Source organism: Pseudomonas sp. FP2338 (genome assembly GCF_030687515.1).
GTDB lineage: Bacteria > Pseudomonadota > Gammaproteobacteria > Pseudomonadales > Pseudomonadaceae > Aquipseudomonas > Aquipseudomonas salomonii.
Genome location: NZ_CP117436.1, coordinates 5050740 through 5165736, shown reverse-complemented (window position 1 = coordinate 5165736; position 114997 = coordinate 5050740). Strand labels below are relative to the sequence as shown.

Below are 114997 nucleotides of genomic sequence, written 5' to 3'. Positions count from 1 at the left end.
ACTTTCAGGCCGGCGAGCGGTTTGGCATTAAACGACATGAGGATCCTTAGCAAGCAGGGGCGGTGGTGTCATGCCTTTTAACATAGGCGAGCGGCCCAGGGATAAGCATGATGCAGCGCAGTATTCGTTCAATGGCTGCCCCATCGGTTAGACTGGCGACCTTTCCCTGTCTTTAGAAGCCCGTTCATGGCCCAGCCGTCCACGACCTACAAATTCGAACTCAACCTCACCGACCTCGACCGTTCGGTGTACGAGAGCGTCAAACAGACCATCGCCCGCCACCCTTCGGAAACCGAAGAACGCATGACCGTGCGGCTGCTGGCCTACGCCCTTTGGTACAACGAGCAGTTGGCGTTCGGGCGTGGCCTGTCAGATGTAGACGAGCCGGCCCTGTGGGAAAAAAGCCTGGATGATCGGGTGCTGCACTGGATTGAAGTCGGCCAGCCCGACGCCGACCGCCTGACCTGGTGCTCGCGCCGTACCGAGCGTACCAGCCTGCTGGCCTATGGCAGCCTGCGTGTATGGGAAGGCAAGGTGGTGCCGGTGGCCAATAACCTCAAGAACGTCCACATCGCCGCCGTGCCGCAGGAAGTGCTCGAGACCCTGGCCAAGGACATGCCGCGCGTGATCAAGTGGGACGTGATGATCAGCGAAGGCACCATTTTTGTGACTGATGATCGTGGCCAGCATGAAGTGCAACTGCAGTGGCTGGTTGGCGAACGCGGCTGAAAACTAAAAACGGTGAAAGCTGGCTTGTGTGGGAGCTGGCTTGCCTGCGATAGCATCACCTCGGTGTGTCTGATGGACCGAGGTGCCTGCATCGCAGGCAAGCCAGCTCCCACACAAACAGGTTCCACCGTTGATCTGTGTTGATTGCTCAATTGTCGTTTAACCGTTTTATCTGAAGAGAAGCTTCCGTCACCCCATGCGTATCGATCCTCGCCCGTTGCCCGCTGTCCTGCCGTTTCTCGGTGAATTGCCACCGCTGTTGACCCGTCTCTACGCCGCACGCGGGGTGCAGTCGGAGGCTGAGCTGGACAAGAGCCTGGCGCGGTTGATTCCTTACCAGCAACTCAAGGGCATCGACGCGGCGGTAGACCTGCTGGTGACGGCCCTGGAGCAGCGCCAGCGCATCCTCATCGTCGGTGACTTCGACGCCGATGGCGCCACGGCCAGTACCGTGGGCACGTTGGGCCTGCGTTTGCTGGGTGCGGCCCATGTCGATTACCTGGTGCCCAACCGCTTCGAATACGGCTACGGCCTGACCCCGGAAATCGTCGCGGTGGCGCTGCAACGCGAGCCGCAGCTGCTGATCACTGTGGATAACGGCATCTCCAGCGTTGAAGGCGTGGCGGCGGCGAAGGCCGCCGGGTTGCAGGTATTGGTCACCGACCACCACTTGCCGGGCGATGAGTTGCCGGCGGCGGATGCCATCGTCAACCCGAACCAGCCTGGCTGCGAGTTCCCCAGCAAAGCGCTGGCCGGCGTGGGGGTGATCTTCTACGTACTGATGGCCCTGCGCGCGCGGTTGCGCAGCCTGGGCTGGTACGACAACAAACCGCAGCCGAACATCGGCGAGCTGCTCGACCTGGTCGCCCTGGGCAGCGTCGCTGACGTGGTGCCGTTGGATGCCAACAACCGCATCCTGGTGCACCAAGGCCTGGAGCGTATTCGTGCCGGGCGTGCGCGGCCGGGGATCAAGGCGATCCTCGAAGTGGCCAAGCGTGATCACGCGCGTATCACCTCCACCGACCTCGGTTTTATCCTCGGGCCACGCCTCAATGCGGCGGGGCGCCTGGATGATATGAGCCTGGGCATTGAATGCCTGCTCACCAGTGACGTGGCGGCCGCACGGGAAATGGCCGCACAACTGGACGGCATGAACCAGGACCGCAAATCCATCGAACAAGGCATGCAGCGCGAGGCCCTGGCCCAGCTCAAGGACTTGCCGGTGGAGTCGATGCCTTACGGCTTGTGCCTGTTCGACCCTGAATGGCACCAAGGTGTCATCGGTATTCTGGCGTCGCGCATGAAAGAGCGCTATTTCCGCCCGACCATCGCCTTTGCCGATGCCGGTGATGGCCTGCTCAAGGGCTCAGGGCGCTCTGTGCAGGGCTTTCATATCCGTGATGCCCTGGCGGTGGTCGCCAGCCAGCATCCCAACCTGATCGCCAAATACGGCGGCCACGCCATGGCGGCAGGCCTGACCTTGCCCGAGGAAAACTTCCCGCTGTTTGCCGAAGCCTTTGATGCCGAAGTGCGCCGGCAACTGTGTGAAGAAGACCTCACCGGTCGCCTGTTGACCGACGGCACGTTGGCGGTGGAAGAGTTTCACCTGGAACTGGCGCGTGCACTGCGACATGCCGGGCCATGGGGCCAGCACTTTCCCGAGCCGTTGTTTCACGGTGTGTTTCAGTTGGTTGAACAGCGTGTGGTTGGCGAGCGGCACCTTAAAGTGGTGCTCAAGAGCGAATGCGGGTCAGTGAAGCTCGACGGCATTGCGTTTGGCGTGGACCGTGAGGTGTGGCCGAACCCGACAGTGCGTTGGGTGGAGTTGGCCTACAAGCTGGATGTGAACGAGTTTCGTGGCAATGAGACTGTGCAGTTGATGATTGCGCACATCGAACCGCGCTAGCGCTTACTAACACCGCAAAACAACTGTGGGAGCGGGCTTGTTGTGGGAGCTGGCTTGCCTGCGATGCAGACGCCTCGGTCTATCAGACAGACCGAGGCGATGCTATCGCAGGCAAGCCAGCTCCCACACAAGCGCGCTCCCACATTTTTACTACGCGTACAGCTTGGGATTACTCGGCCTTGTCCTTCGCCTGGTGCTTCACAATGATATCCACCAAACGCTGAGCCAGCGCCGGGTAGTTCTCATCAAAGTGATGGCCACCCGGCAGCTTCACCGCCTCGCCCACAGCCGTGGTGTCGGTGCAGCCACTCTCGTTGACCTCTTCAGCACCGTAGATGCACACCACTTTGTCCGCCGGCAGCTTGGCCATTTCCGGGCCGGTGGCGGCTTCTTTGCCGGCGTTACCCAGCCAGCCTTCCACTTCGATTTCAAAGCTGCCGGTGCGTGCAAAGGCGAGCAGGATGATGGCGTCGACACGCTGCTGTTCGCTTTCCGGCATGCGGTTGTAGATCGCTGGCAGCACGTCGGCACCGAACGAATAACCGGTCAGTACGAAGCGCTTGGTGCCCCACTTCTGGCGGTAGTGCTGCATCAGCTCAGTGAGGTCTTTGGCGCTTTGTTCCGGGGTCTTGTGCTGCCAGTAGTAGCGCAGGGTGTCGATGCCGACCACCGGGTAGCCGATCTTGGCCATTTCACCGGCCACATCGCGGTCCAGGTCACGCCAGCCGCCATCACCGGAGAGGAACAGGGTAACGGTGTCCTTGGCTTGGCCAGCCGGTACTTCGACCACCGGAATCGCCAGGCCGCCGTTGTCCGAACCGACCAATTGCTTGCGCAGTTCGTTGTTCAGCACTTGCGGGTAGTGAATGTCGTAGTCGCTGATGCTGGTCGTCGCGCGCGGTGTATCGCGTACGAAACTGGCGCTTTCATCGTCAGGGTTATCGTTCCACGCCACCAGCCAGTTGCCGTGTGCGGAGGTCTTTGGCAGTGGGTCTTTGCAGCCTTCCTGTGCCAGGGCGAAGCCGACGGAGATGGCGTTGGCCTTGTCGTCGTTCTGTGTGGCCAGCCAGCGCCAGGCGAGCGCGGCGCCAGGGCCGATGCCGCTGACCAGCGTCGCCGGGCCTTTAAGCTGGGCCAGAGCGCTTTGCAGGGCTTGTTCCTGCAGCTTGCAGTCATCTTTTGGCAGGATCACTTGCACGATCTGCGCTGAGCCGCCCTGGCTCAGGGCAATCAGCTGGCTGTCGCTCAAGGTTTCGTCGGCCATTACGGCCACGGCCACGCGGGCCTTGGCCGAGCCATTAGGCGTCACACGGGTCATCACCGAACCGTCGGCCTGGGGCAGTTGTTCCAGGATCGGTTGCGGGGCAGGGCGGTTCCAGTACCAAAAGCCACCCGCCGCGATCAGCGCGAGCAGCACTACTAAGGCCAATACATACCGCCAGGAGCGTCGAATCATCAGCGTTTCACCAATCCAGTCAAGCCGCCCGCAATCAGGGCGGCGGTATCGGCCAGTGCCACCAGCGGATCAAGTCCTGCGGGCACGGCCATATAACGGGGTTCCCAGTCAGGCTGGAACTTGTCTTTGAAGCGGCGCAAACCTTGGAAGTTATACAGCTGCTCGCCACGGCGGAACACCATCGAGCCCAAGCGTTGGGTCAGCGGCGCACCACGGCGGGGTTGCAGGCCCGACAACGGCACCATGCCGAGGCTGAAGCGGGCGTAGTCATGGTTCTTATAATGTTGAATCAGGCCAACCATCATGAATTCCATGGTCAGCTTCGGCGCGTCCGGGTGCGCACGCATCAGGTCGAGACTGGCCAGGTCATGGTTATAGGTCTCGAGCAGGTTGGCGAAGGCCACCGGGCGCCCTTCGAAGCGAATGATCGCGATGCGAAAGTGCTTGAGGTAGTCGTCGCTGAAGCGTCCGAGGGAGAAGCCTTTTTCCCGCACGTTCTTGCCGGTCAGCCAGGCATCGGAGATAACTTTGAGCTCATCCATCGGCGCCTTGCCCGGGTCGCAGATCTCCAGGGACAGGCCGTCCCGGGTGCCACGGTTCCAGGTGTAGCGCAGGTCCTTCATCTCTTTGCCCTTGGCTTCCAGGTCAAAGCGTTTGAGGTCGACGCGGGCTTCTTCGCCCAGCTTGATCGCGGTGAGGCCGATGTCCATGTAGTACGGCAGGTTCTCGGCGCGTACCTGGTAGAACACGGGGCGCGCGTGATGGATGTCGCACAGGTCACGGAACTGCCAGATCATCTCCGCGCGGGGCTGAGTCGGGCCGATCGGGTCGTACAAGGCCACCAGGCTGCGCCCGCGACGGGCGTACATCAGGAAGGCTTCATCGTTGGGGTGAAACAGCAACGCCTTGTCGCCGGTCAGCGCCAGGCCGCCGTCGGGTTGCGAGGAGGCCATCAGGATCTTGGTGGCGCGCTCAAGCTCATCCGGCGTCGGCAAGTGAATGACCGGGCGCGCAGTGCGCAGCAGCCAGGTCAACGACACGATGACCAGCAACACCGCCGCACCCAGCAACGAACGCAGGCCCCGTGGGGCGTTGGCGTCCAGGGTGAACTGCCACCACAGTTGATGGCTGTACGGCACATCTTGATAGGCAAACAGCAGCAGCCAGATCGAGGCGCCCAGCACGCAGACGCTGGCCACCAGATACAGCGGCGAGAACGGCAGTTCGGTGAGGCGGCTGGCGCGGTAGAACGAGCGACGGAAGATCGCCAGCAGCACCGCCGTCATGATCATCAGGCTGGCTTCTTCCCAGTCGAAGCCTTTGAGTAGCGAGAGCAGGGCGCCGGTCAGCAGCAGCACCATGGTCAGCATCCAGGCCGCCGACAAACGTCGACGCAGGCCTTGGGCGAGCAACAGGCACAACACGCCGATCAGGCTGGCACCGAAGTGCGAGGCATCAATCAGGCGGTGGGGAATCAGGAAGCCGATGTTTTCCAGGCGTGAGTCGATTTCCGGCGTGGCGCCGGAAAACAGCAGGACCACGCCGGACAAAAAAACCAGTACGGCCAGCACCGGCGCCGCCAGGCCCGATGCAACCCGCAGGCTTTGCTGGGTCTGGAACAGGCGCTGGGCTTCGTTGACCAGCAGGAAGATACAGGCGATCAGCAGTGGCAGCACCACGTAGATCATCCGGTACAGCAGCAGGGCGGCTGCCAATGGCGCGGCGCCGAGTTTGTCGGCGAAGGCGGCCAGCAGAATTGCCTCGAACACGCCCACGCCACCCGGCACATGGCTGAGTACACCGGCCGCCAGGGCCAGCAGGTACACCAGCAGGAACGGGCCGAATGGCGGCGCTTCCGGCAGCAACATATAAAGGACGGTGGCGGCAGCGGCCACATCCAGCGCGGTAATGATCAGTTGCAGGAAGGTCAGGCGGCGGCCGGGCAGGCGTAGCGTGCGACGCCCGGCCTTGACCAGCAGGTTGTCCGGGTAGGGTTGTTCCGGCAGGCGGCGACGATAAATACCGATACACAGCGCGACCGACAACAGCAATACCGCGCCGGCGATGCCACCGAGCAAACCTTGGGACACATGCAGGTAGGTCGAGGCCGCCGGCAAGTTGCTCAAGGTGGCCAGTGCGGCCAGCGGCGGCAGGGCGGTGCCCAGGGCCAGGCTGGCAAACACGGTCATGTGCGCCACTTCCGAGGCGCCGATGCCGTGGCGTGCATATAAACGGTAGCGCACCGAGCCGCCCGAAAGCATCGACAGGCCAATGGCATTGCCGATGGCAAAGGCGGTGAAGCCGCCCATGGCCAGGGTTTTGGCCGGCAGCTTTACGCCGGCATAACGCGCGCCGGAGAATTCATAGCCCAATAGAATGATGAAACCGGCGACCGCGGCGGCAAATGCGCCGAGCAAGGCAGGCTTGGGCACTTCCAGGATCGAGTCGTGGAGCGCGTAAAGATCCAGTTCCAGCAGCAGGTGTCGGCAGGCGATCAGGGCGATAGCGAACAACAGCAGAGTGACGGCCAGCCCAATGGGTTGACGGTATTTGCTCAACAGATCCAGCCAACGCAAACGGGTGGGAGTAATCGGTTGTTCCGCTGTGACGGTGTCTTGTGGTTCAGACGAGTTGGCGCGCATCAATCACCTCGTGGATTGTGCGCGACAGGATGGAGGTATCCAGCCAAGTTACCAATCCCTATGGACAAAATAATTACAAATATTAACGCTTATCGCCGGGGGCGGCGACAGCGGCCATTGGTCGTAGAGGGTCGTGCTTGAGTACTGAGCATAGCTTGCAATGACATGGACTCTGCAAACCGTATACGGTTTCATGAAAGATGCCATGCCATTGTTTCAGAAGAACTTTTTCACCGGATACAAAAAAGGCCACTCTTTCGAGTAGCCTTTTTTGATGTTTGGTTGCGGGAGCCGGATTTGAACCGACGACCTTCGGGTTATGAGCCCGACGAGCTACCAGACTGCTCCATCCCGCGTCTGTGGGCGGCATTCTACAGCCCAGCGGCGAGGTGTCAACCGTTAATAGTCTGATGGGTCAAATAAGTGGAAATTAGTCACTCCACGGCCACCGTGTGCGGTAAGTGCACGGTGGGCAACGTTTTTTCTGTCTTACAATTTTCATACAGGGCTAAAACAGGCACGCACAAAAAAGGCCACTCTTTCGAGTAGCCTTTTTTGATGTTTGGTTGCGGGAGCCGGATTTGAACCGACGACCTTCGGGTTATGAGCCCGACGAGCTACCAGACTGCTCCATCCCGCGTCTGTGTGTCGGCATTCTACAGAGGAACGCAGGTGTGTCAACCTTTGAATTGAAGAAAAGCGCTTGTGGTTCAATCGGTTAGCTCTCAAAGGCGGGCTTGAAACGGCCTCGGGGCCAGTCTGGCCAAGGGTTTCAGCTCTATTGGCGGCAGGTTTTCGATTGAAAAAATAAATTCACCTGGGAAATTTCCTACCGCTCAAACGGCAGATTCAAACTACTGGTGCTATATACAGGAGTGAGTGCGATACTGGCCGCCCGTTGGATTACACCCTCTGTTTATATGACGCAGCGCAAAATCATCCACGTCGACTGTGATTGCTTCTACGCCGCCATCGAGATGCGCGACGACCCGAGCCTGGCGCAAAAGCCCCTGGCGGTCGGCGGCTCGGCAGACAGGCGTGGGGTGATTGCCACCTGCAACTATGAGGCGCGGGCCTATGGCGTGCGCTCGGCCATGTCATCGCGTCACGCCTTGAAGCTGTGCCCGGACCTGACCATCGTCAAGCCGCGCATGGATGCCTATAAAGAAGCCTCGAAGGAAATCCAGACGATCTTTCGCGACTACACCGACCTGATCGAGCCGTTGTCGCTGGACGAAGCCTACCTGGATGTGTCCGACAGCCCGCATTTTGGCGGCAGTGCCACGCGTATCGCCCAGGACATACGCCGGCGCGTCTCCAACCAGTTGCACATCACCGTGTCGGCCGGCGTGGCGCCGAACAAGTTTCTGGCCAAGATCGCCAGCGACTGGAAAAAGCCCAACGGCCTGTTTGTGATCACCCCGGATCAGGTCGAAGACTTTGTGTCGCAGTTGCCGGTGAAAAAGCTGCACGGGGTCGGCAAGGTCACCGCCGACAAGCTAGCGCGCCTGGGCATCGAAGACTGCCTGCAACTGCGCGAGTGGAACAAGCTGGCGCTGGTGCGTGAATTCGGCAGTTTTGGCGAGCGGCTCTGGGGCCTGGCCCGGGGGATTGATGACCGCGTGGTGCAGAACGACAGTCGTCGGCAATCCATCAGTGTCGAAAATACCTACGACGTGGACCTGCCGGACCTTTCAAGCTGTCTGGCGAAACTGCCTGAGTTGATGGAAACCCTGGCGGGGCGCATGGCGCGTATAGACAGTAGCTACCGCGCGGGCAAGCCGTTCGTTAAGGTGAAGTTTCATGACTTTACCCAAACGACGCTGGAGCAGGCCGGGGCAGGGCGGGATCTGGAGAGTTATCAACAGCTGTTGACGCAAGCATTTAACCGGGGCGGGAAGCCGGTGCGGTTGTTGGGGATTGGGGTGCGGTTGCTGGACCTGAGCATCGGTAACGAGCAGCTCCAATTTCCCTGGTAAAAACCGGATCAAAAAAATGTGGGAGCTGGCTTGCCTGCGATAGCGCTGTGTCAGTCATTGATGCTTTAACTGATACACCGCTATCGCAGGCAAGCCAGCTCCCACAGTTGTATTTCAGTGTTGCTTAAATCTCAGCGTGCGCCTGGATCTGCGACGAGCCTTCCTGCATCCTTGGTCAGCGCCTGCAGAAACTCCTGCTGCAACTCCGGATCATTGCGCGTCAATTCGATCAGGCTTTGTTCCAGCTCGCTGGCTTCTTCTTCCAGGCCCAGCTCCGACAGGCGTTTGACCCGGTGCACCCACTGGCTCACTTCGTCATCTTCCAGGTCGTCGTAGATCAGGCCATGGGCTTCGAGCAACTTGCCGCGCAGGGTGTTGCTGATCGCCAGGGTCGAGTCGGAATGCACATCGTCCTGGCCATCTTCCACGCTGATCTTCAAGGTGCTGACGCGGTTCAGGTCCTGCTCGGCAAACGGGCTGTCCAACAGGTTCAGGCGCAATACGCCGTCGCGGTCGGTGGTCAGCTCATGGGTCTGCTTGCCGGCGGTGACCTGTACCGGGCGTTCGCTCCAGGGCAGGCTCGAATACTCCGTGCGCTTGTCGCGCTGCACTTCATCGATACCCGCCAGGTTCTGTTGCGCACGGCCGTGGGATTGCACGTTCATGAACGGGTTGATGCCGTCCACGCCGTAGCTCAGCCAGTCGTGCGTCATGCTGGTGGGCAAGTTGCCGAGGGCGAAGATATTCACCACGTTGGCGCCCGCGCCCGCTACCAGTGCAACGGCACCCAACGGCATCTCATAGAGTTTGCGCCAGGCTTGGTAGGGGGTGTAGCGATCGTAACGGCGGGTGACTTCGAACTCGGTGACCTCAAAGGTCTTTTGCTCGTGAATGCGAACCCGGCGTTGCGGCAGTTCCAGCACTTTGGGTTCGCCCACATCGATTTGCAGGCTGTGATCGAGCAACTTGCGTTCGACCCGCTCCTCGTGCTCACTGCGTTGCGACATTTGATTGGCGCAGCCGCTGACCAGCAGGGCGCCGCACAAGGCGGCGCCCCCCAGGGCTCTGGTGTTTCGCTTGAACATGACTTCTCTTGATCTGGTTTTCAGCGACGAATACGCGCCTGAAGGAAAGACAGCACGTCAGCCACCGGCAACGGTTGGGCTTCGGCTTCGGTCCGGCTCTTGTATTCCAGATTGCCATCGGCCAGGCCGCGGTCACTGACCACGATACGGTGCGGGATGCCAATCAGTTCCATGTCGGCGAACTTGATGCCCGGGCTGGTTTTCTTGTCCCGGTCATCGAGCAGCACTTCAAAACCGGCAGCCGTCAGTTCGGCATACAGTTTGTCGGTGGCCTCGCGTACTTGCTCGTTGTCGTAGCGCAGCGGTACCAGGGCGATCTGGAACGGTGCCAGGGCGTCGCTCCAGATGATGCCTTTCTCGTCATTGTTCTGCTCGATGGCAGCGGCAACCACGCGCGATACGCCAATGCCGTAGCAGCCCATTTCCAGGGTGATCGGCTTGCCGTTCTCGCCCAGCACTTCGCACTTCATCGCCTTGCTGTACTTGTTGCCCAGCTGGAAGATGTGCCCTACTTCGATGCCACGCTTGATTTCCAGGGTGCCCTTGCCATCCGGGCTTGGGTCACCGGCCACCACGTTACGCAGGTCGGCCACGGTCGGAACCGGCAGGTCACGCTCCCAGTTCACGCCGAAGTAGTGCTTGTCATCAATGTTGGCGCCGATACCGAAGTCGCTCATCAGCTCGACCGAACGGTCGATGATGATCGGCAGCGGCAGGTTCAGCGGGCCCAGGGAACCGGCACCGGCGCCTATGGCGTCGCGCAGTTCGGCATCGGTGGCCATGACCAGCGGGCTGGCCACGCCAGGTTGCTGGGCCGCCTTGATTTCGTTGAGTTCGTGGTCGCCGCGGATCACCAGGGCGATCAGCTTGCCTTCTTCCTCGGCGCGCACGATCAGGGTCTTGATGGTCTTTTCAATCGGCAGATTGAATTTTTCCACCAGGGCCGCGATGGTCTTGGTCTCTGGCGTGTCCACCAGGCGCAGTTCTTCAGCCGGTGCCGGGCGGGACGTTTCCCGTGGCACGGCTTCGGCTTTCTCGATGTTCGCCGCGTAGTCGGAGCCGTTGCTGAACACGATATCGTCTTCGCCGGACTCGGCCAGCACGTGGAATTCGTGGGAGCCGGCGCCGCCGATGGAACCGTTGTCCGCTTCAACCGGGCGGAATTTCAGGCCCAGGCGCGTGAACACGTTGCAGTAGGCGGTGTGCATGCGGTCGTAGGTGGCCTGCAAGGACGCCTGGTCTGCGTGGAACGAATAGGCATCCTTCATGATGAATTCGCGGCCGCGCATCAAGCCGAAGCGTGGGCGGATTTCATCACGGAACTTGGTCTGGATCTGATACAGGTTCAACGGCAGCTGCTTGTAGCTGCTCAGCTCGTTGCGCATCAGGTCGGTGATCACTTCTTCATGGGTCGGGCCGGCGCAGAAGTCGCGGCCATGACGGTCCTTGAAGCGCAGCAACTCAGGGCCGTACTCTTCCCAGCGCCCGGATTCCTGCCACAGCTCAGCCGGTTGGGTGCTCGGCATCAACACTTCCAGAGAGCCGGCGGCGTTCATTTCTTCGCGAACGATGGCTTCGACCTTGCGCATCACCTTCAAGCCCATGGGCAGCCAGGTGTACAGGCCGGAGGCCAGTTTGCGGATCATGCCGGCGCGCAGCATCAGCTGATGGCTGATCACAACCGCGTCGGAAGGCGTTTCTTTCTGTGTGGCGAGCAAATATTGACTGGTACGCATGGTAGGCCGTTGTCGGTTGCTTGGACTTGAAATGACTTGGGATTGTACGGGCGGTTGTCGCTGGAGTACAGGCGTGAGGTTGCGGGCTGCTCCCACATTGACTGAGGTGTGTCAGTCTTCCGCGGGAGGATTCAATCGCGCCCGTCGGCTTTCCTGAAACCAGTGCAGCGCAATCAGGAACAGCGTCGGCACACCCAGCAGGCAGGTGATGATGAAGAAGTTGTGATAGCCGAACTTCTCCACCATCACGCCCGAGTAGCCACCAATCAGGCGCGGCAGCAACAGCATGATCGAGCTGAGCAGCGCGTATTGAGTGGCAGAGAACTTGAGGTTGGTCAGGCTCGACAGGTAGGCGACAAACGCCGAAGTGGCCAGGCCCGAACTGAAGTTATCCAGGGAGATGGTGAAGATCAGCATCTGCAGGTCGGGGCCCATGTCGGCGAGCATCACGAACAGCAGGTTGGTGGCCGCCGAGGCAATGCCGCCGATAAACAGGATCGGCAGGATGCCGAAGCGCACAATCAACAGGCCGCCCATACCGGCGCCGAGCAGGGTCATGATCAGGCCGAAGATCTTGCTGACCCCGGCGATCTGGTCCTTGGTAAAGCCCTGGTCGATGTAGAACACGTTGGCCATCACGCCCATCACCGTGTCGGACATGCGATAGGTCGCAATCAGCCCGAGCAGCAGCAATGCCTGCCAGCGGTAGCGCAGAATAAAGTCGTTGACCGGCGTCAGCACAGGCGCCAAACCCCGGCGGCCCATGGCCGAGAGGCACAGGGTGGTGAGGATGATGTACAGAATGGCGCGCAGGAACGCGCGGTCTTCCATCAGCAGCTCCCACAGGCTCACGCCGTGGAACAGCACGCTGGCGAAATCGGTGTTGTACAGCTGGGTGAACATCGCCGGGACCGACACCAGCAGCACGATCAGCACAAAGACCGAAACAAGCTGATGCGCAAAGCTGTAGCGCCCGGCCTGCAGTTGGGTGCGCAGTGGCACATCGGGTTCACGCATGAAGAAGGTGGTCAGCAGCGCCGGGATCATCAACAGGCCGAACAGCACGTAAGTGCCGGTCCAGGCCGAATGTTTATAGTTGAAACCGGTGGAGCCGAAACCTTCGGCAAAGAACAGCGCGCCGGCGGTGGCCAGCAGTGCGGCGATGCGATAGCCGGACATATAGCTGGCAGCCAGCGCGGCCTGGCGGCTGTCGTCGGCGATTTCCAGGCGATAGGCGTCTACCGCGATATCCTGGGTGGCTGAGGCGAAGGCTACGATAACGGCAATGGCGATCAGCCAGGACAAGTGCTTTTGCGGGTCGCAGAAGCCCATGCCGATCAAACCGAGGATCACCAGCGTCTGGGCAAGTACCAGCCAGGAGCGACGTCGTCCCAGTTTGCCGAGCAGCGGCAGGCGCCATTGGTCGAGCAGCGGCGACCAGACCCATTTAAACGCGTAGGCCAGGCCGATCAGGCTCGCATAGCCGATGGTCTCGCGGGCCACACCGGCCTCGCGCAACCACACGGAAAGCGTCGAAAACACCAACATGTAAGGCAAGCCGGCGGCGAAGCCGAGCAACAACAGGACTAACGTCGAAGGGCTGGCATAGGCGGCGAGCGCGGCGCGCCAGGTTTTACGGGGCATGGGCTGGAGTCTGCCTCAGATTTGCGGAAACAAAGCGCGCACTCTAACCGCTGTGCTCTACCGGGCGCCAGCCATGACGCTGAATATCAACGCGATTATTCAGGATACTGACGCCTTCACTGCGCAAACGCGCACGTTGTTCGTCGCCTGAAGCACTGCCCACCGGCAGACTTATCCGACCACCGGCACCCAACACCCGATGCCAGGGCAGGCGGGTGTCCTCGGGAAGCTGGCTCAATGTACGCCCGACCCAGCGGGCGGCCCGGCCCAGCCCGGCCAGGTGCGCCAACTCGCCGTAACTCACCACGCAACCTTCGGGCACTTGCGCCAGGGTCAGGTACAAGGCCGTGCGGCGCATGTCTGCGGGGCTTTGGGGGGCGTCTTCGGGGGAGTGGGGTGTGGGCATCGCCGCGTCTTTATAAAGAGGTGTTTTTGTAAGAAATGTCTGTAATCATTCCGTTGAGAATTGAACTCAATATAAATCGTTGAGTCAGTCCAAGCTATCTAACACGATAACGCCCCTTTTTCGCCATTTTCGAGCCTCGAATTCGCTTATGTTGTCCAGAACCCTGCTCTGCCTTGCTGTTCTCAGCGCCTCCACGCCCCTGCTCGCCGACACCATCTGGTTGAAGAACGGTGACCGCCTGACCGGCAAGATCAAAGTCTTCGACGGTGGCAAATTGCTGATTCAGACCAACTACGCAGGGGCCATCCCGGTGGACTGGAAACAGGTCAAGACCCTGGAAAGCGACCAGGAACTGCTGGTCAAGCAGGACGCTTACACCGGCGAAAAGGCCAAATCCCTGAAAGCGGCGGAGGATGGCAAGGTCACCCTGACCAATGGCGAAGCGCCAAAAACCGTGGACTTGGCCAGCATCCAGCAGATCATCAAGCCAAAGCCTGTGATCGAAGACCTGGTGTGGAAGGGCAATGTCGACTTGGCGCTGGACTACAAACGCGCCGACAAGGACACCAACGACTACGACATCGACTTCAAGACCACCGCCCGTCACGGCCAGTGGCGGCATACTGCCCAGGGCGAATACAACCGCGAGTTCCAGGATGACGTGACCACCACTGATAACTGGTCGCTGGAATATGACCTGGACCGCTTCATCACCGAGCATTGGTACTGGCAGGGCCGCCTGACCTACAAGCGTGACAAGGTTGAAGACCTGTCCCGCCAGCGCACCGTCGGTACTGGCCCTGGCTACCAGTTCTGGGACGATGAGCTGGGCGCGTTCTCCCTCGGCTCGCTGGTCAACCGCACCGATTACCAGTATTCGAACGATCGCAAGAGCAACTTCTATTCCCTGGCCATGAAGTGGAGCTACAACCGCTACCTGGTGGGCAAGACCGTGGAGTTCTTCACTAACGGTGAAGTGGGCAAACCGCTGGCCGGGCCGTCCGATTACTCCCTGGATGCGGAAATGGGCCTGCGCTACAAAGTCACCGAGTGGGCGTCGCTCAACCTCAAGGCCGAGCGTGACCTCATTAATGGCGAATCGCAAAGCAGCTTGAACAAGACCCGTTACACCGCAGGCTTCGGCGTCGCTTGGTAAATCAGCCCGGGAAAACCAGCAACGGGCACTCTGGCAACCAGCGCCGATATTGATTACCTTGTGTTGAGATTCATTCCCATAGACGCCATAGGCTGTGGGCGGCTGAACACCCGAGGAGTCATACCGTGAGCACGCAGGTTGCCAAGAACGCCCGAGAGCTGTTGCTCAAGGAATACCGTGGAGCGCTCTCCACATTGTCCAAAGCCATGCCGGGTTTTCCCTTCGGCTCAGTGGTGCCGTACTGCCTCGACGCGCAGGGCCAGCCGATCATCCTGATCAGCCGCATCGCCCAGCACACCCACAACCTGCAAAAAGACCCCAAGTGCTCGCTGCTGGTGGGTGAGCGCGAGGCGGATGACGTGCAAGCGGTAGGGCGCCTGACCTACCTGGCCGAAGCCGAAAAGCTTGAGGATGAAGCTGCGATTGAAGCCGCCGCCGAGCGCTATTACCGCTACTTCCCGGATTCGGCCAACTACCACAAGGCCCACGATTTCGACTTCTGGGTGCTCAAGCCAGTGCGTCACCGTTACATCGGCGGCTTTGGCGCGATTCACTGGGTTGACCAGCTCACCCTGGCCAACCCGTTTGCGGGCAAAGCCGAGCGCAGCATGATTGAGCACATGAACAGCGACCACACCAAGGCCATCGCCCACTATGTCGAGCTGACCGGCCTGCCGACCACCGAACCTGCGCAATTGGCCGGTATCGACAGCGAAGGCATGCACCTGCGTATCGGCCAGTCCTTGTATTGGCTGCCGTTTGCCGAGCCTTGCAACACGCCGACACAAGTGCGCGAAGCCCTGGTTTCATTGGCTCACGCCGACGCCTGGCCGAAAAAAGAAGCCGTCAGCGCTTGAATTCACGAAACGGCGACGTCATCTAAGGTGGACTGGCAAGGCATTCTTGCGTTGAGGAACCATTTGATGCGCCCTTTTTTATTGCTCTTTCTGCTGTTCCCGGTGTTGGAGCTGTTCGTATTCGTTCAAGTCAGCAGTGCCATCGGGTTTTTCCCGGCGCTGCTGTTGATCATTCTCGGCTCGATGCTCGGCGTGCTGGTGCTGCGCGTCGCCGGCCTGGCCACGGCGCTGCGTGCCCGTGAAAGCCTGAACCGCGGCGAACTGCCTGCACAGACCATGCTTGAAGGCCTGATGATGGCCTTGGCCGGTGGTCTGTTGATCCTGCCGGGCTTTATCAGCGATGTGGTCGGCCTGGTCATGCTGCTGCCGTTCACCCGCAAGCTGTTGGCCGGCAAGATGCGCCAGCGTGCCGAAGAAGCGGCGATCCGCCAGCGTGCGTTTGCCGATGACCTGCAACCCCGTGGCGGTCCGGCCCCACGCCAGCCGTTGGGGCGTGAAGGGGATGTGATCGAAGGCGAGTTCGAACACCGCGACAGCAAATAACCGCATGACCTGCACGGCGCCTTTGGGTGCCGTGTTGCTTTTGGCGCCCGGCATTCGTAAAAAATTTCCGTCGCGGCCTCTTGTAATAAGCTTATGCGCCCTTATGTAACGGTCACCGCAAGGTTTCTGGTGGCGACACCAGACAGACTTCCGCGTCTTGCTTGGCGAGGCGCGACCGGCACCGCCGGAATACAACTTGCCGGTATCGATACCGGCCGATGAAAAACACAATTAGGAGAGATCGACAATGAGCAAGCTTCGTCCTCTGCACGACCGCGTCGTAATCCGTCGCAGCGAAGAAGAAAAGAAAACCGCTGGCGGTATTGTTCTGCCAGGTTCGGCTGCTGAAAAAGCCAACCACGGTGTGATTCTCGCTGCAGGCCCGGGCAAGACGCTGGAAAACGGTCAAGTACGTGAGCTGGCCGTAAAAGTGGGTGACAAGGTTGTTTTCGGCCCTTACTCCGGCAGCAACACTGTGAAAGTCGACGGCGAAGACCTGCTGGTCATGGCTGAGAACGAAATTCTCGCCGTTCTGGAAGACTGATTCCCCGCTCATTTTCCCGTTACTACAAAGTATTTAAGGAATATCGATCATGGCTGCTAAAGAAGTTAAATTCGGCGATTCCGCCCGCAAAAAAATGCTCACCGGCATCAACATCCTGGCTGACGCGGTAAAAGCGACCCTGGGCCCTAAAGGCCGTAACGTGGTTATCGAGAAGAGCTTCGGCGCTCCGACCATCACCAAGGACGGCGTTTCCGTAGCCAAAGAAATCGAACTGGAAGACCGTTTCGAAAACATGGGCGCGCAGCTGGTCAAAGACGTTGCCTCCCGTGCCAACGATGACGCAGGCGACGGCACCACCACCGCTACCGTACTGGCTCAAGCCATCGTCAACGAAGGCTACAAGGCCGTCGCTGCCGGCATGAACCCGATGGACCTCAAGCGCGGCATCGACAAGGCGACCATCGCCATCGTTGCTGAGCTGAAAAAGCTGTCCAAGCCATGCGCCGACACCAAGGCTATCGCTCAGGTAGGCACCATCTCCGCCAACTCCGACAACTCCATCGGCGACATCATTGCCGAAGCCATGGAAAAAGTCGGTAAAGAAGGCGTGATCACCGTTGAAGAAGGCACTGGCCTGGAAAACGAACTGTCGGTTGTAGAAGGCATGCAGTTCGACCGTGGCTACCTGTCCCCGTACTTCGTCAACAAGCCTGAGACCATGGTTGCCGAGCTGGACAGCCCGCTGATCCTGCTGGTCGACAAAAAGATCTCGAACATCCGCGAAATGCTGCCAGTGCTGGAAGCCGTTGCCAAAGCCGGCCGCCCACTGCTGATCGTTTCCGAAGACGTTGAAGGCGAAGCCCTGGCGACTCTGGTCGTGAACAACATGCGTGGCATCGTTAAAGTCGCCGCCGTCAAGGCCCCAGGCTTCGGCGACCGTCGCAAGGCCATGCTGCAGGACATCGCTGTTCTGACTGGCGGTACCGTAATCTCCGAAGAGATCGGCCTGAGCCTGGAAAGCGCCACCCTGGAAAACCTGGGTAGCGCCAAGCGCGTGACCATCTCCAAAGAAAACACCATCATCGTTGACGGTGCTGGCGTTGAGCAGGACATCCAGGCTCGCATCACTCAGATCCGTGCCCAGGTTGCCGAAACCTCGTCCGACTACGACCGTGAAAAACTGCAAGAGCGTCTGGCAAAGCTGTCTGGCGGCGTAGCAGTGATCAAGGTTGGCGCCGGTTCCGAAGTTGAAATGAAAGAGAAGAAAGCCCGCGTTGAAGACGCCCTGCACGCAACCCGTGCAGCCGTTGAAGAAGGCGTGGTACCTGGCGGTGGCGTTGCGCTGATCCGCGCTCTGGAAGCCCTGGCTGACCTGACCGGCGACAACGCTGACCAGAACGTCGGTATCGCTGTTCTGCGTCGTGCCGTTGAAGCACCGCTGCGTCAGATCGCTGCCAACTCCGGCGACGAGCCAAGCGTTGTGGTCAACGAAGTCAAGAACGGCAAAGGTAACTACGGTTACAACGCTGCGACTGGCGAATACGGCGACATGATCGAAATGGGCATCCTGGACCCTACCAAGGTGACCCGTTCCGCGCTGCAAGCAGCAGCCTCCATCGGTAGCCTGATCCTGACTACCGAAGCTGCAATCGCCGACAAGCCAAAGGCTGAAGGCGCAGGCGGTGGCGGTATGCCTGACATGGGCGGCATGGGTGGCATGGGCGGCATGATGTAAGCCAGCCTTACCCGGCTACTGAAAAGCCCCGCCTGCAGTGATGCAGGCGGGGCTTTTTTGTGCAGTATCCAAAAATGTAGGAGATCGAATGTGGGAGCTGGCTTGCCTGCGATGGCATCACCTCGGTGTACCCGACATACCGAGTCGCCTGCATCGCGGGCAAGCCCGGCTCCCACATGGCTGCCTATGTGGACCTCAACCCAATGTACGGCGCCGCAACAGCTTCCTGAAGGTCATGCCCCGTGCCAGGGTTACTTGGGCAGCCGGCACAAGTGCCACGGGTTGCGGTGCAGCAGCTTGGTCGAGTGAGCCAGGGCCAGGCAGGTGCGCGAGTTTCTCAACGCCGGCGGCTCGGGGCCACCTCCGGGGTGGTGGGGTGAGGAGCGCATCCTGCGCCGTTGGCCGACGTGCCGTATTGGCGGTGTGATCGCCAGCGTGTTTGTCTTCCATCCGTGGTGATGGCTTGTCCGTAACCGCCAGGCGCGAGGCCGACGCATTACCGGGCACGAATGCGCCGGCAACCATGCACAGCGACAGCATCAAGGTGGGCAAATGCTTCTTACGGGGACGCATGAAAGGGCTCTCCAACCAGGGATTCAGTTGGCGAGGTTACGGGCGATGGGATGGCTTGGCTGTCACAGGCTGTAACAGCGCTCTAAAGAGGCCGCAACGGCAGTACCAGGCTCATGCGTGCGCCGCCCAGCGGGCTGCGGGTTACCGACAACTCACCGTGATGCCACTGGGTTGCGCGCTTGGCCAGCGCCAGGCCGAGGCCGAAGCCACTGGTCTCGTCGCCGCCCATGGCAAGCCGCACGAAGGGCTCGAAAATCTTTTCACGGTTCTCCGCCAATATGCCGGGGCCGTCATCGTCGACATGCAGCACCAAGTGCTGCTCACCCTGATAAGTGGCGCTCACGCACACTCGATCACGCGCGTAGGTGATGGCGTTGCTCAACAGGTTGCGCACGATCAGGTGCAGCAGGGCGCGGTCGCCGATCAGTTCAAGCTGTGCAGGCTCGGTTTCCAGGCTCAATTGGCGATGGTGCCCATCCAGCAAGGCGAACTCCTGATGCAGCCAGTCACGCAGGTTGATGGGCTCGTGCTGCAAATCAGTGGGCGCGCCGGCCATCCGCGCAAAGGCCAGGCTGGCACGAACCAGGGCTTCGAGTTCTTCGACATCGGTTTGCAAGCGCTCCTGAAGGCGTGCGCGGGTCGGTGGGTCTTCGCTTTTGCTCAGCAACGTAAGGGCGAAACGCATGCGCGCCAGCGGCGTGCGCAGTTCGTGGGAAACAGCTTGGGAGACTTCGCGATGGCGTTCGCTCATGGCGCTGATCTCCCGTGCATGCTGCTGCAAGGTCAGCAGCAACGGCGTCCATTCTTTGCCCAGGGCCGGCAGCATCACATTTGGGGTGCGTGCCAGGGTGCCCAGGCAGTTGTTGAGCATGGCCAGGTCCTTGTTATGCCGTCGGTACGCGCGCAAACCCAAGCCCAGCAGCAGCAACACCGGCAAGCCTGCGACGCAGGCGGTGATCCAGAAAATCGGGAATTTCAGCAGGTCCTTGACCTCGGCACTCCCCCACATAGGGCCGAATCGGATCACGGTATTGTCGTCCAGCGGGAAGTAACTGATGTCTTCGTCGCTGTTCAGCGCCGGCTGCTGGTGTTCGAGCATGACCATGGCTTCGGGCGGCAATTCGACGTCGTCATAAGGGATCAGCTCTACCGGGTACTGGAAGTGCGCGCGCAGGATGTCCATGCGCGCTTCACGCTTTTCGGCAGGCACGCCTTTGAGCTGTTCGGCCACCAGGTAGCCTGGACCGGCCATCAAGCGCAAAAAGCTGTCTTCGCCGACAAACACCGAGGCGTTGGTGCACAGCCACAGCAGATAAAGGGTCAGGCTCGTCCAGCCCGCGCCCGCCACGGCCACCATCCAGGGGCGCAGTTTAAACATGCTGGGCCGCCTGGGGGATTTCGACAAACAGGTAGCCTTGGGCCGTGATGGTCTGGATGGTCACCGGGCAGGCCAGGCTCATCAGCTTTTTGCGCAGGCGCGACACACGCATATCAATCGAGCGGTTAAGCCCGTCGTATTCCAGGCCGCGCAAGCTTTGCAGGAGTTTCTCGCGGGTCAGCAACACGCCACTGTGGCGGGCGAAAATCGCCAGCAGTTCGAACTCGGCCACCGAGAACTGCAACGGCGTGCCGTCGAGCCAGGCGAAATGACTGTTGAGGTCCAATCGAAACGCGCCCCACTGATAAGACGCATTGGGCGCCTGGCGGTGACGGCGCAGTAATGAGCGCACCCTGGCCAGCAACAGCAGCGGGTCGACGGGTTTGACCACGTAGTCGTCGGCACCCACGTGGAAACCGGTCAATTGCTCGGCGTTTTCATCCAGTGCGGTCATCATCAGGATCAGCCCGGGGTAGCTGTCGCGAATCTGGCGGCACAGGGTAAACCCGTCGATGCCCGGCAACATGACATCGAGGATCAACAGCGCCGGTTTTTCCTCAATAATGCGCTGTGCGGCGCGATCACCACGGTGCTCCACAGCGACGGTAAAACCTTCCGCGCGCAGGAACTCGGCCGTCAGCGCGGCCAATGGGCGGTCATCTTCGATCAGCAACAGGGAGTCGGACATGCAAGGGCGCCATCGCCAGAGGATGGCGCAAGTGTTGCGCCCTTGCCGTGGCGAGGCAAGGGCTCAGAGGGGCGGTCAACGCAGTATGAGCGCATGGTCCTTATTTCGATGGGCGCGATGTTCGCCCTGACACTGTCGTTAATTTGTGAAGCTATAGTGAAAAACTTGTTTGGCTATGTAATTGGTTGAAAACCTTTATCGACGTGGCTTCAAGCTCTATCCCTGAGCCACACTTGGCCTTAAGCTGCGCGAGCCAACAAGGCCGTTACCGCGTACGGAGACACTGCCCATGCGAATTTTATTGGTTGAAGACAACCGCGATATTCTGGCCAACCTGGCCGATTACCTGGGGCTAAAGGGCTACACCGTGGACTGTGCGCAGGACGGTTTGTCGGGCCTGCACCTGGCCGCCACCGAGCATTACGACCTGATCGTGCTCGACATCATGCTGCCCGGTATCGATGGCTACACGCTGTGCAAACGCCTGCGCGAAGACGCCCGTCGCGACACGCCGGTGATCATGCTCACCGCCCGCGACCAATTGGATGACCGGCTGCAGGGCTTCAAGTCCGGCGCCGATGACTACCTGCTCAAACCGTTTGCCTTGTCCGAGCTGGCCGCGCGCATCGAAGCCGTGTTGCGCCGTGCCCAGGGCGGCGGGCGCCGTGCCCTGCAAGTCGGTGATTTGAGCTACGACCTTGATACCCTGGAAGTCACCCGCGAAGGGCGTCTGCTCAAGCTCAACCCGGTGGGCTTGAAGCTGCTCGCGGTGCTGATGCAAAAAAGCCCGCACGTACTGCGCCGCGAAATCCTCGAAGAGGCCCTGTGGGGCGACGACTGCCCGGACAGCGACAGCCTGCGCAGCCACGTTCACCAATTGCGCCAAGTGATCGATAAACCCTTCGCCAAGCCGTTGCTGCAAACGGTACACGGTGTGGGTTATCGCCTGGCCGAGGGCCGTGATGGAGTTTAAGCAAAGCCTTGCCCAGCGGATCATCATCGCCTTTGCGCTGATGAGTGCGTTGGTGGCGGGGGCCTTCGCCATGGGCATCGTTGCAACCGTGCACCTGGTGGAAGAAAAACTGATTTCGGCCGGCCTGGGCGGCGACTTGCAGCGCCTGTTGCTGATGGACAGCGTTGAGGACTGGAGCCACCGGCCCGAGCCCGACCAGCTGTTTTACTTCAGTGGCGGGCCTGGAGATTTCGAACTGCCCAAAGACCTGCGGCACCTGGAGCCGGGCTTTCACGAAGTGTTCCGCGAAGCGCTGTCGTACCACGCCATGGTTGAAGTGGTGGATGGCCGACGGTACGTGTTGCTGCAAGACCAAAGCGATTTCGAAGAGCGCGAGCGCGTGCTGTTTGCCGTGGTACTGGTGGGCTTTGTGCTCAGCCTTGCGCTGGCGGTGTTCCTCGGCTGGGTGCTGGCCCGCAAGGTAATGGCGCCGGTGGTGCGCCTGGCTCGCCAGGTGCGCCATCGTGACCAATTGCTGGGCTTGGCGCCACCGCTGGCGCCGGACTACGCCGCCGATGAAGTCGGCGAGCTGGCCGTGGCGTTCGACGCCACCCTGGGCCGCCTGCGTGCGGCCTTGTCCCGTGAGCAATTGTTTACCAGCGACGTCAGCCACGAACTGCGCACGCCCTTGATGGTATTGGCCAGCTCCTGCGAACTGCTGCTGGAAAACCCGGCCATTGACCAGCGTGGTCGCAACCAGGTGCTGCGGATCGCCCGCGCGTGTGAAGAAATGCGCGAACTGGTGCAGACCTTCCTGATGCTGGCGCGTGCCCAACACGATGATTCCGCCATGTCGGCCCAAGTCAACCTGACCCAGGTGGCCGAAGATCTGCTCGGCATTTGGCGCGGGCCCATCGAGCAAAAAGGCCTTGAGTTGATCTACAGCCCAGGAAACCCGTTGGACACGCGCTACAACACCACCTTCTTGCATGCGGTGATGGGCAACTTGCTGCGCAATGCGTTGCACTACACCGAGCAGGGCTTTATCCGCCTGACGCTCGAACCCAGCGGCTTTGTGGTGGAGGACACCGGGGTCGGCATTCCCGAAGACAAGCGTGAAGCGATGTTCGAGCCCTTTGTACGCGGCAGCGAGAAGCGCGGTGAAGGCCTGGGCCTGGGCTTGTCGCTGGTGCAACGCATCTGCGAGAGCCAGGGCTGGAGCGTCAGCCTGAGCACCATGGAGCCCAACGGCTGCCGGTTTCATGTCGAGTTGAGCCAGGTCAAACCCTGAGGGTGGACCTGGCCGTTATCCTGCCAGACAACCCGCTAAATCGGCGAAGATGGCCCCATGCTATTGCTTGTATCTGTAAAGTCTTGAAATGTATGGGGTTGGACAGGACAAGTTTTTCACAACGGGTTGACCTGTTGATCACAGTTTGCTGCCTAAGGTTGTAGGCATCAGCTACTGGAGATCCGTTGATGTCTACCCCGATCAAGCTCGATTTTTCCGAAAAGTACGACGATCAGCACGCGCAGAATTATTTGCTCAAGCATCAGGACAATCTGGCTCGCCGGCTGTCCCACAAACGCGACGAGCAATTGGCGCGCGGCGCGTTGGCCATGGCTGGCGAGCCAGGCCTGGTGCTGGACCTGCCTTGCGGTGCCGGGCGGTTCTGGCCATTGTTGGCGGAGAAGCCCAACCGTGTGATTATCGGCGCTGACAATTCGGAGTCGATGTTGAAGGTTGCCACCGTCGCCCAGCCGGCGGAGGTGGTGAAGCGGGTACGGCCTTTGCACACGTCTGCCTTTGATATCGATTTGCCCGATAACGCGGTCGACAGTATTTTTTGCATGCGTTTGATGCACCACATTGGTGATCCGGCGCACAGGCTGGCAATACTGAAAGAATTTCAGCGGGTTACCCGCGACAGCGTGATTATTTCGTTGTGGGTGGATGGCAATTTCAAGGCTTGGAAACGCAAGCGCGCCGAAGCCAAGCGTCGCAAGAAAGGTGAGCAGGAAGGTTACCAAAACCGGTTTGTGTTACCGGCTGCTACTGTCGAGGCAGAATTTGAGCAAGCCGGTTTCCGAGTTCAGGAATCCCTGGACTTCATGCCGCTCTACGCCATGTGGCGAGTCTATGTATTGCGTAAGAGGTAACAGGATGGCAGTTGAGTGCGTATCAGGCAGTCACGTAGCTCCCGAAGAACGATTTGATTTTTTCTGGCGCCAGCAGGGCGAATGGGTCGAGGAACCCAACCGCCGACGCGGTGGTGAAAGCGGTGTGCAGCGAGTCGTGAGCCCAAATGGCCGCTTGCTCTACAGCAAACGCCAGACCGGGCATATTTACCGCAGTTGGCTTCACCCGTTCGGACGCCCGACCGTATTGCGCGAACGTGACGCCCTCAAAGGCCTGCGTTCGCTGGATGTACGCGTTCCGGAACTGGTGTTCTGCGGCGCGCGCCGTGACCCCGAGCACCAATGGAAAGCCTTGTTGGTGACGGCGTCCCTCGATGGTTTCGACGAGATCGAAAACTGGTACGCCGCCGGTGGCCGTGAGCAGTACGGCGAGTTGGTTCACGAGCGCATGCTCAAGGAATTGGCGGGCACCCTGGCGCGCATGCACAAGGGCCGCTGGCAACATGGTTGCCTGTACATCAAGCACATTTTTGTACGCGTGACCGGCGAAGGCGACTCGGCCAAGGTGGAAGTGGCGCTGCTGGATTTCGAGAAGTGCCGTCAGCGCTTGACCGCTTATCGGGCCGCCTCCCATGACATGCTGCAATTGCGCCGCCATTCGTCGTGGAACAGTACCGATTGGGAAAAACTCAGCTACTTTTACGAGACGGCGTTTGGCAGCGCTATCAAGGGTTTAAGTAGATGAAGCTAGAAATAGCACGAGGTGTTTTCCTGGTCGGCGCGTTGGGCATTGCAGCCCTGGCGCTGGCTGCGTGGGAACAACCTCGCACACAAGTGCTGAGTGCGGTGCAGGGCAGCGGGCAATGCCTGCTGCCACGTGTTGCCAAGGCCAGTGTGGCGGCCAAGCCGGATCATGAGTTGCTGTTGTTCATGTTCGGCATGTCCCAAGGGATGAGGCCGCAGAGTTGAAGGCATCAAAATCCCCATAAAAGGCCCCGCATTGCGGGGCCTTTTACGTTGCGGCACACGCGGCTAAGCCAAGGGGGGCGTGCGCTCACTTGACTGACCGTTGGTCGAAAATCCGCTTCGCGAGTACTCGACAGATAAAGGTGTCAATGCGGATTTTCCTACACGACCATAGGAAACATCCTTTGTTGGGTACGAAAAGCTTGGCTCGCTATGGTATCTTCCCTGACCTTTTTTCCAGCGACTGGGGCTTCTCTATGCGTTTGGCGCGTTGCAGAAGGTGAAAAGGATAATCGACCGATAACGGTGGCTGAGGGAACGTGTGGATGCTGATGAAAGTTAATAACTCAAGATAAACGTTTGCAGTGGTAGAAATCAGAATAAGCCGCTAAGGCTATTAGTCGCTTTAACTGCGCGTTTTTTTGTGTTGGGGTGGGTCGATGATTTTCAGTTCTTCTATATTCATATTGGTGTATTTGCCAATAGTGTTTGCGGTTTACTTTGTTTTAAATAAGACTCGATTGGTGTCGGCCGGGAAGATATGGCTGGTATTGGCCAGTTTGTTTTTTTATGGCTACTGGAGTGTTACGTACCTGCCGTTATTGCTGGGCTCGATCGTATTCAACTACGCGAGTGGCTGGCTGGTCTCACCTTATACAACGGCACTGCAAAGCGCACACAGGAAAAAATGGGCGCTGGCCGGGGCGATTGCGATCAACCTTTCGCTGCTCGCGTATTTCAAATACACCAACTTCCTGATTGATAACTTTAATACCCTGGCCGGTGGCCATGTCGGGTTTGAACAGATCATCTTGCCGCTGGGTATCAGCTTTTACACCTTTACCCAAATTGCCTTCCTGGTCGACAGCTACCGTGGCGAGGCGAAAGAATATGACTTCATCAACTATGCGCTGTTCGTCACGTTCTTCCCGCATCTGATTGCCGGGCCGATCCTGCATCACAAAGAAATGATGTCGCAGTTCGAGTCGCGGTGGACCTTGTTTGTTCGGCACAAGAACATTCTGATGGGGATCTTCATTTTCAGTGTCGGCTTGTTCAAGAAGGTCATTCTGGCCGACACCTTCTCCGTGTGGGCGGATGCTGGCTACGCACCCGGCGCGCATCATGACTTCTACAGTGCCTGGGCCACCAGCCTGTCTTACACCTTCCAGTTGTATTTTGACTTCAGTGGCTACTGCGACATGGCGATCGGCGCCGCGTTGTTATTCAATATCTGGCTGCCGATCAACTTCAACTCGCCGTACAAGTCCCTCGATATCCAGGATTTCTGGCGCCGCTGGCACATGACCCTGAGCCGCTACCTGCGTGACTATCTGTATATCCCGTTGGGCGGCAACCGTTGTTCTTCCCCGCGTATCTACATGAACCTGATGCTGACCTTCATTCTCGGCGGCCTGTGGCATGGTGCCAGCTGGATGTTTGTCATATGGGGCGCCCTGCACGGCGGCGCGTTGGTCATTCACCGTATCTGGAAGCAGTTAGGCATGAGCATGCCCAACCCGCTGGCCTGGCTGATTACATTTCTGTTTATCAATATCACTTGGGTGTTTTTCCGAGCGACCTCGATACAGGACGCGAACAACATCATTATCAAAATGTTTGATTTCGGCTCTATCACCGGTACGCCTGTCAGCGCCGTACCTACCGCCAGCCTGGCATGGGGCGGTGTGTTGTCGGACCATTTGTTAAGCGTGCTGCCGCAGGGCATCGCCGTGAACGCGATTTGCTTCGCGATGATTTTGATTGGCTTCATCATCACGCCAATGAAGAACTCGTTCACGCTGACCGTTGAAGGCACCTTTGGATGGAAAAAAACCATCTGGATGACGCTGGTGTTTGCGATTGCCATGTATTCCACCCTGAAGACGACCAGCACCGTCTTCTTGTATTTCAACTTTTGATCGGTGTCGTGATGAAAAACAAAATAGCCGTATTTTTCATTTCTACCTTCCTGATCCTGATGATTTCGCCAGTGTTCAACCTGGCAACGCGCCTGCCTGGCCACACCGATGAGCATGTGAAATGGTGGGAACTTTCGTTTCTCTACAACATTGATTTTGCGATGCCATTAGTGGGCGGTCTCTACAATTTGCTCGGTATCTCGATTGATCCGGGTGAAGTGCTGGTGGGCAAGGATGGGTGGTTTTTCCTTGGTGATGACTACGTAGGGTCTATTTCAGTCAAGCGAAATGGAATGACGGCGGAAGACGCCAGTACGATTGAAAAAGTGACGGCTAATCAGAAAAAGTGGGAGAACTGGTTCAAGCAGCATGGCGTGAAGCAATACCGCGTGTTGATTGGCCCGGATAAGGACTCTATCTACCCGGAGTACCTGCCGGAATGGGCGGCTCATTCGCCTGATGCTGTTTCCGCACAATTACTGAAAAATGCCCCGCCTGGCGTGTATGTCGATGCGTTCAGTCCGCTATTGGCAGCTAAAGATAAAAGCCAGCCGCTTTATTTCAAGACCGATACCCATTGGAATGACCGGGGTGCATGGATCGCCTTTATGGCGTTGGCGAATAATTTGAGTAAAGCCGAGCCTGCGCTCGTCTGGCCTGACGTTGCTGATGGAGACGTGGTCGCTGTCACGGACAGGGAAGGTGGCGACTTATCCAGATTTCAACGGATACAAAGCTGGACGCACGACCAGGAAGCTGTCTTGCGCTTTCGCGAAAAATTCAGCATACCTGTAGAGCGCTACGATTATGAGTCGGGGGCATTGTTGGGGACAAACAACAATCTGCCAAATCTGGCGCCCCGTCGTCCTGAGCTTTTTGCATCACCCAAAGCACTGAACAATAAAAAGGTCATTTGGCTCAGAGACTCTTATGGCATTTCGCTGTCACCCTTCATGGCGGCCACTTTTTCAAAGGTCATTCAAGTGGATCACGAATCCATCAACAGTGATGGACTGACGAAGTTGGTTGAGCGCTTCAAACCCGACTATGTCTTGTATTCTGTGGTTGAGCGAGCATCGCGAAGGGGGCTGTTTCTGACTCCGCCCGACCTTTTTGCAACCGCACCGAATACCATCGGCTTCAAGCCCGGAGCCAAGGGAAGTGTCGCGCAAACCAATGATGTAAAACCCGCTGACAAGCCGAACACCTACACCATTACTGGCGTGGACCCTTACATCATTTTTACGCTGGCGCCTCAGGTCGTTGGTTCGAAGTCACATCAGTTGGCGTTCGAGTTTGAATGTTTCAATGCCGCAGAGCCCCGAATTCCTCTTCAGATATTCTGGTCAACACCGTCTGAGGGCATAAGTGAAAGCAACAGTGCCCGATTCTTTGTCAAGCAAGGGACCACCTCTGTTGATCTTTCCGGAGCTCCTGGCTGGCCGACCACAGAGCAGGTCGTCAATATTCGTTTCGACATCGACAGCGCCAAAGCCTGCTCAGGGTTCTCCATCAAGAACCTGGCTACCGGTATGAACGTAGAAGCCGCCAGCAAGAAGTAACAAGGTGGCTGCCGCGTTATAGGGCCATGCGTGGCCCTATACGTGAGCGCGATCAGATCAGGTGCAGATGGTTATCCCAAAGCCCGGCCGGCAATTGCAGCGGCTTGGCGACCAACTGCGGCTGGCGGCAATCGTAGAAGCGGCAACGGCCCTGGCCTGAGGTGACGACAAAGCCATCCGCCACCGCGCCGACACCGGCGCAGTCGGGCAACGGCCCGTCCAGACGCAGCGCACCGCTGTCCATGTCCCAGATAAAAAACCGGTTACCCCGCGGCGCTGTCAGTGCGACCAGACGCAGTTCGCTGTGCACGGCGACGCTGGCGGTGTAATGCCCCATGGCTTGCAGTTGCTCATCGGCCACCGGGAACGCCACGAACGGCTGCCCCGGGCGCTTGATTGCGAGCAACTCGGAACGCTCCTGGGACGGCCCCATGAACTGCTGCCCGGTGAGGATCGTGCCATCGCTGGCAATCCCCATATGCCGCACGCTGTTCATCTGTTGGCCCAGGGTTTCCTTGCTGATCAGGCTACCGTCGCGGTGCATCAACACCAGGCTCGGTTCCATGGCATTGAGGTTCATCTCCACACGGCTTTCGGCTTCGGTGCGAATGCCGCCGTTGGCCACCACCAGGGTTTCGCCGTCGGGCATCCACGACACCTGGTGCGGGCCGATGCCATGGGTGGAGATTTCGCCACTGTGCACCAGGCGCTCGCCCTCGAACTTGTACACACCGAGCAGGCCACGGCCGGGGTCGGAGGTGTCGTTCTCGGTGGTGTACAGCCAGTCGCCGCTTTTGTGGATCACCGCGTGGCCATAGAAATGACGATTGGCGTTGGACGTGATGGTTTGCAGCAGCGTGCCAGTACGCAGGTCGATCAGGTAACTCTCGGTGCCCGGGCGACGGGCGACGAACAGCGCAATCGGCAGTGTCGGGTGGTTGATGATGTCATGGCAGCGCTGGCCGACCTGGGTGGCAAACACTTGCGTGCCGTCCAGGCGAAAACCCACGGCGTAGTGCTTGCCGTCCGCGTCATTGCGGGCCGACAGCAGCAGCGGTGCCTGCTTCTTTTGTTTGAACAGCGTCCAGCCACCCAACGTCAGTGCGCTGAGCAGCACACTGCCAACCGCCAAAGCCTGTCGCCTGAGCATCATCAGTCACCGTCGTTAGCGTTAAAGCCCAGTTGGATGCCCAGCGCCTTGGCCAAATCACCTTCGTGCAGGCGGTGGACCACGTTGAGGCTGTCGTAAATGTCGTTAAGTTGCTGGCGCCCGGCATCGTCGGCCAACAATTCGTTGAGCGTGCGCTGGTTGCTGGCGAACAGCTTGAGCGAGGCGGCGTAAGCAGCGTCGATCTTGTCGGCCAATGGCTTCTGCTCGGACGGCAACAGGCCGCGCAGGCCTTTGTTGTCGACACCCACCCACACGGTCTGCGCCGCCGCCAGGCTGGCTTGCAGGCTTTGCAGGGACGACTGGCTGCGCCAGGCATCGGCCTGGAACGGTTGCGGGATGCCCTTGGTCTGGCGGCCCATCGGCGTGCCGAGTTTTTTCTTCAAGGTATCCAGTGCGGTGACCTGCACACGCAGCAGATCAGCGATGGCTTCGTGGGAGTCGGCGTAGCGCTGGTTCGGGAACTTGGTCATCTGCGCGAGCATGCCGTCGGTGCTGTTCCAGCTGGCCAGGATCTCTTCGGCCAGGGTTTTCTGACGCTCACCAATGGCCACCAGCAGTGGGCAGTAACGGGCTTTCTGGGTTTCGTCGGCGACGTCGGTCTTGGCATCGTAGAGGATGTATTCGTAGGCCGACAGGCCTTGCACCACCACGCTGGACTTGGCCAGGGCGGCGCCGTCGATCTGCGGCTGGGCGCTGACCAGTTGTTCGACCTGGCGACCCACCAGGTTTTTCTTGTCCGGCCAGAACTGCACTTGCCACGAACGGTTGCCCTCGGCCAGCGGGCCGATCAGCAGCGGTTGCAGTTCAGCCCAGGCCTTTTGCGCGTGCAGGAAGTCGGCGCGGGCCGTCTCCAGGCTTTCCTTGCCCTGGCAGTAGGCGAGGGCGCTGACGGCCAACTGGCGGTCGGCTTCAACCCAGCGGCTGTAGGTGGGCAGGATCACTTGCTTGGCGATGGCCGCCGAGGTCACCGCTTGCGGGTCCTGGGGCGAGCAGGCGCCGAGGGCGAGGGCGGCAAGGCTGGTGAACAGCAACTTGGGACGGAACATGTCGAGCTCCCTTCTGTCAGTGTGGCAATGCTTATAAGGAATTCAGGAACGCCAGCAACGCAGCACGCTGCTCGGCATTAAAGGACAACACATGCTGCTGCGCCGCTTGTGCTTCACCGCCATGCCAGAGCACGGCTTCGAGCAGGTTACGGGCGCGGCCATCATGCAAAAACTGGGTGTGACCACTTACGGCCTGTGTCAGGCCAATGCCCCACAACGGCGGCGTGCGCCAGTCGCGGCCGCCGGCCTTGAACTCGCTGCGGTGGTCGGCCAGGCCTTCGCCCATGTCGTGCAACAGCAGGTCGCTGTAAGGGCGAATCACCTGGTTGGCCAATTCCGGTTCGGCGGCCGTGGCCGCCGTGGTGAACGTCGGCTTATGGCAACCCTGGCAACCGGCCTGGTAGAACAGGTTTTTGCCGGCGAGCACCTGCGGCGTGTTGACGCCACGGCGTGCCGGCACGGCGAGGTTGCGGGTGTAGAACAGCACCAGGCGCAGGATGTTATCGCTGACTTCCGGCTCGCCCTCGGGGCCATTGCCATTGGGCGCCTGTTTGCAGGCGACTTGGGCGTCGGTGCAGTCATCAAAGGGTCTCAGGGACGTGGTGAGGCCCATATCACCAGAAAACGCGTGAACATTTTGTTGATTGAGGTTGGGTTGCCCGGCTTTCCAGCCAAAACGCCCGAGTACGGTTTGGTGCTGCGCGTCATCCCAGACCCAATTGGCGCGACCGACGAGGGCTTCCTTGTCGGCGGTTTTCGCGTCGGTGTTGCGCAGAATGTCGGCATCGCTGATGGCTTCGAGCAGGCCCAGGCCGATCATCGGTGGCGCAATCCGCGCCGAGAAAAGTGTTTCGGGGTGCATCGGGCCGTAGCCCAGCTGGGTGATTTGCAGGTTTGGCTTGCGTAACTCGACCACGCTGCCGTCCTTGAAGGTCACGTTGACGGGCGTGTAGTCAACCCGCACTTTGCCTTCAGGCGCTACGCCCGGCACGGCCATGTCCTGCAGTTGCCCACCGTAGACCGGCTCGGGCACCACGCCGATCTGCTCGATGAGCCGGGCATCGGCGGGCGCAGGCGGGATCGACAGGCGCACCAGCATCGACACCGCATTCGGTGCGTCGGGCAGCGGCGGATGGCCACGGCCGTCCTTGATATGGCAGTTCTGGCAAGCATTGGTGTTGAACAACGGGCCCAGACCGTCACGCGCGGTGGTGGTGGACGGCGCAATCACCCAGGGGCTGCGAAAGAAGCTGTTGCCGACGCTGAAATCCAGGCGACGGGTGGGTGCCAGGTTGGCCGAAGGCAGGGAAAACGCGTTCTGATCGCGCTTGTTCACCGTCGTCGCGCCGCCCGCCCGTGATTCACCCGGCTCTGCCTTGGTGAACCTGGGCGCGTCATCGCAGGCAGTCAGGCTCAAGGCCAGCAATGCTGCACACAGACGAAGAGGCGAACGGACCATCGGGTTTCCTGCGGCTAAGGCGAAAAATAAGGCCGCAAAGTCTAACAGGGCAGGGCGGATTGAATAAGAGCAATTATCGTTTGGTGGAATCCGATTCATTCCCGCTAGAATGACCGCACATTTTTTTCTGGAGGTGGCCAATGCAGGCTCTCGACGCTTTGCTCAACCGTGTTTCCGTGCCGCGTTTGCTGGAACCGGCGCCGACCCAGGAGCAGCGCGACGTGCTGTTCGCCGCCGCCATGCGCGCGCCGGACCACGGCCAACTGCGCCCGTGGCGCTTCCTCACCGTAGAAGGCGCCGCCCGTGAGCAGATGGGCACGCTGCTGGCCGAAGCTGCACGCCTGCAGGACGCCGACGCGCCGCAAGCCGCCATCGACAAGGCTCAGAATGGGCCGCTGCGTGCCCCGTTGGTGGTGGTGGTGATTGCGCGTCTGCAAGAGCACTTTAAAGTGCCTAAATCCGAGCAACTGCTGGCGGCTGCATGTGCGGCCCACGGTATTTTGCTGGCGGCGTATGCGCAGGGGATTGGGGCGGTGTGGCGCACCGGTGAGTTGTCCTACTCGGCCCATGTGGCTAAAGGCTTGGGGCTGACGGCGGATGAGGAAGTGATTGGCTTCCTCTATTTGGGTACGCCGCAGAATCCTCCGCGTACGGCGGGTAAGGAAGATGTGGCGGCGTTTGTTCAGGCCTGGACTGGCCTCTGAACTGGCGCGGGTGTGCTCTTTGTGGTTTGCCTAGCGGTTAGTCGGTTGGTGTACATATCCGTTGCTGCGGTAACGGCGGCTATTGGTTCCGCTCTTACAGCGGGTCACTTTTGGCAAACGCCCCAAAAGTAACCAAAAGGTCTGTGCCCCACCACTCGGCACCTCGCTTAGGCTCGGTGTGCCCTCACTCCGGCTTGAATCCGTGGGCCGCCGCGATGGGCCATCCTTGGCCCAGCGCGGCTAACCCGGCGTCCTGCCGGGTTACCCACGGATTCAAGCCTGCGTTCGGCCATCGTGGTTAACGGGGCGTCTCAGATCAAAATCAAGATCTACAGCACGGCGGCCTGAAAGCCGACCTGAGTGGTTGAAGCAAGAGCCAGATCAAGTGCAATGCAAAAGCCTATGTACCTTATGCAACGCGGTTTAAATGTGGGAGCGGGCTTGCTCGCGAATGCGGTGGGTCAGTCAATTCATCTGTAACTGACCCACCGCATTCGCGAGCAAGCCCGCTCCCACAGTTGACCGTATGCAGTTTTGAACATGAGGTCGACTGTAGATTTGCATGCACTGAAGAGCTGCTTTTCTGTGGGAGCTGGCTTGCCTGCGATGCAGACACCTCGGTACATCAGGCACACCGAGTTGATGCCATCGCAGCGGTGCGACGATTCGACAAGCCAGCTCCCACATTAGACCGCGTACAGTCTTGACGATGAGGTCTGCTTTGCTCCGGCCCTTACATCCTTTTCGATGACGAAGTCAGCGGTCTTTTGATCTGCGCTTTTGATCTTGATCTGAAATCGCCCCGTCAAACACGATGGCCGGAATCTGACAGTGATTTGGGGGGTAAACCGGCAGGGATGCCGGTTTAGCCGCGCTGGGCCAAGGATGGCCCATCGCGGCGGCCCCCCAAATCACTGGCGGATTGCGGGCATGCCGAGCCACAGCGAGGCACCGAGTGTTGGGACGAGGACCTTTTGGTTACTTTTGACTGGGCCGGCATTCCGGTCCTTGCAAAAGTGACCCGCTGTAAGAGCGGAACCAATAGCGGACGTTACCGCAGCAACGGATATGTACACGACCTGGCATCCCGCACATCAGCCACAGATGCATCGGCTGACCCACCGCTATCGCAGGCAAGCCAGCTCCCACAGGGGTCGCACGGTTTTCTAAACCTTGAACTGATCCATCAACTTCATCTGCTGGGTCGCCAGCGCATTCAGTTGGCTGCTGATGGCCGCCGACTCGGTGGCCTGGCCGGTGAGGGTTTCGGTCACGGTGCGGATCGCCGAGACGTTGCGGTTGACCTCTTCGGCCACGGCGCTCTGTTGTTCGGCGGCGCTGGCGATCTGCAAGTTCATGTCGCTGATCACCGTCACCGCGTCACTGATCTTGCCCAGTGCCTGCACGGCTTGATGGATCTGCCCGGCATTGCTCTGGGCCTGCTGTTGGCTGGAATGCATGGTCGCTACTACGCCACGGGTGCCGCTCTGGATGCGCTCGATCACCAGGCGAATTTCTTCTACCGAGTCCTGGGTGCGCTTGGCCAGGTTGCGCACCTCGTCGGCCACCACCGCAAACCCGCGCCCGCTTTCTCCGGCGCGTGCCGCTTCGATGGCGGCGTTCAGGGCCAGCAGGTTGGTTTGCTCGGCAATGCTGCGAATCACTTCGAGCACCGAGCCGATCTGTTCGCTGTTGACCGCCAGCGCTTCCACTTCGGTTACGGCCTTGCTGACCTCTTCGGCCAAAGTGGTGATGTCGCGGGTGCTCTGCTCAATGATCGACATGCCGTCACGCGCCGACTGGTCTGCGCCACGGGCGGCGCTGGCAGCGTTGGAGGCGCTGTTGGCCACATCATGGGCGGTGGCGCTCATCTCATTGGAGGCGGTGGCCACCTGGTCGATCTCGCGGAACTGCACCTGCATGCCTTCGCTGGTCTGACGGGCGATGGCTGAGGACTGGTCCGCCGTGCCACGCGCTTCGGTGATGCTCTGCTTGATCTGCGCAATGGTCGGTTGCAGCTTGTCGAGGAAGCGGTTGAACCAGTTTGCCAACTCGCCCAGTTCGTCCTTCTTGGCGTAGGTCAGGCGCTGGGTGAGGTCGCCTTCACCGCTGGCGATGTTTTTGAGCATCGCCGCAACGGTGTTGATCGGCCGGGTCACGCCGGTGGCGGTCAACCAGATCAGCAGCAGGCCCAGCAAGGCAGCAGCGGCGCCGACCAGCAAGGCTTTGAGCGTGCCCGAGGCCTGGGCTTTGTCGAGCACGTCTTGCAGTTTCAAGGTGTCGGCCAGCATCACGTTCTTGGGCAGTTTGACCACAACGCCCCAGGCCTTGGCGTCGGCAATCGGCTTGACCGGGTACACGGCGCGGATCGTGTCATCTTGCTCACGGATCGTGCGGGTATCGTTGGCCAGCAGTTGCACGATTTCCTTGCCTTCCGCGCCGATGGTGTCGATCAGGTTCTTGCCGACTTTGTCCGGCTGGCCGCTGTACGCCGCAATCAAACCGGTGCTGGACAAAATCTCCAGGTGCGCCGCGCCGTCGAACAGTTCTTTTTGCGCCGCGTCCGTCATCGCCTGCAGCGTATTGAGCGCCAGGTCGATACCGACCACGCCGATGACTTTGCCGTCGACGATCAGCGGCAGCGAAATAGTGGTCATCAGCACCTGCTTGCCGGCCACTTCATCGGAATACGGGTCGAGCAGGCACACCGTGCGCGTGTCTCGTGGGCAGGTGTACCAGATGTTGTAGGGCGTGCCGCTGAGGTTGAGGGTGGTTTTGGTCAGGTCAGCCTCGACCATCACGGTGTTCAGTCCTTCGCCGCCCGCGCGGCTCCAATAGCTGGAGAAACGGCCTTTTTCATTGGAAACGCGGGTTTTGTCGTTGACGAAGTCGCTGTCTTTGCCATCCAGGCCATTGGGTTCGAATGACAGCCAGATGCCCAGTACCTTACCGTTGCGCTCAAAGGCGGTTTTGACACTCTGGTTGAGCTCTTCTCGCAATGCGCCGGGTTCCAGCGCTCGTTTGTTGGCGAGGGCACGCAGGTCTTTGACGTGATCGGCCAGCGCGGTTACCACCACGAGGTTTTCGCCAAAGGTTTTCTGTAACTGCACCGCTTGTTCGGCGGCCTTGGCTTGCAGCAGGTGTTGAACGCTTTGGGTGAGCATTCGCGAGCTTGAATCGCTGATCAAATGGTCATTCTGATCGGTCTGGTACAGGTTGATACTGATGATCAGCACTATCACCCCCAGCAGACAAAGGCCCGACAGCAGCACGATTTTCAAGCGGATGGAGAGGGTGTCGAACATAGGTTCACTCGCGATTGGACTCGTTGAAATGCAAGCAGGGCGAGCCAAGTCCATTCGGCGCTATGTCCGGAACATCGGCGTAAATGGATGTTTCATGAGGGAAAGGTGATGAGCGGTAGAAAAAAAGACTACACGCCGCGTTATACGGGGGCTGCAAGCCGTTCGGGGCGTGACCAGATCCACAGGTTGCCCAGGCTCATTCCGGCAATCGCCAAGTAGATCGGCCAGCCGTGATCGAGCATCACCAGCATCAGCAAGGCGCACAGCAGCATGCTCACGGTGGCACTGACTTTGGCCCGGCGCGCGATGATCTTGCCATTGCGCCAGTTGAACAGAATCGGTCCGAACAGCCGGTGGTTTTCCAGCCAGGCACTCAAGCGCGGCGAACTTTTAGTCGCAGCCCAGGCGGCCAGCAGGATGAATTCAGTGGTGGGCAAACCCGGTATGACAATCGCCACCAACCCAATGCCCAGGCTGACGTAGGCCAGCAGGCCGAAGAGCAACTGGGCGATTTTTGAGGTGGATTGGGTTTTGCCGGTCATGCTGAAGTTTATCTGTTGAGGGGTTACACATTATTTGAACTGAAATCCGTTCAAGTGTGGGAGCTGGCTTGTGTGGGAGCTGGCTTGCCTGCGATGGCATCGACTCGGTCTGACAGGTAGACCGAGGTGACCGCATCGCAGGCAAGCCAGCTCCCACAACAAGCCAGCTCCCATCGTGGCCTGTTACGCCAGTTCAGGGGCGCTAGCGTACGCCTGTTCCAGCAGCACGGTGAAGCGCACAAACGCATCGATGGCACCTTTCTCCACCGCCGCTTCTTCTTCGGCGCTGAATTCCAGGCCGTCGAGGGTGCGGGTGAAGCGCTTCCAGCCTTCAGCGCGGCCACCGGCCGGCTCGCCCAGGTGACGGGCACCGAAGGTTTCGCTCAGGCCCAGGCCCACGGCGCGCTTGATCAGGAATGCAGCGCCCAGCTTGGAGCCTTCTGACACGAACAGCCAGCCCAGGGCTTCGGCTTTGCTCGGGTTTTTTACGGCGCCGGCAACCGGTGCCGGTACCTCGGTTTCCAGGTCGGCCAGGTCGAGTTTGGCGGCGTCGGCACGGCAGCGCTCAGCCAGGTCCGGGACGATCTTGATCAGCTCGGGGTCGTTGTACAGCGCCACCAGCTCCGACTGGAACAGGTACTGCGCCACCACAAAACGGGCGAAGTTGGCGGGGGTTTCAAACGGCGCGTGGGCTTTGACCAGCGCGTCGAGCTTGGTATGTGGCGCGTGGGTGATCTGGTTCAGGCGCTGGGAGCGCAGGCTTGGGCGTTCTGCGGTAGGAGAAGCGGTCATCGAAAAAATCCTTGAGAAGGGGGAGCGCCTGGGTGCTCTAAAGAGAGCTGTTATCAACTAGACGAACAAGAAGACGCGGCACAGTAAAAAAACCTCACCTCGCCGCTGATATAGGGCGGCGAGGTGAGAGCGGCGGTCAGATGTCCCAGATCAGGTTGATCGCGAAGTTGCGACCCGGCTGGGTCAGGCGGTCGAGGTTGGCGGGCGCGGTCACGCCGGCTTCGCCGACGCCGTCGTAGCTGCGCACGTCATCCCAGTTCCAGTACTTCTTGTCGGTGAGGTTGTAGATACCGCCGTTGATGGTCACGTCGTTGGTGACTTTGTAGAAACCGGTCAGGTCGACGATGCCAAAACCCGGGGTCTTGAACGGAGCGCTGGTGCTGCCATCCGGTGCGTGGAAGGTGGTGCTGTCGACACGGTTCTGTTTCTTCACCAGCGTCCAGCTGACCAGCGCGCCGTATTGCTCCTGCTCGTAGCCCAGGCCGAACACGCCTTTAAGCGGGTTGACGCTGTTGAGCGGCTCGCCGTTGTCGTCGTTACGACCGTAGGTGTAGCCCACCGAGCCTTGGGTGTAGAGGCCTTGCGGTGCACCGAACGCGTCGAGGTTCAGGCGGCCTTTGGCCTCAATCCCCTTGATGGTGGCGTGCTTGATGTTGTTGGCTTCGAAGGTTTGGATATCGCCGCCGGCGACCGAGGCGTCTTCGTCGATAAAGTCGCGGTACTTGTTGTAGAACACCGCGATGTCGAAGGAGCCCTCGTCGAACTGGCCGCGAATCCCGGTCTCGATGCCCTTGCTGGTTTCCGGCTTGAGGTTCGGGTTTGGCTCGACGGTGTAGCCCAGGTTGAGGTTTTCAAAGCGGCCATAGAGCGCCTTGGCCGACGGAGTGCGGAAGCCCTCGGCGTATTGGCCGAACCAGGTGTACTGATCGGTCAGCGCGTAGGTCAGGCCGAATTTTGGCGTTACGCGGTGCCAGGTTTTTTCTTTGTCGCTGACCGGGTAGGCGCCGGTCGGGTTGACGGTGTTGAGGAATTCCTGGGTCAGCTTGGGCTTGAGGCGGGTGTAGTCGTAACGTACGGCGGGCAGGAAGGTCCATTTGTCCCAGGTGATCTGGTCCTGGGCGAAGAGTGAGTAGGTGTTAATGGTCGGGTCCGGGAAGTCGCTGGACTTTTTCACGCTGTCGCCGGCAGACGGGCTGGGCGCGCCGATGGCCGTGCAGCCTGAGCCGACGGCGAGGCAGTAGGCCGAGCCTTCGCGTGAACCACTGACTTTCTGCTGCTTGAGGGTGGTGCCGTAGGTGACCTGGTGATCGGTTTCACCGAGGCTGAACGCCTTGTCCAGCTGAGCGTCGAAGACCCACTGTTTTTCTTCGTAGAGGGTGTCACGGGTGCGCATGACGCGGCGGCCCGGCTGGTAGATTTCGGCGGTGCTCTGGTCGGTCTTGGCGATCTGGTAGTTGAGGCTGGTCTTGATCTGATCGGCAATCGGCGAGTCGAGAGCGAAGCGGTTTTCGATGCCAAAGCGCTCGCGAGTGATGGTGTCGTTACCCGAGCGGGCGCGGTACAGATTCATGCCGCGACCACCGATGAACGGTCCGCCCACTGCGTTCTTCAAGTCGACGTCGCGATCATCCTTGAACTTCTCGTAGGTCAGGCCAAGACGGTTGTCATCGCCATAATTCCAGCCCATTTTGGCCAGGATATTGGTGGTGCGCGCATCTTCCGGGTTGGCGCCGGTGCGGGCCAGGCCAGTGGCGTTGTTGCCGTCGTAGGACTCCATTTCATGGCCATTGCGTTGGCTCAGGTGCAGCAAACCGTCGAAGTCCTGCACGCGGCCGGCGACGGTGCCGGAGGTCAGCCAGCTGTCGTCGGCGGAGCTGTAGCCGGTTTTGAGGCGGGCGCCGACGTCCTGGCCGGGCTTGATGATGTCGTCCGGGTCGAGGGTGAAGTAGCTCACTGCGCCGCCGATGGCGCTGCTGCCGTACAGGGCTGACGCCGGGCCGCGCAGGATCTCCACGCGCTTGACGATTTCCGGGTCGACGTAGTTGCGACGGGTCTTGGCGTACGGGCCGTTGAAGAAGTTGTCCGGTACTTCCACACCGTCTACCTGGGTGAGGATGCGGTCGCCGTCGATGCCACGGATGTTGTAGCCGGCGTTGCTGGCGCGGGTGCCTGCGCCGCCCACCGACACGTTGGGCTCGTAACGCACCAGCTCACGGATGGTATTCACGTTCTGGCGGTCCAGCTCCTCACGCGCATGCACGGTGACGGTGCTCGGCACGCTGTTGACGTCCTGCTCACTGCGGGTGGCGCTGATGGTCACCTGTTGCAGGTTGAGCGTGCTGCCGGCCGGGCGCTTTTCCAGCACGATGTTGTTATTGCCCAGTTTGCGGTAGCTCAGGTTGGTGCCCAGCAACAGCCGGTCCAGGGCCTTTTCCGGCGAGAGTGCGCCGCGTACGCCGGGGGACGACACACCCTGGCCGAGTTCTGCCGGCAAGCCAACTTGCCAGCCGGTCACGCTGGTAAAGGCATTCAACGCCGACACCAATGGCTGCTGTTCGATGCTGAAGCTGTAATTGCCGTGGCTGCGCGCGGCAGGTTCGGCGGCAGTAGCGGCCATCACCGGCGCGCTGGCCAGCAGGATGGCGGCGGTTAGCAGCGACAGGACGGGCGAAGAGGACCGGCGGTTGAAACGAGAGGACATCGAGAGCGCTCCGGAGATACGAATCTTATAGTTGCGAGCTGATCAAATAGGAATCAGTTGCATTGGCTATAACGAGACGAACCACCGGTGACTATCGAGTAAAAATAATTCTCATTTAGTTCAAGATGACCAGCGCCGGGTATTCCGAGAGCTTGGCCGAGGTGATGTGCGCCAGGGAGCGCACCACATCCAGCGGTTGATCGAGGCGGTAATTGCCGGTGACGGCCACGCTTGCGAGCTTGTCGTTGGTGTTGACGATCCAGCCGGGGTAGTAGCGGCGTAACTCGGCGAGCACTTCGCTCATCGGGCAGTTTTCGAATACCAGGCGGCCCTGGACCCACGCCAAGTCTTTACCGGCATCCAGTTTGGCCGGTTGGCCGAAGCCTTTGGGGCCGATGCGGATACTCTCACCGGCGCTCAGGCGCACGCGGGCATCGTCGAAGGTGTTGCTCAAGTCCACGTCGCCGCGCTGCACCTGCACCTGGGCTTCGCCATTGAGGTAGCGCACGGCGAAGTCGGTGTCGCGCACGCTGGCGCGCACGGGGCCGGCGTCAATCTCCAGCGGCAGGCCACGGCTGGGCGCCACCTCAAAAAAAGCTTCGCCCTGGAACAGTCGGGCGACGCGCTGGTGATCCTTGATGCTGCTGGAAAACGCCGAGTTGGTGTTGAGCAACACTTTGGAGCCGTCATCCAATTGCAGGCGCTGGCGTTCACCGACGACGGTGAGGTGGTCGGCCTGCAGACGCACGGGCAGGTTGCTGAAGCTGAACAGACCGATCAGAAGCACAGCGGCGGTGGCCAGGGGTTTCCAATGCGGCTTGATACGCCGCCACGCGCTGGGTTTGCGCGGCACTGCCAGGGCCACGGCGGCGCTGTGAACCGGCGCGCCGCCCCAGGAGGCCTGGGCCTTGCTGAAGGCGAGCAGGTGCGCCGGGTCGCTGGCCAGCCAGGCATCGAACTCGGCTTGCTGCCCGGGTTGCGGGCATTGCAAGGCGATCAGCCAGTCGAGAGCTTGGTCCATGGCCGCGTCTTGCAACACCTCATGAGCCAGCTCATGGGGGCGCAGTTTATTCGGGTCCGTCACGGTGTTCCTCGGGTCTTCGCCACGTTCTATTCATCTTTCCTACAGCCTGGTTCGACAGCTCTGTCGGGTGAAGCTTAAGGCTGATCCAGCCGTTCGGCCACTCCTACACAGATGGCCATGATCAATTTCAGTTCCTTTTGCACCGTGCTCAGGGACACTTGCAACTGATCGGCAATCTCCTGGTAGCTGCAACCGTGCAGGCGGCTGAGGATGAAAATCTGCTGCTGGCGCGCGCTCAACTGGCCGAGGCTGACGCTCAGGTGTTCAAGCAATTGCTCGGCCTGGGTGGCGTCTTCGGGCGTGCTGATCGGCGCGGCGACGCTCTGCAGCACGTCCAGCGGCACATCTTCTTGCAGTGTGCGGGCCTGGATGCGGCGCGAGCGCAGGTGGTCCAGCGCCAGATTGCGCGCGGTTTGGTAGACGAAGGGTTCGAGGTGGTCGATCGGCCGCTCGCTGAGCGCCCGCGTAACGCGCAGGTAGGTTTCCTGCAACAGGTCCTCGGCGGTGCTGTGGTTATTCACCATCCGCTGCAGAGTGCGTAGCAGAATCACCCGTTGGGTGAGAAAGACTTGGTTGAAGCGAGATTGGCTCACAGTGATACCAGACCGGTTTGCAGTTAATGATAATGCTTATCATAAACTCAAATGGCAAGTGGCACTTTGAGATGCTGCGTCGACTCCTGTGGTATCTGGCTTGTGTGGGAGCTGGCTCCCACACAAGCCAGATCCCACAATGGAACAACCTGGTCGGTTTACTCGGCGTTGCAGAGCGCCAGGCAGTTATCCAGCATACGGTTGGAGAAGCCCCACTCGTTGTCATACCACGCCAGTACCTTCAGCAACTTGCCACTGACCTTGGTGTGATTGGCATCGAAAATCGACGACAGCGGGTTATGGTTAAAGTCGCTCGAAACCAGCGGCAGGGTGTTGTAGCCGAGGATTTTCGAGTGCTGGCTGGCTTCTTTCAGCAGTGCGTTGACTTGCTCGGCCGTGGCTTCTTTCTTCAGCGTCACGGTGAGGTCCACCAACGACACGTTGATCACCGGCACCCGCACGGCCATGCCGGTCAGCTTGCCCGCCAGTTCCGGCAGTACCAGGCCGACCGCTTCGGCGGCGCCGGTCTTGCTCGGGATCATGTTCTGGGTGGCCGAACGCGCGCGGTACGGGTCGGTGTGGTACACGTCGGTGAGGTTCTGGTCGTTGGTGTAGGCGTGAATGGTGGTCATCAGGCCGCTTTCGATGCCCAGCTCGCGATGCAGCACCTGAGCCACAGGCGCCAGGCAGTTGGTGGTGCACGACGCGTTGGAGATGATCTGGTGCGATTGACGCAAAATGTCATGGTTTACCCCGTAAACCACGGTGGCGTCCGCGCCTTTGGCCGGGGCCGAGATGATCACCTTGCGCGCGCCGGCGGTAATATGGGCGGCAGCCTTGTCGCGGTCGGTGAACAGACCGGTGCATTCGAACACCACGTCGATCTTGTGTGCAGCCCACGGCAAGTCGGCCGGGTTGCGAATGGCACTGACGGCAATCCGGTCACCATTGACGGTCAGGCTTTCCTGATCGTGGGCGACCTCTGCTTCGAAAGTGCCGTGTACGGTGTCGTATTTGAGCAGGTGGGCATTGATCGAGCTGTCGCCCAGATCATTGATGGCGACGATCTGCAAATCCTGGCGGTAGCCTTGGGTATACAGTGCGCGCAGGACATTACGGCCGATACGGCCAAAACCATTGATTGCGATACGAAGAGTCATTGGAAAGTGCCTGTCGTCGATTTGTTGTAAGAATTACAAGATTATTCGCATAAAAATAGAAAACAAGCCTTTTTAGTGGCAATATTTTGTTCAATCTACAACGAGTGACCTGAATCAACTGGTCCGATGATTCAAACGACACCCTGCCATCCCATGAGCTGCGGGCGTTTGATCAGCAAAGACTCTCAGGTCGCCACATCCGTTAGCCTGGAGTTCTACACATGCATCCCCGCGTTATTGAGGTCACCGAACGGCTTATCGCCCGCAGTCGTGCAACCCGCGAGGCTTACCTTGCGCTCATTCGCGGCGCGGCCAGCGACGGCCCGATGCGCGGTAAGCTGCAATGCGCCAACTTTGCCCACGGCGTGGCCGGCTGCGGCACTGAAGATAAAAATAGTCTGCGCATGATGAATGCCGCCAACGTGGCAATTGTTTCGTCATATAACGACATGCTCTCGGCGCACCAGCCGTACGAACATTTCCCTGAACAAATCAAGAAAGCCCTGCGCGAAGTCGGCTCGGTTGGCCAGTTCGCTGGCGGCACGCCCGCCATGTGCGACGGCGTGACCCAAGGCGAGCCCGGCATGGAGCTGAGCCTGCTGAGCCGCGAAGTGATTGCCATGTCGACGGCGGTAGCGCTGTCCCACAACATGTTCGATGCCGCGCTGATGCTGGGCATTTGCGACAAGATCGTCCCTGGCCTGATGATGGGCGCGTTGCGCTACGGCCATCTACCGATGATCTTCGTACCGGGCGGCCCTATGCCGTCGGGCATCTCCAACAAGCAGAAAGCCGACGTGCGCCAGCGTTACGCCGAAGGCAAGGCCACCCGCGAAGAGCTGCTGGAATCGGAGATGAAGTCCTACCACAGCCCCGGTACCTGCACCTTCTACGGCACCGCCAACACCAACCAGTTGCTGATGGAAGTGATGGGCCTGCACCTGCCGGGCGCTTCGTTCGTCAACCCGTACACGCCGCTGCGTGACGCGCTGACCCGCGAAGCCGCGCACCAGGTCACGCGCCTGACCAAGGCCAGCGGCGACTTCACGCCGATTGGCGAGATCGTCGACGAAAAATCCATCGTCAACTCCATCGTCGCCCTCAATGCGACCGGTGGTTCCACCAACCACACCCTGCACATGCCGGCCATCGCCATGTCGGCGGGCATCATCCTCACCTGGCAGGACATGGCCGACCTCTCCGAGGTGGTGCCGACCCTGTCCCACGTGTATCCAAACGGCAAGGCCGACATCAACCACTTCCAGGCAGCGGGCGGCATGTCGTTCCTGATCCGCGAACTGCTTGAAGCCGGCTTGCTCCACGAAGACGTCAACACCGTAGCCGGCAAAGGCCTGAGCCGTTACACCCAGGAACCGTTCCTGGTCGACGGCGAGCTGATCTGGCGCGACGGCCCGATCGAAAGCCTCGACGAAACCATCCTGCGCCCCGTAGCCCGTGCGTTCTCGCCCGAAGGCGGCTTGCGCGTGATGGAAGGCAACCTCGGCCGTGGCGTGATGAAGGTTTCGGCCGTGGCGCCGGAGCATCAGATCGTCGAAGCACCGGCCGTGGTGTTCCAGGATCAGCAAGACTTGGCCGACGCGTTCAAGGCCGGCCAACTGGAAAAAGACTTCGTTGCGGTGATGCGCTTCCAGGGGCCGCGCTCCAACGGTATGCCGGAATTGCACAAGATGACGCCGTTCCTCGGCGTGTTGCAGGACCGAGGCTTCAAAGTTGCGTTGGTAACAGACGGGCGTATGTCCGGCGCCTCGGGTAAGATCCCCGCCGCGATTCACGTCAACCCTGAAGCCCAGAGCGGCGGGCCGCTGGCGCGGGTCAAAGATGGCGATATCATTCGCGTCGATGGCGTGAAGGGCACCTTGGAGCTTAAGGTGGACGCCGAAGAATTTGCAGCGCGCACGCCTGCCACGGGCCTGTTGGGCAACAACGTGGGGGCCGGTCGCGAGCTGTTTGCATTTATGCGCTTGGCCGCAAGCTCCGCAGAGCAGGGCGCCAGCGCCTTTACCTCTGCCTTGGAGACGCTTAAGTGAAGCTTGCGCTGGTCGGTGACATTGGTGGTACCAACGCCCGTTTTGCGTTGTGGCGGGATCAGGAGCTGCATTCGATCCGCGTGCATGCCACCGCGGACCACCACAGCCCTGAGGAGGCCATCAAGGTTTACCTCAAGGAAGAAGGCCTGGAAATCGGGGACATCGGCGCCGTGTGCCTGTCGGTCGCCGGGCCGGTGAGTGGCGATGAATTCAAGTTCACCAACAATCACTGGCGGCTGAGTAAAACTGCGTTTTGCAAAACCCTGCAGGTTGATGAACTGCTGCTGGTCAATGACTTCACGGCCATGGCCCTGGGCATGACGCGGCTCAAACCCGATGAGTTTCGCGTGGTGTGCCAAGGCACGCCGGAACCCTTGCGCCCAGCGGTGGTGATCGGCCCAGGCACTGGCCTGGGTGTGGGCACCTTGCTGGACTTGGGCGAAGGCCGTTATGCGGCGCTGCCGGGGGAGGGCGGCCATGTCGACCTGCCGCTGAGCAGCCCGCGTGAAACCCAGTTGTGGCAGCACATCTACAGCGAGATCGGGCATGTGAGCGCCGAGACCGCGCTGAGCGGTGGCGGCCTGCCTCGTGTGTACCGCGCCATTTGTGCGGTCGACGGGCACACGCCGGTGCTGGACACGCCCGAAGCCATCACGGCAGCGGGCCTGGCCGGCGACCCGGTGGCTATCGAAGTGTTGAACCAGTTCAGCATCTGGCTGGGCCGTGTGGCCGGTAACAACGTGCTGACCACCGGTGGGCGTGGTGGTGTGTACATCGTGGGCGGGGTGATTCCGAGGTTTGCCGACTTCTTTATCAACAGCGGTTTTGCCAAGAGTTTCAGTGACAAGGGCTGTATGAGCGATTACTTCAAAGGCATTCCGGTGTGGTTGGTGACGGCGCCGTATTCCGGGTTGACCGGGGCCGGTGTGGCACTTGAGCAGGCTTTTGCGTAGGGACTGATGGCCTTATCGCAGGCAAGCCAGCTCCCACCTTTGAATGTATTCACCGCTCAAAGTGTGGGAGCTGGCTTGCCTGCGATAGGGCCTCAAATGCAACAAATGACGTAAGCTTGGCCATAACAACAAGGAGGACCCCGTGAGCGTAATCAGTAAATCGATTCTCCTCGTCGACGACGACCAGGAAATCCGCGAATTGCTGCAGACCTACCTCAGTCGCGCCGGCTTCCAGGTGCGTGGCGTGCCGGATGGCGCGGGGTTCCGCCAGGCGATGAACGAGGCGCCATGCGACCTGGTTATCCTTGATGTAATGTTGCCGGACGAAGACGGTTTCAGCCTTTGCCGCTGGATTCGCCAGCACCCGCGCCAGGCGCAGGTGCCGATCATCATGCTCACCGCCAGTTCCGACGAAGCCGACCGCGTGATCGGCCTGGAGCTGGGCGCCGACGATTACATCGGCAAACCTTTCAGCCCCCGCGAGCTGCAAGCGCGGATCAAAGCCCTGTTGCGCCGGGCTCAGTTTGGCCAGGAACGCACGGGCGGCGGCGATGTGCTGGTGTTTGATGAATGGCGCCTGGACATGATCAGCCATCGCCTGTTTCACGTGGACGGCGAAGAGGTGATCCTCTCTGGCGCCGACTTTGCCTTGCTCAAGCTGTTTCTCGATCACCCGCAACAGATTCTCGACCGCGACACCATCGGCAACGCCACCCGTGGCCGCGACCTGATGCCGTTGGACCGTATCGTCGACATGGCCGTCAGCCGCCTGCGCCAACGCCTGCGCGATACCGAAAAACCTCCAAGGCTGATCCGCACGGTGCGTGGCAGCGGTTATCAACTGGCAGCCAGCGTGGTTGCCGGCAATGCCCACTGAGCCACTGACCGAGCGCCGCCGGCGCTTTCCGGTGCCGCGTTCGCTGCTTGGGCGGATGTTGTTGCTGACCTTGCTCGTGGTGCTGTTCGCCCAGGCGCTGTCCAGCGTGATCTGGGTTTCGCAATTGCGCGCCACCCAGCTCGAAGGCCTGGTGACCAGCGCGCGCAGCCTGGCGCATTCAATGACGGCCAGTGTGAGTTACTTTCGCTCGCTGCCGGTGGCCTATCGCCCGTTGGTGCTCGACCAACTGCGCAGCATGGGCGGCACGCGCTTTGTGGTGACCCTCAACGACCGCCCTCTGGACATGCAGATTCTGCCGCAGACCCCGCGCAAGCAGGCGGTGCTGCAAGCCGTGGATGAAGTACTGCGCCAAACCCTGGGCAGCGACGTGCTTATCTCGGTGGAATTCGTCAGCGCCGAGGACCTGCGTATTTTCAACGCGGGCCTCAAGCTTGATGAGCTGCCGCGTTCCTGGGCGCATTACGCCCTGACCCTGGAGCCGGTGAACCCGCCGGTGCTGGTCACACAGATCCAGCTGGCACCCGGCGAATGGTTGTACATCGCCTCGCTGCTGCCCGAGCCCTACACCAGTTTGGAAGAGCAGGGCCTGCCGTCGCAGCAAGTGTGGTTTATCGTGTTGACCAGCGGTTTCCTGCTGCTGTTTATCGGCCTGCTGGTGCACTGGCAAAGTCGGCCGCTCAAGCGCCTGGCCCGGGCAGCGCGGGACATGTCCCTGGGCGCCGATGTGGAACCGGTGGCAGAAGGCGGTGGCAGTGAAGTGGTGGAAGTGGGCCGTGCATTCAATGCCATGCGCGAACGCATCAGCCGCTACCTCACCGAGCGCAGCCAATTGTTCAGCGCGATTTCCCACGATTTGCGCACGCCGATCACGCGCCTGCGCTTGCGCGTGGAGTTGCTGGAAGACGAAAACCTGCAAGCCAAGTTCGGCCGCGACCTGGATGAGTTGGAGTTGCTGGTCAAGGGCGCGTTGCAGTGCGTCAAAGACACTGACATCCACGAAAACATCGAGCCGGTCGACCTCAATCACGTGCTCGATTGCCTGGTAGAACCGTACCTGGCGCCGAACGGTAATGGTCGCATCACCCAGCACGGCCGGGCGCTGAGCCCTTATCCGGGCAAACCGCTGGCGCTCAAACGCTGCATCGGCAACCTGATCGACAATGCCCTGAAGTACGGGCAGAACGCGCATTTGCATATCGAGGACGATGGCGTGGAGTTCATCCTGCATGTGGATGACGAAGGCCCCGGCGTGCCGGAGCAGCGTTTGGAGCAAGTGTTTGAGCCGCACTTCCGACTGGCCGGCCAGCAGCAAGGTTACGGCTTGGGCCTGGGGATCGCGCGCAACATTGCCCACAGCCATGGCGGGGAAGTGAGTTTGCAGAATTTGCGCGAAGGCGGTTTGCGGGTGACCTTACAACTGCCGCGAACCCTGGACTGACCAACACCACCGATCAACTGTGGGAGCTGGCTTGCCTGCGATGCAGGCACCCTGTTCTTTCAGTCAGACCGCGGTGATGCTATCGCAGGCAAGCCAGCTCCCACACAAGCTGGCTCCCACATTGTGATCCCGGTTGAGTCAGATACTCTGGCGCAGCCGGGCCAGATCCCGCAGCGGCGGCGCCCCGAACAACCGGCTGTATTCCCGGCTGAACTGCGACGGGCTCTCATACCCTACCCGATACCCCGCCGCCGACGCCTCCAGCCCTTCGGCAATCATCAATCGTCGTGCTTCCTGCAGCCGCAGTTGCTTCTGGTATTGCAGCGGACTCATCGCCGTAATCGCCTTGAAACGATGGTGCAAGGTCGAAACACTGAGGTTCACTTCCTTGGCCAGGTCATCAATGCGCAGCGGTTGCTCGTAGTTGCCGTTCAACCACTTGATCGCCTGGCTCACGCGATGGCTCTGACTGTTGGCCACGGCGATTTCATACAGCCGGTAACCCTGTGGGCCACGTAGCAAGCGATAAAGGATCTCGCGATTGATAAGGGGCGCGAGCATGGCGATGTCTTTCGGTGTGTCCAGCAGGCGCGCCAGACGCAGTACGGCGTCGAGCAGTTGGTTGTCGATGCGGTCAACGTACATGCCACGCGATGTCGGCCGCGAGGGCACGCCCATCGGGCCCGCCTCGGCGATCAATGCGGTGAGCTGGGCCGGGTCGATATTGATGCGTACCGACAGGTTGGGGTCTTGCGGTGTGGCGTCGATGATGCGCCCGGCGACCGGCATCGCCACCGAAAACACCAGATAATTGAGCGGGTCGTAGGCAAAGATTTCGTCGGCCAGGCGCACTTCCTTGCTGCCACTGGCCAGGATGCACAAGGCGGGTTCCACCAGCACCGGCATGAAATCGCGGGGCGTGTTGTGGCGGTTCAGATACAGCGAGGTAATTGCCGTGCCGTAGGAGCCATCTTCCCAGGTGTGACGGTGAACAATGCTGGCCAGTTCGGCGCGTTGTTTTTCCATCTCGGCATCGAGGGGCATTGGCTTGGTTTCGGGCGACGACATGGGGCGTCCTCTACTGACTGCTTTGATGGGCACAGATTAGCGGCGGCTTTGCAAAAGGTGTTACTTCGATTCTGCACAATCCTTGCCTGATCCTGCGATAGAGCGTGAATCAGGCAAGAGCAGGGCCTGTCATCCACTTGAAACACTGAGTGTGCGGTTGGAATAAGTCCCAGGGGCCAGACGTCTTATCTACGCTTCTCGCAGGATTGTGCAATAAGCCTGCAGGAATCGACTAACTGCGCCCACCTTCGCGCCGCTATCTTTGATCCTGTGGCAACACGCCCTCACAGTGCTTGCCGAGCATCACTTCTCAACGGGAGAGTCGAACATGTCCACCCCCATTCCCGCGAGCCATATGGCCTTTATCCGTGCCCGTACCGGGTGCAGCACCGAACTCGGTGCACGCTTGAGCAGTTTGATCGAACCGGGCCGTCAGGCTCAGGGTTGCCTGCAATTCTCGTTGCAGCATTCCCAGGTCGATCCCGATGTATGGCTGGTCTCGGGCTTCTGGAGCAGCGAGCAGGCGATGAGCGCCTACTTCAGTTCCCCTGCCTTGATGATCTTTACTGAGCTGTTGAACGACATGGTAGTGCGCAGCATGGACTTCCAGACCTTCACCGACGCATCCGCCGCCCATGCCTACGGTGAGTACCTGCAACTGGCCGGTTAGCGGTTAGAATGGCCGACTTTCCATTGGCCGGGACCTGCAACATGGCACGTAAACAATTTGCCCATCACGAAGCCGTTTCTGCACTAGTGCGTGAAGAAGAGGGGGGCTACAGCGCCGCCGTCGCCGTCAAGGCACTCGATGGCATGGGCGCCCCGCAGTTTCACAAGATTCTGGATGGCCAGACCTTCAAGACCGCCTCTGACGCCGACGATGCAGCGACGCTGCAACTTGAATGCCTGGTTGATGTGGACGAGGACGGTCAGCTGACTTGGGCAACAGCCGCAAACTGAAGCTGAACACTTTATATCGCTCAACAAAGACCAAATGTGGGAGCCGGGCTTGCCCGCGATAGCGGTTTGCCAGCTAACTCATCAGGTGGCTGACAAACCGCTATCGCGGGCAAACCCGGCTCCCACAGGGTTCTGTTGTGTTTGTTGAGCAGTCTCGGGTCAGCGCGGGCGATACATCTTGAACAACGCCTCCGGCCCCAGCTGGAAGTAATCCGCCGGGCCACCGCCGCGCAAAATCGGCTCAGCGGCCGCCGTGTCGTAAACCCCATCCTTGAGCAGCCACTTGGCAATGTGCACGGCAACCACCTCACCGAGCACCAACCAGCTTGGCACCAACGCCTTGTCGGCACGCTGCAGTTGAATAATCTGCGTCACCTTGCATTCAAACGATACCGGGCTTTCGCCTACCCGTGGCACCGCGACAATTTTCGAGGCCACCGGTGTCAGGCCGGATAACTCGAATTCATTCACGTCCGGCGAAACGGCCGCGCAACTCTGGTTCATCTGCTCGGCCAGCGGGCGGGTTGCCAGGTTCCACACGAACTCACCGGTCTGTTCGATGTTGTTGAGGCTGTCTTTGCGCCCGACACTGGAAAACCCAATGATCGGCGGAATGTAGTTGAACGCATTGAAAAAACTGTAGGGCGCCAGGTTCAGGCGGCCAGCGGCGTCGTGTGACGAAATCCAGCCAATCGGCCGTGGCCCGACGATAGCATTGAACGGGTCATGGGGCAGGCCGTGGCCGTTGGCGGGTTCGTAGAAGTGGATATCGTCGGACATGGCCTGTTCCATACTCGGTTCTGGGGCACGCATCATAACCAATGTGGGAGCGGGCTTGCTCGCGAATGCGGAGTATCAGTCGCCTAAAATATTGACTGACAGAACGCTTTCGCGAGCAAGCCCGCCCCCACATTTTTTTACCGCGTTAAATCTTTAATCCGTGGTGATACGCGAGTGTTTACGCGTGTCTTTCATAGTCACGTAAACCACCAGCGACACCGCTATACACGCGGTCACATACCAGTAGTAACCCGTCTCCATACCGATGTTCTTGAACCACAGCGCAATCACTTCAGCCGTACCGCCGAAGATCGACACGGTCAGCGCATACGGCAGGCCCACGCCCAGCGCGCGGATCTCGGTCGGGAACAGTTCAGCTTTCACCACCGCGTTGATCGAGGTATAGCCGCTGACGATGATCAGCGCCGCCATGATCAGGAAGAACGCACCCCACCAGCTTTGGATGGTGTGCAGGGTGGTGAGGATCGGCACGGTGAACAGTGTGCCGAGGATGCCGAAGGCGATCAGGATCGGTCGGCGACCGACCTTGTCCGACAGCCCGCCCACCAGCGGTTGCAGGCACATGAACAGGAACAGGGTGGCGGCCGAAATGGTGGTGGAGTCGGAGATGCTCATGCCCACCGTGTTCACCAGGTATTTCTGCATGTAGGTGGTGTAGGTGTAGAAGGCCAGGGTGCCGCCCATGGTCAGGCCGACCACGGTCATCACTTCCTTGGGGTGACGCATCAAGGTGCGCATCGCGCTTTCCTTGGCTTTTTCCTTTTTGGTGAACGACTCGGTTTCTTCCATGCCACGACGCAGGAACAACGCGACCACCGCGCACAGCGCGCCGATGGCGAACGGGATGCGCCAGCCCCAGGCATACAGCTGCTCGGTGGTCAGGGTTTGTTGCAACACGATCAATACCGCCAGGGCGATGAGCTGGCCGGAGATCAGGGTCACGTACTGGAAGCTGGAGAAGAAACCGCGACGCTCCTTGGTCGCCATCTCACTCAAGTAAGTAGCCGAAGTGCCGTACTCGCCACCCACCGACAGGCCCTGCAGCAAGCGTGCAAACACCAGCAGGATCGGCGCGCCGATACCGATGGTGTCGTAGCCCGGCGTCAGCGCGATCAGCAGCGAGCCAAAGCACATCAGCAATACCGAGGCCATCAGGGCTGCCTTGCGCCCCTTGTAGTCAGCGTAAAGCCCCATCAGCCAGCCACCGATCGGGCGCATGATAAAGCCCACGGCGAAAATGGCGGCGGTGTTCATCAACTGAGCAGTGGAAGAACCGGCAGGGAAGAACGTCTTGGCGAAATACAGCGAAAAGGCCGCGTAGACGTACCAGTCGTACCACTCGACCATGTTGCCGACGGAGCCACTGAAGATCGATTTGATGCGGCTGGAAGTGGTGCGCTCTTTAGCCGGCACAGCCGCCGACCCCAGAGGCAGGGCGTTGGAGTTATCCATTAAAGGATCCTTCATCTAGTTGTTTTTATGGAGCCGCACGAACGCAGCCTGGTTTGGGCTATAGCAGGAGCTGTGCCAAACAGATGAAGGCCCGGAATAGACGGGTTACAAGATTTTTTTGAGCGGAAAGTTGCTGATGGTTTTGCGGTGGTGAGCGGAAATCCGCTTATGGCTGCTGGCGTCATCGCAGGCAAGCCAGCTCCCACAGGAGTGCGCATTTCAACTGTGGGAGCTGGCTTGCCGGCGATGGCGTCTTCGAAAACGCCATCGAAAATAGCTACAGAAACATCTCCCGCACCAACCCATGCCGCTGCATCTTTTCATTCAAGGTACGGCGCGGCAGTTGCAGCTCGGCCAACACCGCCTTGATATCGCCTTTGTGCCGCGTCAACGCAGCCTTGAGGCAATGCGCCTCGAACGCCTCTTGCTGCGCCGCCAGGGATTGCCCGGCCTCGACGCCTTCCGGCTCCGGTTCACCCAGGCCCAGCACCTGGCGTTCGGCGACGTTGGCCAGCTCGCGCACATTGCCCGGCCAGTCATGGCTGAGCAGGCGCCCCAGTTGCGCACCGCTCAACGGTTCGGCGCTGCGGCCCAGGCGCTCGGCGGCGCTTTGGGCAAAGTGGTCGAACAGCAGCGCAATATCTTCACGACGCTCGCGCAACGGCGGCAGGCGCAGTTGTGCGACGTTCAAACGGTACGCCAGGTCTTCGCGAAAACGCCCGGCGCGGGCCTCTTCCAGCAGGTCAGGCTTGGTGGCGGCAATGATGCGCAAGTCCACATGGATACTTTGGTTGGAGCCCAGCCGCTCCAGTTTCTGTTCCTGCAACACCCGCAACAATTTGACCTGCTGGGCCAGCGGCATGCTTTCGATTTCATCCAGAAACAGCGTGCCGCCGTGGGCATATTCCAGCTTGCCGATGCGCTTGCCCTGGGCGCCGGTGAACGCGCCGCTTTCGTGGCCGAACAGCTCGGCTTCAAACAGCTGCTCGGGGATGGCCGCGCAGTTGAGTGCGACAAAGGGCTTTTTGGCCCGTGGGCCGAAATCATGCAGGCAACGGGCAACCAGTTCCTTGCCGCTGCCGGTTTCGCCACGGATCAGCACATTGACCGGCAAGCTGGCCAGGTCCAGCACTTGCCGGCGCAGGGTCTGTAAACCACGGGACACGCCGAGCAGGCTCGACTCCAGCTGCGCCCGATGGTCGGCCTGTTGATGCAGGCGACGGTTTTCCAGGATCAACCCGCGTTTGTCCAAGGCGCGGCGCAGGCTGTTGAGCAGTGCCTCCGGGCTGAAGGGCTTTTCCAGAAAGTCGTAGGCACCGTCACGGATGGCTTCCACAGCCATTGGCACGTCGCCATGGCCGGTGAGCAAGATCACCGGCAAGTCGGCGTCACGCCGCTGCACTTCGGCCAGCAGCTCCAGGCCGCTGAGGCCGGGCATGCGCACGTCGCTCAAAATGACGCCAGGAAAGTCCTTGGGCAGATGGGCCAGGCATTCTTCAGCGCGACTGAACAACTGCACTTCAAACCCCGACAGGCTCAACCACTGTTCGACGGCGGAGCGAATACTCGCTTCGTCATCCACCACAATCACTGCGTTCAACATAGGTCGGGTGTCTCCAGCGCGATAGGCAAGGTCAGGGTAAATACCGCGCCGTCGCCACGGTTGCCGGCGAGCAGACGCCCGCCCAGTTCATGCACGATGGCATAGGACACGGCCAACCCCAAGCCAAGCCCGTCGCCCACGGGTTTGGTGGTGAAAAATGGATCGAATACGCTGTTCAGATGCGCTTCGGCTATCCCGCCGCCGCTGTCGCTGACAGTCAGTTGCCACAGCTGTTGGTCGGCGTGCAGGCGGATTTCCAGGCGTTTGCGCGGTTTGTCGGCCATGGCGTCCAGCGCATTGCGTAGCAGGTTGATCAGCACTTGCTCCAGGCGGATCGCGTCACCACGTACCCAGGCAGGGCGGCTAAGGTCCAGCACCACACCAATGCTTTCGTCGCGCAGGCGAGCGTCGAGCAGGTGCAAGGATTGGTCGACCACCGTGGCCAAATCCAGCCGTTCACGCAGGCCGCTGGGGCTCTTGCGCGCGAAGGTCTTGAGGTGGCCGGTGAGCGCCGCCATGCGCGTGAGCATGTCGTCCAGCGGGGTGAGCGCCTTATAGGCATCGTCCACGCGGCCGTGATCGAGCAGCAGGCGCAAGGTCGCCAACTGCATGCGCTGGGCGGTCAGTGGCTGGTTGATTTCATGGGCGAGGGCTGCGGACATTTGCCCCAGGGCCGCCAGCTTGGCCGACTGCACCAGGCCGTCCTGCGCAGTGCGCAACGCCTGGGTGCGTTCTTCGACAAGCTGTTCAAGCTCTTCGCGGCTGCGTTGGCGCAAGCGGGCCAGGCGCCAGCGTTGATTCAGGAACAGCAGCAGGAACACCAGCGCCAGCCATGAACCGGCGGCGGCAAGGCCGGCGTTGCGTTGGTCTTCAAAGGCGAACTGCGGTTTGCGCAGCAGGTGCAAGGTCCAGCCTTCGGCTTTCAGCGGCAGGGATTCCCAGATGTAATGGGCGTTGCCGTCGGGGCCGTTGACCCGCATCAAGTGGCTGTTTTCGTCAAAGCGCTGCAATGTCTGGGTATCCAGCGGCTGCAGCTGTTTCTTGTCGTATTGTCGAGTCGCCTTGAGTTCGGCCAGGTCACTGGCCGACAAGGGGCGCAAGTTACGGTAACGCCAGCCCGGCTGATTGGCGATAAACACGATGCCCCGCGCATCGCTGACCAGCAGCAGGTCGTTGCCTTGGGCCCATTCGCGCTCAAGTTCGGGGAACTCCAGCTTCACCACCATGGCGCCGAGGAACTGTTCGTGTTCGTCGACCACGGCGCTGGAGAGGAAATAACCCGGAATGCCGGTGGTCACCCCCACCGCATAAAAACGCCCGGTGCCCTGGCTTTTGGTCTGGCTGAAATACGGACGAAACGCGTAGTTGTGCCCGACATAGCTGCTGGGCAGGTTCCAGTTACTGGCGGCCACGGCCAGGCCGTTTCGGTCCATCAGTTCCAGGGTGGAAGACTGCGCGGCACCGTTGATGCGCTCCAGCTTGCGGTTGAGCAAGTCCTGGGTGGCGGTGTCCAGCGGGGCTTTGAGGGCGCTGATCATTTCCGAATCCAGCGCCAGTACGGCGGGCAGGGCGCGGTAACGTTCGATCAGGGTGTGCAGCGAATTGGCATACAGCGCCAGTTGCTGATTGGCGCGAGCGGCGTCATCCACCAAGGCCTGACGTTCGGCATGGCGGGTGGCCAAGGCGGCGGCCAGCACGGCGCCGGCGATGATCAACAGCGAGTAGAAAGTCAGCCGCAGGGGGCGAGGGATCACGATCATACGGTGATGAACAGGCGCGGTAAGGGGCAAGCACCATAGCATGAGCCGCCGCAAACTTGTGGCAAGTGGAATGTCTGTGGGAGCTGGCTTGCCTGCGATAGCTTCACCTCGGTGCAACTGAAAAACCGCGGTGAAGCCATCGCAGGCAAGCCCGCTCCCACATGATCGAGTTCGCCATAAAAAAGGCGACTGGGCCGTGGGGCCGCAGTCGCCTTTATCCTTGCGGGGAAGTGCTTACTGCACTTCTACCGCCAGGCTTTCACTGATCTTTTTCTGCCAGATGGCAGGACCGGTGATGTGCACGGATTCGCCCTTGCTATCCACCGCAACGGTGACCGGCATGTCTTTGACGTCGAACTCGTAGATCGCTTCCATGCCCAGTTCGGCAAACGCGACAACGCGCGACTTCTTGATGGCTTGCGCCACCAGGTAAGCAGCGCCGCCCACGGCCATCAAGTACACGGCTTTATGGTCCTTGATCGCTTCGATAGCGGTAGGGCCGCGCTCGGATTTGCCGATCATGCCCAACAGGCCGGTTTGCTCGAGGATCTGACGGGTGAACTTGTCCATCCGCGTGGCCGTGGTCGGGCCAGCCGGGCCAACCACTTCTTCGCGCACCGGATCAACCGGGCCGACGTAGTAGATGAAGCGACCCTTGAGGTCCACCGGCAGGGTTTCGCCCTTGTTGAGCATCTCGACCATGCGCTTGTGCGCCGCGTCGCGGCCAGTGAGCATCTTGCCGTTGAGCAACACGGTTTCGCCCGGCTTCCAGCTTTGTACTTCTTCCGGGGTCAGGGTGTCGAGGTTGACGCGGCGGGCCGACGGGCCAGCTTCCCAGACGATTTCCGGGTAGGCATCGAGCGGTGGCGCTTCCAGCGACGCCGGGCCTGAACCGTCGAGCACAAAGTGCGCGTGACGGGTGGCGGCGCAGTTGGGGATCATGCACACCGGCAGCGAGGCTGCGTGGGTCGGGTAGTCCATGATTTTCACGTCGAGCACGGTGGTCAGGCCACCCAGGCCCTGGGCGCCGATGCCCAGTTGGTTGACCTTCTCGAACAGCTCCAGGCGCATCTCTTCGATACGGTTCTGCGGGCCGCGCTTTTTCAGCTCGTGGATGTCGATGGACTCCATCAACACTTCCTTGGCCATTACCGCAGCTTTCTCGGCGGTGCCGCCAATGCCGATGCCGAGCATGCCCGGTGGGCACCAGCCGGCGCCCATGGTCGGAACGGTCTTGAGCACCCAGTCGACGATCGAGTCGGACGGGTTGAGCATGGCCATTTTCGACTTGTTCTCGGAGCCGCCGCCCTTGGCCGCCACGTCCACTTCCACGGTGTTACCCGGGACGATGGAGTAGTGGATCACTGCCGGGGTGTTGTCCTTGGTGTTTTTACGGCTGCCTGCCGGGTCGGCCAGGATGGAAGCGCGCAGGACGTTTTCCGGCAGGTTGTAGGCGCGACGCACGCCTTCGTTGATCATGTCGTCCAGGCCCATGGTGGCGCCGTCCCAACGTACATCCATGCCCACGCGCACGAACACGGTCACGATGCCGGTGTCCTGGCAGATCGGGCGATGGCCGGTGGCACACATGCGCGAGTTGATCAGGATCTGGGCGATGGAGTCACGGGCTGCCGGCGATTCTTCGCGCAGGTAGGCTTCGTGCATGGCCTGGATGAAGTCAACGGGGTGGTAGTAGGAAATGAATTGCAGGGCGTCGGCAACGCTCTGAATCAGGTCGTCTTGCTTGATCACGGTCATGAGTCGCGCTCCTCTATAAGGGAACATTCAATAAAGGTGGCTTCAGTGTTGCATCGGTCGGCTGAAACCACCTTTCCAAGGCACGCCACAGTGGTGCAAGGCGCGACGCTAAAAAGGCGCGGCAGTATAACCCGACGCGGTGGCCGATACACCCGACTATGGTCAAACTCGGGTGATTGTGAACACCGAGCCAATGTGGGAGCGGGCTTGCCCGCGAAGGCGGTGTGTCCGCCAACACATAGGGGCAGATAGTCCGCTTTCGCGAGCAAGTCGAATCGTCGCACCGCCGCTCCCACAAAAAGCCTGTCCGCGTTATCGTTGGCAATCTTTGAAGTGATTGAGCCTTTATATGCCTGAACTGCACGTCGGCGAACGCCACTGGTCGGTAGCCACCGGCAGCAACCTGCTGGATGCCTTGAATCAGGCGGGTGTGGCTGTGCCCTACAGTTGCCGGGCGGGCAGTTGCCATGCGTGCCTGGTGCGTTGCCAGGGTGAGGTTGCTGATAAGCAGCCCGATGCCCTGAGCCCGGCGCAACGTCAGGACGGTTGGCGTCTGGCCTGCCAGTGTGAGGTTGTCGCAGATTTACAGGTTGAAGCATTTGACCCGCTGCGCGATGGCTTGCCCGCGCAAGTGGTGGGCGTCGACTGGTTGAACCCCGAGGTACTGCGCCTGCGCCTGCAACCCGAACGTGGCTTGCGTTATCGGGCCGGGCAACATCTGGTGCTGTGGACGGGGCAGGTGGCGCGCCCGTACTCGTTGGCCAGCTTGCCCCAGGAAGACCCGTTTTTGGAGTTTCATCTTGATTGCCGTCTGCCCGGCGAATTCAGCGATATTGCCCGGCAATTACAGGTGGGCGACAGCCTGCGCCTCGGTGAGTTGCGGGGCGGGGCGCTGCAATATGATCTTGACTGGCAATCGCGGCCGCTGTGGCTGCTGGCATCCGGCACGGGGCTTGGGCCGTTATGGGGCGTGCTGCGCGAGGCGCTGCGCCAGGATCACCAAGGAGACATCCGCGTGATTCACCTGGCCCATGATGCCGATGGGCATTATTTGGCCGAGCCCCTGGCGGCGTTGGCTGCGCAGCACGCGAACCTGACTGTGGAGCTGTGGACGGCGGCGGAGTCGGCCCAGGCATTGGCGCAACTGCGGCTTGTTTCGCGGCAAACTCTGGCCTTACTCTGCGGGCACCCTGCCAATGTCGAGGCGTTTTCCAAACGCCTGTTCCTGGCGGGATTGCCGCGCAATCAACTGCTGGCCGATGTGTTCCTGCCGCGTGGTTGAGCGCTGACTTTTCCAGCCGCGAGATTCGCCATGACTGACGCCATCCTGCTGCAACGCGAAGGCGGGCTGCTGACCCTGCAGCTCAATCGCCCCGACAAGAAAAATGCCCTGACCCGCGCCATGTACACCCAACTGGCCGAAGCGCTGGAACAGGCTGATGCGGACTCAGGTATCCGGGCGGTGCTGATACAGGGCAGCAATGAGTGTTTTACCGCCGGCAACGACATCGCCGACTTCCTCGAACAGCCGCCCAGTGATCTGGACAGCCCGCCGTTTCACTTCATGCAAAGCCTGCTCAACTGCCGCAAGCCGGTGATCGCGGCGGTGGCGGGTGCGGCGGTCGGTATCGGTACCACCCTGTTGCTGCATTGCGACCTCGTCTATATCAGTCGCGATGCGCGTTTGCGCATGCCGTTCGTCAACCTGGGGTTGTGCCCGGAGTTTGGCTCCAGCCTGATCCTGCCTCGGCTGCTGGGGCATGCGAAAGCGGCTGAACTGTTGTTGTTGGGCGAAGGTTTTACCGGCGAGCAAGCGGCCGCGTGGGGGATTGCGACTGAGGCGATGGGTAGTGGTGAAGCGGCGCTGGCCAAGGCGCGGGAAGTTGCGCAGCGCTTTGAAAGCCTGGCGCCGGGCGCGGTGCAGGTCAGCAAGCAGTTGATGAAAAGTGTCGACCGTGAACAGTTGCGGCAGGTGATTGAGGACGAGGGGGCGTTGTTTGTGCAGCGCTTGAAGTCGCCGGAGGCGATTGCGGCGTTGTCGGGGTTTATCACCCGGCGTTGATGACGCCATCGCAGGCAAGCCAGCTCCCACAGTTGATCGCATTCCAATGTGAGAGCTGGCTTGCCTGCGATGAGGCCCTTTGATTCAACAGATCTCCAGGCCTTTAAATACAAAAAGCCCCGCCATTCACATGGCAGGGCTTTTGTTTTTCAGCGTGTCACTCAGAACTGCGGGTCGCCCACGTGCAGGATCTTCATGCCATTGGTGCCACCGGTGGTGTGGTAGCTGTCGCCCTTGGTCAGGATGACCCAGTCGCCTTTCTCTACGACGCCACGCTTGACCAGCTCGTCGATCGCCTTCTGGCTCACTTCGTTCGGTGCCAGCGAAGCCGGATCGAACGGAATGGTGTACACGCCACGGAACATCGCCGCGCGGGCCTGGGCTTCGCGGTGTGGGGTGAACGCGTAGATCGGCACCGACGAACGGATACGCGACATGATCAACGGCGTGTAGCCGCTTTCGGTCAGGGCAATGATCGCTTTCACACCTGGGAAGTGGTTAGCGGTGTACATGGCGGCCAGGGCGACTGCTCTGGTCGCAGCTTTCGAACACTTTGCCGATGCGGTGGCTGGAGGTCTTGCTGGTCGGGTGCTTTTCGGCACCGACGCAGATACGCGCCATGGCCTGTACGGCTTCCAGCGGGTAAGGGCCGGCAGCACTTTCAGCCGAGAGCATCACGGCGTCGGTGTAGTCGAGCACGGCGTTGGCCACGTCTGACACTTCGGCACGGGTCGGCATCGGGTTCTGGATCATCGACTCCATCATCTGGGTCGCCACGATCACGGCCTTGTTGTGGCGGCGTGCGTGCAGAATGATCTTCTTCTGGATACCGATCAGCTCGGCGTCACCGATTTCCACGCCCAGGTCGCCACGGGCAACCATCACAGCGTCGGAAGCGTTGATCAGGGCGTCGAGGGTTTCGTCATCGGCCACGGCTTCGGCACGTTCGATCTTGGCCACCAGCCAGGCAGTACCGCCGGCTTCGTCGCGCAGCTTACGGGCGTATTCCATGTCGGCAGCGTCGCGCGGGAAGGACACGGCGAGGTAGTCCACTTCCATTTCGGCGGCGAGCTTGATGTCGGCCTTGTCTTTTTCAGTCAGGGCCGGCGCCGTCAGGCCACCGCCGCGACGGTTGATGCCTTTGTGGTCGGACAGCGGGCCACCGATGATCACGGTGCAGTTCAGCTCCGTCGAGGTGGCCGTGTCGACGCGCATGACCACGCGGCCGTCATCCAGCAGCAGTTCGTCGCCGACGCCGCAGTCCTTGACCAGGTCCGGGTAGTCGATACCCACGACTTCCTGGTTGCCTTCGGTCAGCGAATGGCTGGTGGAGAAGGTGAACTTGTCACCGATCTTCAGCTCGATGCGCTTGTTGGCGAATTTGGCGATACGGATTTTCGGGCCTTGCAGGTCACCCAGCAGTGCCACGAAGCGGCCGTGCTTGGCGGCCAGGTCACGCACCAGCTTGGCGCGAGCCTTGTGCTCGTCCGGGGTGCCGTGGGAGAAGTTCAGACGGGCAACGTCCAAACCAGCCAGAATCAGCTGTTCGAGGACTTCCGGCGAGTTACTGGCCGGGCCAAGGGTGGCGACGATTTTGGTACGACGGACGGACATGCACAGACTCCTGAGTTCAAGCGCTGAGGAAGGCTACTATGCTCTTTGGTTGTAGTCATTGTTCGTTTGCACTACTTATCGAAGATTCGCTTGTTTTCGCTCCAATTGAATCGATGAACACCCTTGAAGATTTTTGGCGCGGGGTCGATACACTGCACAAGACAGGAGAACCCCCATGCGAATTTTGCTCATTGCTGCCCTGGCCGTCAGTGTTGTCGGCTGCACCCGCTGGTCGATGGACCATCATTTGAACAACGCTTACCGCGCCTATGGGGTGGGTGATTGCGAACGCGTGACCCTGGAATTGTCCCAGGTGGACCGCGAGAGCCGTACCCGTCGGTATGTGCAACCGGAAGTTTCGATGCTGCGCGGGCAATGCCTGGAGCGTCAGAAGCTGTTTGTTGATGCGGTGCAGACCTACCAGTTCATCATCAATCAATACCCCTCCAGCGAGTATGCCTACCGCGCCCGTGCCCGGCTCGACACCCTGCAGCAGTTGGGCCACTACTCCGGCGCCAGCGTCGCGCAGCCACGGCCCGCTTCACTTTGATGATATTTGTCATTCCATAGCTGGCCCGACGCCAGTCTTAAGCTATTCTTTGAGTGTCCGTTTGTACAAGTTTATGTTCAATCGGATGGATTGCTTGGGATTGGCAGCTGTAGGGCGATCAAGCGCACGCTGGATTCGCACCAATTTCCAGGGAGAGCGAACATCAGTGTTCGTTCCGAATAACTGGCGCGGCCACTGATATGGCCAATGGATGGCGATTTCATCATGTTTACCGACCGAAGGATTGAGCGGCATCAGTTGTCTGGTTTCTTGAAAGTCTTCAACCGGCTTACGGATAAGCCTATTGGCTACTTGGGGAACGTGTCCGAAGATGGGCTGATGTTGATCAGCCAATTACCCATGATGGTTGACGTGGCGTTTGAACTGCGTTTGAAAATCCCTATGGCAGACGGTGATTTCCAGGCCATTGACCTCACGGCAATGTGCTTGTGGAGCCATGAAGACGTCACCCCGCAGCACTATGACTCGGGGTTTCGCGTGGTCGAAGCACCTGAGGCATACGGGCAATTGATCAATGCCCTGTGCCATTACTTCAGCTTTGACCCTTTGCAGACTTCCGCCTAGGCATTGCGCGCTGTCGACCCAGGCCTGGTGGAGTTAGCCGAGCTTGTGGTCGTGTGCATGAGTCATAAAACCCCGGCTTTTTTCCAACCCAGATAACGCGTCACCAAGGCGGCCCCCAGCCCCGAGGGTGGCGTATCCAGCACCGACAAGCCGTGGGCACTCAAGCGCTCATGCAGATCGTTTCTCTTGTTGAGATAGTCGACAGTCCCGCTGTAGGCCAGCGCTTCAGGCAAGGTTTGCACGGGGGCCTGGCGCAGTTGGTCGAGTACGTCTTCGCGCAGGCTGGCGACCAGCACCCGGTGTTGCCGGCTGATGCGCTTGACCGCTGCGAGTAACTCCTCATCATCTTCATCGCGAAGATTGGTCACCACGATCACTAACGCCCGACGTTTCTGCCGGGCCAGTAATTGGCTGGCGGCGGCCGCGTAGTCGGCAGTACGGCGGGTGGTGTCGAGGTCGTAAACAGCATTGAGCAACAGGTTTAGTTGGCCGCTGCCTTTGACGGGCGCCAGGTAGCGCGGCTGGTCGCAGGCAAAGGTGCTCAGCCCGACAGCATCGCCTTGGCGCAAGGCAACGTAACTGAGCAGCAGGCAAGCATTAAGGGCGTGGTCGAAGTGAGCGAGTTCGGCATCCTGGCTGCGCATGCGCCGACCACAATCGAGCATGAGCACAATCTGCTGGTCGCGCTCGTCCTGATATTCCCGGGCGATGGGCGTGCGCTGGCGCGCGGTGGCTTTCCAGTCGATCTGGCGCAGGCTATCGCCCTCGCGAAACTCGCGCAACTGATGAAATTCGAGCCCCAACCCCCGGCGTTGGCGTTGGCGAACCCCCAATTGGCTCAACCAACTGTCCACGCCCAGCAGTTGTGCGCCGTACAAACGGGCAAAGTCAGGGTAGACCCGGGTTGTATCCAGGGCTGCAACGAAGCGCCTCGCAGACCACAACCCGAAAGGGCTGGGCAGGTGAATCTCACAGCGACTGAAACTGAAGTGCCCACGCCGCAAGGGCCGCAATCGATAGCCCAGTTCGCTTCGCAGGCCCGGCAGAAGTTCGATGGACTGCGGCATATTCTCCACGCTCAGGCCGTCAGGTGCATGGTCGAATACCTGCACGGTCAGCGGCTGCGGGACGTCATGTTCAAGGGTCAGGCGTACTTCACCCCAACGCCCCAAGGCCAGGCTACCCGGCATCTGCCGTTGCACCCGTGGGCATGGAAGACGCCGCAGGCGCAGGGCGTCCAGCAGTGCCAATAGAAACAGCGCCAGCAAAAGGCCCCACGCCACTTTATGCAGCGTGTCGGGTACGTTGAGCTGGAGCGCCGTAGCCGCGCCCAACAGGGTGTTCAAACCCAGGAGGACGCCAAGCCAGATCAGCAGCAGACGGGTTGGCTTCATGGTCGGGTCATTGCCGAGGTGCCGGAATCTGCTCCAGCAGTTGCTTGAGCACCTGATCCACTTCCAACCCGTCAATGTCCAATTCAGGGGCGATGCGCACGCGATGGCGCAGCACCGCCAAGGCGCAACCCTTGATATCGTCCGGGGTGACGAACTCGCCACCGCGCAGCAAGGCCCGGGCGCGGGCGCCGCGAACCAGGGCGATGGAGGCACGCGGGCCTGCACCGATAGTCAGCCCTGGCCAACTGCGCGTGGCGCGGGCCAGGCGCACGGCGTAGTCGAGTACTTGCTCATCCAGCGGCAGTTCGCTGGCAATTTGCTGCAACTGCAACACGTCCTCTGCCTGCAGCACCGTGCGCAGTGGCTGCACATCCAGCATGTCGGCCCTGGAGGAGCGGGTGACTTCGCGGACCATCTCCAGCTCCTGCTGCGCATCGGGGTAGTCCATGCGCACTTTGAGCATGAACCGGTCCAGCTCGGCCTCGGGCAGGGGGTACGTGCCTTCCTGTTCGATGGGGTTCTGGGTCGCCAGCACCATGAACGGTTGGCCAATGGGCAGCGCTTCGCGCTCGAGGGTGACTTGGCGTTCCTGCATGGCCTCAAGCAGGGCGGCCTGGGTCTTGGCGGGGGCGCGATTGATTTCATCGGCCAGCAACAGGTGGGTGAACAGCGGCCCCTTGCGCAGCTTGAACTGCTCACTGTGCAGGTCGTACACGGCGTGGCCGGTGACATCGCTGGGCATCAGGTCCGGGGTGAACTGGATACGGGCAAAGTCGCCACCAAAGCAGCGTGCCAGCGCGCGAACCAACAGGGTTTTGCCGAGCCCTGGCACACCTTCGAGCAGTATGTGACCACCGGCGATCAGTGCGGTGAGCACGTCGTCGATCACCTGGTCCTGGCCAATCACCGCCTTACGCAGTTCAACACGCAGAGCCTGTGCCTGCTGGCTGGCCTTTTGAAGGCTTTCGGCAGTCGGGGCGGTGGCCGTGGGAAATTCGCTCATAGGGCATTCCTGAGGGTTTGCAGGCTCGCCACCTGACGGCTGAAATCGGCGCTGGTGAGCCGTTTTGCCGGAAGTGGGCCGAGGGCCTGGCGGATGACGTGGGAGGGTTGGCGCGTCAGGCGTTCGAGGACCTGCCACTGTGCGTCGCTGTCGAGGTGTTCAAAGCCTGGGTGGCGCCGTCGTGCAGCCCGCTGGATATCACGCTGCAAGGCATGCAGCAGCGTGCCTTGGCCACTGCGGCGCAGCAGGAAGTCGGCACTGGCCTTCAAGTGTTCCTGTAACTGGCGACGCGCCTTTGGGGCGGGCGCCTGGGTCGGCCCCTGGCGCATGCCAGCGTGCCAGAGTGCCAGGGCAATCAGTGCACAGAGCGCCACCAGTGCCTGGGGGAAGTTGCGCATCAACAGGGTAAGCAGGTCGTCCACGTCACTGTTGAACAGCAGCGTTACATCCGTACCCCGGTTCAGATACCACAACAGCCAGGCGTTATCGTGTTTGCCGATGCCTGGGGTTTTCCATAGGTCGCTGTCGGTTACCACCGTTACGGTGCCTTGGCCGAAGTTGCGTTGCATCAAATGGCTGGACTTGCCGCTGTTGGCGGAGAACTGCGCCAGGTGCCTGGGGTCGGTAAGGTTGAAGTCGGTATCGAAGCTGAAATAGGCCGGGGCGGTCTCATTGTCGACGTAGAGTTTGGTCAGGTCCGGTGCTTTCTTTTTGCGTGGGGAAGCAGGCTCGTCAAGGCCCTCGCCGAGTGTCTGGTGGAAGTCCAGCCGGTCCAGCAGCAGGTCACCGCTTTTACCGGCTTCCTCATCCCAAAGCGCTTCGGCAACCAGCAGCAGATGGCCACCGGATTTTGCCCAGTCCAGCAGTTGCTCCGCCTGGCGTGGGGTCATGTTGCTGCGCTCGCCCAGCAATACCAGGCTACGCCCTTTGGCTGGCTGGTCGGCCAGGTGTTCAAGGCTGTTGGCGTGTTCCACGGCCAGGCCCTGCTGGCGCAGGAAGTATTCGGCCGCAAGGTAAGGGTTGGCGATGGCTTGTGGCGATGGGCCGCGATCGACTATTTCGTCGTACGGGATCGCCTTGTGCCAAGCGTAAAGGCCACCTGCTCCAAGCAGGCAGGCCAGCAGCAGGCCGATCCACAGCATGGGGCGGTTCATTGGGCGGCTCCCGTACTGAACAGGGCGCGCCAATCGCGGCACAGTTGCTGGTGTACCAACGCCGGCGGAAGGCGGTGGCCATAGGCGAGGTTTTGCCAGTGGTGTGTCAGTGCGTCACTGAAGGCCAGCAGTTGCGGTTGTTGCAGTGAGTGGATGCGCTCCAGGACCTGACCTTCGGTGTCGGCGCTTTTCAGGGGCAGGTTGAAGTCGTGCAGCAGTCGGTTGAGCAGGCCGCGATACAGCAGGCCGAGGGCTTCCCTGGGGTGGGTGGGCCACAGCTGTTCGGCAGTGCTGGCAATGTCGTCAGGCAAGGTCTCGCTGTCCAACGCCAGGCCGAATAGTTGTGCAGGGGCCGCTTTGGCGGTTTTGGCTTTGGCTGGCCCGCGTCGACTGACGAAGGTGTGCAGCCACTCCCGATAGCGCCAGACAACTAGCGCGAGGCCAGTCGCCAGCAGGCCCCAAAGCAGTACCTCCAGGCCGAGGGCGGCGTTTTTGAAGGTATTGCTGTTGAATCTGTCCAGTAGCGCCTGAAGCCAGGCCGGAAGTTTACCGTCACCCTTTACCTTGTGTTGCGCGGCGTTTTTTTCGTCGCCAAAACGGTAGCGAGTGACGGTTTCCGGGTGCTTGAACGGGGGGCTGTCCAGCAGCGCCTTGATCGATTGGCTGGCGGCCTGGGTGGTGACTTGTTTGGCCGGTCCGGGCTCGTCCGCCATGACGGGGCGGCCGAATGGCACGAGCATCAGCCCAGCCACCAGCAGCAGCAACGTCGCGACGCTGCTCAGGCGTTGGCGTAACCGGCGGAACACCAGTTCAAGGTCCCAGGCTTCCAGCACGGTGCGGCGGTTGAGGTACAGGCTGAAACCGCAAGCGACATAGATGGGCTCCCAGAACACCAGAATCAGGGCGTAGAAGGCGTTACTCAAATGCTCCAGCCACAACCCTTCGGAGCCAGTTGCCAGCGCCAACCGTTGCCAGTCCCAATCGAGTTCCAGTTGCTGCGGGATGAACAGATAGAACAGTGCCATGCAACCGAACCACAGGCCGATTTCCATATGCACGCCAAGGGTGGTCAGCCAGCGTGCAGCGCCAGCATTGCGTTGCAGCAGCACCCCCAGGCGTATTTGACGGGCATTGCCGTCCAGGCCTTCGAGCTGGCTCACCGGCATGACAAAGCTGCGGCTCAGGCTCAGTCGCCTCCAGGTCAGGCTGGCCAGCAGTTGGCCTTTGAGCAGGCGCGGCCACTGGCGCACAGCCTGCTTGAGGCTGGGTGTCTCGCCAAACAAGGCCTTGGAGAGGATGTACAGCGGCAAGCGGTCAAAGGCCGGTTTTAGCCACCAGAACACGAAGATGGCCGTGGACGGGTATTTCCACAGCAGCAGGGTCAGCAAGCTGAATATCGGTAACGTCACTATTGCCCAACTGCTCATCAACAGCAGTCGATGTTCCTGGGCCATCAGTACACCCAGGTCCATAGCTTCCCAGGAGGTACGGGGACGAATCACCACGCTGGCCTCACTCAGGCGCATGGCGAGTGCGTCCGGCAAGAGTGAGGTAGGCGGCAACCAACAGCCACAGCCCGGCGCCCGTTGAGTATTTGATCCAGGGCGCGATCGTGGTGGAGGAAGACCAATAGGCTTCAATAAACGCCGCGATCAGCAGCAATAGCATGACGCCGCAGAGCATCTGTACGCTTGTGTGTGCCGCCAGCCGCAGGGATTCGCCGCGTGTCAGGTGCCCGGGAGCAATCACCGCCCAGCCCAATTGCAAGCCTGCAGCCCCGGCCAGTGCGATGGCCGTGAGTTCGAAGGCGCCGTGGCCGATGACAAACGACCAGAAGGTCTGGCCATAGCCGATCTCGGTGAGATGGCCGGAGACCGCGCCGATGATCAGGCCGTTGAAAATCAGAAAAAACACGCTGCCCAGGCCGAACAGCAAACCGGCGGCAAAGGTCTGGAAGGCAATCCCGATGTTGTGCATCACGTAGTAGCCAAACATCATCCAGTCCTCACTGGACGCACGGTCGGCAGCACGCCCGAGGTGACCGGCATCCGGGTCATACATGCTGTGCATCTCGGCCACCTGCGCAGGGCTTACGATGCTGTAGATCAGGTCTGGAAACAGGTAGACCAGCAACGCAATACCCACCAGGCTGCCGAAGAACAGCAGGCCGGCGATCAACACGAAGCGCCATTGTTCGCGCACCAGGCGCGGGAAACCCGCCAGGATAAAGCCCACTGCATTCGCGCCCAATTGGCTGCGATGGCGATACAACTGCTGGTGGCCGCGCAGTGCCAGTTGTTGCAGGGGATCTATCAGGTAGCTGCTGTAGCCACGCTCCTGGGCCAGGGCGAGGTGCTGGCACAGGCGTCGATAGTGATGGGGGAAGTCGGACATATCGCTGGCCTTGGCCTTGCCTTGCTCCAACTGGATGAGTTGTGCGGTGAAGGCTTGCCACTGCGGCTGATGGCGGCTTTCGAACAGGCTCTGCTTCATGTCGGCCCCACCAGGCCGCGCGCCACGCCATTGAGTTGTTCTACCGCACGCGCTGGCGATACGTGTAACGGCGTTGCCAGGATGGCCGCCAGTTCGTGCACCCGGTCGGCGGACAACTCACCTTGGCGTTCGGCGAAACCCAATATGGCGCGTTGTTCGCTCAGCTCCAGCGTGAAGGGCAGGCGCAGGGCGGTGGCTTGAGGCACCTTGGGGCGCGCCAGTGGCTGCTCGCGGTAGACCACCAGCGTGCCCGCAGCGAGGTCGCCGAGCCGTTTGAAGTGAGGGTGTTGCAGGCAACTGATGGCGCCGATGAAGTAGCCCAAAGGCAGCATGTCGACAAAGCGCAGCAGGTTGCGGATGAGTGAGGCCGGCCAGCCAATGGGTGTGCCGTCGTCCTGAATAACGCGCAAGCCCATGACCTGCTTGCCCGGAGAGCAGCCCTGGTTGAGGACTTCGAACAGCACCATGTACCACCAACTGATCAGGAACAGCAGCAGCGAGCCCAGGCCAATACCGATATTGCCGAGCAGCGCCAGTGGCACGAGCAGGATACCCATGATCAGGCCGCGCACACCCAGGTCGAAGGCAAAAGCCAGTGCACGTGGCATCAGGCCGGCCGGGCGCAAGGGCAGGTCTATGCCCTCGGGGGTCTCGATCGGGTAGTGGGTATCCAATGGAACTGATGGCATCGCGATCCTTGGCAGTGCGAGCGGCTTGAAGACACGGATGCTAGCAGTGTCGACGGTGGAAGCAACCCTTCAAGGTTTTGCTGGATGTTTGTACAGTAATCTAGCGCTGGCCCCGAGTGCCTTGCTGCGCCTAGACTTTGTCGATCTTCAGCACAGGAACAGCCCGTGACCACCATTTTCTGGTACGACTATGAAACCACCGGCATCAACCCGCGCAGCGATCGCCCGTTGCAGGTCGCCGGTATTCGTACCGACCTCGAGCTCAACGAGGTCGGCCCGCCGGTCAACCTGTATTGCCAGCCAAGCGACGATATCCTGCCGCATCCGGCTGCCTGCGCCATAACCGGTATCACCCCCGGCATTCTGGCGGAAAAAGGTCTGGCCGAAGCCGACTTCATGACCCGCGTGCACGCTGAGCTGGCCGCGCCTGGAACCTGTGGCGCCGGTTACAACACATTGCGCTTTGACGATGAAATGACGCGCTACAGCCTGTACCGCAACTTTTTTGACCCCTATGCCCGTGAGTGGCAGGGCGGCAACAGTCGTTGGGACTTGATCGATGTGGTCCGCACGGCTTACGCACTGCGCCCCGAAGGCATTGAGTGGCCGCAGCAGGACGGGCGTGTCACCCTCAAGCTGGAGCGTTTGACCCAAGCCAATGGCATCGATCATGGCCAGGCTCACGATGCCTTGTCGGACGTGCGAGCCACCATAGCCCTGGCGCGGCTGATCCGCGACAAGCAGCCAAAGTTGTATGACTGGTTGTTTCAACTGCGCAGCAAGCAGCGGGTGATGGATCAGGTCCGCCTGTTGCAGCCCATGGTGCATATTTCCGGGCGTTTCTCCGCCGAGCGTCATTACCTGAGCGTGGTACTGCCCCTGGCCTGGCACCCGCGCAATCGCAATGCGTTGATTGTCTGTGACCTTGGCCTCGACCCGCAGGGTTTGCTCGACCTCGACGCCGACACCTTGCGCCAGCGGCTTTACACACGCCGTGATGAGTTGGCGCAAGGGGAGTTGCCCGTGCCGCTCAAGTTGTTGCATATCAACCGCTGCCCGGTGGTCGCGCCATTGAGTGTGCTGCGCGCACAGGATCGCGAACGCCTGAACTTCGATATGGACGTGTGCCAGGCACGGGTGCTGCGACTAACTGACGCACAGGAAGTTTGGCGCGACAAGTTGGCAGCCATTTATGCCGAGGAAGACTTTGCGCCGAGCACAGACCCGGAGCAGCAGCTCTATGACGGTTTTATCGGTGACCGCGACCGACGGTTATGCGAACAAGTGCGCGTGGCTGAACCGTCACAGTTGGCACGTCAGCAGTGGCCTTTCGATGATCATCGATTGCCGGAATTATTATTCCGTTACCGCGCGCGTAACTTTCCTGACACCTTGGACAACGATGAGCAACAACGCTGGAAACTTTTCTGTCAGCAACGTTTGTCGAACCCGGAGTGGGGCGCACCCAATACCCTGTTGGCATTTAAGCAGGCACGTGAGGAGTTGGCTGTTAGTGCTACAGCGTTTCAGCGCCAGGTGCTCGATGAATGGCAGGAGTATGCCGACTCTTTAGCCGCTCGCCTGGGCCTGTAGTCAGGTACTTGCAGATTATTTGGACAATAAAAAACGCCAGCAAGCTGGCGTTTTTAATGTGTTGCATATCCGGCCTAAGCCCGATCAGGCTTAGCCCAGCAGGGTAGCCCAGCCTTCTACCACGTCGCCGCCCCACTTGGCTTTCCACTCTTTCAGAGTCTTGTGGTTGCCACCTTTGGTTTCAATCACTTCGCCGTTGTGCGGGTTTTTGTACTGCTTGACCTTGCGAGCACGCTTGGTGCCGGTAGTTTTCACAGCGCCACGCGGTGCTTTAACTTTAGATTCCGGATCCAACAGCGCGATGATGTCACGCAGGGATTTGGAGTACTCACCCATCAGGGTGCGCAGTTTGCCTTCGAATTCCAGCTCGGTTTGCAGCTTGTCGTCTTGGGACAGGTTCTTCAAGCGGGCTTGCAGTTCTTTGATAGCTTCTTCGGTGGCGCGGTATTCGTTGATCAGGGACATGGGGACTACCTTATGTAGAGCGCTGATTGACAGTGAGTGGCCTAATAATAGTCAGGCAATTTCCCCAAGTAAACATTTAAGAAGGCATTTATGTGAATTACGTTGAATGTTTTTGGCAATGCTATGCAATCGAGTTAATTAATAGGTGGTAGGTGTAAACATAATTCTGTTTATTTTGCATAACTGTCTGAGCCTGAGGGTGGGCCTTCATATAGTGGCGGTAAAACCTTACGCTATTAAGGGTTGTCGCCAGGGCCGGGCGACAGAATAAGGTGCAAGGAGTACTGCAGTTTTTCTGCGTAATCGCTAGAATGGCGGCCTTTGCGAAGTTCTGGAGTTCCCCCCTAATGCGCACTTTTCGGCTGGTGATTGCTTGCCCGGACCGGGTTGGCATCGTTGCCAAAGTCAGTAACTTTCTGGCCTCCCACAACGGCTGGATCACCGAGGCGAGCCATCACTCGGACGATCTCAGCGGTTGGTTTTTCATGCGTCATGAGATACGTGCGGACACGCTGCCCTTTGGTCTCGAAGCGTTTCGCGAGGCGTTTGCGCCGATCGCCGAAGAGTTTTCGATGACCTGGCACATCACCGACACGGAGCAGAAAAAGCGTGTCGTGCTGATGGCCAGCCGCGAGTCCCACTGCCTGGCCGACCTGCTGCACCGCTGGCACAGCGATGAGCTCGACTGCGAGATAGCCTGTGTGATTTCCAATCATGATGACCTGCGCAGCATGGTCGAATGGCATGGCATCCCGTACTACCACGTGCCGGTCAACCCGCAGGACAAGGAACCGGCATTCGCCGAAGTCTCCCGCCTGGTCAAGCAGCACGAAGCCGATGTGGTCGTGCTGGCGCGCTACATGCAAATCCTGCCGCCGGAACTGTGCAGTGAGTACGCTGGCCGAGTGATCAACATTCACCACAGCTTCCTGCCATCGTTTGTGGGTGCCAAGCCGTATCACCAGGCCTCCCTGCGCGGTGTGAAGTTGATTGGCGCAACGTGCCACTATGTCACCGAGGAACTCGACGCCGGCCCGATCATCGAGCAGGACGTCGTGCGCGTCAGCCACAGCGACAGCATTGAAGACATGGTGCGTTTCGGCCGTGACGTCGAGAAGATGGTGCTGGCCCGTGGCCTGCGTTATCACCTGGAAGATCGCGTGCTGGTGCACGGCAACAAGACTGTGGTGTTCTGATAGCCACGTCTAAATAGCCACGTTTAAGTTGTAGAAAAAAGGGCCTGGGCGTTAAATCGTCCCAGGCCCTTTTTTTGTCCGCCATTAAGGATTAAGCGATGAGCGACCCACTCGATAAAGCCACCTCCAAAGCGCCAGCGACGCTGGGCGAGGGCTGTTTGAGCCGTTTTGATCCGGATGAGCTTAACCCTGAGGACGGCACTGAGTTTCCCGGTGCCGCCGAGTTGTGGCGACAGGAACACACTAAAACCGATCCCGAGCAAGCCTAGCGGCCCGCCGCCTTAAAAGCTCGGCGGGCGCAGGGATCAGATCCGGAAGCTGACCACCAGCTGTTTCAAACGTGCGGCCTGTTGTTCCAGGTCGGTACAGGCGCGCAGGGTCGATTGCAGGTTTTCCACACCTTCCTGGTTGAGGGTGTTGATCTCGGTGATGTCCATGTTGATCGACTCCACCACCGAAGTCTGTTCCTCGGTGGCGGTGGCCACAGACTGGTTCATGCCGTCGATCTCGCCAATGCGTTGGGTCACGCTGTTGAGACGCTCGCCGGCCAGGTTGGCGATCTCGACGCTCTCCAGGCTATGGCGTTGGCTTTCACTCATGGTGCTGACCGAATCCCGGGCGCCGACCTGCAACTCTTCAATCATCTTTTGCACTTGTTGCGCCGATTCCTGAGTGCGATGCGCCAGGTTGCGCACCTCATCGGCCACCACCGCAAACCCGCGACCGGCTTCACCTGCACGTGCCGCTTCGATCGCGGCGTTCAGTGCCAGCAGGTTGGTTTGCTGGGAGATGCTGGTGATCACTTCCAGAATTTGCCCGATGTTCACGGTCTTGCTGTTGAGCGCTTCGATATTGCTGCTGGAGGCGCTGATCATCTCGGACAGCTGGTTCATCGCCTTGATATTACGCTCGACCACTTGCTGGCCGTCTTCGGCCAGGTGTCGGGCATCGCTGGCCTGATGGGACGCCTGGGCGGCGTTACGTGCAATTTCTTGCGCAGCCGCGCCCAGCTCGTTGATAGCGGCAGCCACGCTGTTGGTGCGGTTGGCCTGCTCGTCAGAGTTGACCATCGACGAGTTGGAGGCGTTGACCACTCGCAGGGCCACTTCATTGACCTGCTCGGTGGCCGAGGACACTTCGCGAATCGAGGCGTGAATGCGCTCCACGAAGCGATTGAATGCGTTACCCAGCGTGCCGAACTCGTCGTGATTCTGGATGTTCAGGCGGCGGGTCAGGTCACCTTCGCCATCGGCGATGTCCTGCATGGCGCGGGTCATCACGTGCAGGGGTTGCAGCAGCACTCGGATCAGCATGCCGAGCAGCGCGATGATGATCACCACCGCAATGATCGTGGCGATAACGGCCGAGGTGCGAAATTTGCTGAGCATGGCGAAGGATTTATCTTTATCCACCGAAATACCCAGGTACCAGTTCACCGACGGCAAGCCTTTGATGGGGGTGAAAGTCACGATGTTGTCTTTGCCATTGGCTTCGACTTCGCTGAAATCACCACTGATCTTCGGGGTGTTTTTCGGGTACATGTCGGCCAGCGTCTTCATCACCAGGTTCTTGTCCGGGTGCACCAGCACTTTGCCGTCAGCGCTGACCAGGAATGCGTAGCCCGTGCCGCCGAAGTTCAGCGCGCCGATGTTATCCACCAGGGTTTGCAGGCTCAGGTCGCCGCCGACCACGCCGATGCTTTGCCCGGCCTTGGCGCTGGGGGTGGCCACGGAAATGATCAACTGCCCGGTCGCCGCGTCGATGTAAGGTTCGGTGAGGGTTGAACCGTTGCTGCTTTGGGCGCCTTTGTACCAAGGGCGCACCCGAGGGTCGAAACCGTCCGGCATCTTGGTGTCGGGGCGGATGGTGAAGGCGCCTTTGCTGTCGCCCACGTAGGTGGCCATGAACGAGGAGGTCAGGCTTTTCTGCTCGAGCAGGCCGGCAACTACGGCGGGTTCAGGGTTGATCGCGATGTTCTGTGCAGCGTTTTCGACCAGGGCAATCCGCCCGGTGAGCCAGGTTTGTATGTTGCTGGCGGTGACATCACCCATTTCATGCAGGTAATTATCGAGGTCGTCGCGAATCGCGTTGCGTTGCAGGTAGTCGTTGTAGAGGGTAAACAGTGCAAAAGCGGCGATGACGATAAGGGAGGCTGCAAGCAGGATTTTGTGGCTGAAGCGCAGGTTTTTATTCATGGCTTGTAGGGTCCGCTAAGGTCTTAATATCCGAAGCGCGTCCTCGTAGGATGCGCAAAATGACAGCGTCAAAAAAGGTGTGATACTGCTTGTGATAATTCCGGTGGTCCCTGTGAGAACTATCTGACCTATTTTTAGACTTTGTGGGTCTTACCTCTGTCTGTATCGACCTGACGGTACTAAAGATTAACCAAAGGTGACGAAATGCCTGATTCCTCGCAACTCCTTATCGGCGCCGGCCTGGACGGCCAGCCCATCGCTCAGGCCATGCGCCTGGCCAACCGTCACGGGTTGATTGCCGGCGCCACCGGTACAGGTAAAACCGTCACGTTGCAGCGCTTGGCGGAAGCCTTCAGCGACGCGGGTGTGGCCGTGTTTGCCGCTGATATCAAAGGTGACTTGTGCGGCCTTGGTGCTGCGGCCAACCCTCAAGGCAAGGTGGCCGAGCGCATTGCGGGCATGCCTTTCCTTAATTACACGGCGAAGGCTTATCCGGTAACGCTGTGGGATATCCACGGGCAGTCCGGTCATCCGCTTCGCACCACCATCAGCGAAATGGGGCCGTTGCTGCTTGGCAGCCTGCTGGAGCTCACCGACAGCCAGCAATCGGCACTCTATGCGACTTTCAAGGTGGCCGACCGCGAAGGCCTGCTGTTGCTGGACCTAAAAGACCTCAAGGCGTTGCTCAACCACTTGCGTTATCACCCGGAACTGCTGGGCGACGACGCGGCGCTGATGACCACCGGTTCCAGCCAGGCGCTGTTGCGGCGTTTGGCGGTGCTCGAGCAGCAGGGCGCCGAAGCCTTGTTTGGCGAGCCAGCCCTGCAGCTTGAAGATATCTTGCAGCCTGCCGGCGATGGTCGCGGGCGCATTCACCTGCTGGACGCGAGCCGCTTGGTGCATGAGGCACCCAAGGTCTATGCGACCTTCCTGCTGTGGCTGTTGGCCGAGTTGTTCGAACAACTGCCGGAGCGTGGCGATGCCGATAAACCGTTGCTGGCGCTGTTTTTCGACGAGGCGCATTTATTGTTCGCCGATACGCCCAAGGCATTGCAGGATCGCCTGGAGCAAGTGGTGCGTTTGATTCGTTCCAAAGGCGTGGGTGTGTACTTTGTCACTCAATCCCCAGGGGATTTGCCTGACACGGTATTGGCGCAACTGGGCCTGCGTATCCAGCATGGCCTGCGGGCGTTCACCACCAAAGAGCAGAAATCCCTGCGTGCGGTGGCGGACGGTTTTCGCCCCAACCCGGCGTTCGATACCTTGTCGGTGCTCACCGAGTTGGGCACCGGTGAGGCGCTGGTGGGTACGTTGCAGGAAAAGGGCACACCGGAAGTGGTCCAGCGCGTACTGGTGGCGCCGCCGCAATCGCGGATCGGGCCGCTTTCCGAGGCTGAACGCGCTGCGATCATCGCCAGTTCGCCTTTGTTGGGGCGCTACGACAAGCCGATTGACCGTGAGTCGGCCTATGAAGTGCTGATGGCGCGCAAGGAGCTTGGCCCGACCGAGGAGGCCAAGCCGTCCGGCGAAGAGCCGAGCTTTACCGACAAGGCCGGGGCGTTCCTGGGGACTACCGCGGGCAAGGCGCTCAAATCCGCCATGCAGCAGGCGGCCAATCAAATGGGACGGCAGTTGGTGCGCGGGTTGTTGGGCTCGTTGCTGGGCGGCAGTAAACGCAAGTAGCGGTTCAGGGCTTGGGCCTGGCGTGGGCGGCCAACCGCTCCAACGCTGCGCGCAGGCCCGGATCGCTGATGCCGTCGGCCGTGGCTTGAATGGTTTCGGCCGCATTCTGCGACAGGTCCATGGTGTGCCCCACTGCGCCTTGCTGCACGGTGGGCGGCTGCACCTTGAACTGGATGCGGGTCAGGCTGGCAAATTCATCAAATGCCATTAATTGCCGCTGCAAGCGTTTTTGCTGGTAGCGCAGGCGGGTGGCCCAATGCCCGTCGGTGACAATTAACAGTAAATTGCCTTCGCGCCACGAGGCCACATGACAATGTTCGCGGGCGGCAGGTTGCAGCTGGCTTTCTACAAGGCGTTGCAAATGGCCCAAGCGTTGCGCGTGGCCGAAGATGGCTTTCAACGGTTTGGCTTCGCGGAGCAACACGCTGGGCGCGCGGGCTGTAAGTGGGCGAAACGCCATGTTTAGACACCTTAAGTAACAGAGCCGCCATCTTAGCAGAAAGCGCCTGTGCGGCCCCAGGCAAAGCGATAGCAGGGCAATGCGAGTGAAATCAATAGGTAACTTCTGCGCTTGATGGGTTGAAGTTCCAGCAAAAGCCCTTATTTTAAACAGGCCCTCTCACAGCGCCATGCCAGCATCGGGGAATAACGCCACTTTCCTCACCCACGATTCCGGGTAGAATGCGCGTTCGCATGCGGCCGTGAGGGCTGCTCGGGCCACTCACGGTGCGCCCTCCATCCCTATGTGTGGAAGAACCTGCCGATATGTTTGCGCCTTTGTTAAAGAAACTTTTTGGAAGCAAGAATGAGCGCGAAGTCAAACGCATGCTCAAGACGGTGCAGCTGGTCAATGCCTTCGAAGAGCAGATGGTTGCCCTGTCGGACGAGCAATTGCGCGCCAAGACCCAAGAGTTCAAGGCCCGCATAGCCAAAGGTGAAACCCTCGACAAGCTGTTGCCTGAAGCCTTTGCGGTCGCCCGTGAAGCCGGTAAGCGTGTCATGGGCATGCGCCACTTCGACGTGCAATTGATCGGCGGCATGACCTTGCATGAAGGCATGATTGCCGAAATGCGTACCGGTGAAGGCAAGACCCTGGTGGCAACCCTGGGCGTTTACCTCAACGCACTGTCCGGCAAGGGCGTGCACGTTGTGACGGTGAACGACTACCTGGCCCGCCGGGACGCCAACTGGATGCGCCCGCTGTATGAATACCTCGGCCTGACCGTCGGCGTAGTCACGCCGTTCCAGCCGCCGGAAGAAAAGCGCGCCGCCTACGCGTGTGACATCACCTACGGCACCAACAACGAATTCGGTTTCGACTACCTGCGCGACAACATGGCGTTCAGCATGGAAGAAAAATTCCAGCGCGAACTCAACTTTGCCGTGATCGACGAAGTCGACTCCATCCTCATCGACGAAGCACGTACCCCGCTGATCATCTCCGGCCAGGCCGAAGACAGCTCGCGCCTGTACACCGAGATCAACAAGTTGATCCCGCGCCTGGTGCAGCACGTTGAGGAAGTGGAAGGCGTGGTGACCAAAGAAGGTCACTTCACCATCGACGAGAAGACCCGCCAGGTCGAACTCAACGAAGCCGGCCACCAGTTTGTCGAAGAGATGCTGACCCAGATCGGCGAGCTGGCCGAGGGCGAAAGTCTCTACTCGGCGCACAACCTGGGCCTGTTGACCCACGTGTATGCCGGCCTGCGCGCCCACAAGCTGTTCCATCGCAACGTCGAATACATCGTCCAGGACGGCCAGGTCGTACTGGTTGACGAACATACCGGCCGCACCATGCCGGGTCGCCGTCTGTCCGAAGGCCTGCACCAGGCCATCGAAGCCAAGGAAATGCTCAACATCCAGGCCGAAAGCCAGACGTTGGCCTCCACCACCTTCCAGAACTACTTCCGTCTGTACAACAAACTGTCCGGCATGACCGGTACAGCCGACACCGAAGCGTTCGAGTTCCACCAGATCTACAACCTGGCCGTGATGGTGATCCCACCGAACAAGCCGCTGGCGCGTAAAGATTTCAACGACCTGGTGTTCCTGACGGCCGAAGAGAAGTACGCGGCAATCATCAACGACATCAAGGACGGCATGGCCCAGGGCCGTCCGATCCTGGTGGGTACTGCCACTATCGAAACCTCCGAGCACGTGTCCAACCTGCTCAACAAGGAAGGCATCGAGCACAAGGTTCTCAACGCCAAGTTCCACGAAAAAGAAGCCGAGATCATCGCCCAGGCCGGTCGCCCAGGCGCACTGACCATCGCCACCAACATGGCCGGTCGTGGTACCGACATCCTGTTGGGCGGCAACTGGGAAGTGGAAGTCGCAGCACTGGAAAACCCAAGCCCTGAGCAAATCGCCCAGATCAAGGCTGACTGGCAGAAACGCCATCAGGCGGTGCTGGAGTCCGGTGGTTTGCAGGTAATCGCCTCCGAGCGTCACGAATCGCGCCGTATCGACAACCAGCTGCGTGGTCGTGCCGGCCGTCAGGGTGACGCCGGTTCGAGCCGCTTCTACCTGTCGCTGGAAGACAGCCTGATGCGTATCTTCGCTTCGGATCGGGTGAAGAACTTCATGAAAGCCCTGGGCATGCAGTCCGGTGAAGCGATCGAGCACCGCATGGTGACCAACGCCATCGAGAAGGCCCAGCGCAAGGTTGAAGGCCGCAACTTCGACATTCGCAAGCAACTGCTTGAGTTCGATGACGTCAACAACGAACAGCGTAAAGTGATTTATCACATGCGTAACACGTTGCTGGCCGCCGACAACATTGGCGAAACCATCGCTGACTTCCGTCAGGACGTGCTCAATGCCACCGTCAGCGCTCACATCCCGCCACAGTCCCTGCCTGAGCAGTGGGATGTTGCCGGCCTGGAAGCCGCGTTGAAGAGCGACTTCGGTGTGGACTTGCCGGTTCAGCAGTGGCTGGACGAAGACGACCACCTGTACGAAGAAACCCTGCGCGAGAAGCTGATGACCGAGCTTTTGGCCGCGTACAACGAGAAAGAAGAGCAGGCGAGCGCCGAAGCACTGCGCACCTTCGAGAAACAAATCGTGCTGCGCGTGCTGGACGACCTGTGGAAAGACCACCTGTCGACCATGGACCACCTGCGTCACGGTATCCACCTGCGTGGCTACGCCCAGAAGAACCCGAAGCAGGAGTACAAGCGCGAGTCGTTCACGCTGTTCTCCGAGTTGCTGGATTCGATCAAGCGCGATTCGATTCGCGTGCTCTCCCACGTTCAGGTGCGTCGTGAAGACCCGATCGAGGAAGAAGCCCGCCTGCGTCAGGAAGCCGAGGCACTGGCTGCGCGCATGCAGTTCCAGCATGACGAAGCACCGGGTCTGGAAGCGCCGGAAGTCTTGGGCGAAGAGGTCGATGTGGCCTTGGCTCAAGCCCCGGTCCGCAATGACCAGAAGCTGGGCCGCAACGAGCTGTGCTGGTGCGGTTCGGGCAAGAAGTTCAAACACTGCCACGGCGAAATCAACTAAGATTTTTGCCTGACGCTGCAACACCCTGCGCCGCGACCGGCCTTTGCCGTCGCGGCGTTTTGCCATTAATTTCACCGTTGATCGCGACGGTACAGAAATCACCTATTCTTTAAGGAGCGCATTCATGGCTGTTGGTCTTGGTCCTTTGCCCACTTTGCACCCGGTCGCCGGTTTTGAACTCGGTATCGCTTCGGCCGGCATCAAGCGCCCGGGGCGCAAAGATGTAGTGGTGATGCGCTGTGCCGAAGGCTCGACGGTTGCGGGCGTGTTCACGCTCAACGCGTTTTGCGCCGCACCGGTCATCCTGGCCAAGCAACGCGTTGCAGGTTCGATCCGTTACCTGCTGACCAACACCGGCAATGCCAACGCCGGTACCGGCGAGCCAGGCCTGGTTGCCGCTGCGCGCACCTGCGCCAAGCTGGCCCAGTTGACCGGCGTGGATGCCAGCCAAGTGCTGCCGTACTCCACCGGGGTGATCGGTGAGCCGCTGCCGGTGGAAAAAATCGAAGGCGCGCTGCAAGCCGCACTGGATGACCTGTCTGTGGATAACTGGGCGGCTGCGGCCACCGGCATCATGACCACCGACACTCTGCCAAAAGGCGCGAGCCGCCAGTTCGTGCACGACGGCGTGACCGTCACCGTGACCGGCATCAGCAAGGGCGCGGGCATGATCCGCCCGAACATGGCCACCATGCTCGGCTACATTGCCACCGACGCCAAAGTCTCCCGCGACGTGCTGCAGCGCCTGATGCTCGACGGTGCCAACAAGTCGTTCAACCGCATCACCATCGATGGCGATACCTCGACCAACGACTGCTGCATGCTGATCGCCACCGGCCAGGCCAACCTGCCGGAAATCACCTCCACTGAGGGCGCGCTGTTCGCCGCATTGAAGCAGGCGGTGTTCGAAGTGTGCATGGACGTGGCCCAGGCCATCGTGCGTGACGGTGAAGGCGCAACCAAGTTCGTCACTGTTGAAGTCAACGGCGGCGCTAATCACCAGGAATGCCTGGATGTCGGTTACACCGTGGCCCACTCGCCGCTGATCAAGACTGCACTGTTTGCTTCCGACCCGAACTGGGGCCGCATCCTCGCCGCCGTTGGCCGTGCCGGTGTGCCGGACCTTGACGTCAGCAAGATCGACGTCTTCCTCGGCGACGTGTGCATTGCCAGCCGTGGCGCCCGCGCCGAAACCTACACCGAAGCCCAGGGCTCGGCAGTGATGCAGCAGGAAGAAATCACCATCCGCATCGAGCTGGGTCGCGGCGAGTGCAGCGAAACCATCTGGACCACCGACCTGTCCCACGAGTACGTGAAGATCAACGCGGAATACCGCACCTGACAGCCAAGAGGAAAGCGTGGTGAAACGAGTGCATGTAGCAGCAGCAGTGATCCGTGGCGTTGACGGCAGGATCCTGCTGGCACGCCGTGCCGACACCCAGCACCAAGGCGGCTTCTGGGAGTTTCCCGGCGGCAAGGTAGAGGCGGGTGAGTCGGTTGTTGCGGCGTTGTCCCGCGAGTTGCAGGAAGAGCTGGGCATCCAGGTCACCACGGCGCGCCCGTTGATCAAGGTGCAGCATGACTACCCGGATAAGCAGGTGTTGCTGGATGTCTGGGAAGTCTCGGCCTTTACCGGCGAGCCCCACGGTGCCGAAGGGCAGCCGTTGGAATGGGTGACGCCGCGGGACTTGCTCAACTATGAGTTTCCGGCGGCGAATGCACCGATTGTTGCAGCTGCCCGTTTGCCCGCTGAATACCTGATTACCCCGGGTGAGTTGGAAGCGCCAACACTGCTGCGGGGCATTCAAAAAGCCATTGCCGGTGGCATCAAGCTGATTCAACTGCGTGCGCCCAACGGTTACGACCCTAAATACCGTGACCTGGCGGTGGACGCGGTAGGCCTGTGTGCCGGCAAGGCGCAACTGATGCTTAAAGGGCCGTTCGAATGGCTCGGGGATTTCCCTGCCGCCGGCTGGCACATGACCTCGGCGCAACTGCGTAAGTATGCGAGCAAAGGCCGACCGCTGCCGAAGGATCGCTGGTTGGCGGCTTCTTGCCACAACGCCGAAGAGCTGGCACTGGCAGAGATGATGGACGTGGATTTTGTCACGCTGTCGCCGGTGCAGCCGACCCAGACTCATCCCGATGCCCAGCCTTTAGGTTGGGAACAGGCGGCAGCGTTGATCCGTGGGTTCAGCAAACCGGTGTTTCTGTTGGGCGGGCTTGGGCCGGCTGAGCGGGAACAGGCTTGGGAAGCCGGGGCTCAAGGCGTGGCAGGCATTCGCGCGTTTTGGCCTGAGGTTTGATGCTGTTCTGACTGGCCTCTTCGCGAGCAAGCCCGCTCCCACATTTAACCGAGTTCCACCTTTGGAATGCAGTCAAATGTGGGAGCGGGCTTGCTCGCGAAGGCGGCAGACCAGGCACCGCATCATTCAGTGGGGCTTCGCCGCCGCCTGCCACAACACTTCCGCTACACCCTGGCGCTTGGCAATTACCCGCGCCGCCACAAACAACACATCCGACAACCGATTGATATACGCAAGCCCCACGCCTTCCAACGGCTCCATCGCATTCAACTGCTGACACCGTCGCTCGGCACTGCGCGCCAGGCTGCGGCACACATGGGCCTGGGCAATCAGCGCTGAACCACCGGGCAGGATGAAGTTCTCCAGTGGCCCGACTTCCTCATTCCAACGGTCAATCGCCGCTTCCAGCCGGTCGACTTCTGCGGCATTCAACGCTTTGTACACGGGCATCGCCAACTCACCGCCCAAATCGAACAAGCGGTGCTGGCACGGCGTAAGCACCTCGATGATCTCGTTGAGCTGCGGGTGCTTGCCGCTCTGTTCTTCAAGGTTGGCCAGCAACAAACCCAACTGGCTGTTGAGCGTATCCACCTCGCCAATCGCCTCCACGCGAGGGTGGTCCTTGGGTACGCGACGGCCGTCACCCAGGCCGGTCTCGCCCTTGTCGCCAGTACGGGTGTAGATCTTCGACAGGCGAAAGCCCATGGTCATTGCTCCAGTTGAGTCAGTTCATAGGGTGGCATCTGGCTGCCGGCCAGCGGCAGGCGCAGGGTAAAGCAGGTGCCCTGGCCGAGGGTGGAATGCACTTCCATCTGGCCTTTATGGTTGTTGGTAATGATGAAGTACGACACCGACAGCCCAAGCCCGGTGCCTTGGCCGATTTCCTTGGTGGTAAAGAACGGCTCGAAGGTGCGTTTGCGCACGTTTTCGCTCATGCCGATGCCATTGTCTTCCACTTGGATTTCCGCCCACGGCGGGTTGAGGCGGGTGCGCAGGATAATGCGCCCCGGCTCGCTGTCGTCTTCACGCAGGTGAATGGCTTGCGCGGCGTTTTTCAGCAGGTTGAGCAGCACCTGTTCCAGCTCGTTGGCGGTGCCGGGCACCGGGCCCAGTTGGGGGTCGAACTGGCGGATGATCGCCTGGCCCTTGAAGTCGAAGCCGATGGTCAGGTCGAAGTCGTTACCGGCAATTTCCACGGCCTGGTCGATCAGTGCCGGCAAATCGCAAGGCGCCATCTGGCGGTTGCTGCGGCGGCTGAAACTGAGCATATGGGTGACGATTTTCGCCGCCCGCGCGCCGGCTTGCTGGATGCCGTCGAGCAGTTGCGGGACTTCGCGGCTTTGCAGGTAATGGTTGACCGTTTCCAGCTCGATACCCGCCTGTTCGGCGTGTTCCAGGTTCTTCGGCAGGTCGGGAGACAGGCGCCGGCGGATGTTCTGCACGTTATGCAGGATCGCCCCCAGCGGGTTGTTGATCTCATGGGCCATGCCCGCAGCCAGGCCGCCCACGGAGAGCATTTTTTCCGACTGCACCATCATTTCTTCCAGGGACAAACGCTGGGTGATGTCGTCGATACGGATCACCACGCCGCGCCCGGCACCGCCCATCAACGGGTAGAAGGTCAGGGCGTAATGCTTGGGTTCGTCATCCTTGATCCAGGTGACGCGCTCAATGCGCTCCACCGTGTGCTGCTCCACCGTGGCTTTTATCTGCGGCAGGTACGGTTTGAGCGGCTGGAAGGCGAGGAAGATCGGCTGGTTCAGCGCTTCATCCAGGCGCGTGCCGGAAAGTGCCGTGGCTTCCTGGTTCCATTGGGTGACGTAAAGCTGTTCATCCAGAGCGATCAGCGCCGACGGCATCGAGTCGATGATGCTGTTGAGGTAGTTCTGGAAACCGGTGAGCTTTTTCTCGATCTTGCTGCGCACCTGCACTTCCAGTTCCAGCTTGCGGTTGGTGTGGCGTGTTTCTTCGGCCAGGCCCTGGGCTTGGTCGTAGGCGGCCTGAGAGTCGTCCCGTGCACGTTTGAGCTGCTGCTCGCGGGCTTCGATGCGTGACAACATGGTGTTGAAGGCTTCGGCCAGGCTGCCGATTTCATCATGGTTGCCGCGCCCGGCACGCAGGGCGTAGTTTTCTTCGCGCGTCACCTGACGTGACAGTTCTTCCAGCTCATGGATCGGGCGGGTGATCAGGCGCTTGATCTGGCGGGCGATGACCAGCCACAGCAATACGCTGAAAATCAGGATGCCGAGGCTGGCGGTCAATGTGCCGGTATAGAACGCCACCGGCAGCTCACTGCTGGCCACCAACAGCAGATGCCCGGAAGGCTGGCCGGTGCGGGCCAGGGTGATGACCTGGTTGCTGCGAAACTCGGTAAGGCGCCAGGCTTCGATATGCCGGTAGTTTTCCGGCAGGTGCAGGCGGTTGCCGTGCTGCATCTGCGCCAGCAAGGTGCCTTCGCCGTCGTACAGCGCAGCGGCGCGCAAGGGCGAGTAGCTGGTCAGCTCATTGAGCAGGGCGTCGGCCTTGGCCGGGGATTCAAGGGCTTCGGCGGCCAGCGACGGGTTGGACACCAATCGACCGATGGCCTGCAACGCCTGGGGCGCCATGCTTTCCTGGGAGATCCAATAGGCGGCGCTGATAAACGTCAGGTTGGCCACCAGCAATACGGTGGTCAACAGCACCAGCAGGGCGGCCAGCAGTTTCTGCCCTACCGGTAGGTTTTCAAGACGCTGGCGCAGTGGCATCAGGTTTTTTCCAGGTAATAGACAGGTAGGCAGGGTAGCGCGTGCCTCAGTCGCTGGCCAATCCGCGTGCGTGCAAGTAGTCGACCAGGCGCGCCTGCAACTGTTGCAGATGCGGCAGTCCCAATTGATGGCGCGCTGCGGCCTGGCATGCATAACCGAGCAGGTAGCTGATTTCGGTGCGGCGGCTCGCGGCCACGTCCTGATACATGGACGAATAATTGGCCGCGGTGGCCTGGATCACCCGTTCCACCTCGCTGTGCAAGTCGTGTGCGGCGGCGGGTTGGCCGCAGCATTCGAGCAACTCGCTCAGTTCGGCGCATAAGGTCGCGACTTCGCATTGGTGGGCTTGCAGGCCGCCATTGCGGCACTGGTAAAGCACCGTTAACGGATTGATCGCGCAATTGAGCGCCAGCTTGCGCCACAAACGCGTCAGGATGTCGGTGCTCCACTCATGGGGAATGCCGGCGGCGTGCAGGTCGTCCAGCCACAGCGGGGGAGTGGGATGGTGCGCGTCCCCCAGCCAGGTGTAGCCGTGGCCGGCGAAGACCACGCGCCAATCGCCGTCACGAAACGCGCCTTCGGTGCTGGAGGCAAAGAGACAGCGGGCCTGGGGCAATTGCGCAGCCACCGCATCCTGGCTGCCAAGGCCGTTTTGCAGCAGGATCAATTCAGCGTCCGGTACCAACCGGTGTTGCAGCTGTGCGATGGCGCTTTGGGCGTCGTAGGCTTTGCACGCTACCAGCAGGCGATGAATCGCCTCGGGGCCGTCGGGTGTTTCGCCGATCACTGGGTAAGTATTTTCTATACCGTGTTCCACCAGAGTCAGGCCGCCCGCCTTGTGATAGCTGGCCAGGCGCGCTGCGTCGCGCACTATCAGCCGCACAGGCAGGCCCGCGCGCGACAATCGCGTGGCCCAGAGGGTGCCCAGGCTGCCGGCGCCGAGAATATGCCAGGTGGTCGACATCAGTTTGTGCTCCGTAGGGTCGCCTGCGATGAATGGTGCGAAAGAACCGCTATAATGCCTCGGCATTTTAGCTTGGGCGCGCTCCATCTCTACTGAGCCCGCCCCTTATATTGGAGAAATGACATGCCTTCGTTCGACGTGGTATCCGAACTGGACAAACACGAAGTCACCAACGCCGTCGAAAACGCCGTCAAGGAACTGGACCGTCGCTATGACTTGAAGGGCAAGGGCAGCTTCGAGTTCAAGGAAAAGGAACTGACCGTCAACCTGACCGCTGAAGCCGATTTCCAGCTGGAAGCGATGATCGAAATCCTCAAGCTGTCGTTGGTCAAGCGCAAGATCGACGCGCAGTGCCTTGAAATCAAGGACGCCTACGCCTCCGGCAAGCTGATGAAACAGGAAGCCGTGCTCAAGGAAGGCATCGACAAGGAGCTGGCGAAGAAGATCGTCGCTCACGTCAAAGACGCTAAGTTGAAAGTCCAGGCCGCCATTCAGGGTGAGCAGGTGCGTATCACCGGCAAGAAGCGGGACGACCTGCAAGAAGCCATCGCCGCCCTGCGCGCCAAGACCTTCGACATGCCGCTGCAGTTTAATAACTTCCGCGACTGATGGCACATTGGGGAACCTGTGAGCGTTTTTAACGTCCCACGCCCCGGAAACAGTGCCTACACTATGAGCCCTTCGGGGCTCATTTGCGTTTTAAGGCAGTCAATTAAGCCGCACATCCGCGCAACAGGAGAAGATAGATGGATTTAAACGCTGAAATGGATCACCTGATCAAGACCTCGCAGTCCTGGATCCCCATGATCATGGAATACGGCAGCCGCGTGTTGCTGGCGGTAATCACCCTGGCCATCGGCTGGTGGCTGATCAACGTATTGACCCACCGCGTGGGGCGCTTGCTGGCCATCCGTAACGCAGACCTGGCGTTGCAGCATTTCATCACCAGCCTTGCGAACATTGCGCTGAAAGTCATGCTGGTTGTCAGCGTGGCCTCGATGATCGGCGTGGCCACCACCTCGTTTGTCGCCGCGATCGGTGCCGCTACCCTGGCCATCGGTTTGGCGTTGCAGGGCAGCCTGGCGAACTTCGCCGGTGGCGTGCTGATTCTGCTGTTCCGCCCATTCCGCATTGGTGACTGGATCGAAGCCCAGGGCACGTCGGGGACTGTCGACAGCATCCAGATCTTCCACACCGTGCTGCGTACTGGCGACAACAAGACCGTGATCGTGCCCAACGGCATCCTGTCCAACGGCATCATCACCAACACCAACCGTCAGCCGACCCGCAAAGTGGTGTTTGATGTGGGTGTCGACTACGAAGCCGACCTGCAGAAAGCCCGTGAAGTGCTGCTGGAACTGGCAAAAGACCCACGCGTACTGGCTGACCCGGCGCCTGCGGCCGTGGTGTCGACCTTGGGTGACAGTTCGATCACTGTTTCCCTGCGTTGCTGGACTAATACCCCGGATTATTGGGATGTAGTGTTTATGCTCAATGAACTGGCGCGTGATCGTTTGAAAGGGGCGGGTATTGATATTCCGTTTCCACAGCGAGTTATTCGCGTGATGCAAGAACCGCTTGCCAAATAACTAAGCGGCAGGTTGTCGAACTTGGCCGATAGGTCAAGTTTGATGCGTAAGGCCAATATAGTTACTTAGCTTGCTAGTTATTTTTCTTGTGTAATAAAACTGAAATAAAAAAGCCGCTCCCTTGCAAAACAGGGGAGCGGCTTTTTAGTTAAGGCTTACGCCTTAAGTCATCGTTGTAATTAAACAGCCAATTACAAGATGTTCAGCGGGTATTGCGCGATCAGACGCAGTTCGTCGATCGACGCCGAACCGTAGTACACGCCATCAGACGAACGATAGGTCGCTTGACGAACGCGCAGGCTCAGGTCTTTTGCCGGGCCGCTCTGAACCACGTACTTGGCTTCGATGTCGCGTTCCCACTCTTTGCCGTTCGAAGTGGTGCCAGTGTTGGCGCCGCTACCGCTGACATAACGAGTCATGAAGCTCAGGCCTGGCACGCCGAAAGTGGCCATGTTCAGGTCGTAGCGAGCTTGCCAGGATTTTTCGTCTTCAGCGTTGAAGTCGGAACGGGCGATGGAGTTGGCCAGGAAAATCGTGCCGCCGCCGTCTACGCCGTAGCCGTAATCACCGTCACCGCTGACTTTCTGGTAGGCCAGGGTAAACGTGTGAGCCTGGATGGTGTACGCGCCTTGCAAGCTGTACGCACGGTTATCCAGTTTGGTGGTGTTGTCTTTTTCTGCGCGCTGCAGGCCGGCGCCGTCGCTTTTGGTGCTGTAGATGTTGAAGTCAACGGCCAGGGACTGTTCGTTGCTCAGCGCGTGAGTCCAGTTCAGGTTGGCGTAGGTTTTCTTCCAGTAGTCTTCGGTCTTCGCGTAGTAGAGGCTGGCGCTGACTTCCGGCGTCAGGGCATAGACACCACCGATAAAGTCGGTTTTGGTCAGGCCCAGGCTGTCACGGTATGTCTGTGCTTGTGCCACGCTCGAGGTGAAGTGACCGCCTTCGAGTTTCAGGCCCTTGATCTCGTTGCTGGTGATCGAGATACCTTGCGGCAGCTCTGGCAGCAAGCGGCTGTCGTCGGAAGCGAATACCGGCGCGGTGGTGTACTGGTCGCCGACTTTAAGCACGGTGTCGGAGATGCGGAATTTAACCGCGCCGCCGCCTTTGGAGTAGTCGTCTTGCGAGCGACCGTCGGCACCGGTAGGGAACAGGCCAGTGCCCGAGCGACCCTTGCCGCTGTCCAGTTTCACGCCCAGCAGGCCGATCACGTCAACACCGACACCGATGGTGCCTTGGGTGTAGCCAGACTGGAACAGACCGTTGAAGCCCAGGCCGGTTTCGTTGACGCGGCTTTTGCCGGTGTCGTTGTTACGGAAGTCGCGACCGAAGTTCAGGAGGCGAGTGTTGATGCTGAACGTGCTGTCTTCAACAAAGCCCTTGGAATCGTCCTGGGCGGACGCCATTGCGAACTGCGAGGTGCCTGCTGAAACAGCCAGGGCGATCATGCTCCACTTCATCACGCGCATCGTGATTTGCTCCTTTGGTTTTAGGAAGAGTACTGCCGTCCCACCTGTATTTTTATCTGGGCGGCTCTTTCTTTTTTGTGTCGGCGCAAAGTTATATCACGCAGACCCTATTGACGATACTTACTCATCTATCCTTTCAGCTTCTTTACGAGGCTGTCGTAAATTGCTATTTCCCTGTCGCAAATTCACAGCCTGAGTGTCACCAGGCTGACAACTAAAGTGCAGTATTCCTACCCCTTGCGAAGTTTGAACTCATCCTTGAAATGCACCTGAACGCTACTGTTCTTATCGCGTAACACCCGTATCCAAACGGGTGCCGTTGCCGACGATACGGGTGTGAATGCAACAAGCGTGCACAAAGCGGTAACCGAATGTCATTTTTTCGTGAAAAACGTTACGGCCGTGTAAAAACCGCATAAGCACGGGCTTTTTACATCGTTTGGTTCGGGCTTGACGCCCCGCCGAAACACCTTTTGGGAGGTACAAAAAAACTGTGCCAGGGCAAAGCGTTACCGGTTCACCCCTTGAGTGGGTAATTGGCGGATCCCTTTGAGGCACGGGTGGGTCATTTTGGTGCATCCCGCTGAGGCCCGATTTAGCGTAGCTCAAATATTCGCCTGCCTCGAAAGGGTGCGTGCTTTTTTGCCCTGTGGCCTCAACGATCCCGCATTCGCCGTGAAGCCTCGGGCATTCGAAGGTATGCTGGGCACCTGAAATTGACCTGCCGAACGGAGTGCCGCGTGTTCGCCTTAGACCAACGCCTGCAACAAGACACACTGGCCATTGGGGACTTCCCGCTCTGCCGCCTGTTGCTGTCCAACGACGCCAACTACCCGTGGTTCATCCTGGTGCCGCGCATCGACGGTATCAGCGAAGTGTTTCAACTGGATGTCGCCGACCAACACCGGTTGTGGCAAGAGACGACCACCCTGGCGCAGTTGCTCAATGAAGGGCTGGCCGCCGACAAGATGAACATCGGTGCGCTGGGGAATGTGGTCAGCCAGTTGCACGTGCATGTCATTGTGCGCAAGCGTGACGATGCGGCCTGGCCGGCACCGGTCTGGGGCAAACACCCGGCACGGCCTTATACCGATGAGCAAGTGGCGGCGATTCGCAGCCAATTGCGCGGGTTGTTACCTGCCGACTTCATCTTTACCCAGGACTGAATCATGGACCTGCAAGACCGCGTTACCGATCTGGAAAGCCGCCTGGCCTTCCAGGACGACACCATCGAGACCCTCAATGACATCCTGGTCACCCAGCAGCGTGCGGTTGAACGCCTGCAAATGCAGATGACGGCGCTGCTCAAGCGCCAGGAAGAAATGGGCGGGCAGTTCGAGACCTCCGAAGAAGAAGCACCGCCGCCACATTATTGATAGCCCCGGCATTAATGGCCGCACATAAAAAAACCGCGATCCAGCTCAGCCGGATCGCGGTTTTTTTTATGCGCTGCGGGTAGGAATCAGCGACGCGGCAGGGCCGCAATCACGTCTTCGGCTTGCAGGCCTTTGTCGCGGTTCATGACGGAGAACTCCACGCGCTGGCCTTCGACCAGAACGCGATGGCCTTCGCCACGGATGGCCCGGAAGTGGACGAAGATATCGTCGCCCGAATCGCGGGAAATAAAGCCGAAGCCTTTGGAAGTGTTGAACCACTTGACGGTCCCGGTATCCCGGTTGGTCATGTCGTAGTTTTGCGACGCCGCAGCAGGCGACGAACGGTAGAAGCTGATGGCCAGGTGAAGAACGATGGCGACCACAGCAATCACCAGGCTGAGCAGGATGGCCGGGTGGCCGCCCACTTCAGGCATAGGTGCCAGGAGGGTGAGGGTTTGCACGACAACGGTCAGTACCAGCAGCGCGCTGACCAGGTTTTGCAGTTGATGACGCGTGCCTTTGTTCCAGTAAGGGATTACCGGTGCGAGCGTCAGGTTAAGAAGGCCGAACAAGGCCAGGTATAGGGCGTCGTGTTGTTCCAGGTACGGCAGGCTTTCAGGCTGCAGACTCGGAATAAAGGACAGCAGCAACGCTGCAACGCCCGTCAGGAGGTGGACGATTTTCAACATTTTGATTAACTCACGTTAAGACGGATCACAAGGAAGAGCTGACTGGCACGGTTCGCTTCTGAACAATGGGAGGCGTTGGGCACGTGCGCGGGTATCAGCCTATGTGGTGTCCCGCAGAAATGAACGGTAACCACACGCCACCTATTTAACAGCAAAGGCTGTGCCTACTCAAATCAAGCATTTCTGGGCGTTGCAAGGGCAATAGCATTTCTGCGTAAAACACTTGTCCTAGACGGGTGCGGCTGTTTTACGCGACATTTTGAGGCGTTCTCGCTCTGCACAGGCTTGTCGGCCGAGCGGGGCAATTTGCCGCATCTCACCCGGCCGGTGCCGGGCTGCACACCGCCGGCACTCTTGCTAGAGTGGTCCTGCACCTGATCAATGAATGTTCGTCAATTGAAGGGGAAAAACATGGCAATCGATATTGGTATCAGTGAAGAAGACCGTAAATCCATCGTCGATGGGCTCTCACGGCTGCTGTCCGATACCTATGTACTGTACTTGAAAACCCACAACTTCCACTGGAACGTCACGGGCCCCATGTTTCGTACGCTGCACTTGATGTTCGAGGAGCAGTACAACGAACTCGCGCTGGCAGTGGACTCCATTGCCGAGCGTATCCGTGCCCTGGGCTTCCCGGCGCCGGGTGCCTATTCGATCTATGCGCGGCTGTCTTCGATCAAGGAAGAAGAGGGCGTGCCCAGCGCCGAAGAGATGATCAAGCAACTGGTGGCCGGCCAGGAAGCCGTCACCCGCACCGCGCGCGGTATTTTCCCATTGCTCGACAAGGTCAGCGACGAGCCGACCGCCGACCTGTTGACCCAGCGCATGCAGGTTCACGAGAAAACCGCGTGGATGCTGCGTTCCTTGCTTGAAAACCAGTAAAAGCCCCCCTTGAGCGGCGCCTTCCCGGCGCCGCTCGCTTGTTTCTCCGCATTTCCTGGCGTTGTCCTACACCTTTCCAATCCGCGTCTTCTGGCTGCTCCTCTCGCCCTGCTGTTTTATAGGCCCACTGCCCAATGGGAGAAACCCATGGGCTGCTGTTTGGCAATGGAGTGTCAGGTGTATGTCACGCGGAGTGGGTAATGGAGTGATGGAAACCGCCGGTTTTCACAAGATAAAGGTCGACCCCTTTGCCAAAGGGTTCGACATGGGACTGGCCAAGCCATTGTCCCGGTCGGTCAGGCTCAATGGGTTTTCCACTTGCCTGCGTCTTGAGCAGATCTATTGGAATATCCTCACGGAGATAGCCAGGATCAATGCCTGTTCAGTCAGCGCGTTGCTGTCGTATGTCGATCGGGAAGTGCATTTGCGTTACGGGGGAGTGAAGAACTTCAGCGGGTTGGTGCGGGTGGTGTGCGTGGTCCACGTCTTAAAAGATCGTGTCAGCGCCACGGGCCTGGATTAATCCGCCGGTTGCGAAGCGGGCCCACCGTCAAGGCGGGCCAGGCTTCGGGCAGAAAGCCGGCTGCGCTGTGTCGATTTACCAGATATAATCCCGCGCTTTGCTGCGCGCCCCTGGCTTATCCACAGGGTGGGCGTGGCGCAGTTACGATCTGATCGCCGAGACATCTCCATGCCCATGTACGATTATCAATGTGCTTCCTGTGGTCATCAGTTGGAAGCCATTCAGAAGATCAGCGCCGCGCCGCTGGTCGATTGCCCTGCCTGCCAGGCACCTGAGCTGAAGAAGATGTTGTCCATGCCGGGCTTCCGCCTGAGCGGCGGCGGCTGGTATGAGACCGACTTCAAGACCGGCGCCAAGAAGAATCTGGCGGGCGGCGACAAAGCAGACTGAGTTGAACTCTACGCGCAGGCTCCTGCATTATCCGTCCCCTGCTTAACTGTACGGTGACGAGGCGAGCCTCCACCGAATTTCGAATTACGAGAAGTGAAACCACTACCATGATGCGCAGCCACTATTGCGGCCAACTGAACGAGACCCTGGATGGTCAGGAAATCACCCTTTGCGGATGGGTTCACCGTCGCCGCGACCACGGCGGGGTGATCTTCCTCGATATCCGTGATCGTGATGGTCTGGCCCAAGTGGTGTTCGACCCGGACCGCGCCGAGAGCTTCGCCGCCGCCGACCGCGTGCGCAGCGAATACGTCGTAAAAATCACCGGCAAGGTGCGCCTGCGCCCGGCCGGTGCTGTAAACGCCAACATGGCCTCCGGCGCCATCGAAGTGCTGGGTTATGAGCTGGAAGTGCTGAACGAGTCGGAAACCCCGCCGTTCCCACTCAACGAATACTCCGACGTGGGCGAAGAAACCCGCCTGCGCTACCGCTTCCTGGACCTGCGTCGTCCGGAAATGGCCGAGAAGCTGCGCCTGCGTTCGCGCATGACCACCAGCATCCGCCGCTTCCTCGACGAAAACGGCTTCCTCGACGTCGAAACGCCGATCCTGACCCGGGCCACCCCGGAAGGTGCGCGTGACTACCTGGTGCCGAGCCGTACCCACGCCGGTTCGTTCTTTGCCCTGCCGCAATCGCCGCAGCTGTTCAAGCAACTGCTGATGGTCGCCGGCTTCGACCGCTACTACCAGATCGCCAAGTGCTTCCGCGACGAAGACCTGCGCGCTGACCGCCAGCCGGAATTCACCCAGATCGACATCGAGACCAGCTTCCTCGATGAAAAAGAGATCATGGGCCTGACCGAGCAAATGATCCGCAACCTGTTCAAGGAAGTGCTGGACCTGGAATTCGGCGAATTCCCGCACATGACCTTCGAAGAAGCCATGCGCCGCTACGGTTCCGACAAGCCAGACCTGCGTATCCCGCTGGAACTGGTGGACGTGGCCGACCAGCTCAAGGAAGTCGACTTCAAGGTGTTCAGCGGCCCTGCCAACGACCCGAAATGCCGCATCGCCGCCCTGCGCGTGCCTGGCGGCGCGAGCATGCCGCGCAAGCAGATCGACGATTACACCAAGTTTGTCGGCATCTACGGTGCCAAGGGCCTGGCGTACATCAAGGTCAACGAGCGCGCCAATGGCGTTGACGGCTTGCAATCGCCGATTGTGAAAAACATCCCGCTGGACAACCTGAACGCGATCCTCGACCGCGTCGGTGCAGTCGATGGCGACATCGTGTTCTTCGGTGCCGACAAGGCCAAGATCGTCAGCGAAGCCCTGGGCGCGCTGCGCATCAAGCTCGGCCACGACCTGGACCTGCTGACCTGCAAGTGGGCGCCGATGTGGGTCGTCGACTTCCCGATGTTCGAAGAGAACGATGACGGCAGCTTCAGCGCCTTGCACCACCCGTTCACCGCGCCGAAGTGCTCGCCTGAAGAGTTGGAAGCCAACCCGGCGGGCGCGCTGTCGCGTGCCTACGACATGGTGCTCAACGGCACCGAGCTGGGTGGTGGTTCGATCCGTATCCACCGCAAAGAGATGCAGCAAGCGGTGTTCCGCCTGCTGGGCATCAACGAAGCGGAACAGGAAGAGAAGTTCGGCTTCCTGCTCGACGCCCTGAAGTACGGCGCGCCGCCGCACGGTGGCTTGGCGTTCGGCCTGGACCGTCTGGTGATGCTGATGACCGGCGCCCAGTCGATCCGTGAAGTGATCGCCTTCCCGAAAACCCAGAGTGCTGCGGATGTCATGACCCAGGCACCGGGCGTGGTGGATGCCAAGGCGCTGCGCGAACTGCACATCCGTCTGCGCGAGACGCCGAAGGCTGAGTAAGGCTGCGGCGTGAAAGCGCGATAAAGTTGTACGCAGTCAAAAAGGCGCATCTTCGGATGCGCCTTTGCGTTTAAAAGAGGGAATTCCTGCCTGGGGCAGGATTGATAAGGTTTCTAGAGAATTTTCGGAGTTGTGTTATGGCTGGCCATTCCAAGTGGGCGAACATCAAGCACCGCAAAGAGCGTCAGGATGCCAAGAAAGGCAAGATCTTCACCAAGTGGATTCGCGAACTGACCGTCGCCGCCCGCCAAGGCGGTGGTGACCCAGGTTCCAACCCGCGTCTGCGCCTGGCGCTGGACAAGGCTTTGGGCGCCAACATGAGCCGCGACATCATTGATCGCGCCGTGGCCCGTGGTGCGGGCGCTGCCGATACCGACGATATGGTCGAGCTGAGCTACGAAGGCTACGGCCCAGGCGGCGTGGCGGTGATGGTCGAGTGCATGACCGACAACCGCAACCGCACCGCAGCCGCCGTGCGCCATGCCTTCAGTAAATGCGGCGGCAACCTCGGTACCGACGGCTCGGTGGCTTACCTGTTCGAGCGCAAAGGGCAGATCACGTTCGCCCCCGGCACCGATGAAGACGCCTTGATGGAAGCGGCCATGGAGGCAGACGCCGACGATGTGGTGACCAACGAAGACGGCTCCATTGATGTGTTCACCTCGTTTGCCGGCTTCTATGCCGTGCGTAACGCCCTGGAAGCGGCTGGTTTCAAAGGCACCGACGCAGAAATCGTGATGCTGCCGACCACCAGCGCCGAACTGGACCTGGACGGCGCGCAGAAAGTGCTGAAGATGCTGGATATGCTCGAAGACCTGGATGATGTGCAGAACGTCTACTCGAACGCCGACATCCCGGAAGAAGTGGCCGAACAACTCACCTGAGCACCATGAAAATCCCCTGTGGGAGCTGGCTTGCTTGCGATAGCATCACCTCGGTTTAACAGAAGTACCGAGGTGTCTGCATCGCAGGCAAGCCAGCTCCCACATTTGATTGTCGTTGGCCGCAAGAATTGTGTTTACCCAACCCGCAGGCGTTATGACTTTAATCCTTGGTATCGACCCCGGTTCGCGCATCACCGGTTTTGGCGTGGTGCAACACACCCCGCGTGGCTGCGTCTATGTCGCTTCGGGCTGCATCCGTACCGGCGCGGGCGAGTTGGCCGAGCGCCTGCAGATTGTGTATCGCGGCGTGCGTGAAGTGATCCAGACCTACGGGCCGGTCACCATGGGCATCGAAAAGGTCTTTATGGCCAAAAACGCCGATTCTGCGTTAAAGCTCGGCCAGGCCCGTGGCGCTGCTATTGTGGCCGGTGCGGAGGAGGGCATGGAAATCGCCGAATACACCGCGACTCAGGTCAAACAGGCCGTGGTCGGCACCGGCGCGGCGAATAAAGAGCAGGTGCAGATGATGGTCATGCACATGCTCAAGCTCACCTCAAAGCCGCAAATCGACGCCTCCGACGCCCTGGCCATCGCCATTTGCCATGCGCACACGCGTTCCAGCCTCTTGCCGCATGGCTTGGGCACCGCACGCAGTCGTGGCGGGCGGCTGCGTCTCTGATAGCATCAGCGCAATCGTAATTTCCGGTCAGGCCGTGTTCTGACCCCAAGCTTTAAGGATCTGAACCGTGATTGGACGCTTGCGCGGCACCCTGGCTGAGAAACAGCCGCCGCACCTGATTCTGGATGTAAATGGGTTGGGGTATGAGCTGGAAGTGCCCATGACCACCCTGTATCGCCTGCCGTCGATTGGCGAGCCGATAACATTGCACACGCATTTGGTGGTGCGCGAAGACGCGCAATTGCTCTATGGTTTCATTGGCAAGCGCGACCGCGACTTCTTTCGTGAGCTGATTCGCCTCAATGGCGTAGGGCCCAAGTTGGCGCTGGCGTTGATGTCGAGCCTGGAAGTGGACGAACTGGTACGCGCAGTTTCGGCCCAGGACACATCAGCGTTGACCAAGGTGCCCGGTGTCGGCAAGAAAACCGCCGAGCGCCTGCTGGTCGAGCTCAAGGACCGTTTCAAGGCCTGGGAAGTGGTGCCGAACATGTTTGCCCTGGTACCGAACCAGCCGGACATGCCGGCCGGCCAGGTCGCCAGTGCCGAAAGCGATGCCGTGAGCGCGCTGATCTCCCTGGGCTACAAGCCCCAGGAGGCGAGCAAAGCCGTATCGGCCATCAAGGACAAGAACCTGAGCAGCGAAGACATGATCCGCCGAGCCCTGAAGGGAATGATTTAAGTGATTGAAGCTGATCGTCTGATCGCGGCCACCGGCCCGCGCGACCGTGAAGAAGTCCAGGACCGCGCCATCCGCCCCGTCAGCCTTGCCGACTATATCGGCCAGCCGACCGTGCGCGAGCAGATGGAGCTGTTTATCCAGGCTGCGCGTGGGCGCAACGAGTCCCTCGATCACACGTTGATCTTCGGCCCGCCGGGCCTGGGCAAGACCACCCTGGCCATGATCATCGCCCAGGAAATGGGCGTGTCGATCAAGTCCACCTCCGGCCCGGTGCTGGAGCGTCCGGGCGACCTGGCCGCACTGCTGACCAACCTTGAGCCCCACGACGTGCTGTTTATCGACGAGATTCACCGGCTGTCGCCGATCGTCGAGGAAGTGCTGTACCCGGCCATGGAAGACTTTCAGCTCGACATCATGATCGGCGAAGGCCCGGCAGCGCGCTCGATCAAGCTCGACCTGCCGCCGTTCACGCTGGTCGGCGCCACCACGCGCGCCGGGATGCTGACCAACCCGTTGCGAGACCGTTTCGGCATTGTTCAACGTCTAGAGTTCTATAGCACTGCAGATCTTGCGACCATTGTCAGCCGTTCGGCGGGCATCCTGGGGTTGCCGCTGGACCCGGAAGGTGCGTTCGAAATCGCCCGCCGCGCCCGTGGCACGCCGCGTATCGCCAACCGCTTGCTGCGACGTGTGCGCGATTTTGCCGAGGTGCGGGCCAAGGGGCATATCACCAAGGCCGTGGCGGATTTGGCCTTGAACCTGCTGGATGTGGACGAGCACGGCTTCGATCATCAGGATCGACGTCTACTCTTGACCATGATCGAGAAGTTCGATGGCGGCCCGGTCGGTGTGGACAGCCTGGCAGCGGCCATCAGTGAGGAGCGCCATACCATTGAGGATGTGCTGGAGCCGTACCTGATCCAGCAGGGTTACATCATGCGTACGCCAAGGGGCCGCGTGGTCACGCGCCACGCTTATTTGCATTTCGGGTTAAACATTCCGTCACGATTGGGCGAGATGCCTGTAGTAGACGAATTCCTCGATGCAGTGGACGATTAATAACTCCACGCCAGACGATTTATCTGAAGTTTGTGCTGTCCTAGTGGCTGGTGTCGTCATTCAGTCGTTAGAAATGCTGAATAGAATGCAAAAACAGTTGCCCAGCCGGATTGGCAACCTGAGGAGTAAGCACTAGAGTATGCGCGCGCAAAACGGGGATCAGTCGTTCGCACATCGCTGTCGCGTTTATTACGAGGACACCGATGCCGGCGGCATCGTTTATTACGTCAACTACCTCAAGTTCATGGAGCGGGCTCGAACCGAGCGGCTACGGGAGCTGGGCTTTGCCCAATCCCAGCTGGCAGGGGAGGACCTGTTATTCGTCGTGCATTCCAGCGAGGCGCGCTACCACGCACCGGCGCGACTGGACGACGAATTGCTGGTCAGCGCTGAAGTTATCGAATTGAACCGTGTCAGCCTGCGCTTTAAACAGCAGGTCAGGCGGGCAACGGATGCAACGCTGCTCTGTGAGGGGCAGTTCCTGGTGGCCTGTGTGCGCACCAATAGTTTGAAACCCCGGGCCATTCCCGAAGCTCTACGTGCGGCCTTTGCCGACGTAAGCGGCGCGGGTAAACAATCAAAGCAGGAGATTTAGCGTGGAACCTACCGTCGTCGACCATTCCTCCATGTGGAGCCTGGTCAGCAATGCCAGTGTTGTGGTTCAACTGGTGATGCTGGTCCTGGTAGCCGCATCGGTTACCTCTTGGGTCATGATTTTTCAGCGCAGCAACCTGCTGCGTGCCGGTCGACGTGCCCTGGAGAGCTTCGAGGAGCGCTTCTGGTCGGGTATCGACCTGTCCAAGCTGTACCGTCAGGCCGGTAGCAACCCGGACCCGGATTCGGGCGTAGAGCAGATCTTCCGCGCCGGTTTCAAGGAATTCTCGCGCCTGCGCCAGCAACCGGGTGTTGACCCCGAAGCGGTCATGGAAGGCGTGGCCCGCGCCATGCGCGTTGCCATCTCCCGCGAAGAAGAAAAGCTTGAGCAAAGCTTGCCGTTCCTCGCTACCGTCGGTTCCGTGAGCCCGTACATCGGCCTGTTCGGTACCGTGTGGGGCATCATGAACTCCTTCCGTGGCCTGGCCCAGGCGCAACAAGCCACCCTGGCCACCGTGGCCCCGGGTATCGCCGAGGCCTTGATCGCCACCGCGATCGGCCTGTTCGCCGCTATTCCCGCAGTAATTGCCTACAACCGTTTTGCCGCCCGTGGCGAAACCTTGATCAGCCGTTACTACACCTTCGCCGATGAATTCCAGGCGATCCTGCACCGTAAAGTGCACACCAGCGAAGAATAAGCAGGTAATTTCCAATGGCTTTAATCGCTCGAGCTCGCAAAAAGCGCAAGCCGGTCGCCGAGATGAACGTAGTGCCTTACATCGACGTGATGCTGGTGCTGCTGGTTATCTTCATGGTGACCGCGCCGATGCTCAATCAGGGCGTGAAGGTTGATCTGCCCAAGGTTTCCAGCGAAGCCTTGCCGCAAGACAACAACACTCAGGTCCTGACCATTTCGATCAAGGCTGACAAGACCTATTACTGGAACCTTGGCAGCGAAGTCGACACCCAGAAACAGCAGGACAAGGCCATGACCTTGCCGCAGATGACGGACGCCGTGACCAAGATCATCCGGTCCGGCAACGAAGGCGGCAAGCACACGCAAGTGTTCATTCGCGGCGACAAAGTGGTCGACTATGGCTCCGTCATGGGCGCCATGGGCGGGCTGCAGAAGGCCGGCGTGGGTAACGTTGGCTTGATTACCGAGGCGCCCTGATGCAGCAACAGCGAGAGCCGTCCGCCTCGGAAAGCTACTTCTGGCCTAGCGTCTGGGCAATTGCCCTGCACGTCCTGGTGTTCGGCATGCTGTTCGTCAGCTTTGCCATGACCCCGGACCTGCCGCCAGCCAAGCCGATCGTGCAGGCGACCCTGTATCAGCTGAAATCGAAAAGTCAGGCCACCACCCAGACCAATCAGAAGATTGCGGGTGAAGCCCAGAAGTCGGCTGCGCGCCAGACCGAAGTCGAGCAGATGGAACAGAAGAAGGTCGAGCAGGAAGCGGTGAAGGCTGCTGCGGAACAAAAGAAAGAAGAGGCGGCTCAAAAGGCCGAGGAATCGAAAAAGGCTGACGAAGCCAAGAAAGCTGACGAGGCCAAAAAGGCTGATGAAGCCAAGAAAGCCGATAAAGCTGCCGAAGCTAAAAAGGCTGAAGAGAAACAATTGGCTGATATAGCCAAGAAGAAATCTGAAGAAGAAGCCAAAAAAGCTGCCGAAGAAGAGGCCAAGAAAAAGGCCGCTGAAGAGGCCAAGAAGAAGATAGTCGAAGACGCGAAGAAGAAAGCCGCCGAAGACGCCAAGAAAAAAGCTGAAGCAGACGAGGCGAAGAAGAAAGTCGCCGACGACGCGAAGAAGAAAGCTGCCGCCGACGCCAGCAAGAAAAAGGCCCAGGAAGCAGCGCGTAAATCCGCCGAAGAGAAAAAGGCCCAGGCCTTGGCAGATTTGCTCTCCGACACGCCGCAGCGTCAGCAAGCCTTGGCCGATGAGCGTGGCGATGAAGTCGCGGGCAGTTTCGACGACCTGATTCGGGCGCGGGCAGCGGAAGGTTGGACACGTCCACCTTCGGCACGTAAAGGCATGACAGTAGTGCTGCAGATCGGCATGTTGCCGGACGGTACGGTGACTTCGGTCAGCGTGGCCAAGTCCAGTGGTGACGGTTCGTTCGACAGTTCGGCGGTTGCAGCGGTCAAGAATATTGGCCGGTTGACCGAGATGCAGGGAATGAAACCAAGCGACTTCGCTCCCTATCGTTCATTCAAGATGACATTCACACCTGAGGATCTAGCCTTGTGAGAAACCTTCTTCGAGGAATGCTTGTCGTTATTTGCTGTATGGCAGGGATAGCGGCGGCGGATGAAAAGAACATCCTGGTCACCAGCGGTAGCGATCGGGCCACCCCGATCGCCGTAGTACCGTTTGGCTGGCAGGGCGGCAGCGTGCTGCCGGACGACATGGCCCAGATCGTCAGCGACGACCTGCGCAACTCCGGGTACTACGCGCCGATTCCAAAAGGCAACATGATCAGCCAGCCGACCCAGGCCAGCGAAGTCATCTTCCGTGACTGGAAAGCCGTAGGCGCCCAGTACCTGATGGTCGGCAGCATTACGCCGGCCGGCGGTCGCCTGCAAATCCAGTACACGTTGTTCAACGTGGCCACCGAGCAGCAGGTCCTGACCGGCAGCGTATCGGGCACCGCCGAACAACTGCGGGACATGGCGCACTACATCTCGGACCAGTCGTTTGAAAAACTCACCGGTATCAAGGGGGCGTTCTCGACACGTCTGCTTTATGTAACGGCTGAGCGTTTCTCCGTAGACAACACGCGTTACACCCTGCAGCGTTCGGACTACGACGGCGCCCGCGCCGTGACCTTGCTGCAGTCCCGTGAGCCAATCCTGTCGCCGCGCTTCGCGCCGGACGGCAAGCGTATTGCCTATGTGTCGTTCGAACAGCGCCGCCCGCGTATTTTCGTGCAGCACATCGACACCGGTCGTCGTGAGCAGATCACCAACTTTGAAGGCCTCAACGGTGCCCCTGCGTGGTCGCCGGATGGTTCGCGCCTGGCATTCGTGTTGTCCAAAGACGGCAACCCGGACATTTACGTGATGAACATGGCTTCGCGCCAGATCAGCCGTGTGACCAGTGGCCCGGGCATCAACACCGAACCGTTCTGGGGTAAGGATGGTTCGACCATCTACTTCACCTCCGATCGCGGCGGCAAGCCTCAAATCTACAAAACGAGCGTAGGTGGCGGTGGCGCAGAACGCGTGACCTTTATTGGTAACTACAATGCCAATCCTAAGCTTTCGGCCGATGAAAAGACGTTGGTGATGATTCACCGTCAGGATGGTTTCACTAATTTCCGGGTTGCGGCCCAGGATTTGCAGCGTGGAACGGTAAAAATCCTCACAGATACCAACCTTGATGAGTCAGCCACTGTTGCGCCCAACGGCACCATGGTAATCTACGCCACCCGCCAGCAGGGCCGGGGAGTCTTGATGCTCGTGTCCATTAATGGACGCGTAAGGCTCCCGCTTCCTACCGCACAAGGCGAAGTCAGAGAACCGTCCTGGTCCCCTTACCTGAACTGACGCGGCGCTACAAAAAGAATTGCTTAACACACTGGGGTTCATTAGGAGTTTCACGATGGAAATGCTGAAGTTTGGTAAGTTTGCTGCTCTGGCTCTGGCTCTGTCCGTAGCCGTTGGTTGCTCGTCTAAAGGCGGCGACAATGCCGGTGAAGGCGCAGCTGTTGATCCAAACGCTGGTTACGGCGCTAACACTGGTGCAGTTGACGGCTCCCTGAGCGAAGAAGCTGCTCTGCGCGCTATCACCACTTTCTACTTCGAATACGACAGTTCTGACCTGAAGCCAGAAGCCATGCGCGCTCTGGACGTTCACGCGAAGGACCTGAAAGCTAACGGCGCTCGCGTTGTTCTGGAAGGTAACACTGACGCCCGTGGTACTCGTGAGTACAACATGGCACTGGGCGAGCGTCGTGCGAAAGCCGTTCAACGCTACCTGGTACTGCAAGGTGTTGCTCCAGGCCAACTGGAACTGGTTTCCTACGGTAAAGAGCGTCCAGTTGCAACTGGCAACGACGAACAGTCGTGGGCTCAAAACCGTCGCGTCGAACTGCGTAAGTAATTCGTCATGCGAACGTGCCGTCGTGCTCTAACTGTATTGGCTCTCAGCCTTGCACCGCTTGCGGTGTGGGCTGCGGTTCCTGTGGAAGATAGCAACTCTGGCTATAACAATAGCGGGAGCAGTTATCCGCCAGCGGGTTATGGCACGAACGGCGCCTATGCTGGGGGACCGGCAACTGCCGCTCCCTCGGCACAGGGCGAACTGTTCAACCAGCTGCAACGTATGCAGGATCAATTGTCGCAGCAACAAGGCACCATTGAGATCTTGCAGAACCAAGTGAACCAGCTGAAGCAAGAAGGCCTGGAGCGTTACCAGGATCTTGATCGACGCATTGGAGCCGGCGTTACACCTGCCGCAACTCCTGATAATTCTTCTGCCGGTGGCGCGCCAAGCGCTGCCGCCGGTGGTGCAGCAGCAGGCGCAGCGGCTAGCCAAGCGCCTGCCGCCAGCAGCGAACCGGGTGATCCGGCCAAGGAAAAGCTGTATTACGACGCAGCTTTTGATCTGATCAAAGCCAAGGACTTCGATAAGGCAAGCCAGGCCTTTACCGCATTCCTGCGCAAATACCCTAACAGCCAATACGCGGGCAATGCCCAGTACTGGCTGGGTGAGGTGAACCTGGCAAAGGGTGATTTGCAAGCGGCAGGCCAGGCATTTGCCAAGGTCAGCCAGCTGTACCCAAAGCATGCCAAGGTGCCTGACTCGCTGTATAAATTGGCTGATGTAGAACGCCGCCTGGGTCACACCGACAAGGTCAAAGGCATTCTGCAACAGGTGGTTGCCCAATATCCGGGTACCTCCGCAGCCCAGTTGGCCCAGCGGGATCTGCAGCGCTTGTAAGCGATGCAACCCGTTTAGAAGAAACCCGCGCCTGGCGCGGGTTTTTTCGTTAGAATCCACGCCCTTTTATGAAACACGCTTTTTGGGGCCTGCGCGTTGGCGGGGTTCCTTGAAGTGCCTGACGGAGGCGGACAGCCTGTTTAGCTGTTACGCCCGTGGCGACTATGCAAGACACATTACGTATTACCGAAGTTTTTTACTCGTTACAGGGTGAAACGCGTACCGCTGGCCTGCCTACCGTATTTGTCCGGTTGACCGGCTGCCCGTTGCGTTGCCAATACTGTGACAGCGCCTACGCCTTCAGCGGCGGTACCGTGCGCACCCTCGACGACATCATCGAGCAGGTTGCCGGCTTCAAGCCGCGCTACGTCTGTGTGACCGGTGGTGAGCCCCTGGCCCAGCCGAATGCCATCCCGTTGCTCAAGCGGCTGTGTGACGCCGGTTACGAGGTTTCACTGGAAACCAGCGGCGCCCTGGATATCTCTGCGGTCGACGCGCGCGTTAGCCGGGTGGTCGACCTCAAGACTCCGGGTTCCAAGGAAGCGCACCGCAACCTCTACGACAACATGGACTTGCTGACGGCCAACGATCAGGTCAAGTTCGTGATCTGTTCGCGGGATGACTATGACTGGGCGGCCTCCAAGCTGATCCAGTACAACCTCGACCGCCGTGCCGGTGAGGTGTTGTTCTCGCCGAGCCACCATGACCTCAACGCCCGCGACCTGGCCGATTGGGTCGTGGCGGACAACCTGCCGGTGCGTCTGCAATTGCAGTTGCACAAATACCTGTGGAACGACGAGCCGGGGCGCTGACATGACCGAGCAAAAGCGCGCGGTCATCCTGCTCTCTGGCGGTCTTGATTCCGCCACGCTGGTGGCCATGGTCCGTGCCCAAGGCTACAGCTGCTACACCCTGAGTTTCGACTACGGCCAACGCCACCGCGCCGAGCTGCACGCCGCCGAGCGTGTTGCCCGTGACTTGGGCGTGGTCGAGCACAAGGTGGTCGGCCTCAACCTCAATGGCATCGGCGGCTCGGCCCTGACGGACAGCAGCATCGATGTGCCCGAGGCACCCAGCGAAGGCATTCCGCTGACCTACGTGCCGGCACGTAACACTGTGTTCCTGTCGTTGGCGCTTGGCTGGGCCGAAGTATTGAAGGCCCGCGATATCTTCATTGGCGTCAATGCCCTCGACTACAACGGCTACCCGGACTGCCGCCCGGAGTACGTCGAGGCATTCGAACGCATGGCCAACCTGGCGACCAAGGCCGGTGTGGAAGGGCAGGGATTCCGTATTCAGGCGCCACTGCAGAACATGAGCAAGGCAGACATCGTGAACGCTGGCGTAGGACTAGGCGTCGATTACGCGCTGACAGTTTCCTGCTACCAGGCAGACGATTCCGGTCGTGCCTGTGGGAAATGTGATGCTTGCAGACTGCGAGCAGAAGGCTTCAAAAACGCCGCAATTGCGGACCCAACGCGTTATTTCTGATTTATTTAAAATAAGGTGTTGAATAATCCTTAGAAATCAGTATTATACGCGCCACCACACAGCGGGTCGTTAGCTCAGTTGGTAGAGCAGTTGGCTTTTAACCAATTGGTCGTAGGTTCGAATCCCACACGACCCACCATTTTTGGCGGTTTAGAAAATCCGGAAGGCCCACGCAAGTGAGGATTTCCGGGTTTTTTTTTGCCTGGGATTTGGCGCAGAGGTAGAGCCAGTGTGAGCGGTTACCGTTAAAGCCGGTGCAGGAGGTGCCGTCGCGCCGCTCGCTGCGCGAGGTTCCAATAAAGTGCCTTGAGTGATGGGCAACTCAGATATATCTCCGCAATTGTCAGTTATAGAGCTTATCTGCTTCAGGAAAAGTCCACTCCGTCCGAGCGCTTTTTCTGATAGCGCGGTTTGGTGTCAGCCCCTTACTGTCATATCGCGAAATGTGAGTATAAGTCGTTAGTTACCTTGATCGACATCAGCAATTATTGACAGCCGACAATGACGACTTTTAAACCGCTAGGGCATTGCATTGATGCCGATTGATCGCTGTTCCAAAAGGGGGCGTGGTTGTTATGAATTTCTACCGTTCGCAATTGTTTCCACCAGCGTATGTTCAATTACCAACACAATCGCCAGAGAGTGTGACGGTAAAAAAAACTGAAGACAGTGCTTCACCTGCTCCGCTCATTCCCGATGACTCAGTGCTCGATAAAGTAAGCGATCCAAAGTTTGAAATTAAGCAAGGGTCTACATCCCCAAACGGATTGTTTGGTGTGAAGTACGCGCTTACCGCCCCGAGCTCTGGATTGAGCAATATTACGTTCCCTATGATTATCGACGAAGGTCTTCAGAGAAAGACTGACAAGGACGGGGGGATTTATTACGCGATGATGTTCGGCGTCAATACTGAGACAGGCACATACGTTGGCCGTGGCTATATCGGGATGCAACCTCGAGGGGATGGTAAGGCGCTGATCATTTTTTCCGGATATGGCCCACATTTCAGCGCGCCCAAAGGGCGTGCCGAATTTGATGGTGTAGCAGGCGCGAGCAATAGCACCTTGGTGGACTTTAAGTTTGGCAATAAGTATGAGCTTACTGTCGAACGAGACCCCGCAGACGCGCAAATAGTGAAAGCCTATGTTCAGGATGTTACGCAGCCTGATAACCCTGGGCCCAAACAGCATGTCAAAGATATACAGGTCGACCAGAAAGTTGCGCTAGCGGGTAGTGACACTGGCTTCGTCGAACAGTACGGCGCGAAGATAAACAAAAGTTCGCAGATAGCGCCTACCCGCGGTAGTTTTTTTGCACCCTTTACTACCGATGATGAAGGGAGTGTGCAGGTGGGTGAAATCATGAGCACAGGTCTATATGGCCGGTATAAAAATTCGACGGTAGGTAAACAGAATATTGTCAAAGAGCAGGGCAAAGGTAGGGAGTTGGAATTTTCTTTGCGAGGTGTTGGCGAATTAGACGCAAAACTGACGACTGGCAGTATAGGCAGTGTTTTCGAAGGGCCTGTAAACGTTATTCCCACCGCCTAATGGCGGTTTAGAAAATCCGGAAGGCTCCCGCAAACGAGGCGTTCCGGATTCTTTGGTTAAAGCGTATGGGCGTCCGCTCAACCAAACCGCCCGGTAATATAGTCCTCCGTCTGCTTCATCTTCGGCGTGGTAAAGATCTGATCGGTCTTGCCATGCTCAATCAATTCGCCCATGAACATGAACGCGGTGCTGTCCGACACCCGCGCGGCCTGCTGCATGTTGTGCGTCACGATGATCACCGTGTACTGCGCCTTCAATTCCGTAATCAACTGTTCGATACGCCCGGTGGAAATCGGGTCGAGGGCGGAAGTCGGTTCGTCCAGCAGCAGAACCTGCGGGCGCAGCGCGATGGTGCGGGCGATGCACAGCCGTTGTTGCTGGCCGCCGGAGAGGCTCTGGGCGCTTTGGTTGAGTTTGTCTTTGACCTCATCCCACAGCGCACCGCCGCGCAGGGCTTGTTCGACGCGGTCGTTCATTTCGCGGCGCGAGAGTTTTTCGTGGTGGCGCACCGCGTAGGCGATGTTGTCGTAGATCGACATCGGGAACGGCACCGGCTTCTGGAACACCATGCCTACGTGGCTGCGCAGGCGGTTCATCGAGTAGCCGGGGGCAAGGATGTTTTCGCCGTTGAGCAGCACTTCGCCGCGCGCTTCCTGCTTGGGATACATCGAGTAGATGCGGTTGAACACCCGCAACATGGTGGACTTGCCGCAGCCGGAGGGACCGATGATGGCGGTGATGCGCTTTTCCGAAATATCCATGTTGATGGATTTGAGCGAGCGTTGGTTGTTGTAGAAGAACTCCAACCCACGCACCTGGATTTTGGTTTTGTCGGGAGCAATGCCGGTGGCGTCCATCAGTGAGACCTATTGCGTAAAAGAATCAGGCGGGATGCCAGGCTGAGTACCAGCACGAACAATGTCAGGACCAGGGCGCCGGCCCAGGCGAGTGCATGCCAGTCGTCGAACGGGCTCATGGCGTACTGGAAAATGACCACGGGCACGCTGGCAATCGGCTTGAGCAGGTTGCTGCTCCAGAACTGATTGCCGAAGGCGGTGAACAGCAGCGGCGCGGTTTCGCCGGTGATGCGCGCCAGAGCGAGCAGGATGCCGGTGACCACGCCGGCCTTGGCCGCCCGCAGCACGATTTGCAGCGTCAGCTTCCACTGCGGCACGCCGAGCGCCAGGGCCGCCTCGCGCAGGGTGGACGGTTGCAGTTGGAGCATTTCATCGGTGGTGCGCACCACCACCGGAATCACCAGCAGCGCCAGCGCCAGCGCACCGGCGATGGCAGAGAAGCCGACCTGATGATTGGTCAGCAGGTTCAGCGGCAGGATGACCCCGGTGTAGATAAACAGACCCAGCACAATCGAGGGCGCGGACAGCAGGATGTCATTGATGAAACGCACCGTAGTCCCCAGGCGCGAGTGGCGTGCGAATTCTGCCAGCCAGATGCCGGCCATCAGCCCGATGGGTGTGCCGATCACCAACGCGATACCCGACATCAACGCGCTGCCATAAAACGCATTGGCCAGGCCGCCTTCGGTGCCGGGTGGTGGGGTCATCTGGGTAAACAGGCGCAGGTTCAGGGCCTGGAAGCCGTTGATAATGGTGGTCAGTAGAATCCACGTCAGCCACAGCAGGCCAAAGGCGGTGGCGCCGCAACTGAGGAACATGGCCACGCCATTTTTAACGGCGCGTTTGCGGTAGAGACGTTCGTTGGCGCTCATAGCCCTTCCTTGCGCGACAGGCGCATCAGCAGCAGCCGCGCCAGTGCGAGCACGACGAAGGTCACGATAAACAGCAGGAAGCCCAAGGCAATCAGCGCAGAGCGATGCAGGTCGGTGTAGGCCTCGCTGAATTCGTTGGCGATGACCGAGGCGATGGAACTGCTGGGCATCAGCAACGAAGCGGAAAACTGTTGCGCGTTACCCAATACAAAGGTCACCGCCATGGTCTCGCCGAGGGCGCGGCCCAGGCCGAGAAAAATGCCACCGACCACCGCCGAGCGGGTGTAGGGCAGAACAATGTCCCACACCACTTCCCACGTCGTGCTGCCCAAGGCGTAGGCGGATTCTTTCAACTGTGTGGGCACGCTGCGAAACACCTCATGCATCACCGAGGTGATAAACGGCATGATCATCACCGCCAGCACAATGCCGGCGGTGAGCATGCCGATCCCCAGTGGCGGCCCCTGGAACAGCGAGCCAATAAAGGGCAGGGCGCCCAGGTAATCATTGATCAACGGCGACAGGTGTTCGGCCATGAAAGGCCCGAACACAAACAAACCCCACATGCCATAGATGATCGACGGGATACCGGCCAGCAGCTCAATCGCCGAGGCCACCGGCATTTTCAGCCAGGGCGGCGCGACTTCAGTCAGAAAAATCGCAATACCGAAACTCACCGGGACGGCAATCAGCAAGGCCAGAAAGGAGGTGACCAAGGTGCCGTAGATCGGCACCACGGCACCGAAGTGGTTATTGACGGCATCCCACTCGGTGCTGGTGATGAAACCGAAACCAAACGTCTTGAACGCCAGCCCGCCGCCCCACAGGGTCGAGGCGGCAATGGCGCCCAGCAGCGCTAGTACCAGCATGGCGGCGCCGAACATCGAGCGTTTGAACCACAGGTCGTGGCGTTGATCGCGGGCGGCGCGGCGGTCGCCCCCGGTGTCGCTCGCGTGAGTAGTCATAACCAGGGTGTGGACCGTGTCGTTCATATCAGAGGTGCTCAGCGCCTTCCTCAGTTATCGAGGAAGGCGGTCGTAGGGCGAATCAGTGGGCGAAGTCAGACTTCCAGTAATCTTCGATTCGCGACACCAGGGAGCCCGGCAATGCGACGTAGTCCAGGGCTGCAGCCTGTTCCTGGCCTTTTTCCAGCGACCACTTGAAGAAGCTGAACGCCGCCTGGCTTTGCTCGGCATTCTTGGGCTGCTTGTACATGATGATCCAGGTGGTGGCCGTGATCGGCCATGCGCCTTCACCGGGGGCGTTGGTCATGATCAGGTTGAAGTCTTTGGCACTGGCCGAGTCGGCGGTGTCGGCGGCCGCCTGGAACGCCTTGGCGTTCGGCTCGACGAACTTGCCGGAGGCATTCTTCAGCGATGCAAAGGTCATTTTGTTCTGCAGGGCGTAGGCGTATTCCACAAAACCGATCGAGTTCTTGATCTGCTTCACGTAGGCCGAAACGCCTTCGTTGCCCTTGCCGCCCACACCGACCGGCCACGGCACGGTGGTGCCGAAACCAATCCTGGTTTTCCAGCTGTCGCTGACTTTGGCCAGGTAGTTGGTGAAGTTATACGAGGTGCCGGAGCCGTCCGAACGGTGCACCACGGTGATGTTCGCGCTTGGCAGCTTCACGCCAGGGTTGAGCGCGGCGATGGCGGGGTCGTTCCAGGCCTTGATGTCACCGAGGAAGATTTTCGCCAGGGTGTCGCCGTCGAGTTTCAACTGGCCTGCGGCCACGCCTTCGACGTTCATCACCGGCACGATGCCGCCGATCACGCTGGGAAACTGACCCAGGCCGCCGGCTTTGAGATCGTCGGCCGACAGTGGCGCGTCGGAGGCGCCGAAGTCAACGGTGGCTGCCTTGATCTGGGCGATGCCGCCGCCGGAACCGATCGACTGATAGTTGATGCGGTTGCTGGAGTTCTTGCTGTAGTCCTGCGACCACTTGGACAGCACCGGGTAGACGAAGCTGGAGCCGGCACCGGTAACGTCGGTGGCGTGGGCCATGCCGCTCAGGCACAGGGCACTCAACAAAACAGACAGAATTTTTTTAGTCGGCAACATCACGACAACACCTCAAGGGAAGGGGTAAGTGGGGAGGCCCACCTGTCTAAGACGTGACGATTTAATTCCTGATATGTTGCTGTTTAATGACGATTTGGCTTTATGAAGAAACATTTAGAAATGTTTGCCTGGGTGGCAGCGAGCCTGGCCGCTGCCACCCAAGCGTGGCTACTTAACTGCCTTTTTGATCAATCCCCGCCTGTAATTCCTGCTGGTCACTGTGCCCGCCAACCCGCAGCGGCCCCAGGTTGAAAGCCTGATCCTTACGTGTGGCGTCGTCCTGTTTCTGGGTCAGTTCGTCCTTGGCGCCCAGCGCCAGGTTAACCGGCGATTTCGACAGATTCAGCCCGACGTCGGCGCGATAATCGCTGCCCGCCAACGTGGTTGCCGTCACCTTGGAACCGCCCAACGCGACCTTGCCATTCTCGGCGCTGATCCGCGCGCCGGTCAGCAGCGTGTCGCCAGCCACCTCAAGGTTTACGCCCTGAGCACCACGAATGCCCGAGGCCTGAGTCACACTGTCTTTCACCAAGTGGCTGACGTCCAGGTTCAGCGTCGGCGTGTAGCTGGTGTTGCCGCTCTTGTCACCGAACAGTACGTTTTGCGCGGTATCGGCCACCTTGCTGCCGGTCGTGTCTTTACCGCTGACGGTGTAGCTGTCGCTGGTTTTTGGCCAGACTTTGTCCTTGAAGCTGGACAGGCGCGTGCCCAGTGCCTCTTTTTTGTCTGCGAGGTAGGTCTTGGCCTGGTCCACGCGGGTGCCGATAGCGCCACGGGGTTCAGGGTTCACGTCGTAGCTGCCACTGCGGCTGAGCTTTTCGCCCAGGCGCTCCTTGGCGTTGACCACGCTGTCCTTGGCCGAAGCGAGGTGCTCGGTGCCCTTGTCGACGACGTTTTCCAACTTCTCCCGATGCTTGTCGAACGCGCCCTCGGCCTTGGCTTGCACCTTGTCCTTGAGTGGGCCAGTCGTCTTTGCGAGCTTGTTGACCACACCCGGTTGGTTTTTCTCGACGTCGAGCTTGGCGTCGACGTTGACCTTAGTGCTGCTGACGTGGTCTTTGCGGCTCTCGACCACAAGATCGCCACCGACCTTACCGCTGACCTGATGGGCCTCAATCCGCGCACCCGCCAGATGGGTATCACCGGCACTGTTGATCGCCACCTTATCGGCCTTGATCAGGCTGTCATGCTGGGTAGTGCCTTGCACGTGGTCCACATCGACCTTGGCGCGGGCATTGATACCGAGTTGGGTCTTGGGTACGTCGTGTTCACCGGCGTCGGCCAAGGTGGTTTTACCGCCGCTGCCACCTGCGCCCAGGGTCACGCCCCAGCTGTTGTGAGCCTGGGTGGATTGCGCCGACTCTTGCAGGATGCCGCCGTTTTGCGCATCGAGGGTGACCGTATTGGCGGCAATCTGCGTACCTTGCAGATGGAGATCATCGGCGCTGGTGAGGCTCACGTTACCCTTGCTGTGCAACTGCCCGACAACCACGCCCTGATCGTTTTCCGCCACCTTGCCGATGTTGAAGTTGGCGCTGAGGCTGCCGGTCTTGCCGCTGCTGTCGGCGCTGCTGGTTTTGCCGGCGCCGACGCTCAGGCCGCCGCCGAGGTTGCTGCCCTTGCTGACATGCGTGCTGGTGGCCGCTTGCAGGTCCAGTTTGCCGCCGGCATTCAGGCCGATATCACCGGCGCTGTCGATCTGCGCGCCTTGCAGGGTCATGTCGGCGCCGCTGCTGAGCTGAATCGGCCCGCTGCCTTGAAGCGTCGCGACCCGCGCCTGGCTGTCCTGGGTGGCCAGCTGCTTGTTATCCAGTTGCACACCGGCACCGAGGTTGACGTTGGTACCATTGGTGCCCGGCGCGGTGCCCACGGTCAATGAACCATTGCCGCGCAGGCTGTTGCTGGATGTGCTTTGCGTGTCGTTGGCCGGATCAAGCGCCAACTCGCCGCCCGCCTTGAGGTTGACGCCCGCCTGGCCACCGTTGAACTGGCTGCCCGCGTAACGCGCATCGCCCTTGGCCGTGAGGTTCACGCCCTGAGTGCCCGCGTAGCTGCCGACCACTGCCGTGCTGCTGGCGTTGCGCACGTCGCTGCTGCCGCCTGCGCCGCTGCCGCGAACGTTCACGTCTTCACCGGTGGTGGTGTAGACCCGCACGCCGGCCTTGGCGTCCACGCCTTGTTCGCTGCTGCTGTGGGTGTTGGCTGCGGCGCTGGCGATATGCTCGCCGGCATCAATCTTCAGCCCGCCATCGGTGGCGCGGTACTGAGTGCCTTGATCCTGCACCTTACCGGCGACATCGACCTGCACCGTGGCGCCACTGAACTGGCTGACCACCGCCGTGCTGTCCTGCTGGGTGCGGGTCTTGTGGGTGTGACCGACTTCCACATCCAGGCCGACATTCGGCTGCTCGAAAGCATCGAGCAAACCGGGCTGGTGGAATTTGGCCTGGGCCACACCTTCGACGGCTTTTTCGATTGGTCGGGTGATGCCTTTGTATTCGACATTGGCGCCGACATCAGCGGTCCAGCCGTTTTCCTTGTGGGTGCTGGTCTGGCTGTTGTGCGCCGCCTGGTTATCGACGTTGCCGGCATTGACCTGCAATTCGGAGCCTGCCTTGACCTGCGCGCCCTGGCTGGTGAGGGTGTTGCCGGCGTTGATGGTCAGCTTGCCGGCCGCCGCCACGTTGCTGGTTTGCGCGGTGGTTGTGCTGCTGCTGTCGTGGCTGCTTTGATGGCTGAACTGTGCGCCGTTGCCAGCCTTGTCCAGACCGCCGGTGTAGTAGACGCCACCGCCGGTGGTGGTCTGGTCGGTGGTGTTGCGCGTGCTGTTATCGGTCGCCAGCAACTCGACGTTGTTGCCGCTCAAGCTTGCATCGCCCTGGGTGGCTTGTACGTCGGAACCCTTGATGCTCAGATTGCCACCGGCCGTGACCGCCACGCTGGCGCCGCTGAGGCTGGAAGCGTGCTGTTTGGTGGTGTCGGTCTTGCTGGTTTGCTGCTGGTCCTCAAAGCTCACGCCAGCGCGGTACTGGCGGGTGCCTTCGGCGTTTTCCTTGGCATAGCCATCGAAACCACGGGTGTGAGTGCTGGTGGTGTCGTGTGTGGTGTTGTCAGCCGAAGCGATCTTGATATCGCCCTTGGCGTCCGCCTGCAATTGACCGGCGGCCGAGACCTGAGACCCATTGACTTCGATGTCCTTGGCACTTTGCAGCTTGAGGTTGCTGTCCGAGCGCAGGTTGCTGGCCACGACGGTGCTGTCCTTGAGGTGCTGGCGGCTTTCATCCTTGGAGATGCCGAAGAACTTGCTGTCGTTGCTGTAGCTATTGGCGTGGGAGGTGTCTTTTACGCCGTCGATCACCAGCGAGCCTTTGTCGCTGATCACGCTGGCCTGCTTGCCGCCGCGCGCCTGGCTGCCGCTGATGCGCACGTCGTAGGCCTTGACGATCAGGTTGCCGTCGGCGTTGACCTTGCTGCCGGTGTTCAGGGTTTTGCCCTTGTCGCCGTCGCCGCTCTTGCCAAAGAAGCTGCCGCCGGTCAGGTCGCCGGAGTAAGCGTTATCGCGGCTAACCTGGGTGCGGCTGGCGCTGGTGATTTCCACTTGGCGGCCGGCCAATTGAATATCGCCGGGTGTTTTCAGTTCGGCGCCCTGCAATTGCAGGGTCTGCTGGCTGCTCAGCTCCAGCGTTTTACCGGCCTTGAGGCTGCTGGTGACGCTGCGTTGCTCGCTGGCGGATTTGTCCCAGTTGGCTTTCCACAAGTGCTTGCGATGGTTGCCCTGATCGCGGGTTTCATGGGTTTCGGTGGCGGCGTTCACCTGCAGGTCGGCGCCACTGTTCACACGTAAGGCATTGCCCGCTTCGACTTGGCTGGCCTTGATCGCGGCCTTGGCGCCGGAAGACAGCGTGGCATCCTGCTGCGCAACGACCTTGTTACCGTGCTGGCGCGAGTCTTTGTCCGTGGTGGTGCGGTCGTAGGTTTCGTAGGTGAACAGGAAGTTGCTGTTGTTCCACTGTTCACGTTTTTCCTGGAGCTTGCGGCTTTCCAGGCTGCTGAGGGTCAGGTTGCGACCGGCGTCGAGCTTGACGTTGCGCCCGCTGACGTCGGTGGCGGCCAGGTTCAAGTCCTTGGCGCTGTGCAGATCCACATCGCCGTGCTGGCTGTGCACTCCGGCACGGGTGGCGTCCAGGCTGTTGGCGTGGACCTGGCCGCTGATGTCGAGGTCGCCGGCCGAGCTGACGTTGACCCCGTCACGACCTTCTACCTGCACGGCGCCTACGCGCACGCCGGCACCTTCGGCGGTGCTGATGATGTTGATGCGCCCGGCCTGCATCGCGCCGAACAGGCTGGCGTCGATGCGCTGGTCCTGAGTCTTGCTGGCCGGGTCGACCTGGCGCACTTGGCCACTGGCGAAATCGACCTGGTTGCGGCCTGCGGTGAGGTTCAGTTGGTCGCGGGCACTCAAGCGCCCGTCGCTGTCGATGCG

Annotated in this window: 100 protein-coding genes, 3 tRNA genes and 3 pseudogenes (2 of these 106 only partly in view); 56 read left to right on the top strand and 50 right to left on the bottom strand. The window is 59.9% G+C overall.

The window, feature by feature from the left end:
* Positions 1-38: the 5' portion of a CaiB/BaiF CoA-transferase family protein gene (locus PSH96_RS23375; RefSeq protein ID WP_058422699.1), read on the bottom strand. It extends 1162 nt beyond the left edge of the window; only the first 38 of its 1200 coding nucleotides appear in the window; it begins with the start codon at positions 36-38; its stop codon lies beyond the left edge, outside the window.
* Positions 39-186: 148 nt separating this feature from the next.
* Here PSH96_RS23375 and PSH96_RS23370 point away from each other — a divergent pair, with 148 nt between their 5' ends.
* Positions 187-729 (top strand): YaeQ family protein, encoded by a 543-nt coding sequence (locus PSH96_RS23370; RefSeq protein ID WP_003193952.1) that lies wholly within the window; start codon positions 187-189, stop codon positions 727-729.
* 196 nt (positions 730-925) lie between these two features.
* Positions 926-2635: a single-stranded-DNA-specific exonuclease RecJ gene (recJ, locus tag PSH96_RS23365; RefSeq protein WP_065930394.1), complete on the top strand. Its 1710-nt coding sequence runs from the start codon at positions 926-928 to the stop codon at positions 2633-2635.
* A gap of 169 nt (positions 2636-2804) precedes the next feature.
* Here recJ and PSH96_RS23360 read toward each other — a convergent pair whose 3' ends face one another.
* The 4 genes from PSH96_RS23360 to PSH96_RS23345 form a co-directional block, all read right to left on the bottom strand.
* Positions 2805-4091, bottom strand: coding sequence for a virulence factor family protein (locus PSH96_RS23360; RefSeq protein WP_305455392.1), 1287 nt, complete (start codon positions 4089-4091; stop codon positions 2805-2807).
* Positions 4091-6733: a bifunctional lysylphosphatidylglycerol flippase/synthetase MprF gene (mprF, locus tag PSH96_RS23355; RefSeq protein ID WP_236369980.1), complete on the bottom strand. Its 2643-nt coding sequence runs from the start codon at positions 6731-6733 to the stop codon at positions 4091-4093. Before mprF ends, PSH96_RS23360 begins: the two co-directional genes overlap by 1 nt.
* Before the next feature lie 279 nt (positions 6734-7012).
* A tRNA-Met gene (locus PSH96_RS23350) sits at positions 7013-7089 on the bottom strand.
* Between the two features lie 207 nt (positions 7090-7296).
* Positions 7297-7373, bottom strand: a tRNA-Met gene (locus PSH96_RS23345).
* A 280-nt stretch (positions 7374-7653) separates the two neighbouring features.
* Here PSH96_RS23345 and dinB point away from each other — a divergent pair.
* Complete coding sequence (gene dinB, locus PSH96_RS23340; protein ID WP_305455389.1) at positions 7654-8712, top strand: DNA polymerase IV; 1059 nt, start codon at positions 7654-7656, stop codon at positions 8710-8712.
* A 131-nt stretch (positions 8713-8843) separates the two neighbouring features.
* Here dinB and PSH96_RS23335 read toward each other — a convergent pair whose 3' ends face one another.
* The 4 genes from PSH96_RS23335 to PSH96_RS23320 form a co-directional block, all read right to left on the bottom strand.
* Complete coding sequence (locus tag PSH96_RS23335; protein WP_305455388.1) at positions 8844-9797, bottom strand: hypothetical protein; 954 nt, start codon at positions 9795-9797, stop codon at positions 8844-8846.
* Positions 9798-9817: 20 nt separating this feature from the next.
* Positions 9818-11533 carry a proline--tRNA ligase gene (locus PSH96_RS23330; protein WP_305455385.1) on the bottom strand — a complete coding sequence of 572 codons (1716 nt, stop codon included), beginning with the start codon at positions 11531-11533 and terminating at the stop codon, positions 9818-9820.
* Between the two features lie 111 nt (positions 11534-11644).
* Positions 11645-13177 carry an AmpG family muropeptide MFS transporter gene (locus tag PSH96_RS23325; protein WP_058422705.1) on the bottom strand — a complete coding sequence of 511 codons (1533 nt, stop codon included), beginning with the start codon at positions 13175-13177 and terminating at the stop codon, positions 11645-11647.
* Positions 13178-13220: 43 nt separating this feature from the next.
* The gene (locus tag PSH96_RS23320; RefSeq protein ID WP_099549362.1) at positions 13221-13583 is read right to left on the bottom strand and encodes an MGMT family protein; all 363 of its coding nucleotides are present in this window, start codon (positions 13581-13583) and stop codon (positions 13221-13223) included.
* 148 nt (positions 13584-13731) lie between these two features.
* Between PSH96_RS23320 and PSH96_RS23315 the strand changes: the two genes are divergently transcribed.
* The 5 genes from PSH96_RS23315 (at position 13732) to groL (ending at position 18379) form a co-directional block, all read left to right on the top strand.
* Positions 13732-14739, top strand: a complete 1008-nt coding sequence (locus PSH96_RS23315) for a DUF481 domain-containing protein (protein WP_305455379.1) — start codon at positions 13732-13734, stop codon at positions 14737-14739.
* Between the two features lie 125 nt (positions 14740-14864).
* On the top strand, positions 14865-15596 hold the full coding sequence (locus PSH96_RS23310) for a HugZ family protein (RefSeq protein ID WP_305455376.1): 732 nt from the start codon (positions 14865-14867) through the stop codon (positions 15594-15596).
* Positions 15597-15662: 66 nt separating this feature from the next.
* Entirely contained in the window at positions 15663-16139 is a 477-nt protein-coding gene (locus PSH96_RS23305) for an FxsA family protein (RefSeq protein WP_016975517.1), read from the top strand.
* A 247-nt stretch (positions 16140-16386) separates the two neighbouring features.
* Complete coding sequence (gene groES, locus PSH96_RS23300) at positions 16387-16683, top strand: co-chaperone GroES (protein ID WP_017139748.1); 297 nt, start codon at positions 16387-16389, stop codon at positions 16681-16683.
* Positions 16684-16732: 49 nt separating this feature from the next.
* Positions 16733-18379, top strand: a complete 1647-nt coding sequence (groL, locus tag PSH96_RS23295) for a chaperonin GroEL (protein WP_056858678.1) — start codon at positions 16733-16735, stop codon at positions 18377-18379.
* A gap of 195 nt (positions 18380-18574) precedes the next feature.
* On the opposite strand, the gene PSH96_RS23290 is transcribed toward groL, so the two are convergent.
* The 3 genes from PSH96_RS23290 to PSH96_RS23280 form a co-directional block, all read right to left on the bottom strand.
* Positions 18575-18952, bottom strand: coding sequence for a hypothetical protein (locus tag PSH96_RS23290; protein ID WP_305455371.1), 378 nt, complete (start codon positions 18950-18952; stop codon positions 18575-18577).
* Positions 18953-19034: 82 nt separating this feature from the next.
* Positions 19035-20330, bottom strand: coding sequence for a sensor histidine kinase KdpD (locus PSH96_RS23285; RefSeq protein ID WP_305455368.1), 1296 nt, complete (start codon positions 20328-20330; stop codon positions 19035-19037).
* Complete coding sequence (locus tag PSH96_RS23280) at positions 20323-21018, bottom strand: response regulator transcription factor (protein ID WP_305455366.1); 696 nt, start codon at positions 21016-21018, stop codon at positions 20323-20325. Before PSH96_RS23280 ends, PSH96_RS23285 begins: the two co-directional genes overlap by 8 nt.
* A gap of 289 nt (positions 21019-21307) precedes the next feature.
* Here PSH96_RS23280 and colR point away from each other — a divergent pair, with 289 nt between their 5' ends.
* From colR to PSH96_RS23245, 7 genes are all read left to right on the top strand, one after another.
* On the top strand, positions 21308-21991 hold the full coding sequence (gene colR, locus PSH96_RS23275) for a two-component system response regulator ColR (RefSeq protein ID WP_003175870.1): 684 nt from the start codon (positions 21308-21310) through the stop codon (positions 21989-21991).
* On the top strand, positions 21981-23261 hold the full coding sequence (locus PSH96_RS23270; protein WP_305455365.1) for a HAMP domain-containing sensor histidine kinase: 1281 nt from the start codon (positions 21981-21983) through the stop codon (positions 23259-23261). The genes colR and PSH96_RS23270 overlap by 11 nt, the downstream gene beginning before the upstream one ends.
* 188 nt (positions 23262-23449) lie before the next feature.
* Complete coding sequence (locus PSH96_RS23265) at positions 23450-24130, top strand: class I SAM-dependent methyltransferase (RefSeq protein WP_305455364.1); 681 nt, start codon at positions 23450-23452, stop codon at positions 24128-24130.
* A 4-nt stretch (positions 24131-24134) separates the two neighbouring features.
* On the top strand, positions 24135-24854 hold the full coding sequence (locus PSH96_RS23260; RefSeq protein ID WP_058422710.1) for a lipopolysaccharide kinase InaA family protein: 720 nt from the start codon (positions 24135-24137) through the stop codon (positions 24852-24854).
* On the top strand, positions 24851-25078 hold the full coding sequence (locus tag PSH96_RS23255) for a hypothetical protein (RefSeq protein ID WP_056858671.1): 228 nt from the start codon (positions 24851-24853) through the stop codon (positions 25076-25078). Before PSH96_RS23260 ends, PSH96_RS23255 begins: the two co-directional genes overlap by 4 nt.
* Before the next feature lie 548 nt (positions 25079-25626).
* Positions 25627-26997 carry an MBOAT family protein gene (locus tag PSH96_RS23250; protein ID WP_305455362.1) on the top strand — a complete coding sequence of 457 codons (1371 nt, stop codon included), beginning with the start codon at positions 25627-25629 and terminating at the stop codon, positions 26995-26997.
* Entirely contained in the window at positions 26901-28559 is a 1659-nt protein-coding gene (locus PSH96_RS23245) for a hypothetical protein (protein ID WP_305455360.1), read from the top strand. Before PSH96_RS23250 ends, PSH96_RS23245 begins: the two co-directional genes overlap by 97 nt.
* A 52-nt stretch (positions 28560-28611) precedes the next feature.
* Here the strand turns inward: PSH96_RS23245 and PSH96_RS23240 are convergent, their stop codons facing one another.
* The 3 genes from PSH96_RS23240 to PSH96_RS23230 are packed head-to-tail and all read right to left on the bottom strand — an operon-like array spanning position 28612 to position 32235.
* Entirely contained in the window at positions 28612-29709 is a 1098-nt protein-coding gene (locus PSH96_RS23240; protein ID WP_305460153.1) for a DUF1513 domain-containing protein, read from the bottom strand.
* Between the two features lie 2 nt (positions 29710-29711).
* Entirely contained in the window at positions 29712-30776 is a 1065-nt protein-coding gene (locus tag PSH96_RS23235) for an imelysin family protein (RefSeq protein ID WP_305455358.1), read from the bottom strand.
* Between the two features lie 31 nt (positions 30777-30807).
* Positions 30808-32235 carry a di-heme oxidoredictase family protein gene (locus PSH96_RS23230; protein WP_305455356.1) on the bottom strand — a complete coding sequence of 476 codons (1428 nt, stop codon included), beginning with the start codon at positions 32233-32235 and terminating at the stop codon, positions 30808-30810.
* Between the two features lie 140 nt (positions 32236-32375).
* Between PSH96_RS23230 and PSH96_RS23225 the strand changes: the two genes are divergently transcribed.
* Entirely contained in the window at positions 32376-32939 is a 564-nt protein-coding gene (locus PSH96_RS23225) for an NAD(P)H nitroreductase (RefSeq protein WP_305455354.1), read from the top strand.
* Positions 32940-34105: 1166 nt separating this feature from the next.
* Here the strand turns inward: PSH96_RS23225 and PSH96_RS29680 are convergent.
* The 8 genes and pseudogenes from PSH96_RS29680 to gap all read right to left on the bottom strand — a co-directional run bounded on the left by PSH96_RS29680 (position 34106) and on the right by gap (position 43116).
* On the bottom strand, positions 34106-34810 hold the full coding sequence (locus tag PSH96_RS29680; RefSeq protein ID WP_370694379.1) for a methyl-accepting chemotaxis protein: 705 nt from the start codon (positions 34808-34810) through the stop codon (positions 34106-34108).
* Positions 34811-35011: 201 nt separating this feature from the next.
* Positions 35012-35068 (bottom strand): annotated as a pseudogene (locus tag PSH96_RS29675) (hypothetical protein); the annotation flags it as partial.
* Between the two features lie 1316 nt (positions 35069-36384).
* The gene (locus tag PSH96_RS23215; protein ID WP_305455350.1) at positions 36385-36786 is read right to left on the bottom strand and encodes a YbaN family protein; all 402 of its coding nucleotides are present in this window, start codon (positions 36784-36786) and stop codon (positions 36385-36387) included.
* Between the two features lie 183 nt (positions 36787-36969).
* Complete coding sequence (locus PSH96_RS23210; RefSeq protein ID WP_305455348.1) at positions 36970-37578, bottom strand: biliverdin-producing heme oxygenase; 609 nt, start codon at positions 37576-37578, stop codon at positions 36970-36972.
* 136 nt (positions 37579-37714) lie between these two features.
* The gene (locus tag PSH96_RS23205; RefSeq protein WP_305455346.1) at positions 37715-40279 is read right to left on the bottom strand and encodes a TonB-dependent receptor; all 2565 of its coding nucleotides are present in this window, start codon (positions 40277-40279) and stop codon (positions 37715-37717) included.
* Positions 40280-40394: 115 nt separating this feature from the next.
* A complete protein-coding gene (locus tag PSH96_RS23200; RefSeq protein WP_305455344.1) occupies positions 40395-41363 on the bottom strand; it encodes a FecR domain-containing protein in 969 nt (322 codons plus the stop codon).
* A gap of 74 nt (positions 41364-41437) precedes the next feature.
* Positions 41438-41956 carry an RNA polymerase sigma factor gene (locus tag PSH96_RS23195; RefSeq protein ID WP_056858662.1) on the bottom strand — a complete coding sequence of 173 codons (519 nt, stop codon included), beginning with the start codon at positions 41954-41956 and terminating at the stop codon, positions 41438-41440.
* 158 nt (positions 41957-42114) lie between these two features.
* Positions 42115-43116, bottom strand: a complete 1002-nt coding sequence (gene gap, locus PSH96_RS23190) for a type I glyceraldehyde-3-phosphate dehydrogenase (protein WP_065930415.1) — start codon at positions 43114-43116, stop codon at positions 42115-42117.
* Positions 43117-43337: 221 nt separating this feature from the next.
* Here gap and edd point away from each other — a divergent pair, with 221 nt between their 5' ends.
* From edd to PSH96_RS23170, 4 genes are all read left to right on the top strand, one after another.
* Positions 43338-45164 (top strand): phosphogluconate dehydratase, encoded by a 1827-nt coding sequence (gene edd, locus PSH96_RS23185; protein ID WP_078738903.1) that lies wholly within the window; start codon positions 43338-43340, stop codon positions 45162-45164.
* Positions 45161-46117 (top strand): glucokinase, encoded by a 957-nt coding sequence (locus PSH96_RS23180; RefSeq protein WP_200433059.1) that lies wholly within the window; start codon positions 45161-45163, stop codon positions 46115-46117. Before edd ends, PSH96_RS23180 begins: the two co-directional genes overlap by 4 nt.
* 142 nt (positions 46118-46259) lie before the next feature.
* Positions 46260-46994, top strand: coding sequence for a response regulator (locus PSH96_RS23175; RefSeq protein WP_017139770.1), 735 nt, complete (start codon positions 46260-46262; stop codon positions 46992-46994).
* 31 nt (positions 46995-47025) lie between these two features.
* A complete protein-coding gene (locus PSH96_RS23170) occupies positions 47026-48453 on the top strand; it encodes an ATP-binding protein (protein ID WP_370694378.1) in 1428 nt (475 codons plus the stop codon).
* 138 nt (positions 48454-48591) lie between these two features.
* On the opposite strand, the gene PSH96_RS23165 is transcribed toward PSH96_RS23170, so the two are convergent.
* Positions 48592-49521 (bottom strand): AraC family transcriptional regulator, encoded by a 930-nt coding sequence (locus tag PSH96_RS23165; RefSeq protein WP_056858657.1) that lies wholly within the window; start codon positions 49519-49521, stop codon positions 48592-48594.
* Positions 49522-49849: 328 nt separating this feature from the next.
* On the opposite strand from PSH96_RS23165, the gene PSH96_RS23160 reads away from it, so the two are divergent.
* Both PSH96_RS23160 and PSH96_RS23155 read left to right on the top strand, forming a co-directional pair.
* The gene (locus PSH96_RS23160; protein WP_065930419.1) at positions 49850-50191 is read left to right on the top strand and encodes an antibiotic biosynthesis monooxygenase family protein; all 342 of its coding nucleotides are present in this window, start codon (positions 49850-49852) and stop codon (positions 50189-50191) included.
* 8 nt (positions 50192-50199) lie between these two features.
* A complete protein-coding gene (locus PSH96_RS23155; RefSeq protein WP_305455335.1) occupies positions 50200-50481 on the top strand; it encodes a hypothetical protein in 282 nt (93 codons plus the stop codon).
* A 159-nt stretch (positions 50482-50640) separates the two neighbouring features.
* On the opposite strand, the gene PSH96_RS23150 is transcribed toward PSH96_RS23155, so the two are convergent.
* The 5 genes from PSH96_RS23150 to PSH96_RS23130 all read right to left on the bottom strand — a co-directional run bounded on the left by PSH96_RS23150 (position 50641) and on the right by PSH96_RS23130 (position 57855).
* On the bottom strand, positions 50641-51261 hold the full coding sequence (locus PSH96_RS23150; protein ID WP_122527252.1) for a flavin reductase family protein: 621 nt from the start codon (positions 51259-51261) through the stop codon (positions 50641-50643).
* 153 nt (positions 51262-51414) lie between these two features.
* Positions 51415-52734, bottom strand: a complete 1320-nt coding sequence (locus PSH96_RS23145) for an MFS transporter (protein WP_305455333.1) — start codon at positions 52732-52734, stop codon at positions 51415-51417.
* Between the two features lie 277 nt (positions 52735-53011).
* Positions 53012-54337, bottom strand: coding sequence for a sigma-54 dependent transcriptional regulator (locus PSH96_RS23140; protein ID WP_305455331.1), 1326 nt, complete (start codon positions 54335-54337; stop codon positions 53012-53014).
* Complete coding sequence (locus tag PSH96_RS23135; RefSeq protein ID WP_305455328.1) at positions 54331-56097, bottom strand: ATP-binding protein; 1767 nt, start codon at positions 56095-56097, stop codon at positions 54331-54333. Before PSH96_RS23135 ends, PSH96_RS23140 begins: the two co-directional genes overlap by 7 nt.
* A 234-nt stretch (positions 56098-56331) precedes the next feature.
* Positions 56332-57855 (bottom strand): fumarate hydratase, encoded by a 1524-nt coding sequence (locus PSH96_RS23130; RefSeq protein WP_065930424.1) that lies wholly within the window; start codon positions 57853-57855, stop codon positions 56332-56334.
* 349 nt (positions 57856-58204) lie between these two features.
* Between PSH96_RS23130 and PSH96_RS23125 the strand changes: the two genes are divergently transcribed.
* Both PSH96_RS23125 and PSH96_RS23120 read left to right on the top strand, forming a co-directional pair.
* On the top strand, positions 58205-59137 hold the full coding sequence (locus tag PSH96_RS23125; protein ID WP_305455327.1) for an iron-sulfur-binding ferredoxin reductase: 933 nt from the start codon (positions 58205-58207) through the stop codon (positions 59135-59137).
* Positions 59138-59167: 30 nt separating this feature from the next.
* The gene (locus PSH96_RS23120) at positions 59168-59917 is read left to right on the top strand and encodes an enoyl-CoA hydratase-related protein (RefSeq protein ID WP_305455325.1); all 750 of its coding nucleotides are present in this window, start codon (positions 59168-59170) and stop codon (positions 59915-59917) included.
* Positions 59918-60078: 161 nt separating this feature from the next.
* On the opposite strand, the pseudogene pyk reads toward PSH96_RS23120, so the two are convergent.
* Positions 60079-61531 (bottom strand): annotated as a pseudogene (pyk, locus tag PSH96_RS23115) (pyruvate kinase).
* A 175-nt stretch (positions 61532-61706) separates the two neighbouring features.
* Here pyk and PSH96_RS23110 point away from each other — a divergent pair.
* Entirely contained in the window at positions 61707-62081 is a 375-nt protein-coding gene (locus tag PSH96_RS23110) for a tol-pal system YbgF family protein (RefSeq protein ID WP_017139782.1), read from the top strand.
* A gap of 225 nt (positions 62082-62306) precedes the next feature.
* Positions 62307-62666, top strand: coding sequence for a PilZ domain-containing protein (locus tag PSH96_RS23105; RefSeq protein WP_305455322.1), 360 nt, complete (start codon positions 62307-62309; stop codon positions 62664-62666).
* 62 nt (positions 62667-62728) lie between these two features.
* Here the strand turns inward: PSH96_RS23105 and PSH96_RS23100 are convergent, their stop codons facing one another.
* The 6 genes from PSH96_RS23100 to PSH96_RS23075 are packed head-to-tail and all read right to left on the bottom strand — an operon-like array spanning position 62729 to position 69399.
* Complete coding sequence (locus PSH96_RS23100) at positions 62729-64060, bottom strand: DUF58 domain-containing protein (protein ID WP_305455319.1); 1332 nt, start codon at positions 64058-64060, stop codon at positions 62729-62731.
* A gap of 7 nt (positions 64061-64067) precedes the next feature.
* Positions 64068-65063, bottom strand: a complete 996-nt coding sequence (locus tag PSH96_RS23095) for a MoxR family ATPase (protein WP_305455316.1) — start codon at positions 65061-65063, stop codon at positions 64068-64070.
* On the bottom strand, positions 65060-66217 hold the full coding sequence (locus PSH96_RS23090; protein ID WP_305455314.1) for a DUF4350 domain-containing protein: 1158 nt from the start codon (positions 66215-66217) through the stop codon (positions 65060-65062). The genes PSH96_RS23095 and PSH96_RS23090 overlap by 4 nt, the downstream gene beginning before the upstream one ends.
* A complete protein-coding gene (locus PSH96_RS23085) occupies positions 66214-67743 on the bottom strand; it encodes a DUF4129 domain-containing protein (protein WP_305455313.1) in 1530 nt (509 codons plus the stop codon). Before PSH96_RS23085 ends, PSH96_RS23090 begins: the two co-directional genes overlap by 4 nt.
* Complete coding sequence (locus tag PSH96_RS23080) at positions 67730-68710, bottom strand: stage II sporulation protein M (RefSeq protein ID WP_305455312.1); 981 nt, start codon at positions 68708-68710, stop codon at positions 67730-67732. The genes PSH96_RS23085 and PSH96_RS23080 overlap by 14 nt, the downstream gene beginning before the upstream one ends.
* The gene (locus PSH96_RS23075; RefSeq protein WP_305455310.1) at positions 68707-69399 is read right to left on the bottom strand and encodes an RDD family protein; all 693 of its coding nucleotides are present in this window, start codon (positions 69397-69399) and stop codon (positions 68707-68709) included. Before PSH96_RS23075 ends, PSH96_RS23080 begins: the two co-directional genes overlap by 4 nt.
* Before the next feature lie 165 nt (positions 69400-69564).
* On the opposite strand from PSH96_RS23075, the gene sbcB reads away from it, so the two are divergent.
* Positions 69565-70992, top strand: coding sequence for an exodeoxyribonuclease I (gene sbcB / locus PSH96_RS23070; RefSeq protein ID WP_305455308.1), 1428 nt, complete (start codon positions 69565-69567; stop codon positions 70990-70992).
* A 90-nt stretch (positions 70993-71082) separates the two neighbouring features.
* On the opposite strand, the gene mvaT is transcribed toward sbcB, so the two are convergent.
* Complete coding sequence (mvaT, locus tag PSH96_RS23065; RefSeq protein WP_005790963.1) at positions 71083-71457, bottom strand: histone-like nucleoid-structuring protein MvaT; 375 nt, start codon at positions 71455-71457, stop codon at positions 71083-71085.
* A gap of 347 nt (positions 71458-71804) precedes the next feature.
* On the opposite strand from mvaT, the gene purU reads away from it, so the two are divergent.
* The gene (gene purU / locus PSH96_RS23060; RefSeq protein WP_017139791.1) at positions 71805-72653 is read left to right on the top strand and encodes a formyltetrahydrofolate deformylase; all 849 of its coding nucleotides are present in this window, start codon (positions 71805-71807) and stop codon (positions 72651-72653) included.
* Between the two features lie 98 nt (positions 72654-72751).
* Positions 72752-72922: a hypothetical protein gene (locus PSH96_RS23055; protein WP_305455306.1), complete on the top strand. Its 171-nt coding sequence runs from the start codon at positions 72752-72754 to the stop codon at positions 72920-72922.
* Positions 72923-72958: 36 nt separating this feature from the next.
* Here the strand turns inward: PSH96_RS23055 and PSH96_RS29670 are convergent, their stop codons facing one another.
* On the bottom strand, positions 72959-73723 hold the full coding sequence (locus tag PSH96_RS29670) for a methyl-accepting chemotaxis protein (protein WP_370694377.1): 765 nt from the start codon (positions 73721-73723) through the stop codon (positions 72959-72961).
* 138 nt (positions 73724-73861) lie between these two features.
* A pseudogene (locus PSH96_RS29665) lies at positions 73862-74704 on the bottom strand (cache and HAMP domain-containing protein); the annotation flags it as partial.
* 348 nt (positions 74705-75052) lie between these two features.
* Here PSH96_RS29665 and PSH96_RS23045 point away from each other — a divergent pair.
* Complete coding sequence (locus PSH96_RS23045; RefSeq protein WP_305455303.1) at positions 75053-76531, top strand: helicase HerA-like domain-containing protein; 1479 nt, start codon at positions 75053-75055, stop codon at positions 76529-76531.
* 4 nt (positions 76532-76535) lie between these two features.
* Here PSH96_RS23045 and PSH96_RS23040 read toward each other — a convergent pair whose 3' ends face one another.
* The gene (locus PSH96_RS23040; RefSeq protein ID WP_056858560.1) at positions 76536-76991 is read right to left on the bottom strand and encodes a DUF721 domain-containing protein; all 456 of its coding nucleotides are present in this window, start codon (positions 76989-76991) and stop codon (positions 76536-76538) included.
* A 305-nt stretch (positions 76992-77296) separates the two neighbouring features.
* Here PSH96_RS23040 and secA point away from each other — a divergent pair, with 305 nt between their 5' ends.
* The 3 genes from secA (at position 77297) to PSH96_RS23025 (ending at position 82338) form a co-directional block, all read left to right on the top strand.
* Entirely contained in the window at positions 77297-80032 is a 2736-nt protein-coding gene (secA, locus tag PSH96_RS23035; RefSeq protein ID WP_305455300.1) for a preprotein translocase subunit SecA, read from the top strand.
* Between the two features lie 124 nt (positions 80033-80156).
* Positions 80157-81374: a bifunctional glutamate N-acetyltransferase/amino-acid acetyltransferase ArgJ gene (argJ, locus tag PSH96_RS23030; RefSeq protein WP_017139797.1), complete on the top strand. Its 1218-nt coding sequence runs from the start codon at positions 80157-80159 to the stop codon at positions 81372-81374.
* Positions 81375-81393: 19 nt separating this feature from the next.
* On the top strand, positions 81394-82338 hold the full coding sequence (locus PSH96_RS23025) for a Nudix family hydrolase (RefSeq protein WP_305455298.1): 945 nt from the start codon (positions 81394-81396) through the stop codon (positions 82336-82338).
* 126 nt (positions 82339-82464) lie between these two features.
* Here PSH96_RS23025 and PSH96_RS23020 read toward each other — a convergent pair whose 3' ends face one another.
* Genes PSH96_RS23020 through PSH96_RS23010 form a run of 3 tightly spaced genes read right to left on the bottom strand, consistent with a single transcriptional unit; the run spans position 82465 to position 86046 of the window.
* A complete protein-coding gene (locus tag PSH96_RS23020; protein WP_056858563.1) occupies positions 82465-83043 on the bottom strand; it encodes a cob(I)yrinic acid a,c-diamide adenosyltransferase in 579 nt (192 codons plus the stop codon).
* Between the two features lie 2 nt (positions 83044-83045).
* The gene (locus PSH96_RS23015; protein WP_305455295.1) at positions 83046-85082 is read right to left on the bottom strand and encodes an ATP-binding protein; all 2037 of its coding nucleotides are present in this window, start codon (positions 85080-85082) and stop codon (positions 83046-83048) included.
* Between the two features lie 46 nt (positions 85083-85128).
* Complete coding sequence (locus PSH96_RS23010; RefSeq protein ID WP_305455293.1) at positions 85129-86046, bottom strand: putative 2-dehydropantoate 2-reductase; 918 nt, start codon at positions 86044-86046, stop codon at positions 85129-85131.
* Positions 86047-86169: 123 nt separating this feature from the next.
* Here PSH96_RS23010 and PSH96_RS23005 point away from each other — a divergent pair, with 123 nt between their 5' ends.
* On the top strand, positions 86170-86655 hold the full coding sequence (locus PSH96_RS23005; protein ID WP_003209785.1) for a YajQ family cyclic di-GMP-binding protein: 486 nt from the start codon (positions 86170-86172) through the stop codon (positions 86653-86655).
* A gap of 137 nt (positions 86656-86792) precedes the next feature.
* On the top strand, positions 86793-87635 hold the full coding sequence (locus PSH96_RS23000) for a mechanosensitive ion channel family protein (RefSeq protein ID WP_056858566.1): 843 nt from the start codon (positions 86793-86795) through the stop codon (positions 87633-87635).
* A gap of 191 nt (positions 87636-87826) precedes the next feature.
* Here PSH96_RS23000 and PSH96_RS22995 read toward each other — a convergent pair whose 3' ends face one another.
* Entirely contained in the window at positions 87827-89098 is a 1272-nt protein-coding gene (locus PSH96_RS22995) for an OprD family porin (protein ID WP_305455292.1), read from the bottom strand.
* A 740-nt stretch (positions 89099-89838) separates the two neighbouring features.
* On the opposite strand from PSH96_RS22995, the gene PSH96_RS22990 reads away from it, so the two are divergent.
* Together PSH96_RS22990 and PSH96_RS22985 are read left to right on the top strand one after the other, a co-directional pair.
* Positions 89839-90264 (top strand): HIT domain-containing protein, encoded by a 426-nt coding sequence (locus PSH96_RS22990; RefSeq protein ID WP_056858568.1) that lies wholly within the window; start codon positions 89839-89841, stop codon positions 90262-90264.
* A gap of 3 nt (positions 90265-90267) precedes the next feature.
* Positions 90268-90474, top strand: a complete 207-nt coding sequence (locus PSH96_RS22985) for a SlyX family protein (protein ID WP_017139805.1) — start codon at positions 90268-90270, stop codon at positions 90472-90474.
* 86 nt (positions 90475-90560) lie between these two features.
* Here PSH96_RS22985 and PSH96_RS22980 read toward each other — a convergent pair whose 3' ends face one another.
* Positions 90561-91163, bottom strand: a complete 603-nt coding sequence (locus tag PSH96_RS22980) for a cold-shock protein (protein WP_003193875.1) — start codon at positions 91161-91163, stop codon at positions 90561-90563.
* 411 nt (positions 91164-91574) lie between these two features.
* Here PSH96_RS22980 and PSH96_RS22975 point away from each other — a divergent pair, with 411 nt between their 5' ends.
* From PSH96_RS22975 to PSH96_RS22885, 19 genes are all read left to right on the top strand, one after another.
* On the top strand, positions 91575-92048 hold the full coding sequence (locus PSH96_RS22975; protein WP_003193874.1) for a Dps family protein: 474 nt from the start codon (positions 91575-91577) through the stop codon (positions 92046-92048).
* Between the two features lie 181 nt (positions 92049-92229).
* On the top strand, positions 92230-92571 hold the full coding sequence (locus tag PSH96_RS22970) for a ribbon-helix-helix domain-containing protein (RefSeq protein ID WP_058422738.1): 342 nt from the start codon (positions 92230-92232) through the stop codon (positions 92569-92571).
* A gap of 168 nt (positions 92572-92739) precedes the next feature.
* Entirely contained in the window at positions 92740-92961 is a 222-nt protein-coding gene (locus PSH96_RS22965) for an FmdB family zinc ribbon protein (protein WP_017139808.1), read from the top strand.
* Between the two features lie 107 nt (positions 92962-93068).
* Positions 93069-94844: an aspartate--tRNA ligase gene (gene aspS / locus PSH96_RS22960; protein ID WP_056858570.1), complete on the top strand. Its 1776-nt coding sequence runs from the start codon at positions 93069-93071 to the stop codon at positions 94842-94844.
* A 137-nt stretch (positions 94845-94981) separates the two neighbouring features.
* Positions 94982-95728, top strand: coding sequence for a YebC/PmpR family DNA-binding transcriptional regulator (locus tag PSH96_RS22955; RefSeq protein WP_010208107.1), 747 nt, complete (start codon positions 94982-94984; stop codon positions 95726-95728).
* A gap of 154 nt (positions 95729-95882) precedes the next feature.
* The gene (gene ruvC, locus PSH96_RS22950) at positions 95883-96407 is read left to right on the top strand and encodes a crossover junction endodeoxyribonuclease RuvC (protein ID WP_024077147.1); all 525 of its coding nucleotides are present in this window, start codon (positions 95883-95885) and stop codon (positions 96405-96407) included.
* A gap of 67 nt (positions 96408-96474) precedes the next feature.
* Positions 96475-97086: a Holliday junction branch migration protein RuvA gene (gene ruvA / locus PSH96_RS22945; protein WP_056858571.1), complete on the top strand. Its 612-nt coding sequence runs from the start codon at positions 96475-96477 to the stop codon at positions 97084-97086.
* Positions 97087-98145 carry a Holliday junction branch migration DNA helicase RuvB gene (gene ruvB / locus PSH96_RS22940; protein ID WP_017139814.1) on the top strand — a complete coding sequence of 353 codons (1059 nt, stop codon included), beginning with the start codon at positions 97087-97089 and terminating at the stop codon, positions 98143-98145.
* 139 nt (positions 98146-98284) lie between these two features.
* Positions 98285-98740, top strand: coding sequence for a tol-pal system-associated acyl-CoA thioesterase (gene ybgC, locus PSH96_RS22935; protein WP_015885610.1), 456 nt, complete (start codon positions 98285-98287; stop codon positions 98738-98740).
* A 1-nt stretch (position 98741) separates the two neighbouring features.
* Positions 98742-99437 carry a protein TolQ gene (tolQ, locus tag PSH96_RS22930; protein ID WP_003209819.1) on the top strand — a complete coding sequence of 232 codons (696 nt, stop codon included), beginning with the start codon at positions 98742-98744 and terminating at the stop codon, positions 99435-99437.
* A gap of 23 nt (positions 99438-99460) precedes the next feature.
* Positions 99461-99913: a protein TolR gene (gene tolR, locus PSH96_RS22925; protein ID WP_161630238.1), complete on the top strand. Its 453-nt coding sequence runs from the start codon at positions 99461-99463 to the stop codon at positions 99911-99913.
* Positions 99913-100986 (top strand): cell envelope integrity protein TolA, encoded by a 1074-nt coding sequence (gene tolA, locus PSH96_RS22920; protein ID WP_056858573.1) that lies wholly within the window; start codon positions 99913-99915, stop codon positions 100984-100986. Before tolR ends, tolA begins: the two co-directional genes overlap by 1 nt.
* Before the next feature lie 17 nt (positions 100987-101003).
* Positions 101004-102284: a Tol-Pal system beta propeller repeat protein TolB gene (gene tolB / locus PSH96_RS22915; protein ID WP_032865998.1), complete on the top strand. Its 1281-nt coding sequence runs from the start codon at positions 101004-101006 to the stop codon at positions 102282-102284.
* Positions 102285-102339: 55 nt separating this feature from the next.
* Positions 102340-102840 carry a peptidoglycan-associated lipoprotein Pal gene (gene pal / locus PSH96_RS22910; RefSeq protein WP_003193861.1) on the top strand — a complete coding sequence of 167 codons (501 nt, stop codon included), beginning with the start codon at positions 102340-102342 and terminating at the stop codon, positions 102838-102840.
* Positions 102841-102846: 6 nt separating this feature from the next.
* Positions 102847-103680: a tol-pal system protein YbgF gene (gene ybgF, locus PSH96_RS22905; protein WP_017139818.1), complete on the top strand. Its 834-nt coding sequence runs from the start codon at positions 102847-102849 to the stop codon at positions 103678-103680.
* Positions 103681-103844: 164 nt separating this feature from the next.
* Positions 103845-104492, top strand: a complete 648-nt coding sequence (gene queE / locus PSH96_RS22900) for a 7-carboxy-7-deazaguanine synthase QueE (RefSeq protein ID WP_017139819.1) — start codon at positions 103845-103847, stop codon at positions 104490-104492.
* Between the two features lies 1 nt (position 104493).
* Entirely contained in the window at positions 104494-105171 is a 678-nt protein-coding gene (gene queC / locus PSH96_RS22895; RefSeq protein WP_305455283.1) for a 7-cyano-7-deazaguanine synthase QueC, read from the top strand.
* A 63-nt stretch (positions 105172-105234) separates the two neighbouring features.
* A tRNA-Lys gene (locus PSH96_RS22890) sits at positions 105235-105310 on the top strand.
* Positions 105311-105746: 436 nt separating this feature from the next.
* Positions 105747-106721: a hypothetical protein gene (locus PSH96_RS22885; protein ID WP_305455281.1), complete on the top strand. Its 975-nt coding sequence runs from the start codon at positions 105747-105749 to the stop codon at positions 106719-106721.
* Between the two features lie 77 nt (positions 106722-106798).
* On the opposite strand, the gene pstB is transcribed toward PSH96_RS22885, so the two are convergent.
* The 5 genes from pstB to PSH96_RS22860 form a co-directional block, all read right to left on the bottom strand.
* Positions 106799-107578 (bottom strand): phosphate ABC transporter ATP-binding protein PstB, encoded by a 780-nt coding sequence (gene pstB, locus PSH96_RS22880; protein WP_056858577.1) that lies wholly within the window; start codon positions 107576-107578, stop codon positions 106799-106801.
* Positions 107578-108450, bottom strand: coding sequence for a phosphate ABC transporter permease PstA (pstA, locus tag PSH96_RS22875; protein ID WP_305455277.1), 873 nt, complete (start codon positions 108448-108450; stop codon positions 107578-107580). Before pstA ends, pstB begins: the two co-directional genes overlap by 1 nt.
* Entirely contained in the window at positions 108447-109442 is a 996-nt protein-coding gene (pstC, locus tag PSH96_RS22870) for a phosphate ABC transporter permease subunit PstC (RefSeq protein ID WP_305455275.1), read from the bottom strand. The genes pstA and pstC overlap by 4 nt, the downstream gene beginning before the upstream one ends.
* Before the next feature lie 55 nt (positions 109443-109497).
* A complete protein-coding gene (gene pstS / locus PSH96_RS22865) occupies positions 109498-110514 on the bottom strand; it encodes a phosphate ABC transporter substrate-binding protein PstS (RefSeq protein WP_305455273.1) in 1017 nt (338 codons plus the stop codon).
* A 172-nt stretch (positions 110515-110686) separates the two neighbouring features.
* On the bottom strand, positions 110687-114997 hold the 3' portion of the coding sequence (locus tag PSH96_RS22860; RefSeq protein WP_305455271.1) for a hemagglutinin repeat-containing protein. 609 nt of this gene lie beyond the right edge of the window; only the last 4311 of its 4920 coding nucleotides appear in the window; its start codon lies off the right edge, out of view; its stop codon occupies positions 110687-110689.

What these genes read in the sequence shown, in the direction of transcription:
- PSH96_RS23205 (WP_305455346.1), bottom strand. Translation starts at nt 40,279, where the DNA reads ATGTCCTCTCGTTTCAACCGCCGGTCCTCTTCGCCCGTCCTGTCGCTG.
- colR (WP_003175870.1), top strand. Translation starts at nt 21,308, where the DNA reads ATGCGAATTTTATTGGTTGAAGACAACCGCGATATTCTGGCCAACCTG.
- mprF (WP_236369980.1), bottom strand. Translation starts at nt 6,733, where the DNA reads ATGCGCGCCAACTCGTCTGAACCACAAGACACCGTCACAGCGGAACAA.
- PSH96_RS23260 (WP_058422710.1), top strand. Translation starts at nt 24,135, where the DNA reads ATGGCAGTTGAGTGCGTATCAGGCAGTCACGTAGCTCCCGAAGAACGA.
- PSH96_RS23130 (WP_065930424.1), bottom strand. Translation starts at nt 57,855, where the DNA reads ATGACCGTGATCAAGCAAGACGACCTGATTCAGAGCGTTGCCGACGCC.
- PSH96_RS23210 (WP_305455348.1), bottom strand. Translation starts at nt 37,578, where the DNA reads ATGACCGCTTCTCCTACCGCAGAACGCCCAAGCCTGCGCTCCCAGCGC.
- PSH96_RS23110 (WP_017139782.1), top strand. Translation starts at nt 61,707, where the DNA reads ATGCGAATTTTGCTCATTGCTGCCCTGGCCGTCAGTGTTGTCGGCTGC.
- pstB (WP_056858577.1), bottom strand. Translation starts at nt 107,578, where the DNA reads ATGGACGCCACCGGCATTGCTCCCGACAAAACCAAAATCCAGGTGCGT.
- PSH96_RS23055 (WP_305455306.1), top strand. Translation starts at nt 72,752, where the DNA reads ATGAGCGACCCACTCGATAAAGCCACCTCCAAAGCGCCAGCGACGCTG.
- PSH96_RS23045 (WP_305455303.1), top strand. Translation starts at nt 75,053, where the DNA reads ATGCCTGATTCCTCGCAACTCCTTATCGGCGCCGGCCTGGACGGCCAG.
- gap (WP_065930415.1), bottom strand. Translation starts at nt 43,116, where the DNA reads ATGACTCTTCGTATCGCAATCAATGGTTTTGGCCGTATCGGCCGTAAT.
- pstA (WP_305455277.1), bottom strand. Translation starts at nt 108,450, where the DNA reads ATGAGCGCCAACGAACGTCTCTACCGCAAACGCGCCGTTAAAAATGGC.
- groES (WP_017139748.1), top strand. Translation starts at nt 16,387, where the DNA reads ATGAGCAAGCTTCGTCCTCTGCACGACCGCGTCGTAATCCGTCGCAGC.
- edd (WP_078738903.1), top strand. Translation starts at nt 43,338, where the DNA reads ATGCATCCCCGCGTTATTGAGGTCACCGAACGGCTTATCGCCCGCAGT.
- queC (WP_305455283.1), top strand. Translation starts at nt 104,494, where the DNA reads ATGACCGAGCAAAAGCGCGCGGTCATCCTGCTCTCTGGCGGTCTTGAT.
- PSH96_RS23330 (WP_305455385.1), bottom strand. Translation starts at nt 11,533, where the DNA reads ATGCGTACCAGTCAATATTTGCTCGCCACACAGAAAGAAACGCCTTCC.
- tolA (WP_056858573.1), top strand. Translation starts at nt 99,913, where the DNA reads ATGCAGCAACAGCGAGAGCCGTCCGCCTCGGAAAGCTACTTCTGGCCT.
- PSH96_RS23305 (WP_016975517.1), top strand. Translation starts at nt 15,663, where the DNA reads ATGCGCCCTTTTTTATTGCTCTTTCTGCTGTTCCCGGTGTTGGAGCTG.
- PSH96_RS23040 (WP_056858560.1), bottom strand. Translation starts at nt 76,991, where the DNA reads ATGGCGTTTCGCCCACTTACAGCCCGCGCGCCCAGCGTGTTGCTCCGC.
- PSH96_RS29670 (WP_370694377.1), bottom strand. Translation starts at nt 73,723, where the DNA reads ATGGTCAACTCTGACGAGCAGGCCAACCGCACCAACAGCGTGGCTGCC.
- PSH96_RS22995 (WP_305455292.1), bottom strand. Translation starts at nt 89,098, where the DNA reads ATGCGCGTGATGAAGTGGAGCATGATCGCCCTGGCTGTTTCAGCAGGC.
- PSH96_RS23145 (WP_305455333.1), bottom strand. Translation starts at nt 52,734, where the DNA reads ATGGATAACTCCAACGCCCTGCCTCTGGGGTCGGCGGCTGTGCCGGCT.
- PSH96_RS23215 (WP_305455350.1), bottom strand. Translation starts at nt 36,786, where the DNA reads ATGACCGGCAAAACCCAATCCACCTCAAAAATCGCCCAGTTGCTCTTC.
- PSH96_RS23015 (WP_305455295.1), bottom strand. Translation starts at nt 85,082, where the DNA reads ATGCCACTGCGCCAGCGTCTTGAAAACCTACCGGTAGGGCAGAAACTG.
- PSH96_RS23335 (WP_305455388.1), bottom strand. Translation starts at nt 9,797, where the DNA reads ATGTTCAAGCGAAACACCAGAGCCCTGGGGGGCGCCGCCTTGTGCGGC.
- PSH96_RS23090 (WP_305455314.1), bottom strand. Translation starts at nt 66,217, where the DNA reads ATGAACCGCCCCATGCTGTGGATCGGCCTGCTGCTGGCCTGCCTGCTT.
- PSH96_RS23280 (WP_305455366.1), bottom strand. Translation starts at nt 21,018, where the DNA reads ATGTCCGACTCCCTGTTGCTGATCGAAGATGACCGCCCATTGGCCGCG.
- aspS (WP_056858570.1), top strand. Translation starts at nt 93,069, where the DNA reads ATGATGCGCAGCCACTATTGCGGCCAACTGAACGAGACCCTGGATGGT.
- PSH96_RS23020 (WP_056858563.1), bottom strand. Translation starts at nt 83,043, where the DNA reads ATGGGCTTTCGCCTGTCGAAGATCTACACCCGTACTGGCGACAAGGGC.
- PSH96_RS23155 (WP_305455335.1), top strand. Translation starts at nt 50,200, where the DNA reads ATGGCCGACTTTCCATTGGCCGGGACCTGCAACATGGCACGTAAACAA.
- PSH96_RS23135 (WP_305455328.1), bottom strand. Translation starts at nt 56,097, where the DNA reads ATGATCGTGATCCCTCGCCCCCTGCGGCTGACTTTCTACTCGCTGTTG.
- purU (WP_017139791.1), top strand. Translation starts at nt 71,805, where the DNA reads ATGCGCACTTTTCGGCTGGTGATTGCTTGCCCGGACCGGGTTGGCATC.
- PSH96_RS23095 (WP_305455316.1), bottom strand. Translation starts at nt 65,063, where the DNA reads ATGAGCGAATTTCCCACGGCCACCGCCCCGACTGCCGAAAGCCTTCAA.
- PSH96_RS22965 (WP_017139808.1), top strand. Translation starts at nt 92,740, where the DNA reads ATGCCCATGTACGATTATCAATGTGCTTCCTGTGGTCATCAGTTGGAA.
- PSH96_RS23320 (WP_099549362.1), bottom strand. Translation starts at nt 13,583, where the DNA reads ATGCCCACACCCCACTCCCCCGAAGACGCCCCCCAAAGCCCCGCAGAC.
- secA (WP_305455300.1), top strand. Translation starts at nt 77,297, where the DNA reads ATGTTTGCGCCTTTGTTAAAGAAACTTTTTGGAAGCAAGAATGAGCGC.
- PSH96_RS22885 (WP_305455281.1), top strand. Translation starts at nt 105,747, where the DNA reads ATGAATTTCTACCGTTCGCAATTGTTTCCACCAGCGTATGTTCAATTA.
- PSH96_RS29680 (WP_370694379.1), bottom strand. Translation starts at nt 34,810, where the DNA reads ATGAGCGCCACCGCCCATGATGTGGCCAACAGCGCCTCCAACGCTGCC.
- PSH96_RS23005 (WP_003209785.1), top strand. Translation starts at nt 86,170, where the DNA reads ATGCCTTCGTTCGACGTGGTATCCGAACTGGACAAACACGAAGTCACC.
- recJ (WP_065930394.1), top strand. Translation starts at nt 926, where the DNA reads ATGCGTATCGATCCTCGCCCGTTGCCCGCTGTCCTGCCGTTTCTCGGT.
- PSH96_RS23270 (WP_305455365.1), top strand. Translation starts at nt 21,981, where the DNA reads ATGGAGTTTAAGCAAAGCCTTGCCCAGCGGATCATCATCGCCTTTGCG.
- PSH96_RS23290 (WP_305455371.1), bottom strand. Translation starts at nt 18,952, where the DNA reads ATGCGTCCCCGTAAGAAGCATTTGCCCACCTTGATGCTGTCGCTGTGC.
- dinB (WP_305455389.1), top strand. Translation starts at nt 7,654, where the DNA reads ATGACGCAGCGCAAAATCATCCACGTCGACTGTGATTGCTTCTACGCC.
- PSH96_RS23100 (WP_305455319.1), bottom strand. Translation starts at nt 64,060, where the DNA reads ATGAAGCCAACCCGTCTGCTGCTGATCTGGCTTGGCGTCCTCCTGGGT.
- pal (WP_003193861.1), top strand. Translation starts at nt 102,340, where the DNA reads ATGGAAATGCTGAAGTTTGGTAAGTTTGCTGCTCTGGCTCTGGCTCTG.
- mvaT (WP_005790963.1), bottom strand. Translation starts at nt 71,457, where the DNA reads ATGTCCCTGATCAACGAATACCGCGCCACCGAAGAAGCTATCAAAGAA.
- PSH96_RS23075 (WP_305455310.1), bottom strand. Translation starts at nt 69,399, where the DNA reads ATGCCATCAGTTCCATTGGATACCCACTACCCGATCGAGACCCCCGAG.
- ybgF (WP_017139818.1), top strand. Translation starts at nt 102,847, where the DNA reads ATGCGAACGTGCCGTCGTGCTCTAACTGTATTGGCTCTCAGCCTTGCA.
- ruvC (WP_024077147.1), top strand. Translation starts at nt 95,883, where the DNA reads ATGACTTTAATCCTTGGTATCGACCCCGGTTCGCGCATCACCGGTTTT.
- PSH96_RS22970 (WP_058422738.1), top strand. Translation starts at nt 92,230, where the DNA reads ATGTCACGCGGAGTGGGTAATGGAGTGATGGAAACCGCCGGTTTTCAC.
- PSH96_RS23235 (WP_305455358.1), bottom strand. Translation starts at nt 30,776, where the DNA reads ATGTTCCGTCCCAAGTTGCTGTTCACCAGCCTTGCCGCCCTCGCCCTC.
- PSH96_RS23125 (WP_305455327.1), top strand. Translation starts at nt 58,205, where the DNA reads ATGCCTGAACTGCACGTCGGCGAACGCCACTGGTCGGTAGCCACCGGC.
- PSH96_RS22985 (WP_017139805.1), top strand. Translation starts at nt 90,268, where the DNA reads ATGGACCTGCAAGACCGCGTTACCGATCTGGAAAGCCGCCTGGCCTTC.
- PSH96_RS22975 (WP_003193874.1), top strand. Translation starts at nt 91,575, where the DNA reads ATGGCAATCGATATTGGTATCAGTGAAGAAGACCGTAAATCCATCGTC.
- PSH96_RS23240 (WP_305460153.1), bottom strand. Translation starts at nt 29,709, where the DNA reads ATGCTCAGGCGACAGGCTTTGGCGGTTGGCAGTGTGCTGCTCAGCGCA.
- PSH96_RS22955 (WP_010208107.1), top strand. Translation starts at nt 94,982, where the DNA reads ATGGCTGGCCATTCCAAGTGGGCGAACATCAAGCACCGCAAAGAGCGT.
- pstS (WP_305455273.1), bottom strand. Translation starts at nt 110,514, where the DNA reads ATGTTGCCGACTAAAAAAATTCTGTCTGTTTTGTTGAGTGCCCTGTGC.
- PSH96_RS23140 (WP_305455331.1), bottom strand. Translation starts at nt 54,337, where the DNA reads ATGTTGAACGCAGTGATTGTGGTGGATGACGAAGCGAGTATTCGCTCC.
- pstC (WP_305455275.1), bottom strand. Translation starts at nt 109,442, where the DNA reads ATGAACGACACGGTCCACACCCTGGTTATGACTACTCACGCGAGCGAC.
- PSH96_RS23255 (WP_056858671.1), top strand. Translation starts at nt 24,851, where the DNA reads ATGAAGCTAGAAATAGCACGAGGTGTTTTCCTGGTCGGCGCGTTGGGC.
- PSH96_RS23165 (WP_056858657.1), bottom strand. Translation starts at nt 49,521, where the DNA reads ATGTCGTCGCCCGAAACCAAGCCAATGCCCCTCGATGCCGAGATGGAA.
- PSH96_RS23120 (WP_305455325.1), top strand. Translation starts at nt 59,168, where the DNA reads ATGACTGACGCCATCCTGCTGCAACGCGAAGGCGGGCTGCTGACCCTG.
- PSH96_RS23010 (WP_305455293.1), bottom strand. Translation starts at nt 86,046, where the DNA reads ATGTCGACCACCTGGCATATTCTCGGCGCCGGCAGCCTGGGCACCCTC.
- PSH96_RS23230 (WP_305455356.1), bottom strand. Translation starts at nt 32,235, where the DNA reads ATGGTCCGTTCGCCTCTTCGTCTGTGTGCAGCATTGCTGGCCTTGAGC.
- PSH96_RS23285 (WP_305455368.1), bottom strand. Translation starts at nt 20,330, where the DNA reads ATGTTTAAACTGCGCCCCTGGATGGTGGCCGTGGCGGGCGCGGGCTGG.
- PSH96_RS23080 (WP_305455312.1), bottom strand. Translation starts at nt 68,710, where the DNA reads ATGAAGCAGAGCCTGTTCGAAAGCCGCCATCAGCCGCAGTGGCAAGCC.
- PSH96_RS23315 (WP_305455379.1), top strand. Translation starts at nt 13,732, where the DNA reads ATGTTGTCCAGAACCCTGCTCTGCCTTGCTGTTCTCAGCGCCTCCACG.
- PSH96_RS22980 (WP_003193875.1), bottom strand. Translation starts at nt 91,163, where the DNA reads ATGTTGAAAATCGTCCACCTCCTGACGGGCGTTGCAGCGTTGCTGCTG.
- tolB (WP_032865998.1), top strand. Translation starts at nt 101,004, where the DNA reads ATGCTTGTCGTTATTTGCTGTATGGCAGGGATAGCGGCGGCGGATGAA.
- PSH96_RS23265 (WP_305455364.1), top strand. Translation starts at nt 23,450, where the DNA reads ATGTCTACCCCGATCAAGCTCGATTTTTCCGAAAAGTACGACGATCAG.
- PSH96_RS23225 (WP_305455354.1), top strand. Translation starts at nt 32,376, where the DNA reads ATGCAGGCTCTCGACGCTTTGCTCAACCGTGTTTCCGTGCCGCGTTTG.
- PSH96_RS23085 (WP_305455313.1), bottom strand. Translation starts at nt 67,743, where the DNA reads ATGCGCCTGAGTGAGGCCAGCGTGGTGATTCGTCCCCGTACCTCCTGG.
- ybgC (WP_015885610.1), top strand. Translation starts at nt 98,285, where the DNA reads ATGCGCGCGCAAAACGGGGATCAGTCGTTCGCACATCGCTGTCGCGTT.
- argJ (WP_017139797.1), top strand. Translation starts at nt 80,157, where the DNA reads ATGGCTGTTGGTCTTGGTCCTTTGCCCACTTTGCACCCGGTCGCCGGT.
- queE (WP_017139819.1), top strand. Translation starts at nt 103,845, where the DNA reads ATGCAAGACACATTACGTATTACCGAAGTTTTTTACTCGTTACAGGGT.
- groL (WP_056858678.1), top strand. Translation starts at nt 16,733, where the DNA reads ATGGCTGCTAAAGAAGTTAAATTCGGCGATTCCGCCCGCAAAAAAATG.
- PSH96_RS23160 (WP_065930419.1), top strand. Translation starts at nt 49,850, where the DNA reads ATGTCCACCCCCATTCCCGCGAGCCATATGGCCTTTATCCGTGCCCGT.
- PSH96_RS23370 (WP_003193952.1), top strand. Translation starts at nt 187, where the DNA reads ATGGCCCAGCCGTCCACGACCTACAAATTCGAACTCAACCTCACCGAC.
- PSH96_RS23245 (WP_305455360.1), top strand. Translation starts at nt 26,901, where the DNA reads ATGGAAAAAAACCATCTGGATGACGCTGGTGTTTGCGATTGCCATGTA.
- PSH96_RS23325 (WP_058422705.1), bottom strand. Translation starts at nt 13,177, where the DNA reads ATGCCCCGTAAAACCTGGCGCGCCGCGCTCGCCGCCTATGCCAGCCCT.
- PSH96_RS23000 (WP_056858566.1), top strand. Translation starts at nt 86,793, where the DNA reads ATGGATTTAAACGCTGAAATGGATCACCTGATCAAGACCTCGCAGTCC.
- PSH96_RS23105 (WP_305455322.1), top strand. Translation starts at nt 62,307, where the DNA reads ATGTTTACCGACCGAAGGATTGAGCGGCATCAGTTGTCTGGTTTCTTG.
- PSH96_RS23150 (WP_122527252.1), bottom strand. Translation starts at nt 51,261, where the DNA reads ATGTCCGACGATATCCACTTCTACGAACCCGCCAACGGCCACGGCCTG.
- PSH96_RS23360 (WP_305455392.1), bottom strand. Translation starts at nt 4,091, where the DNA reads ATGATTCGACGCTCCTGGCGGTATGTATTGGCCTTAGTAGTGCTGCTC.